Origin of the sequence: Limnohabitans sp. Rim47 (genome assembly GCF_001517545.1) — a bacterium.
Taxonomy (GTDB): domain Bacteria; phylum Pseudomonadota; class Gammaproteobacteria; order Burkholderiales; family Burkholderiaceae_C; genus Limnohabitans_A.
Window position 1 is genome coordinate 731,271 of sequence record NZ_FBYA01000001.1, and the last position, 112,747, is coordinate 844,017.

Genomic DNA, 112,747 nt, shown 5'->3' on the forward strand with positions numbered 1-112,747 from the left:
TCCAGATGGGCGTTGGTTGGCCTATATCTCTCGCATTGGCGGTGCATTTCGTTTGCACTTGATGGATCTGGCTTCGGGTCAAGTCACCGCCCTGACCGACACTTCGGCGGACGAGCGACCCAGTTTTGCACCGAACAGCCGCTTGCTGGTCTATGCCACGATTTTCCAAGGTCGCGATTCCTTGATGACCACCACATTGGATGGGCGCATCAAAGCTCGCTTGGCCGGGCAAGGCGGCGATATCCGGGAACCCCACTGGGGCCCGGTGCGCAAATGAATTTTTGAACATTCACTTTTTAATTTGACGAGGTAATTCATGACGAATAAATTTTTGGCCAGTTTGTTGTTTGTGGCGCTGTTGGCGGGTTGTGCATCGGGCGTGAAACTGGACGATGTGCCGGTTGAAGACAAGTCGGCCACATCCTCTGGCGTGTCCACGCAAGGCATTGGCAACGACCAAAACGGCGCACAAACGGGTGTGAGCGGCGTGGTGGTTGACAAGTCGGTTTCGGGCATTGGCCCTGTGGGCGTGGCGCACGTGGTCTATTTTGATTACGACAGCTTCGTGGTTCGCGCTGAAGCCCGTCCTGTGATCGAAAACCATGCCCGTTTCTTGCAGGCCAACAAACAACGCAAAGCCAACTTGGAAGGTCACACCGACGAGCGCGGTGGCCGTGAATACAACTTGGCACTGGGCCAAAAGCGCGCCGAGTCTGTGCGTCAGGCTCTGAGTTTGCTGGGTGTGTCCGACAGCCAACTGGAAGCGGTCAGCTATGGCAAAGAAAAACCGGCTGCTCAAGGCTCTGCCGAAGCTGACTTGGCTAAAAACCGCCGCGTCGAAATCCGGTATTGATCGCCATGAGCACGCGCGTGGTTTCAAGCTGGGCATGGTCCCGATGGGCGCTGGTCTGTGTGATGTCCGGTTTGCTGGGCACAGCGCACGCGGCGCTTTTTGAAGACGATGAGGCCCGCAAGGCCATTCTGGATTTGCGCCAACGCGTCGAGCAATCGAACGCGGCCATCAAAGGCCTGAGTGAAGAGAACGCCCGGTTGCGCCGATCATTGCTTGATTTTCAGGGTCAGATCGAAAGCCTCAAGACCGAGCTGTCTCAAGGTCGTGGCGCTCAAGAGCAACTGGCCCGCGATGTGTCGGAAGTGCAATTGCGCCAAAAAGACATGGTGAACGGTGTGGACGAACGTTTGCGCCGTTTCGAGCCGTTGAAGGTCTCGGTTGACGGTGTCGAATTCATGGCCGAGCCCGCTGAAAAGCGCGACTACGAGGCGGCCATGGACACCTTCCGTAAAGGTGATTTTGTGGCTGCACAAGCGGCTTTGAACTCGTTTTTTCATCGCTACAGCAAAGGGGGTTATGCACCTTCGGCGCTGTTCTGGCTGGGCAATGCGCAATATGCCAACAAGGACTACAAAGAGTCGATGGTGAATTTTCAGCAAATGCTGAAGTCTTCACCCACACACCCGCGTGCGCCCGAAGCCATGTTGGCCGTCTCCAACATTCAGATCGAATTGAAGGACCTCAAAGCGGCCCGCAAAACGATGGAAGAATTGGTCAAGACCTACCCAGCATCCGAGACCGCAGCAACGGCACGCGATCGCTTGGCGCGCTTGCGTTGACCTCCAGGGCTTTCGGGTGATGACGCTCGATCAGATTCAGCTTCAGACCTTCGCGGTTCTGGGCCTGACTTTCTTGTTGGCAGCCTTGGCTGGGGTGTTGTTTCATCGCAGCCATTTTTGCACCATGGGGGCCGTCAGTGATTGGGTCATCATGGGCGACCGCACCCGCTCCAAGCAGTGGGCATTGGCGGTGGCGGTGGCTATATTGGGCTTTGGCCTCATGGCCTGGCGCGGCTGGATCAGCCCGCTCAACACGATTTATGCCAACAGTCAGCTGACCTGGCTCTCCTTGCTCTTTGGTGGGACGCTGTTTGGCGTTGGCATGGTGCTGGGCTCGGGCTGTCCCAGCAAATCTCTAATCCGTTTGGGGGGCGGCAACCTGAAATCGTTGGTGGTCCTGATGGCCATGGGTATTTCGGGCTTGGCCACTTTGCGCGGGCTAACCGCCGTGTGGCGAGTTCATTCAATCGATCAAGTCACGCTGGGCACGGGACCGGGCCCTTTTATGGGGCAATGGCTGGCCAGTGCAACGGGTTTGACTCTGCCCTTGGCATGGCTGATCTCGGCGTGTGTCTTGTCCGGTTTGTTGCTGGTCTTGATTTTCAGAGACCGTCAGTTCATGCCCCGGTCTGTGGCTTTTTCGGGTGTGGGTGTCGGCGCCGCTGTCGTGGCAGTTTGGTGGGTCAGTGGCGTGTTGGGCTTTGTGCCCGAGCACCCCGAAACACTGGAGCCCATTTTTCTGGCCACAGCCAGTGGCCGCATGGAATCCATGAGCTTGACGGCGCCTGTGGCGCATTGGTGGGATGCGTTCATGTACTTCAGTGATGGCAGCAAACGGCTGACACTGGGCATGGTCACGGTGCTGGGCTTGCTGGTCGGGGCGCTTGGCAGTGCCCAATCGCAGGGCACCTTTCGCTGGGAGGGTTTTACCCAGACCCCTGATCTGGCTTTGCATTTGCTCGGCGGCACACTGATGGGCATCGGTGGCGTCATGGCGATGGGGTGCACTGTAGGCCAAGGCTTGTCGGGTTTGTCCACCCTCAGTCTGGGCAGTTTCATTGCTGTATTCGGCATCGTGCTGGGGGCCGTTGTGGCTTTGCAGTGGCAATTGCGACGTGCAGAGGCTTTGGGATGAGTGATTTGCTGCTGCAAGAATCGAGCGACGAACGCCGTTTTGGCGGCTTGCAACGTCTGTACGGCGTGCAGGGTGCACGCCAGATTCGTCGGGCGCATGTCGTGGTGGTGGGCATTGGTGGTGTGGGTTCGTGGGCCGCTGAGGCCTTGGCCCGCAGTGGCGTGGCCCGGCTCACCTTGGTCGACATGGACCACATCGCCGAATCCAATATCAACCGCCAGATCCATGCCCTGACCAGCACCACAGGTCAGGCCAAGGTCGATGCCATGTGCGAGCGCATCGCCCTGATACATCCGGAATGTCAGGTGGATGCGATCGATGAATTTGTCACGCCTGAAAATTGGCCCAGTGTCTTGCCTTGCTTGCCCGATGCGGTGATCGACGCGTGTGATCAGGTTAAGGCCAAAGTTGCTATGGCTCATTGGGCGTTGATGAACGCAGTGGGATTCATCACGGTGGGTGCCGCGGGTGGCAAACGATTGGCGCACAAGGTCGACATTGATGACTTGTCAAAGATCACGCACGACCCCTTGCTGGCGCAATTGCGTTACCGCTTGCGCAAGCAGTACGGTGCCGCTCGCGGCGACAAGCGCATCGGCATTCAAGGCGTGTTCAGTCGAGAAGCCGTTGCGCCGCCCGACGCCTCTTGCGCCATCGAAGGCGACGGTTCGCTCAACTGCCACGGCTACGGATCGGTGGTCAGCGTGACCGCGACCTTTGGCATGTGCGCGGCCTCAGAAATTTTGAATTTTTTAGCAAGCGGTCTTCAGAAGGCCAAAAAATAACGCTATAATTTGAGTCTTGCTACAGTGCACAACACCTAAGCAAAGGGACCATAGCTCAGTTGGTAGAGCAGCGGACTTTTAATCCGTTTGTCGTGGGTTCGACCCCCGCTGGTCCCACCAAAAAAACTAAAAAGCACTTTGTATCTCGGTACAAAGTGCTTTTTTCATGGGCGCACGCATTGTGTACCCGGATCCCCATTGAAAGAGCTTCCATGACCAGCGAATTGAACAGCCAGAATGCATTGAACAAGAAGGCGTTGTGCGAGCCTTGCTCGGGCATCCAGCGCCATTGGCGGCGTGCGCCTGGCCATGCCGAGTTGGTGCAAGGTGCCAACCGCAAGGAGCAGCGCGAGTCGGGTCAAGCGACCATCACCGCGTACCGTTGCGATCGCTGCGGCACAGCGTGGGAATACGAAAACAACAAAGCCAATCAGCACGCAGGCTGGTCCGTGGTGGGCGAATAAACCTGAGTGTGCGGCCGACAGAGGTGGCCGAAGTCCAGTGATTCACGCGCTTTAAAAAGGGGCCCATTTTCATGGGCCCCTTTTTTGTGCGTTGAATCGGCTCAGGCCGTTTCTTCTAGCAAATTCGTCAGTTCGAGCCAGCGCTCTTCCAGAGCGGCGACTTCATCCGACAAGGCTTTCAGGCGGCGACCGGCCTCGGCAATTTCTGTGGGCAGCAACGGCGCACTCAGTTGTTGTTCGAGTTGTGTTTTCTCTGCTTCGATGCTGGCCATGCGTTGCTCGTTTTGCTCCAATTCGCGTTTCAGGGGGCGGGTTTGAGCGGCCAGTTGCTGGCGTTTTTGGGCATCGACTTTGCGTTGCTCCGCACTGCTGATGCCGGAGTTGCTTGCGGGTGCGGTCATAGGCACCGGTGCGGCGGCCATCGTGATGAGGGGTGTTGACTCAGCAGCGGGCACTGCCACCGAGCCCGTTGAGTCGCGTGCGGCATTTTTGGCCACTTCACGCAAGCGCTTGGACTCTTCCAACAGGTAACGCTGGTAGTCGTCCAGATCGCCGTCAAACGGCTCGACCTTGCCCCGGCCCACCATCCAGAACTCGTCACATACGGCGCGCAGCAAGGCCCGGTCGTGGCTGACCAGCATGACGGTGCCTTCAAATTCGTTGAGTGCCATCGACAGGGCCTCACGCGTGGCCAAGTCCAGGTGGTTGGTGGGCTCGTCCAGCAGCAATAGGTTGGGGCGCTGCCACACGATCATGGCCAGCACCAGGCGGGCTTTTTCGCCACCGCTCATGGTGCCTACAGCCTGTTTGACCATGTCACCTGAGAAGTTGAAAGTGCCTAGGTAGTTGCGCAGGTCTTGCTCGCGGCTGGGTTCGCCGCTGTTGGGGCCCAGTTCTTTGGCCAGCCGGATCATGTGCTCCAGCGGTGTGTCTTGCGGGTGCAACACGTCCAGCTCTTGTTGTGCAAAGTAGCCGATGTTCAGGCCTTTGCCTTCGGTCAGCGTGCCACCCAGTAGCGGCATGGTGCGGGCAATGGTTTTGACCAAGGTCGATTTGCCCTGACCGTTGGCACCCAGAATGCCGATGCGCTGTCCGGCCAAGACCGATTTGCTGACGCCTTGCAAGATGGCTTTGGGTTCGTCGTCCACGATGTAGCCAAAGTTCGCCTCGCTGATGGCCAGCATCGGGTTGGGCAAGTTGTTGGGTTCCTTGAAGCCGAAGGTGAATTCGGCATCGGCCAGCAGTGGGGCCACTTTTTCCATGCGTTCCAGAGCCTTGACCCGGCTCTGCGCCTGCTTGGCCTTGCTGGCCTGGGCCTTGAAGCGGTTGATGAATTTTTGCAGGTGAGCGATCTTGTCTTGCTGCTTGGAAAAAGAAGCTTGTTGCAGCTCCATTTGTTGCGAGCGCAAGATTTCAAACGCACTGTAATTGCCGCCGTAGCGCGTCAGTTTGGCGTGGTCGATGTGCAAAGTGACATCGGTCACCGCGTCCAGAAATTCCCGGTCGTGGCTGATCACGATCATGGTGCCCGCGTAGCGTTGCAGCCAGGCTTCCAGCCAGACCAAGGCATCCAAATCCAGGTGGTTGGTGGGTTCGTCCAGGATCAGGATGTCGGACGGGCACATCAGCGCTCGTGCCAGTTGCAATCGCATGCGCCAGCCGCCCGAAAAACTGTTGACCGGGTTGTTGAGTTCGTCAACGCGAAAACCCAAGCCCAAAATCAGCGCTTCGGCGCGGGGCAGGGCGTCGTGGTCGCCCGCATCGGCCAAGTCGGTGTAGACATGGGCCATCTCCATGCCGTCGCCGCTTTCTTCGGCCAACACCAGGCGTTGGCGCAATTCGGCCAAACGGGTGTCGCCTTCCAGCACAAAATCGGCGGCGGGCTGGTCGGTCTCGGGCATGTTTTGCGCGACTTGCGCCATGCGCCAGGCTTTGGGGATTTCGAAGTCGCCGCCGTCTTCAATCAGTGTTCGGTTGAACAGGGCAAACAAAGTGGATTTGCCTGCGCCATTGCGCCCGACCAAGCCGACTTTTTCGCCGGGGTTAAGGGTGACCGAGGCTTGGTCGAGCAGCACTTTGGTGCCGCGGCGGAGGGTGACGTTTTTGAGGTTGATCATGGGGTGTGTGGGGTGACCGCGTCCTGCGCCGTCAAGGTCGTGCCAAGGTAAACCAGATCAGGGTCCGGGTGATTTTTGAAAGCTGGCATGGGGGTAAAGCCCATGCGCTGGTAAAGGCCAAGGGCCAGCGTGTTCGTGCGCCAAGTGCTCAGGCCCATGCGCTCAAAGCCTGCTGCGCGCGCTTGCGCCATGAGGTGCTGCGTGAGCTGCCGCGATGCCCCCAGGCCGCGAAATGCGGGGCGCACATACAAGCGTTTGAGTTCTGCCAGACCCGCTTCACGCGTGCATGTGAACGCGCCACAACCGAGCAGCTGATCCGCCGTTTGGATCAGCCAGGCCTGACCTTGCGCACCCGAATACCGCTCTTGGGGCTGCAGCATGTCGCCGTGGATGGAACTCAGACTGGGGTTGTTCAGGTCGGTGCGGGTGTATTCGCGCATCAATGCCACGAATGCATCCCACTGCGCTGGGTGCTCGACACGCACCCACTTGAAACGCTTGGTGGGGCTCATGCCAGTGGCGACGCGAGCAAGGCGGCACGGGTGATGAGCAGCACCTGGTCTTCACCGGAGCTGGTGTCCAGCCAGGCCACTTCCAGGTCAGGGAATGCCGCTTCAAAGTGCGCACGCTCGTTGCCGATTTCCAGCACCAGTACCGCTTGTTCGCTCATGCGCGACGGGGCGTCTTGCAAGAGTTGGCGCACAAAGTCCATGCCGTCGGCCCCGCCTGCCAAAGCCAGTTCAGGCTCTGCGCGGTATTCGGCGGGCAAGGCGTCCATGCTGGCTTGGCAGACATATGGCGGGTTGCACAAAATCAGGTCGAATGGCCCAGGCAAGGCCGCCAGACCATCGCTGTGCACCAGTGTCACGCGCTCTTGCAGCGCGTGACGCTCGGTGTTGATGGCCGCTACGGCCAGGGCATCGTCAGAAATATCGGCACCGGTGACTTGTACCTCGGGCCAGGCCAGCGCAGCCAACACGGCCAAGCTGCCATTGCCGGTGCACAGGTCCAGCACCTGTGTGGTTTGGTCGCTCAGCCAGGCGTCGATGGTGCCGTCGGCCAGAACTTCGGCGATCAGGCTGCGCGGCACGATGGCGCGTTCGTCGATGTAAAACGACACGCCTTGCAACCAGGCTTCGCGCGTCAGATAAGCGGCAGGCTTGCGCGTGGCAATGCGCTGTTCAATCAACGCAGTGCAGGCCGCCTGTTGTTCGGATGTGATGGCTTGATTCGCCACTTCGTCCAGGTCGATGTCCAGCGGCAGGCCCAGCCGCCAAAGCACCAGCCAAACGGCTTCGTCGAAGGCGCTCTGGGTGCCGTGGCCAAAGGCCACATTGGCTTGGCTCAACCGTTCGGCCGATGCCTCGATCAGCCCAGCAAGGGTCATCGCGCTCATGCCGACAAGCTCTGGTTGAGTTGTTCCAGAGTCCGCCGATAAATCGCCTTGAGCGGCGCGATGTCGGCCAGCGCCACATGCTCGTTGACCTTGTGGATGGTGGCGTTGGGTGGGCCGAACTCGATCACCTGCGGGCAGATCTGGGCGATGAAGCGCCCGTCGCTGGTGCCGCCCGTGGTCGACAGTTGGGTGGTGAGACCCGTTTCGTCGGTAATGGCTTTTTGCACAGCGGCGACCAAATTACCGGGCGTGGTCAAAAAGGGCAGGCCGCCGATGGTCCATGTCAGTTCGTACTGCAGGCCGTGCTGGTCGAGCACAGCCCTCAGGCGCTGTTGCAGGCTTTCGGGCGTGGATTCGGTGCAAAAGCGGAAGTTGAAATCCACCACGCAGTCGCCCGGAATCACATTGCTCGCGCCGGTGCCCGCGTGGATATTGCTCACCTGCCAGCTTGTGGGCGGGAAGAAGGCGTTGCCTTCGTCCCAACGGATGGCCACCAAGTCGGCCAGTGCCGGGGCCAGGCGGTGGATCGGGTTGTCGGCCAAGTGCGGGTAGGCGATGTGCCCTTGCACGCCTTTCACGGTGAGCTTGCCGCTCAGGGTGCCACGTCGGCCGTTCTTGATCATGTCGCCCGTCTGCTGCACCGAGGTGGGCTCGCCCACGATGCAGAACTGCGGTGCTTCGCCCCGGTTCACCAGCTGCTTGCAGACCACCACCGTGCCGTCAAGGGCTGGACCTTCTTCGTCGCTGGTCAGCAAAAAGGCGATGCCCAGTTCAGGGTCTGGATGGCTCGCCAGAAATTCCTGCACAGCCACGACCATGGCGGCCAGCGAGGTTTTCATGTCGCTCGCGCCGCGGCCAAACAGCTTGCCGTCTTTGTGCGTGGGGGTGAAGGGGTCGCTTTGCCATTGTGCGAGTGGCCCTGTGGGCACCACGTCGGTGTGTCCGGCAAACGCCAAGACTTGGCCGCTTTTACCGGCGCGTTTGGCCCACAGGTTTCGCACCCTGAAAGTGTCGGGGCCTGAGTCCATGTATTCGCAGACAAAGCCAAGGGGGGTCAATGCCTCGGCAATCAGGTCCATGCAACCCGCGTCATGGGGGGTGACGGAAGGTTTGGAGATCAGCTGTTCGGCCAGGCGCAGGGTGTCGTGACAGGTGTTTGTGTTCATGGCTCAGACCTTGCTGGGGTGGGCGCGCACAAATCGGGCAATGCGCTCTGCCGCTTCCAAACACTCGGCGGTTTCGGCCACCAGGGCCATGCGGATGCGGCCTCGGCCGGGGTTGCTGCCGTTGAAGTCGCGTGCCAAATAGCTGCCGGGCAGTACCGTGACGCTTTCGGCTTCGTACAGTGCTTTGGCAAACGCGGCGTCGTCGCCATGCCAGCCCGCAGGCACACCGGCCCACAGGTAAAAACTGGCGTCGGGCAGCTTGACGTCCAAGACCTCGGCCAGAACGGGCGTGACCTGGGCGAACTTGGTGCGGTATTGGTTGCGGTTGTCCACCACATGGCTTTCGTCGCCCCAGGCGGCCACACTGGCCGCTTGCACCACCGGGCTCATGGCGCTGCCGTGGTAGGTGCGGTAGAGCAGGAACTGCTTGATGATGGCCGCGTCACCGGCCACAAAGCCGCTGCGCAGGCCGGGCACATTGCTGCGTTTGCTGAGGCTGGTGAAGGCGATCAGGCGCTTGAAGTCGGTGCGGCCCAGCTGGTGGGCGGCTTCGAGGCCACCCAAAGGCGCTTCTTCGCGGAAGTAAATCTCGCTGTAGCACTCGTCCGAGGCGATCACGAAACCGTGCTGGTCGGACAGGGCGAACAGTTTGGCCCATTCGGCCAGCGGCATCACCGCGCCCGTGGGGTTGCCTGGCGAGCAGACAAACAACAGTTGGGTGCGGGCCCATACAGCGGCGGGCACGCTGTCCCAGTCGTTGCCGAAATTGCGTGCCGGGTCACTGGGCACGTAATAGGTCTCGGCCCCCGACAACAAGGCCGCGCCTTCGTAGATTTGATAGAACGGGTTGGGGCTGACCACGGTGGCACCCGAGCGGGTCGGGTCGATCACGGTTTGCGTGAGGGCAAACAGGGCTTCGCGCGAGCCGTTGACCGGCAGCACCTGCGTGGCCGGGTCCAGCGCCAGCTGGTAGCGGGTTTGCAGCCAGGCAGAACAGGCCTTGCGCAGTGCAGGCTCGCCCGCTGTGGCCGGGTAGGCCGACAAGCCGTTGGTGACCGAGGCCTTGAGCGCTTCTTGAATAAAGGCCGGTGTCGCGTGCTTGGGCTCGCCGATGCCCAGGCTGATGGGCTTCAAGGCGGGGTTGGGTGTGACGCTGGCGAACAGCTGTTTGAGCCGTTCAAAAGGGTAGGGCTGCAGCTTGGAAAGAAGGGGATTCATCCCCCGATTATCCGGGATGAAGTGGCCGCAATCGGCGTGAAACAGGTCTGACTTACTTCATCAAGGCGGAATTCGTCTTGAGTGAATCCCGTTGCGCCGCCTCTTGGGGCAGGATTTAGGCATTCCCCTCGGGTAACATTGCCCCTTTGATCTGTGCTGGCTCTTCTGGCTGGCCCGACTAACCGATTCGATATCGCCGTGCGCCTCAACTCCATCAAGCTTTCGGGCTTCAAATCGTTCGCTGAGCCGACTAACTTCTTGCTGCCTGGGCAGCTGGTCGGCGTGGTTGGCCCTAACGGGTGTGGCAAATCCAACATCATGGACGCCGTGCGTTGGGTGCTGGGCGAGTCCAAAGCGTCCGAGTTGCGTGGCGAGTCCATGCAGGATGTGATTTTTAACGGCACCACCACCCGCAAACCTGCCAGCCGCGCCAGCGTCGAGCTGGTGTTCAGCAACGAAGATCACCGCGCCGGTGGCCAATGGGGCCAGTTTGCCGAGATCGCGGTCAAGCGCGTGCTGACGCGTGACGGCAATTCCAGCTATTACATCAACAACCAACCGGTGCGCCGCCGCGACGTGCAGGACGTGTTCTTGGGCACGGGCTTGGGGCCACGCGCCTACGCCATCATCGGCCAAGGCACCATCAGCCGCATCATCGAGTCGCGCCCCGAAGAGCTGCGTTTGTTCCTCGAAGAGGCCGCAGGCGTCTCTAAATACAAAGAGCGCCGCCGCGAGACCGAAAACCGCCTGTCAGACACCCGCGAGAACCTGACCCGGGTCGATGACATCCTGCGCGAGCTGAACGCCAACCTGGAAAAGCTCGAAAAACAGGCCGAAGTGGCCCACCGCTACAACAATTTGCAGGCTGACAGCACCCTGAAACAGCACCAGCTGTGGTTCTTGAAGCGCCGCGATGCCGAGGCGGACCAAGGTCGCATGAAGTCCGATGTGGACCAGGCCGTCAATGCTTTGGAGTCGCGCATGGCCGATCTGCGCCATGTCGAAGCCGATCTGGAGACCATCCGTCAGGCCCATTACGCTGCAGGCGACCAAGTCAATCAAGCGCAGGGCGCTTTGTACGAGGCCAGCGCCGAAGTGGGCCGTCTGGAAGCCGAAATCCGCTTTGTGGTCGAAGGCCGGCAACGCGCCGAGCAGCGTCTGCAGCAGTTGGTAGAGCAAACCGCCCAGTGGGGCACCCGCAGCCAAGATGCTCAAATCGAGCTGGAAACCTTGTCCGAACAAGCGGCCATGGCTGAAGACCAGAGCATGACGCTGGCCGCGCAGGTCGAAGACCAAGCCACGGCCTTGCCCGATCTGGAGGAAGCCTTGCGCAAAGCGCAAAACGATGCCAACGCCCAACGCGCCAGCGTGGTGCAGGTGCAGCAGCAAATTGGCGTGCTGGCCGCAGACCAGCGCAACGTCGAAGAACAAGCGCGCCAGCTCGACCAACGCCGCGAACGCCTGCTGACCGACCGCAACGCCCTGGCCGCCCCCGACGAGGCCCGACTGAACAACTTGCAAGCACAACTGGCCGAGGCTGAGGCCTTGGCGGCTGAATCAGAAGCCCGTTTGCATGAGTTGCAAGAAAAAGTACCCGCGCTGGACGAAGACCGTCGCACCCGACAAACCGCAGTCAACCAGGAATCGTCGAAGCTGTCAGACCTGAGCGCGCGCATCGAGGCGCTCAAGGCCTTGCAGGAAAAAGTGCGCACAGACGGCAAACTCAAACCCTGGCTGGCCAAGCACGGCATGGACGGACTGGAAGGCCTGTGGAGCCGTATCCAAATAGAGCCCGGCTGGGAAAACGCCCTGGAGTCGTGTCTGCGCGAACGTCTGTCGGCGCTCGAAGTTTCACGCCTGGACATGGTGCGCTCGTTTGCGGGCGATGCGCCGCCCGCCAAACTGTCGTTTTTCAGCCCGCCTTTGGCTTCAGTGGCCACGCAGCGCGGCGGTTTGCCCAGTGGTTGTCGCCCTTTGGCCGATTACCTGCGCGTGCCCGATGCCGGCTTGTCAGCCTTGCTGACCGACTGGTTGCAAGGCTGCCTGACGGCCCCCAGCATCGAAGATGCCCTGGCCTGGCGCAGCCAGCTCAAACCCGGTGAAACCTTGTTGGTGCAGGCTGGCCACGCGGTCGACCTGAACAGCGTGGTGTTTTACGCCCAGGACTCCGAGCAAGCCGGAATGCTTGGCCGCGCCCAAGAGATCGACAACCTCGAAAAGCAGCTGCGTGCCCAGACCCTGATTTCCGAAGAAAGCCGCAGTGCTTTGGTGCGGGCCGAAGCGGCCTATGCAGACGCCTCGCAGCGCCTGATCACGGTGCGCCGTGAAGCCAGCGATAGCCAGTCACGCACGCACGAATTGCAAGTTGAAACCCTGCGCTTGTCACAGTTGGTGGCGCAAACCCGTGCTCGCAGCGAGCAGATCAGCAACGATTTGGCCGAAGTCGAGGCCTTGCTGGACGAGCTGCAAGAGCGCCGCGTCACAGCCGAAGCCCGCTTTGAAGAGCTGGACATGCAGCTGGCCGACACGCAAGAGCGCCACGCCCAGCTGGACGAGCGGGTCATTGAGTCCGAGCGCAAGCTGGCTGAATGCCGCGAACAACAACGCAGCCTAGAGCGCCGAGCTCAAGAGGCGCAATTTTCGCAGCGCAGCCTAGACGCCCGCCGCGCGGAACTCAACCGCACCATTGAGACCGCACAGCAGCAAGTCAGCAACATCGATGCCGAAATGCAGCGTGCCCGCGATGAACTCGGTCGGCTGACCGATGCCGCAGCCCAAGCTGGTTTGCAAAATGTGCTGGCCGTCAAGCTGGCGCGCGAACAAGCCTTGGGTGCCTGTCGCAGCGCCTATGACGACCTCACGGCCAAATTGCGTGCCAGCGACGAACGCCGTGTTGGCTTTGAACGCGAATTGGACCCGCTGCGTCAGCGCATCACCGACTTGCAGCTCAAGGAACAAGCCGCCCGTCTGGGCTTGGAGCAATACACCCAGCTGTTGGCCGATGCAAAAGCCGATCTGGAGGCCGTTGCGCAGTCCATCGAAGTGGGCCAAGTGCGTGTCACGGGCCTGCAAGGCGAGATCGACCGCATTCACCGCGAAATCACCGCTTTGGGGCCGGTCAACCTGGCCGCGCTGGAAGAGCTGACCACTTCACGTGAGCGCAAGGTGTTCCTTGACTCGCAGTGCGCCGACCTGACCGACGCCATGAACACGCTGGAAGACGCGATCAAAAAGATCGACGGCGAGACGCGTGAGCTGCTGGGCGGGACTTTCAAGATCGTCAACGAGCACTTCAGCCGCATGTTCCCCGAGCTGTTTGGCGGTGGTAATGCCCGGTTGGTGATGACCGGTGACGAAATTCTGGATGCGGGTGTGCAGGTGCTGGCGCAGCCGCCGGGCAAGAAAAACCAGACGATCCATTTGCTGTCGGGTGGCGAAAAAGCCCTCACGGCCATCGCGCTGGTGTTTGCGATTTTTCAGCTCAACCCCGCACCGTTTTGCTTGCTGGACGAGGTGGATGCGCCGCTGGACGACGCCAACACCGAACGCTACGCCAAACTGGTCAAGGGCATGGGCAAAGAGACCCAGTTCCTGTTCATCAGCCACAACAAGATCGCCATGGAAATGGCCGAACAATTGATTGGCGTGACCATGCAAGAGCAGGGCGTGTCACGCATCGTGGCTGTGGACATGGAATCCGCAGTGTCTATGGCCGACGTGGCCTGAGGTTTTTAATTTATGTTGGCTTCAATGAGTTCGTTGCAATTGAGTTTGGCTGGTATCGGTGCGTTGACCTTGGCGGCGGTGGTGGTCTACAACTATTGGACATCGCGCAAAAATGAGCCCCGGCAAGCCGATCCCCAGATCGAGCCTGTGGCCAGCACGCCAGACACCTTGCCCCAGGCGTCTGCGCAGACAGAGCCGATCTTGACCGACGACTTTTCCAGCTTGCCTCAGCCTGAACGCAAACCCCAGCTGGATGCCTTGATCGATGTCATTGCGACCATCGAGGTGGATCACCCCGTGTCGGGTGACGCCGCTTTGGCCGCTTTGCCCGTGACGCGTCGCGTGGGGACCAAGCCGTTCCATGTAGAAGGCTGCAGCGATTTGAGCGGTGAATGGGAGGCCTTGGTGGCGGGGCGTCGGTATTCTGCTTTTCAGGCCGGTGTGCAGTTGGCCAACCGTGTGGGGGCGCTGAACAACATCGAGTTTTCTGAATTTGTCGTCAAAACCCAGGCCTTTGCCGATGCCGTGGGCGGTGCCGCCAACTTCAGCGACATGCTCGAAGAGGTGGCCCGTGCGCGTGAATTGGACCAATTTGCCAGCGCGCACGATGCCCAGCTGAGCTTCACACTGTGCGCGCGTGCATCGGCCTGGAGCCCTGGTTATATCCAGCAACATGCCGCGCGTTTGGGTTTTGTGGCGGGGGTGATTCCCGGCCGCATGGTGCTGCCTGCCACCGTGGCCGGTTTGCCGCCCATTTTGTCTTTGACATTTGATACGCAGGCCGCTATGGCCGATGACCCGGCTTTGTCGGCCATTCGCGAGTTTTCGCTCAGCCTGGATGTGCCGCAAATTGCCCGTGAAGACCAGCCCTTTGGTCGCTTGCGCGAAGTCGCTCGCTTGTTGGCCGAACACATGGACGGTGTGGTCACGGACGGCAACGGTCAGATGTTGGGCGAAGACGTGCTGGACCAAATCGCCAACGACCTGCATCAGCTGTATGACGCGCTGGACTCGCGTGAGCTGTCAGCGGGCACCCCGCAAGCGCGTCGTCTTTTCTCCTGATTCGGGCAGCACTCACCATGTCCCATCCGGACTTGTTTGGCGGACTGCCATTGAGCGAACCTGCCAAAGTGGCACGGACCACCCAGTCTTTGCCGCCAGCCGAAAGCGCAGCGCAGTTCCGGGCGACATTGCACCACCACGCACACGCTTACTACACGCTCGATGCGCCTGAAATCCCCGATGCCGAATACGACAGGTTGTTCCGCGAACTGCAGGCGCTTGAGTCGGCCCATCCCGAGCTGCTGACGCCCGATTCGCCCACCCAACGTGTGGGCGGCCCCATTCTGGATGCCTTTGCGCAGGTCACGCACCGCGTGCCTATGCTCAGCATCCGCACCGAAACCGACACCGAGGCCAGCGGGGCTGAGGCCTTTGACACACGCATCCGCAAAGAGTTGGCCCTGACCGAGGCCGACCCGGCCGTGGCCTATGTGGGTGAGTTGAAATTTGACGGTCTGGCCATGAGCTTGCGCTACGAAAACCGAGTGTTGGTGCAAGCGGCCACACGGGGCGACGGCGAAACCGGCGAAGAGGTCACCGCCAACATCCGCACCATTGGGCAGATTCCATTGCGTTTGCCGATCGGTGCGCCTGCCGTGCTGGAAGTGCGCGGCGAGGTGTACATGCGGCGGGACGATTTTGAAGCCTTGAACGCACGCCAACGTGAACGCATCGCCGCGGGCACCAAGGGCGAAAAAACCTTTGTCAACCCGCGCAATGCAGCCGCAGGTGCGGTGCGCCAGCTCGATTCGGGCATCGCGGCCGAACGGCCTTTGAGCTTTTTTGCCTATGGCCTTGGCGACATCACGCCTGTGACCGAAGGCGGGCCGCAATGGACCACCCATTACGACATGCTCCAGCAGCTCAAGGCCTGGGGCTTTCCGGTGGCCGAGCAAACCGCCTGCGTGCAAGGCGCCCAAGGTCTGGTGGCGTTTCACCAGCGCATAGCCGCCGAGCGAGATGCTTTGCCTTATGACATCGACGGCGTGGTCTACAAAGTCAACGAGCTGGCGCTGCAAGCCCGCTTGGGCTTTGTGACCCGCGAGCCACGTTGGGCCGTCGCGCACAAATACCCGGCACAAGAAGAAATGACCACGGTGCTGGCCATCGATGTGCAGGTCGGACGCACTGGCAAGCTCACACCCGTGGCCAAGCTGGCGCCGGTGTTTGTAGGGGGCGTGACCGTGACCAACGCCACGCTGCATAACGAACTGGAGGCCCGCCGCAAAGACGTGCGTGTGGGAGACACGGTGATCGTGCGTCGAGCAGGTGATGTGATTCCTGAGGTGGTGTCGGTGGTGCTGGAGCGTCGCCCGCCCGATGCGCCGCAATTCACCATGGTGAGTCACTGCCCGGTGTGCGGCAGTTTGGCCGAACGCGAAGACGGCGAAGCCGACCACCGCTGCACGGGCGGGCTGTTTTGCAGCGCCCAACGCAAACAGGCGATCTGGCACTTTGCCCACCGCCGCGCCATGGATGTGGACGGCCTGGGCGACAAGTTGGTCGACCAATTGGTGGATTCGGGCCAGGTCAAAACGCTGGCCGACCTTTACCACCTCAAGCTCGATTCGCTGGCCAATATGGACCGCATGGCCGAAAAGTCGGCCGTCAACTTGCTCGAGGCGCTGGAAAAATCGAAGCAGACCACCTTGGGCCGCTTTTTGTTCAGCCTGGGTATTCGCCATGTGGGCGAGGCCACTGCCAAAGAGTTGGCCCGGCATTTCGGCCAGCTGGACGCTGTGATGGCCGCCAGCGAAGACGCCTTGCTGCAAGTGCCCGATGTCGGCCCTGTTGTCGCGCACAGCATTCGCACTTTTTTTGACCAGCCGCACAACCGCGAGGTGGTCCAAGCCCTGCGCGATGCAGGCATCACCTGGGCGGAAGGCGATGCCTTGGCACCGACCGAAATGCCCTTGGCCGGTATCACGGTGGTTTTGACGGGCACATTGCAAAGCATGGGCCGCGACGAGGCCAAAGAAAAACTCGAAGCCCTGGGGGCCAAAGTGGCCGGTTCGGTCAGCAAAAAAACCCACTACGTGGTGGCGGGTGCCGAAGCGGGCAGCAAGCTCGACAAGGCGCAGGCGCTGGGTGTTCCCGTGTTGGACGATGTTGGCCTGGCGGTGCTCCTGGCCGGAGAAAAACCATGACCGTTCGAGACATCCTCAAAATGGGCGATGCCCGTCTGCTGCGCATGGCTGAAGCTGTGCAGGTTTTTGACACGCCACAGTTGCATGACTTGATCGCCGACATGCGCGAAACCATGATTGCGGTCAACGGTGCAGGTCTGGCCGCTCCGCAAATCGGGGTGAACTTGCAGTTGGTGATTTTTGGCGGTACGGCGCTCAATCCGCGCTACCCTGACCGCCCTCAAGTGCCGCCTACGGTGCTCATCAACCCTGTGATCACGCCTTTAAGCGAGGCAGAAGAGGAAGATTGGGAGGGTTGTTTGTCGGTGCCGGGTTTGCGCGGCGTGGTTCCGCGTTGGTCGCACCTCCATTACACCGGGTTCGATGAAATGGGCCAGCCGATCGACCGCACGGTGGAGGGTTTTCACGCCCGCGTGGTGCAACACGAATGCGACCATTTGGTGGGCAAGCTGTACCCGATGCGGATGCGCGACTTCACGCGTTTTGGCTTCACCGAAGTGCTGTTTCCCGGCATCAGCGCTGCTGAAGACGACTGAGCCAGCAACCACCTTGTAGGGCTTGCCGGGGGCTGAACCCTGCCTGCACAAAGGCCCTTGTACAAGGGCTCCGGCCCACTTGGATCATTCGGCCCGTGAGGCCCGTGAGGCCCGTGAGGCCCGTGAGGGCAGTGAGGGCCGTGGTCCGCTCAGTCAATTCGGCCTCAAAGCCCTTTGAGTTTTTCCAGCGCTGTCAGCAAGGTGGCGTCTTTTTTGGCAAAGCAAAATCGGATGACTTTTTGGTCAAAGCCTTGGCCATAAAAGGCCGAGAGCGGGATGGCGGCCACGCCGATGTCTGTGGTCAACCATTTGCAAAAATCGGCTTCGCTCAGGTTTTTCTCGGGGACTTTCAGGTCAGAAATGTCCACACACTGAAAGTAGGTTCCCTCGCCGGGCAGCAGCTTGAACTGGGTCTGCGCCAAGCCTTGCCGAAACAGATCGCGCTTGCGCTGGTAAAACGCAGGCAGTTCCACATAGGGGGCAGGGTCGGCCATGTAACGGGCCAGGGCATGCTGCATCGGGGTGTTGACCGTGAACACGTTGAACTGGTGGACCTTGCGAAATTCGGCAGTGTAGGCCGCAGGCGCGGCCACAGTGCCCACTTTCCAGCCTGTGACGTGATAAGTCTTGCCAAAGCTCGACACGATGAAGGCACGGGCGGCCAGGCCGTCAAAATGCGCGGCGCTCCAGTGCTGGTTGGGCGCGTAGACCATGTGCTCGTAGACCTCGTCGCTGATGAGCACGATGTCGGTGGGGGCTAGGATCTCTTGCAGCGAGAGCATCTCTTGCTTGGACCAGATCATGCCGCTGGGGTTGTGTGGCGAATTGATCAGGATGGCGCGGGTTTTGGGCGTGATTGCGGCGCGAATTTTGTCAAAGTCGGGCCGAAAGGTGCCCGGTGTGAGCGGCACACGCACAACCACGCCACCCGCCAGTTCGATGTTGGGCACATAGCTGTCGTAGCAGGGCTCTAGCACGATGACTTCGTCTCCTGCGTGCACGATGGCCAAAATGATCGTCAGAATGGCTTGGGTGGCGCCCGCTGTCACCGTGATCTCGCTGGCGGGGTCGTAATGACGGCCATACAGCGTTTCGATTTTGCGAGACACCGCTTCTCGCAGTGGGGCCACACCCGTCATCGGCGGGTATTGGTTCAGGCCTTCTCGCATGGCGTCGTTCACCAAATCGAGCAGTTTGGGATCGCAGGGGAAATCCGGAAAACCTTGGCCGAGGTTGACGGCATTTTTTTCGGCGGCAAGCGCCGACATGACCGTAAAAATGGTGGTGCCCATGTGGGGCGCTTTGGAGGTGAGACTGGGGGTGCGTGCGTGCATGGTGTTCAAAGTTCAGGGCTCAAAGTTCGTAATCGTTGACGTGCCCATTCATGGCTTTGGCGATCAACGGTGCGGTCAGGCGGTCGCTCAGCAATTCGGCGAAGTGATAGACAAATTGGCGCAAATATGCGCCGCGCTTGAAGGCCACTCGGGCCACGTTCATGCCCAGCAGTGCGCCCAGTGGTCGAATTGCCAGATCTTTTACCGGGTCGTCTTTGACGGCCATTTCAGCCACGATGCCGATGCCCAAGCCCAGCCTGACATAGGTTTTGATCACGTCCGAGTCGATGGCTTCGAGCGCAATTCGGGGGTGCAGTTTTTTAGCAGCAAAAGCTTGGTCAATGCGGCCACGCCCTGTGAACGAAGGGTGATAGGTGATGATGGGCTCACTGGCAATGTCTTCCAGCGACAAGTGCTCTCTTTGTGCCAGTGGATGGTCCAGCGGCAAGACCAGCACGTGTTGCCACTCGTAACAGGGCAGGGTGACCAGTTCTTCGTAAGCCGCGAGGGATTCGGTGGCAATGCCAATCTCGGCCGTGTCGTCGAGCAGCATTTTGGCTACCTGATCGGGCGCGCCTTGGTGCAGGCTGATGTTGACCTTGGGGTATTTTTCTCGCAACTTGGCCACCGGCAGTGGCAGCACGTAACGGGCTTGGGTGTGGGTGGTTGCGATCGACAGAGTGCCGTTGTCCTGAGCACTGTATTGGTCACCGATTTTGCGCAGGTTGCCCACTTCACGCAGAATGATTTCGATGCTTTGCAGCACGTGCTGGCCTGGTTCCGTGATGCGTTTGAGGCGTTTTCCGTGGCGCGCAAAGATTTCGATGCCCAGTTCTTCTTCCAGCTCAATGATGGCTTTGGACACCCCGGGCTGCGAGGTGTGCAGGGCCTTGGCTGTTTCGGTCAAGTTCAGGTTGCGGCGCGCAGCCTCTTGGACAAAGCGAAATTGGTGCAGGTTCATACGTTAAATGCCATATTGACTTGCATCATTATGCTTTATTGGGTCTATGCTGATGTGATTTGCTTGGCCGCAATTTCAGCCATCAGCGATGTCATGGCCGGGTGTTCGCCGACAGAGGGCACCAGTTCAAACTGTACCTGCGGATAAGCCTCGATCAAGTCGGCCACCAGTTTGGGCAGGTCTTCACGGGCATGCCGGCCTACGCCAAGAAACATGGGCACGATGCGCAAATGTGTTTTGCCTTTCATCATCAAGGACTCGACTGTGGTGGACAAGTCTGGGGTGGTCAGTTCCAGAAATGCACATTCCACCATCAAACCCGGCCACCGCAAGCGCATTTGCTGGGCGACAGCGTCTATGGGCAGGCGCCAAAGCGGATCGCGAGAACCGTGGGCAAACAAAATCACACCCGTGTGAGGATTCAAATCAGTTGTCATTGTCGTAACACCATCCACCAAAAACCCAACAAGGAAATTGCGCTGTAAATCAACGCCGGGGCCGCAGCCGTGAGCCAAGGTTGCCAGTTTTGCAAGTTGCCAGCGAAGCTGAACAAATTGTTCAAGAGGGAAAAACTGATACCTGCCAGAACCCCGCCAAAGACGTATCCAGCGATCTGACCCGACCGGAAGTGCAAATAGGCGAAGGGCAGGGCCATGACCAGCATGACCAAGCAGCTCAGAGGGTAAAAAACCTTGCGCCAGAACTCAATTTCGTAGCGCTGGGCGTTTTGGTTGTTGCTGGACAAGTGCCGCATGTAATTGAACAGTTCCCATGTTTTCATGCGGTCCGGACTGAGCACGGCTGCGGCCACCATGTCGGCGCTGATCTCTGTGGGCCAGGCCAGTTTGGCGTGTTCTAGGGCCCTGAATTGAAGTGTTTTCGACGAAGCAGTTGTCTGAATGGACTTTTCTTCAGCTTGCTGCAGTTGCCATACACCTTGCTCAATCTCGGCATGCGGGGCTGTGGTGATCGCCAGCAGAAGTCCCGCTTCGGTGAACTCATGAATCCGCACGTTTTGCATGTGGCTGATGCCATCAAAGCTGCGCACGTTGACGGCAAAATGTCGATCTCCCTGGCGCTCTTTCAACCATGCGCCAGTCTGACCCACCGTCAGGTTACCCTGAAATTTTGCTTTGATCTGCACGCCCTGTCGGTCGGCCCAAGGGGCGGCGTAATCACCAATCAAAAAAGCCATCACCACAAAAATAAGCCCCAGTTGCATCAGTGAGCTCAGGGCTTTCAGGGGGGCCAGGCCGCCTGTGCGCAATATGGTGAATTCAGAACTTTGCGCCAGCCTCGCCATGACAAAGATGCAGCCGATCAAGACCGATATCGGTAGCAGTTCGTAGATGTGCGTGGGCGTTTTGAGGGCCACATACAAGAGAGCGTGGTGAAGTTTGTACCCCTGGCTGGCCAGACGGGTCAGATTCTGCAGCTCGTCGACCAGGTCAAAGAACAGGAACAAGGCCAAAAAACAGACCAGTACAAAGCTCACGGCCCGGATGATTTCGCCATGCAGCAAACTGCGAACGGTTTTCATGCATGGCCTTTGTTGTGGGTTGCACCGGCATTCAAAAGGAAGCGCCAGGACCAGTTGTAATGGCGAATCGACAGCCAGAGAATGGCGATCAAAAAGACGCCGCCATGCAACATCACCATGAAAGGCAAAAATGCAAAGCGTCCGGTACTGATCCAGCTTTGGCCCACGTTCAGCATGTTGTAGTAGGTAATGAAGACAAACAAGGCCAACCCAAGGTGGTAACTGCGTCCAGCACGCGGGTTGACGGCCGACACAGCCAAGGCGATCAGCAACAAATTGATCCCGGCCAGCCCCAGTCCCACTCGCCAGGACAGTTCGGCAAGGTTTTCCCGGTGGGGTTGTTTCAACAAGTCCCAGGTAGCAGTGTGCCGGCTGTTGATGCCCAGAGAGGGTAGATTGACCTCGTCGTCGATCAGCAGTTCATAGTGCTCAAACTGGGTCAACCTTGTCTCGCCAGTCGACCGGTTAGTCAGCCACTGTTGGCCTTTGTCGAGGATCAGGAAGCGGTCATTGCCCGTCAGCTCGACTTGCCCTTGTTGAGCTGTGGTCACGCTTTCAATCTCTCCGTTCTGGCTTGAGATGAAAACATGACGACCAAAACGGTTGTCTGGCGTGTCTTTGTCGATAAAGAACACACGTTGCCCGCCTGCTGATTCCTGAAATTGCCCAGGTGCCACGCGTTCAATGTCGTTGCGTTTTTCAAAGCGCTGCTTTAAGTCCTGGATTTGCTGGTTGCTCCAGGGCCAGGCAAAAAAGGCCAGCAGGCTCACGATGAGGAGCACAGGCCAGGCGAAACCAAAAAGTGGACGGACAAAATGGCCCAGACCCTGCCCGCTCGAAAACCAAATCACCATTTCACTGTCGCTGTACATGCGCGAGAGGGTGGCCACCACGGCGATGAACAGGCTTAGGGTGATGATCGTCGTGAGCTGGCTCAGCACACTGAAACCCATGACCAGCAAGACTTCGGACGGGTTGACGCTGCCCCGACTGGCCTGGCCAAGTGTCCGGATCAGGATGATGGTGATCACAATGGTGACCAAAACCACCAGCGTGGCCCCGAAGTTGCGGGCAAGGTCTTTGCGTAAAGAAGAATGGAATAACATCGGTGCGAAGGAAAAGCTGAATTATGAACTTCGAAATCCAAAAGCGCGCTCTGTCCAGTGTGATTCGTGACGATCTGGACGCCTTGCTTGTTTTGTGGCCCTCGGATGACAAAGACGTCGTCTCGGGTCAAGACCCGATTGCCTCTTTGGTCAGGGCGGCCATCCAACATGGCGATTTTGAGCACAAGCCCGGTGCCGTGTTGTCTTTGTACGCACACCCGGGCATCAAGGCACGTCATCTTGTGATTGCTTGCACTGTTGACGGCACTTCAGTGCATGTGCGCGGTGCCCTGACGGCGGCCTGGAATACCCTCAAGTCTGCCAAGATTAAACGCATCGGGATCCATGCTGCGGCTGAGTTGTCGGCGACCGCTTTGCAAACGGCCGTTACTGCGTTGGCCGATGCCAGTTACAGCTACACCAGCACACTGAGCAAACCCAAGCCTCGAACCCTGAAACAGGTTGTAGTGAGTGCAGGCCAAATTGGCGCCGAGTTGCGAGTCGCACTGACCCAGGCGCAAGCGCTGGTGGCCGGCGTTGAGGTGGCCAAAGAGTGGGCCAATCGTCCCGCTAACCATTGCACCCCCGTCATGCTGGCGGACGCGGCCAAGTCGATTGCCAAAGGTGCCGCGTTCAAATGCGAAGTGCTGGGACCCAAAGAAGTCACCAAACTGGGCATGGGTGCTTTTTTGGCGGTCGCCCGTGGTGCTGCAGAGCCGTTGCGCTTCATTGTGATGCGCTACAACGGCGCTGCTGCTGCCCAAGCCCCTGTGGTGTTGGTGGGCAAGGGCATCACGTTCGACACCGGCGGTATTTCCATCAAGCCGGCCGCCGAAATGGACGAGATGAAATACGACATGTGCGGTGCGGCCAGTGTGTTGGGGGTGTTCAAAGCCTTGGGCGAACTCAAGCCCGCGATCAACGTGGTGGGGCTGATCCCGGCCACCGAAAACATGCCCGATGGCCTGGCGGTCAAGCCCGGTGATGTGGTCACCAGCATGAGCGGCCAGACCATTGAAATTCTGAACACCGACGCTGAAGGGCGCTTGGTCTTGTGCGATGCATTGACCTATGCCGAGCGTTTCAAACCGCAGGCCGTGATCGACATCGCGACCTTGACCGGGGCGTGCGTTATTGCACTGGGTGCTGTTCGCTCGGGCCTTTTCTCTGCCGACGACGCGTTGGCGCATTCTCTCCAGTTGGCGGGTAATGAGTCGGGCGATGCTTGCTGGCGGATGCCTTTGGACGACGACTACGCCGAAGGCTTGAAGTCACGCTATGCAGACGTAGCCAACGTGGCAGGCCGTCAGGCAGGTGCCGTGACGGCAGCCAAGTTTCTGCAGCGCTTTTCATCGCGTTATCCGTGGGCGCATTTGGACATTGCTGGCACCGCTTGGCGAAGTGGTGCCGCCAAGGGCGCTACTGGCCGCCCAGTGGGCTTGCTGTTGCATTATTTGTTGGCGCAAGCCGGCAGTAAATTGGTGAAGGCACCTCCAGTTCGTCGCCGTTGAAGGGGTGGTGATGACCCGGATTGAATTTCACTTCAACGCGCCAGAACGCTTGCAATATGTTTGCCGACTCTTGCGAAAAGCGCACGGTCGCAACTTGCGTGTGGGCGTGGTGGGCTCCGATGTGGCCTTGCGACAGTTGGACACTGCCTTGTGGGTATTTTCGGAGCTCGACTTTTTGCCGCACAGCATATCGGCCGATACCCAAGACGTGCAGACAGCGTCACCTATCCGGCTGCATGCCGACCCAGCGCAATTGGTCGGGCTCGATGTCTTGGTGAATCTGGGTGATGACGTACCCCAAGGATTTGAGAAATTCGAACGCCTGATTGAAATCGTGGCAACAGATGACCATGGTCGCATGACCGCTCGCCAGCGCTGGCGTCATTACACGGCCCAAGGCTACGATTTGCTGCAACATGATTTGTCCAAAGTTTCTCCACCATGACAGCGCCTGAAATCGAGTATTTGTCTGATAAGACACCTTCGGTCGTACCTGTTTTGAGTACGGTTATTCCTGATTCTCAAATCACAGATGCTTTGCGTGCTGCGCTCGATGCCCGTGAGTTGGAACAAATCACTTTTATGGCTTTGGGTGATGAGTTGGTGCAGTCTTTGCGCCCTGAATTAGAGCGTTTGATTGCCGAATTGGTGCACCGCAGCTTGCGTCAGGCATGGGCCAGTCGTTTCAAACTTGACGGGGACTGCAATGCTCAATATCCCCCCTGTTCCTAAGATAATTTTGGTTTTCCCTAATCCCCAAACGGTTGTTTTTGCAGTATCTTTACGTCTTGCTTAATTGAAGCAAATTATTTTTCGGAGTTTCTATGAAATTTTCTGGTGTGCGTTCTTTGACCCTGGTTTCTGTGGCCGTTGCTGCAGTCGTGTTGGCTGCTTGCGGCAAAAAAGATGCGGCATCTGACGCCACAGTGATCAAGATTGGTCACGTGGGTCCTGTCAGCGGTGCCATTGCTCACTTGGGCAAAGACAACGAAAACGGTGCCCGTATGGCCATCGAAGAACTCAATGCTGCTGGCCTGAAAATCGGTGACAAGGCTGTCAAGTTTGAGTTGTTGGCTGAAGACGATGCCGCCGATCCAAAGCAAGGCACTGCTGCTGCCCAGAAACTGGTCGACGCCAAAGTCAACGGCGTGATCGGTCACTTGAATTCAGGCACCACCATTCCTGCTTCGCAGATCTACAACACAGCAGGTATTCCACAGATCTCCCCATCCGCTACCAACCCCAAGTACACCCGTCAAGGTTACACAGGCGCGTTCCGCGTGGTGGCTGACGACGTGCATTTGGGCGGCACCCTCGGCAAGTACGCTGTGGAAACCCTCAAGGGCAAAAACATCGCTGTGATCGATGACCGTACAGCTTACGGCCAAGGCGTGGCTGAAGAATTCAAGAAGGGTGCGACCGCTGCTGGCGGCACCATCGTCGGTCACGAATTCACCACCGACAAAGCCTCTGACTTCAACTCCATCCTGACCACATTGAAGGCCAAGAAGCCTGACGTCGTGTTCTTCGGCGGCATGGACGCTGTGGCTGGCCCGATGCTGCGCCAGATGAAATCTCTGGGCATTGAAGCCAAATTCTTGGGCGGCGATGGCATCTGCACTTCCGAGTTGGCCAAACTGGCTGGCGACGCCATGAAAGACGATTCGGTCTTCTGTGCTGAAGCCGGTGGTGTTGAAGGCGAGCAAAAAGCCGGCATGGACAAGTTCCGTGCTGACTTCAAAGCCAAGTACAACGCTGATGTTCAGGTGTACGCACCTTACGTTTATGACGCTGTCAAAGTCATGGCCACCGCCATGGTCACAGCAGGTTCTGCTGATCCAGCCAAGTACCTGCCTGCTTTGAAGGCCATCAACTACAAAGGCGTGACTGGCAACATCGCGTTTGACGAAAAAGGCGACATCAAGAATGGCGCTTTGACCTTGTACACCTACAAAGGTGGTGAGCGTTCGCAACTCGCCGTGGTTCGCTGATCTGGCAGCCCCCGCGAGTCGGGGGCTCTTTCATCCAAAGCTTTCTGGCTGATGGATGAACAAACAGACGAAAAAAAGCCTGCACATTGTGCAGGCTTTTTTGTTTTGGCGGAGCAGGCGGGATTCGAACCCGCGGTGGGCTATTAACCCACACACGCTTTCCAGGCGTGCGACTTAAACCACTCATCCACCGCTCCGAAGCGTCGTATTGTAGCAGCGTAAAAACGCTAATCGAGGGCCAGGTTTGCAATTCTTGTTGTGGCGGCCTTGTCAGCAAGCTGCAGGATTTTTGCGTAATTCTGACCTGCATCGCTCAAGCAGCCCTTTTTTGTCCTTAAACTTCGCCTTTGTTTCAATTCCTTTGTCCTTTCTTTGGCGCACAGCCCGACAAGCCCATGAAATTTCGCTTTCCCATCGTCATCATTGACGAAGATTACCGCTCCGAAAACACATCGGGCCTGGGCATTCGGGCTTTGGCCGATGCCATCGTCAGCGAGGGTTTAGAGGTTTTGGGCGTGACCAGTTATGGGGATTTGTCGCAGTTTGCCCAACAGCAAAGCCGGGCCAGTGCTTTCATTTTGTCGATCGACGATGAAGAGTTTTCTCCCGGACCTGATCTGGATCCGGCTGTGATCAATTTGCGGGCGTTTATTGACGAGGTGCGTCGCAAAAATGCCGATGTGCCGATCTACATTTACGGTGAAACAAAAACATCGCGCCATTTGCCCAATGATATTTTGCGCGAGTTGCATGGTTTCATCCACATGTTTGAGGACACGCCCGAATTCGTGGCGCGTCACATCATTCGTGAGGCCAAGAGTTATCTGGAAGGTGTGCAACCGCCTTTCTTCAAAGCCTTGCTTGATTACGCTGAAGACGGTTCTTACTCTTGGCATTGCCCAGGCCATTCCGGTGGCGTGGCTTTCCTGAAGAGCCCCGTGGGTCAGATGTACCACCAGTTTTATGGCGAAAACATGTTGCGTGCCGATGTGTGCAACGCGGTCGAAGAGCTTGGGCAGCTGTTAGACCATAACGGCGCCATTGGAGAGAGCGAGCGCAATGCGGCCCGCATTTTCAATGCAGACCATTGCTTCTTTGTGACCAACGGCACCAGTACATCGAACAAGATTGTTTGGCACCACACGGTGGCTCCAGGTGACGTGGTGGTGGTGGACCGCAACTGCCACAAGTCCATCTTGCATTCGATCATCATGACCGGCGCGATTCCGGTGTTCATGAAGCCCACGCGCAACCACTTCGGGATCATTGGTCCGATCCCCAAAAGCGAGTTTGAGCCCGCAGCCATCATGGCCAAGATCAAGGCCAACCCCTTGCTCAAGGGTGTGGACCCGAAAAAGGTCAAGCCCCGCGTGATGACGCTCACGCAGTCCACCTATGACGGTGTGCTCTACAACACCGAAACCATCAAAAGCATGCTCGATGGCTATGTGGAAAACCTGCACTTTGACGAAGCCTGGCTGCCGCACGCGGCTTTCCACCCGTTTTATGGCCCTTACCATTCGATGGGCAAAAAGCGCGCACGTCCGAAAGAGTCGATGGTGTACGCCACACAATCCATTCACAAGTTGCTGGCAGGCATCAGCCAAGCCAGCCATGTGCTGGTGCAAGACGCGCAAAACACCAAGCTGGACCGCCCGCTGTTCAACGAGGCGTACCTGATGCACACCTCGACCAGTCCGCAGTACAGCATCATTGCCAGCTGCGATGTGGCCGCTGCCATGATGGAGCCGCCAGGCGGCACGGCTCTGGTCGAAGAAAGCATTGCCGAAGCCCTGGATTTCCGCCGTGCCATGCGAAAAATCGATGCCGAGTACGGCAAAGACTGGTGGTTCAAGGTCTGGGGGCCTGAGAAGTTTGCCGAAGAAGGCATTGGCCGCGCCGATGACTGGATCTTGCGCAATGATCCGCGCAAGAAGGCCAGCAAGTGGCACGGCTTTGGCCAACAGCTGGCGGATGGCTTCAATATGCTTGACCCGATCAAGTCAACCATCGTCACGCCGGGTTTGGATTTGGATGGCAAGTTTGACAAGACCGGCATCCCAGCCTCGATCGTCAGCAAGTTCTTGACCGAGCATGGTGTGGTGGTCGAGAAAACCGGCCTGTACAGCTTCTTCATCATGTTCACGATCGGCATCACCAAGGGCCGCTGGAACACGCTGCTGACGGCTTTGCAGCAGTTCAAGGACGAGTACGCGAAGAACCAGCCGATGTGGAAAATCATGCCGGAGTTCTGCCAGAAGCACCCGCGTTATGAGCGCATGGGTTTGCGCGATCTGTGCCAGCACGTGCACGAGATGTACGCCAAGTACGACATCGCCCGCCTGACCACCGAGATGTATTTGTCGGATCTGGCTCCGGCCATGCGTCCGTCTGATGCGTATGCCCACATCGCACAGCGCAAGACCGAGCGCGTAGAAATTGATCACTTGGAAGGCCGCATCACGGTGGGCTTGGTCACGCCTTACCCGCCCGGCATCCCGCTGTTGATTCCAGGCGAAGTCTTCAACAAGAAGATCGTGGACTACCTCAAATTCGCCCGCGAATTCAATGAGAAGTGCCCTGGGTTCGAGACGGACATCCACGGTTTGGTGGAGATCAAGGACGAGGATGGCAAGAAGCGGTACTTTGCGGATTGTGTGAAGGCTTAAACCCTGCGTTGGGTGTGTGGCTCTTCGGGTCTGGGCTAAGTGGGATAGCATGTGAGTTGGGGCCCTGTGCGATGGCTCAGAGGCGCTTCGCTTTGCCACATCGCCCCCGCACAGGGCCCCAACTCACCTGAGGGGGAGAATTGAAAAAGCGACCTAGGCCGCTTTTTCAATTCCGGAGGATGCGCCGGTTCAGTGCCGATTGTGAGCGCCTGCAGCCCATCGCTCACGCTTGACCACGCCAGTGTGTGTGCAGTGCGACGAATTCCACCAAGCCCATCGTCACATGAACACCTGCTTAGCCTGAGGCAAGGCGGGCGCTGAACCGGGCGATTTGGCGAGCGAAGCGAGTTATGAGCCCGGGCAGCGCCCGCCTTGTCTCAGGCGGTCTTAAAAACGGCCCATAACCAGGGCTCAGAACACCATCATTCAGCCGCAGCAGGCTCCGCAATCCCACCGACGACCTGGCTGAAACCACCGTCCACATACGTGATCTCTGCGGTCACGCCGGCTGCCAAGTCGCTCAACAAGAACGCCGCCACATTGCCCACATCGTCAATGGTCACGTTGCGGCGAATCGGCGAAGCCTCAGCTACCACCGACAAAATCTTGCCAAAACCTTTGATGCCGCTGGCGGCCAGGGTCTTGATGGGGCCTGCCGAGATGCCATTGGCCCGCAGGCCACGATTTTGGCTGCCCAGTGATTCAGCCAAGTAGCGCACCGACGCTTCCAGGCTGGCCTTGGCCAAACCCATCGTGTTGTAGTTGGGCACGGTGCGGATCGCGCCGAGATAAGTCAGGGTCAGCACGGCCGACTTGTCGTTCAAGTAAGGCAGGGCTGCTTTGGCCATGGCAGGGAAGCTGTAGGCGCTGATGTCGTGCGCGATCTTGAAGCCTTCACGTGACAGACCGTCCAAAAAGTCGCCTGCAATGGCTTCGCGCGGGGCATAGCCAATCGCGTGCACAAAGCCGTCGATCTTGGGCCAAGTGGCTGACAAATCGGTGAACAGCTTTTCGATCTGCTCGTCACTGCCCACGTCGCAGTCAAAAATCAACTTGGAATCAAAGTCGGCTGCGAACTCGGTGATGCGGTCCTTGAAGCGTTCGCCCACGTAGCTGAATGCCAGCTCGGCGCCTTGCGCGTGGCAGGCCTTGGCGATGCCATAGGCGATCGAGCGGTTGGACAACACGCCGGTGATCAACAGCTTTTTGCCCGACAGAAATCCTGTTTTTGTAGTCATGTCTTCAACTCCTGGAAAATGTGTGCAGAATTGTCGCATGCGAAGACCCATGGCCCGATTTTGGACTCACTGCTTGCTGGCCTTCGGGCTCTGGACGACGGCCACCGCGTGGGCGGCGCATGCCTATGCGCAGTTTGGCGACATTCGCTACCCCGCTGGTTTTGCCCACTTCTCTTATGTGAACCCTGCGGCACCCAAAGGCGGTGAGATCGTTTTGGTGCCTCCTACGCGGCAATCCAACTTTGACAAATACAACCCCTTCACCCTCAAAGGCAGCGCGCCCCCGGCCATGCTGAGCATGTTGTTTGACACCTTGCTGGTGGGCAATATGGACGAGCCGACCACGGCTTATGGTTTGCTGGCTTCGGACATTCAGGTGGCGTCTGACCGCATGTCAGTGACTTTTCAGATCCATCCGCAAGCCCGCTTTCACAATGGAGACCCGGTCTTGGCCGCTGATGTGCGCCACACCTTTGAACGCCTGACCAGCAAGCAAGCGGCCCCACAGTACCGCACCTATTTTTCTGAGGTCAAAGCCGCCACGGTTGTGGGCGAGCGCAGTATTCGATTTGATTTTGTCCGGCCCAACAGCGAACTGCCCTTGATCGTGGGCAGCTTGCCGGTGTTCAGCCAAAAGTGGGGTCTACAAGGCAAAGTGCACACGCCGCTGGATCAGATGGTCATGGAGGTTCCCATCGCGTCAGGCCCTTACCGCGTCGGTCCTGTGCAATTTGGCAAAGACATCACCTATGTGCGCGACACGGCTTATTGGGCCAAAGACCTGAATGTGCGCAAGGGCCTGTTCAACTTTGACCGCATCACCTACAAAATTTACAAAGACAGCACCGCGCAGCTCGAAGCCTTCAAGGCGGGCGAGTTCGATTACATGCAGTCATTCATTGCGCGGGAGTGGGCCAGGGCCTTCACGGGCCGTGCATTCGAGCGCGGCGAGTTGATCAAGGCCGAGTTGCCGCACGGCAATGCGGGCGACTTTCAGGGCTTTCAGTTCAACCTGCGCCGCGACAAGTTCAAGGATGTGCGTGTGCGCCAAGCGATCGCGCTGGCCATGGACTTTGAGTGGTTGAATCGCCAGCTGTTTTACAACGCCTACAGCCGCGTGCGTGGGTACTTTGTGGCCAGCGACTTCGAGGCCAAAGGCCGACCCGGCAACGATGAATTGGCTTTGCTGCAGCCTTTGAAGGCCAAGTTGCCTGCCGCTGTGTTCGAGCAGGATGTGCCCCAGCCGCCCAAGACGGATCTGGCTGTCGATTCTGGGCACACCTTGCGCGACCACCTGCGCCAAGCGCGCGATTTGCTGAAGGATGCCGGTTGGACTTACCGCGATGGCGCTTTGCGCAACGCCACTGGCCAGGCGCTGACGCTCGAATTTTTGGACAGTTCGGGTTCCATGGGGCGTGTGGTCACCCCGTTTGCCAAAAACCTGGAAAAGCTGGGCATTCAGGTGCAGTACAAAGTGATCGACTTTGCGTTGCTGCAAAAACGCATGGACGTGTTTGACTTTGACATCGTCAGCAACCGCACCGTGGGCAGTGAAGCGCCAGGCACTGAATTGCTGGAGCGCTTTGGTAGCAAGTCAGCCGATGTCGAAGGCTCGGGCAATGTGCTGGGCCTGAAAGACCCAGCCGTTGATGCACTGCTGGACAAAGTGGTGAGCGCCACCACCCGCCCCGAGTTGGTCGCCAGTTTGCGGGCGCTGGACCGCGTGTTGCGCCACGGCCATTACGTGGTGCCGCATTGGTATGGTGCGGTGCACCGTGTGTCTTGGCGCGACGCTGCCTTTGCGCGGCCTGCCCATTTGCCTCGTTATTACCAACCAGAGACCTTGGTCACTTCGGTCTGGTGGTCCAAGCGGGCGGGGGCGGCGCCTGGAGCCTTGTCCACAAGCGTCATTGCGCCGTCCAACGCAGCTGTCGGCGATGCCGCTGACAAGAAAGGCCCTTGATCCATGCTGGCCTACATTTTCAAACGCTTGTTGTGGATGGTGCCCACCTTGTTGGGCGTTTTGTTGATGACTTTTGCGGTGATCCAGTTTGTGCCCGGTGGTCCGGTGGAACAAATGGTGGCCCAATTGCAAGGGCGCGATACGGGCGGGGAGGGCGCCGCTGCTGCGGGCAGTGCTTACCGGGGCCGACAAGGCGTGGATGCAGCCCGCATTGCCGAGATCAAAACCCTTTATGGTTTTGACAAGCCACCCACGGAGCGCTTTTGGATGATGCTCAAACAATTTGCACAGTTCGATCTGGGCAAAAGTTTTTTCTACCCCAAAGACGTTTGGGGCCTGATCCAAGAAAAACTGCCGGTCTCGATCAGCTTGGGCTTGTGGACGTTTTTCCTCAGTTACCTGGTGTCAGTGCCTTTGGGCATTGCCAAGGCCGTGCGTGCGGGCACGCGCTTTGACACGCTCACCAGCTTGCTGGTGCTGGTCGGTTACGCGATTCCGGGCTTTGTGCTGGGGGTGGCATTGCTGGTGGTCTTTGGTGGGCAGTTGCAATGGTTTCCTCTGCGTGGCCTGACTTCGTCCAACTGGGAGCAATTGAGTTGGGGGGCCAAAGTGGTCGACTACCTGTGGCACATCGCCCTGCCGGTCACGGCCAGTGTGCTGGGTTCTTTTGCGGTCATCACCATGCTGACCAAGAACGCATTTTTGGAAGAAATCCGCAAGCAATACGTACTGACAGCCCGTGCCAAAGGCTTGAGCGAGAACAGGGTGCTTTACCGCCATGTCATGCGCAACGCTTTGATCCCGCTGGTCACTGGTTTTCCTGCCGCTTTCATCGGGGCATTTTTCACCGGCTCTTTGTTGATCGAAACCTTGTTCTCGCTCGACGGTCTGGGTTTGCTCAGCTACGAATCGGTCATTCGGCGTGACTATCCGGTGGTGCTGGGCACTTTGTATTTGTTCACCCTGATTGGCTTGGTGACCAAGCTCGTCAGTGACCTTTGTTATGTGTGGGTGGACCCCCGCGTGAAGTTCGACACATGAGCGCATCTGCAACTTCTTGTTTGGCACCTCAGGCCTCGCCATCGGCCCGAGCTTGGCAGCGCTTCAAGGGCAACCGCCTGGGTTTGGGAAGTCTGCTCATTTTTGTCACCCTGTTCTTTCTTAGCCTGGGGGCCGAGTTCTTGTCGAACGACAAACCGCTGGTCGTGCGCTTTCAGGGTCAGTGGTACTTTCCAGTCGTGCAGACCTTGCCCGAAAAGCTGTTCGGTGGCGACTTTGAAACCCCCGCCGATTACCTGGACCCTTTCATCCAGCAACAACTGAGCAAGGATGGCAACTGGGCTTTGCAAGCGCCAAACCCCTACCACCACAGCACGCTCGATTACTTTGCCCCTCTGCCCAACCCTGCGCCACCCAGTGCACGCAACTGGCTGGGCACCGACGACCGCGGGCGCGATGTATTGGCACGTTTGCTGTACGGGTTTCGCGTGTCCGTTTTGTTCGCATTGGCCTTGACCATCTTTGGCGTGTTGCTGGGTGTGTTGACGGGGGCTGTGCAAGGTTTCTTTGCGGGCAAGATCGATCTGGTGTTCCAGCGGTTTATCGAAATCTGGAGCGCCATGCCTGAGCTGTATTTGCTCATCATCTTCTCGGCGGTGTTCGAGCCCAGCGTGGGTTTGTTGCTGGTCCTGTTAAGTCTGTTTGGCTGGATGGGCTTGTCCGACTATGTGCGGGCCGAGTTCTTGCGCAACCGCCAACTCGATTACGTCAAGTCGGCTCGTGCTCTGGGTTTGGGGCATTGGCAAATCATGTGGCGGCACGTGCTGCCCAACAGCATGACCCCGGTAGTCACCTTTTTGCCCTTCCGCATGAGTGGCGCCATTCTGGCTTTGACATCGCTTGATTTTTTGGGTCTGGGGGTTCCACCCGGCACACCGTCTTTGGGTGAACTGCTCGCTCAAGGCAAAAACAACATCGATGCTTGGTGGATTTCGATCTCTACCTTTGGGGTGTTGGTGGTGACCTTGCTGCTGCTCACCTTTATGGGCGATGCCTTGCGTGACGCGCTGGACCCGCGAAAGGTGGACGCATGAACGCGAACCCAAGTCAGCCTTTGCTGGAGTTGAAAGACCTGGATGTGGCCTTCGCCGGGCAGTCGGTGGTGCAAGGTGTGAATCTGAGCATTCGCGCCGGTGAGCGTGTGGCCTTGGTTGGGGAGTCGGGCTCGGGCAAGTCGGTCACGGCCTTGTCTGTGCTGCGTTTGCTGGAGTCGGCAAAGCTGACGGGCCAGGTGATGTGGCAAGGGCGAGATTTGTTGCAACAGTCGCCTGCCGAGATGCAGCGCATCCGAGGCGACGAGATCGCCATGATTTTTCAGGAGCCGATGACCGCGCTCAACCCTTTGATGACGGTGGGGCAGCAAATCTCGGAGGTGCTGCAACTCAAAAAAGGGCTGACCCGGCGCGACGCCGATGCCCGCGCCGTGCAGTGGTTGCTTGATACCGGTATAGATGACCCGCGCCGTCGCTTTAGCGCTTATCCTCATGAACTTTCGGGGGGCCAAAGGCAGCGCGCCATGATGGCCATGGCTGTGGCTTCAGAGCCCCAATTGCTGCTGGCCGATGAGCCAACCACCGCTCTGGACGCCAGTCTGCGCTTGCAAATGCTGAATTTGTTGGCCGATTTGCAACAAAAAACCGGCATGGCTGTGCTCTTGATCACCCATGACCTGGCCTTGGTTCGCCACTTCACCGACCATGTGGCTGTCATGGAAAAAGGCCGCTTGGTGGAGCAGGGCACTTTGTCGGAGGTGTTTGCGCGACCGCAGCACCCGTACACCCAAAAGCTGCTGGACAGTCGACCCAGCCGGGAAGGTTTGGTGCATGTGTCTGCCCATTCTGCTGCCAAGCCACTGCTCGAAGCCAAAGGCTTGCGGGTCCGATACCCCATGGCGGTGCCTGGCGTGCGGGCTTGGTTTCAAAAAAACCATTTCACGGCCGTGCACGGCGCCGACTTCAGCATCATGCCGGGCAGCACCTTGGGTGTGATGGGCGAGTCGGGCTCAGGCAAGTCCAGCTTGGCGCAAGCGGTTCTTGGCTTAATCCCTTTTGATGGAGCGTTGTCCTTTGGCGGGCAGACCTGGCAAAACATCCCCGCACGCGACAAAGCGCTGCGGCGGCGTGTCCAGGTGGTTTTTCAGGACCCTTATGGCAGCTTGTCACCGCGCATGACGGTGGGCGAAATCGTCTCTGAGGGGCTTCGCCTGCACCATGCTCAGGCCTCTGCAAGCCAAATCGAGGCCCAGGTTTTGACCACTTTGGCCGAAGTCGGTCTGAGCATTGCAGCATTTCCGGATTTGCTCAGCCGATACCCTCACTCGTTCTCGGGCGGCCAAAGGCAACGCATTGCTTTGGCGAGGGCCTTGGTTGTAGGCCCTGATTTACTGGTGCTGGACGAACCCACCAGCGCACTGGATGTGACGGTTCAAAAGCAAATCCTGAAATTACTGCAAGAATTGCAGACCAAGCGCGGCATGGCTTATTTGTTGATCACCCACGATATCGACGTTTTGCGTGCCATGGCCCACCAAGTGATGGTGCTTCAGGAGGGGCGAATCGTTGAGGCGGGACCGGCCGAGCAAGTTCTGCATGAGTCGCGCCACGCCTACACCCGTAGTTTGCTGGCAGCCTTTCCAAACGAGTGAATTTCACGGTAAACAGAGCTTCATTTTCCTTAGAAATCACGCACTTAGCGCGTTTTTCGGCTAGAATACTCGCTTCACGACCAAACGGGCGGGTTTTCACCGCCCGTTTTTTTTGGGTCTTTCTTTTTTAACGTTGATATTTCGAAGCTCTGTGGCACTGCAGCAAATTGTTCAAGAAACCGTGACTGGACTGGGTTATGACCTGGTTGAGATTGACCGCACTGCGGGCGGCTTGCTGCGCATCACCATCGACTGGCCATGGCAGCCCGGTTCAGAGCCCTTCATCAACGTAGAAGACTGCGAAAAAGTCAATCGGCAACTGCAGTTCGCCCTCGAAGTCGATGGCGTTGCTTACAACCGGCTTGAGGTGTCCTCGCCCGGTATTGACCGCCCTTTGCGTCATGAAAAAGATTTTGAGCGTTTTGTCGGTGAGCTGATCGACCTCACCCTCAAGGCCCCGATGGGTGAAAACGCAGGCGGTCTTGTCAGTGCCAGCCGCAAAAAGTTTCGCGGCACCCTTGAGCGAACCGCCGCAGGTGATGGTTGGCAAATCGTCTGGAGTGACGAGCCCGTCGGTAAGCCCGGTCAAAGAATCAGTAAAAAACGAGTCCCTGCGCCTTTGCATGCGCTGGGTTTCACATTGGATGAGTTGCGCGAGGCCCGTTTGGCGCCCGTGGTGGATTTCAAAGGGCGCAAGCCAAAGGTTGAAGCCTGACCGGTGTGTCGGGCTTTGCGCATTTTTATCGGGTCTGAACCGCAGACCCAGTGGAACAGGAGAGTCAAGTCATGAATCGCGAAATGTTGATGTTGGTCGAAGCCATCTCACGTGAAAAGAACGTTGAGCGCGACGTGGTGTTTGGTGCCGTGGAAGCCGCTTTGGCCCAAGCGACCAAAAAACTGTATGCCGGTGAAGTGGACATCCGCGTTGCGGTGGACCGCGACAACGGCAATTACGAAACTTTCCGCCGCTGGCACGTGGTCCCCGATGAAGCCGGTCTTCAGTTGCCCGAGCAAGAAATCTTGTTGTTCGAGGCCAAAGAGCAAATCCCGGACATCGAAGTCGACGAGTACATCGAAGAGGCGATCGAGTCTTTGCCTATTGGCCGAATTGGCGCCATGGCGGCCAAGCAGGTCATCTTGCAAAAAATCCGTGACGCCGAGCGCGAAATGCTGCTCAACGACTTCATGTCGCGCGGCGAGAAGATTTTTGTCGGCACCGTCAAGCGCATGGACAAGGGCGACATCATCTGCGAAGCAGGCCGCATTGAAGGCCGCCTGCGCCGCAGCGAAATGATCCCCAAGGAAAACCTGCGCAGTGGCGATCGTGTGCGCGCCATGATCATGGAAGTGGACTTGACCTTGCGCGGCGCGCCGATCTTGCTGTCGCGTTCTGCCCCCGAGTTCATGATCGAGTTGTTCCGTCAGGAAGTGCCCGAGATTGAGCAGGGCTTGCTGGAAATCAAAACCTGCGCTCGTGACCCAGGCTCACGCGCCAAGATCGCTGTGTTGTCGCATGACAAGCGTGTTGACCCGATTGGCACCTGCGTCGGTGTGCGTGGCACCCGCGTCAATGCTGTGACCAACGAATTGGCCGGTGAGCGCGTCGACATCGTGTTGTGGAGTGAAGACCCGGCACAGTTCGTGATCGGTGCCTTGGCCCCGGCCAACGTTCAGTCCATCGTGGTGGACGAAGAAAAGCACGCTATGGACGTCGTGGTGGACGAAGAAAACCTGGCGATTGCGATTGGCCGTGGTGGTCAAAACGTGCGCCTGGCTTCTGACCTCACGGGCTGGAAGATCAACATCATGGACGCTGCTGAGTCTGCCCAGAAGCAGGCCGAAGAAACCACCGGTATCCGTCAGTTGTTCATGGAAAAGCTCGATGTGGACCAAGAAATTGCCGACATCCTGATTGGTGAAGGTTTCACCAGCCTGGAGGAAGTGGCTTATGTGCCAATCCAGGAAATGCAAGAGATCGAGAGCTTCGACGAAGACACCATCAACGAGTTGCGTACGCGTGCCAAAGACGCGTTGCTGACCCTTGAGATTGCACGTGAAGAGAGCGTTGAAGACGTTTCTCAGGATTTGCGTGACTTGCCAGGCTTGACGCCTGAGCTGATTTCCAAGCTGGTTGAAGCGGGTATTCAAACCCGTGACGATTTGGCTGACTTGGCCACCGATGAACTGACTGACATCACTGCTCAGACAGCTGAAGAGGCGACCGCCCTGATCATGAAAGCCCGCGAACATTGGTTCGCTGGCCAGGCCTGAAGCTATGGAGGCTTGAACACAATATGTCCAGTACCACTGTTGCCGAGTTCGCAAACGAACTCAAAAAATCTGCCGATGTCCTGCTTGATCAATTGCGATCAGCCGGTGTTGCCAAAGCTTCGGACAGCGATACGCTGAACGATGCTGACAAACAAAAATTGCTCAGTTATCTGCAAGCGAGCCACGGCACCGTGGCCGGTGACCGCAAAAAAATCACCTTGGTTAAAAAGTCAACCAGCGAGATCAAGCAGGCCGACGCTTCTGGCAAAGCCCGCACGATCCAAGTGGAAGTGCGTAAAAAACGCACCCTGATCAAACGCGATGACGAGCCGGTGCAAGAGGCCCAAGTTGAAGAGCCGCAAGAGCCCGTGATCGACCATGCTGATCTGGCTCGCCGCGAAGAAGAAGCACGCCGTCAGGCCGAACTGATTCGCCGCCAGGAAGAAGAGCTGGTTGAAAAGCGACGTGTGCGCGAAGAACAAGAAGCTCAGCAACGCGCTGAGTTGGCAGCACAAGAGGCCAAAGCCCGTGCTGAGGCGCAGTCTTTGGCCGATGCAGCCGCTTTGGCCGCAGGTCAGGCCGTTCCAGCCAAGCCTCAATTGAGCCGCGAAGAGCGTGAGCAATTGGCCCGCGCAGAAGCCGCCAGCATCAATGCAGCATCGCAAGTGAAAACCGCACCGGTTGCTCCAGCAGCGCCTGTTATTTCTGCCGAAAACGTTGCCGCTGCAAAAGCCGCGCAAGTCGCAGAAGCGGCTGCTGCTAAAGCCAAAGCTGACCAAGAAGCACGCGAAGCTGCTGCGCAAAAAGCGGCCGCTGACTCGAAGGCCAAAGCCGACGAAGACACCGCCCGTGCTGCCGATCTTGACTCGCGTCGTCGCAAGGCCTTGGCCGAAGCCGAAGCCATTCGGACCATGATGAATGCCCCTAAAAAGGTATTGGTTGCCAAAAAAGAAGAGCCCAAGGTTGAGCCAAAAGCGGCTGTCAAAGGCACTTTGCACAAACCAGTTGGAACACCCGCACCCGGTGCACGTGCTGCTGCTGCGCAAGCCGCTGCACCTGCGGGTCCGGCCGGCAACAAAGAAGTCAAATCTGCCAAACTGTCATCCAGTTGGGCGGGTGATCCAGCCAAAAAGAAAGCCATCCCAACCCGCGGCGACAGCAGCGGTGGTGTGGGGCGCAACAACTGGCGCGGCGGTCCACGCGGTCGCCGTGGCAATGAGCGCGATCGCGACGATTCGCACACACAACAGGCCCCCGCAGAAGTGCGTGTGCTCGAAGTGCACGTGCCAGAAACCATCACAGTGGCCGAATTGGCCCACAAAATGGCCATCAAGGCTTCCGAAGTCATCAAGCACTTGATGAAGCTCGGCCAGATGGCCACGATGAACCAGCCGTTGGACCAAGATACCGCCATGATCGTGGTGGAAGAAATGGGTCACAAGGCCGTGATTGCTGCGCTGGACGATCCAGAAGCGTTCACCGATGACGAAGTGTCGGAACAAAACGCCGAGTCTTTGCCGCGCGCTCCTGTGGTTACCGTCATGGGTCACGTTGACCACGGTAAAACCTCGTTGCTGGACTATATTCGCCGAGCCAAAGTGGCTTCGGGTGAAGCCGGTGGCATCACACAGCACATTGGTGCTTACCACGTTGAGACGCCTCGCGGCATGATTTCTTTTCTGGACACCCCCGGTCACGAGGCCTTTACGGCCATGCGTGCCCGTGGTGCGCAAGCCACCGACATCGTCATCCTTGTGGTGGCCGGTGACGACGGTGTGATGCCCCAGACCAAAGAAGCCATCAAACACGCCAAAGCGGCCGGTGTGCCGATCGTGGTCGCCATCAACAAGATGGACAAGCCCGATGCCAACATTGAGCGTGTTCGCAGTGAATTGATCGCTGAAGAAGTGGTGCCCGAAGAATTCGGTGGCGACTCTCCTTTCGTCTCTGTCTCTGCCAAAACAGGCATGGGCATCGATGCCTTGTTGGAGCAAGTGCTTTTGCAAGCCGAAGTGCTGGAACTCAAAGCGCCGGTGCAAGCCGCTGCCAAGGGTCTGGTCATCGAGGCTCGTCTGGACAAAGGTCGTGGTCCTGTGGCCACCATCTTGGTGCAGTCCGGTACTTTGAATACAGGCGATGTGGTGTTGGCAGGCCAGACCTTTGGCCGCGTGCGCGCCATGCTGGACGAAAACGGTGCCGCCATCAAGTCGGCAGGCCCATCGATTCCAGTCGAAATTCAAGGTCTGACCGAAGTGCCACAAGCCGGTGACGAGTTCATGGTCATGGGCGACGAGCGCCGGGCCCGCGAAATCGCAACTTACCGAGCCGGTAAATTCCGCAACACCAAGCTGGCCAAGCAACAAGCTGCCAAGCTCGAAAACATGTTTACAGACATGTCTGCGGGCGAAGTCAAGATGCTGCCGATCATCATCAAGGCCGACGTGCAGGGTTCGCAAGAAGCCTTGGGCGCATCCTTGCTCAAGCTGTCGACCGAAGAAGTCAAAGTGCAGTTGGTTTACTCTGGCGTGGGCGGTATCAGCGAATCCGACATCAACCTGGCGATTGCTTCCAAGGCGATCGTGATCGGTTTCAACGTGCGTGCCGATGCCGGTGCGCGTAAGTTGGCCGAAGGCAATGGCGTTGATTTGCATTACTACAACATCATTTATGACGCTGTGGACGAGCTCAAGGCGGCCATGTCGGGCATGTTGGCACCCGAGCAACGCGAAGAAATCATGGGTATGGCCGAGATTCGCACTGTGTTCGTGGCCTCCAAGATCGGTACGGTTGCAGGTTGTATGGTCACTTCGGGTCAAGTCACCCGCAGCGCCAAGTTCCGTCTGCTGCGCGACAACGTGGTCATCTACACCGGCGAGCTCGATTCGCTCAAGCGACTCAAGGACGACGTGCGCGAAGTCAAAGAAGGCTTCGAGTGCGGTATCAAGCTCAAGAACTACAACGACATCAAAGAAGGCGATTACCTCGAATTCTTCGACGTCAAGGAAATTGCGAGAACGCTGTAAATGGCGCGCAAGAAGCAATCGTCCGTTCCCAATCGCGGTTTCCGCGTGGCCGACCAGATCCAGCGCGATTTGGCCGAGTTGATCTCACGCGAGTTGAAAGACCCGCGTGTGGGCATGATCACGATCAACGCGATTGAGGTGACGCCCGATTACGCGCATGCCAAGGTCTATTTCAGTGTCTTGACGGGCAATCCCGAAGAGGCCACTGAAGGGTTGAACGCGGCTGCGGGTTTTCTGCGCAATGGCTTGTTCAAGCGTTTGCATATCCACACTGTGCCGACATTGCATTTCTTGTTTGACCGCACGACCGAGCGCGCGTCCGATATGAATGCGCTGATCGCCAAAGCGGTGTCGTCTCGCGCCCAAGAGGACTGAGCATGAACGCGCCACGCACCAGGGTGCAGCGGCGCCCTGTGCACGGGGTGCTGTTGCTTGATAAACCGCTGGGTCTTTCCAGCAACCAAGCTTTGCAAAAAGCCAAGTGGTTGTTGCGGGCCGAGAAAGCAGGGCACACGGGGACGCTGGACCCGTTGGCAAGCGGTGTATTGCCTTTGTGTTTCGGTGCCGCAACCAAATTCAGTCAGCAGCATCTGGATGCCGACAAGACTTACGAGACCACGGTGCGTCTGGGGCTGAAAACCAGCACAGCTGACGCTGAGGGTTACGTGATTGAAGCGCGTGAGGTGCGTTGCACCCCAGGCCAAGTGGTGGAGGTGCTGGACCGGTTCATGGGACCGATTAGCCAAGTTCCACCGATGCACAGTGCCTTGAAGAAGGACGGCAAGGCCTTGTACGAATATGCCCGCAAGGGCGAAACCGTTGAGCGCGAAGCGCGCAACGTGGTGATACATGATCTGGATTTGCTGGACATGCAACTGCAAGGCGATGTGCCTTTTTTGCGCTTGCGTGTGCGTTGCAGCAAAGGCACCTACATCAGGACTCTGGGCGAAGACATCGCCGAGGCCTTGGGTTGTGGCGGCCACTTAAGCGCATTGCGCCGTGTGGTCACCGGTCCTTTTGTGGCATCACAGTGCGTGACGCTGCAAGATCTGGAAGCGATGGATGAAGTCAAGCGCCTCGGTGCTTTGCTGCCAGTCGATGTTTTGTTGCCAGGCTACACAGAAGTGAGCCTGGACAGCGACAGCACTGGTCGTTTTTTGAATGGGGTGCGCAGACGCGGCCCTTGGGTTGATTGTGATCAAGTCGTGGTGTATGGAGAACATCCTCGTGCCTTGCTGGGAACAGCTGTTGTGCATGGCGGCGAATTGGTTCCGGGTCGATTGTTGAGCCCGATCGAAATTCAACAGATTTTGGAAAAATCACCTGCCACCGAGCCGTTGCTGGCCGAGCAGGTTTAAAGGAAGAGAAAGCATGACCAAGCAAATCCGCAACATCGCCATCATCGCCCACGTTGACCATGGCAAAACCACCATGGTTGACCAGCTGCTGCGCCAATCGGGCACATTCGCTGACCACGAAAAAATCGTGGATACCGTGATGGACAACAACGCCATCGAACGTGAGCGCGGCATCACCATTTTGGCCAAAAACTGCGCTGTGAGCTGGGAAGGAACCCACATCAACATCGTCGACACCCCCGGTCACGCGGACTTCGGTGGTGAAGTCGAGCGCGCCTTGTCCATGGTCGACGGCGTTGTCTTGTTGATCGATGCGCAAGAAGGCCCCATGCCACAAACCCGTTTTGTGACCAAGAAGGCCTTGGCCCTGGGTCTCAAGCCAATCGTTGTGGTGAACAAGGTCGACAAGCCCGGTGCAAACCCCGATAAAGTGGTCAATGCCGCTTTTGACTTGTTTGACAAACTCGGCGCGAACGACGAACAACTGGACTTCCCTGTGGTGTACGCCTCGGGTATCAACGGCTGGACATCGCTCGAAGAAGGTGCGCCTGGCGAGCAGTGGGGCCCCGATATGTCCGCCCTGTTCAACACCGTGCTCAAGCATGTGCCTGCGCAAAAAGGTGATCCAGCAGCACCTCTGCAATTGCAAATTTCCGCGCTCGACTTCTCGACTTTTGTCGGTCGCATCGGCGTGGGTCGCATCAGCCAAGGCACCATCAAGCCACAAATGGACGTGGTCGTCATGGAAGGTCCGGACGGCAAAGCCATCAAAGGCCGTGTCAACCAAGTGCTGAAATTCCAAGGTCTTGACCGTGTGCAAGTGACCGAAGCCGGTCCTGGCGATATCGTGTTGATCAACGGCATTGCCGAATTGAACATCGGTGTGACCGTGACCGACTCAGCCAATCCCGCACCGCTGCCGATGCTGAAGGTGGACGAGCCCACACTGACCATGAACTTTTGCGTGAACACCAGCCCATTGGCTGGCCGTGAAGGCAAGTTCGTCACCAGCCGTCAAATCTGGGACCGCCTGCAAAAAGAGTTGCAGCACAACGTTGCATTGCGCGTCAAAGAAACTGACGAAGAAGGTATCTTTGAAGTCATGGGCCGTGGTGAATTGCACCTGACCATCTTGCTGGAAAACATGCGTCGCGAAGGCTACGAAATGGCTGTGTCCAAGCCACGCGTGGTTTTCCGTGACGTCAATGGTGAGCGCCATGAGCCTATCGAGTTGGTGACTGCCGACATCGAAGAAACACACCAAGGCGGCGTGATGCAAGCTTTGGGCGAGCGCAAGGGCGAGTTGGTCAACATGGAACCCGATGGCCGTGGTCGTGTCCGTCTGGAATACCGCATTCCAGCACGTGGCTTGATCGGTTTCACCAACGAATTTTTGAACTTGACCCGTGGTTCCGGTTTGATCTCCAACATTTTCGACAGCTACGAGCCGCACAAAGGTGACATTGGTGGCCGTAAAAACGGTGTGCTGATCTCCATGGATGACGGTGAAATTTTCACCTACGCCCTGGGCAAGTTGGACGACCGTGGTCGCATGTTCGTCAAGGCGAACGATCCGGTGTACGAAGGCATGATTGTGGGTATCCACAGCCGTGACAACGACTTGGTCGTCAACGCCACACGCACCAAGCAACTGACCAACTTCCGTGTGTCCGGCAAAGAAGACGCGATCAAAATCACACCTCCAATCGACCTCACTCTGGAATACGGCGTTGAGTTCATCGAGGACGACGAGTTGGTCGAAATCACGCCTAAGAGCGTGCGTCTGCGCAAGCGTTTCCTGAAGGAAAGCGACCGCAAGCGCAACAAGTGATCGGCTGACGATCATGCGTTTAACGCACGGTTTGGCCGTTTGGACCATGGTGGGCGTGACCGCCCTGTGGTCCATGGCCGGCGTGGTGACAAGGCACCTGGAGCAAGCCCGCAGCTTTGAGGTCACCTTCTGGCGGAGCTTCTTCACTGTCGTTTCATTGCTGGTCATCCTGCCCTTATGGCAGGGCCGAAGTGTCTGGACACGGCTGCCTTTGCGCAGCCGTTATTTTTGGTTCTCCGGTTTGTGCTGGAGTGTCATGTTCACCGCGTTCATGGTGGCACTCACCTTGACGGCGGTGGCCAACGTGCTGATCACCATGGCGGTAGGACCTTTGCTCACTGCGCTGATCACACGGGTGTTTTTGGGACATCGTTTGCCCACTCGAACCTGGCTGGCCATTGTTCTGGCGGGCATCGGCATTGGCTGGATGTATGGCTCCCAGCTGAGTTTGGGCGATCCGAATTTCTTGCTTGGCTCCTTGGTGGCTTTGTGTGTGCCCATCGCGGGCTCGGTGCAGTGGACGCTGGTGCAAAAAAGCCAGAGCGAGGGGCAGAACCTGGACCTCGTACCCTCTGTCTTGTTAGGCGCACTCATTTCATCATTGCTGACACTGCCTTTGTCCATGCCGTTTCAGGCTTCGGCGCATGATGTGGGTTGGTTGGCCATTCTGGGTTTGTTCCAGTTGGCTATCCCTTGCGCTTTGTCGGTGGTTTGTGCCCGCGTGCTCAAAGCCCCGGAAGTGGCTTTGCTGGCCTTGCTCGAAATTGTTTTTGGCATTGCACTGGCTTGGTGGGGTGCCAATGAGGCTCCCCAATTGAGTGTGCTCTTGGGAGGTGCCCTGGTTTTGGGTGCCTTGCTTCTCAATGAATGGTTAGGCTGGAGACAAAACAATGTCTGATGTCATCGCGCAAATTGAAGGCCGTATCGGCTGCATCACCCTGAACCGACCCAAGGCACTCAACGCCTTGTCGCTGGAGATGGTTCGCGCCTTGACCCACGCGCTTTTGGCTTGGCAGGATGACCCGCAAGTGCTGGCTGTCGCGGTGCGCGGCACGGGCAAAGAAGGCCCCTTTGGTGCTTTTTGTGCAGGTGGCGATATTCGATATTTCCACCAAGCAGCACACGCTGGCGATGCTTCATTGGGTGATTTTTTTACCGAAGAGTACCGCCTTAATCACTTGATTCACACCTACACCAAGCCCTACATCGCCTTCATGGACGGCATCGTCATGGGGGGTGGCATGGGCATCAGCCAAGGTGCAAGTGTGCGTGTGGTGACCGAGCGCACCAAGATGGCCATGCCCGAGACCCATATCGGCTTGTTTCCGGATGTGGGCGGCGGCTATTTTCTGAGCCGTTGCCCAGGACGTTTGGGCGAATACTTGGGTCTCACTGGACACATGTTGGGGGGCGCTCAAGCTGTGGCCGCCAAGCTGGCTGACATCGCGTTGCCCAGTGGCATGCTCGAGCCGATCTGGCAAACCTTGATCAGCAGCCCTTTTGAAAACGCCGAGTCGGTGGAGCGTTGGGTGTTGGCTCAGTCAGGTGCTTTGACACCTGAAAAGCTTGCACCTCAGCCTCAAATTTACGAGGTATTTGGTTTGCCCAGCATCGCGGCCATGCTGACCAAGCTGGAATCAGGCACTGACGAATGGAGCCAGAAAACGGCCCATACCTTGCGCCACCGGTCACCCTTGATGTTGCATGTGGTGCTGGCGCAAATTCGCCGCGCTCGACAAATGAGTCTGGCCGACGACCTGCGCATGGAGCGCGACATGGTGCACCACTGCTTCCACCTGCGCGCCGTGGCAGACAGTGACACGGTCGAGGGCATTCGTGCCTTGGCGGTCGACAAGGACCACACCCCGAACTGGAAGCCTGCGCGGGTCGAAGAGGTGGATGCTGCCGAAGCCGCGCGTTTCTTTGTGAGCCCCTGGCCTTCTGATCACCACCCTTTGCGCGATTTAAGCTGATTGGTGGGCGTTGATGCTCAGCGGTCGCGGTGGCGGCTTTTCATGGCGCGTTCCACTTCTCGCTTGCCTTCGCGGTCCTTGATGGTGTCGCGTTTGTCGTGCTCAGCTTTGCCCTTAGCCAGGGCAATGTCGCACTTCACTTTGCCCGACTTCCAGTGCAGATTGATCGGCACCAGGGTGTAGCCCTTTTGTTCGATCTTGCCGATCAGTCGCTTGATCTCTTCCTTGTTCAGCAGCAGTTTGCGCGTGCGGGCGGCTTCGGGGCTGATGTGGGTTGAGGCGGTTTTGAGCGGGTTGATCAGGCAGCCGATGATGAACAATTCGCCGTTGCGAATGACCACATAGCCGTCGGTCAGTTGCACTTTGCCTTCGCGGATGGCCTTGACCTCCCAGCCCTCCAGCACCATGCCCGCCTCGTAGCGTTCTTCGAAAAAATAGTCGAAGGACGCTTTTTTGTTCTCGGCAATCTTGGCAAAAACGGGGGCAGCGGGAGACTTTTTTGTGGTGGCCATGGTAAGCAGATAAGGACGGGCTGGCCGTTCGCAAGAGTGTGCAGCCCGGCGATAAGCGAACAGGCAGATCGAAAAACTACAATCGGTGCATTGTATGAAGAATATCCACAAGTCCGTCCTCATCTGGTATGCCCCAGAGGAAATGTTTCGCCTCGTCACCGATGTGGCCCGTTACCCCGAGTTTTTGCCCTGGTGTGACCGCGCCAGCGTGCTCGAAACCGACGATCAAGGCATGGTGGCCGAAGTGGGCATCAGCCTGGCCGGCATCCAACAAACCTTTACCACCCGCAACACGCACGAAGAAGGGCGCTCGGTCGGCATGAGCCTGGTCAAAGGTCCGTTTTCCAACCTGAGCGGCACGTGGCGGTTTAGCCCTGTGGGCGATGGCACGCAGCGAGCCTGCAAGGTCGAGCTGGATTTGCAGTACGGTTTTTCCAGCAAGACCTTGGCCGCACTCGTGGGCCCTGTGTTTGACAAGATCGCAGCCAGCCTGGTCGATGCGTTTGTGAAACGCGCTGAAACGGTCTATGGCTGAACACACCCTTGCAGTCACGCTTTGCTGGAGCCTGGCGCCCCGTCACATTCAGGAAATGAGCCTGCGGGTGCCTGTCGGCAGCACCGTGGCGTCGGTGTTGGCTCAGGGCGTAGCCCAATGGCGGCAAAGCAAGGCCGTGGCCGATGAGAGCCTGGATGGATTGTCCGATGCCGCCCAATCTTCCTCCCTTGAATTTCAACAGCCCGGAATCTGGAGCCGTAAAGTGCCCTGGACTCAGCCCGTCCAAGACGGGGACCGGATTGAGTTGTACCGGCCTCTCAAAGTCGACCCCAAAGTCGCCCGCCGCCAGCGCTTCAAGCGCCAGGGCAAGGGGCGCACGGGCCTGTTTGCCAATCGCAAAAGCGGCTCGGCCGCCGGTTATTGAAACACGCCATGCAAGCCCTTTTGAACGCCATTGCCCAGATGCACAACACCGCCGATGCGCACCGGGTGTTCCATGGTCGCGGGGGTATGTACCCCGGCTGCGAGCAGTGGGCGCTGGACTGGTTTGCACCCGTGTGGGTGCTGACCAGCTTCAAGCCTGTGACCGATGATGAATTGACCCAGTGTCAAAGTGCACTGCAAGCCCGCTGGGACACATTGGCTCCGGGCGAACCACTCAATTGGGTTTTTCAGTGCCGTGCGACAGGTCAAACTGAAACCCGCCTTATGTCAGGCAGCGTGCCCGAACCGCATGTGGTGACCGAGCAGGGTGCACGTTATCTGGTGCATGTGATGCGCGGCCAAAACCACGGCCTGTTTTTGGACATGGCGAACGGCCGTGAATGGTTGAAGCACCACGCCAAGCACGAAAACATCTTGAATTTGTTTGCCTACACCTGCGCGTTTTCAGTGGCGGCTTTGCAGGGCGGGGCGGCGCAAGTGGTCAACCTGGACATGAGCCAGGCCGCTTTGGCCGTGGGGCAACAAAACCACCGCCTGAATGACCTGCCTGCTAAAGCCCGGTTTTTGGGGCATGACGTCTTCAAAACCTGGGGCAAGATCAGCAAGATGGGGCCTTATGGCGTGATCGTGATCGACCCGCCCAGCTACCAAAAAGGCAGCTTTATCGCCACCAAAGACTACATCAAACTGATCCGGCGCTTGCCCGATTTGCTGGAGCCGCAAGGCCATGTGCTGCTGTGTCTGAACGCCCCGGAGCTGGACACGCAGTTTTTGCACAGCCAGGTGGCCGAGGCCGCCCCGAGCTTGCGTTTTGTCGAGCGTCTGGCCAATCCTGCGGCTTTTGTCGACATCGACCCTGAAAAATCCCTCAAAGTGCTGCATTACCAAAACGCCTGATCCCTTTTTGCGTTTCGCACACCCCCATTTGAGGGAATTGGCGCGGGAAATCCCTTGGTCTGCGCGGGTACAATCCATTTTTTGGAGCCTTAGCTTATGCGCCTACTCGGTAAAGCCCTTACTTTTGACGACGTCCTCCTCGTCCCCGCCTACTCCCAAGTCCTGCCCAAGGACACGTCGCTTGCGACGCAATTCACCCGCAACATCCGCCTGAACCTGCCCCTGGTGTCTGCCGCCATGGACACGGTCACCGAAGCGCGTTTGGCCATTGCCATTGCGCAAGAAGGCGGCATTGGCATCGTGCACAAAAACCTCACGGCGCAAGAACAGGCCGCCCAAGTGGCCAAGGTCAAGCGTTACGAATCGGGCGTTTTGCGCGATCCGGTCGTCATCACCCCCGACACCACCGTGCGCCAAGTCATGGCCCTCTCCGACGAGTTGGGCGTGTCCGGCTTTCCGGTGTGCGATGGGCGTCAGGTGGTGGGCATCGTCACCGGCCGTGATTTGCGCTTTGAGACCCGCTATGACCAAAAGGTCAGCGAAATCATGACCCCGCGCGAGCGCCTGATCACCGTGCCCGAAGGCACGACTCCCGAGCAAGCCAAACACCTGCTCAACAAACACAAGCTTGAGCGCCTTCTGGTGATCAACGACGCCTTTGAGCTCAAGGGCCTGATCACCGTCAAGGACATCACCAAGCAGCTCAATTTCCCCAATGCCGCACGCGACGCCGCAGGCAAGCTGCGCGTGGGCGCCGCTGTGGGCGTGGGCGAGGGCACCGAAGAACGCGTCGAGGCACTGTCTCGCGCTGGCGTGGACGCCATCGTGGTGGACACCGCGCACGGCCACAGCAAAGGCGTGCTCGACCGCGTGCGTTGGGTCAAGCAAAACTACCCGCACATTGAAGTCATTGGCGGCAATATCGCCACGGGCGCTGCGGCCTTGGCCTTGGTTGAAGCCGGTGCCGACGGCGTGAAAGTGGGCATCGGCCCTGGCTCCATCTGCACCACCCGCATCGTGGCGGGCGTGGGCGTGCCGCAAATCATGGCCGTGGACAGCGTGGCCACCGCACTCAAAGGCACGGGTGTGCCCCTGATTGCTGACGGCGGCATCCGCTACAGCGGCGACATCGCCAAAGCCATTGCCGCAGGGGCTGGCACCGTGATGATGGGTGGCATGTTTGCCGGTACCGAAGAAGCGCCCGGTGAAATCGTGCTGTTCCAAGGCCGCAGCTACAAGAGCTACCGTGGCATGGGCTCCATTGGTGCCATGCAGCAAGGCAGTGCTGACCGCTATTTCCAAGAGTCCAGCACCGGCAACCCCAACGCCGACAAGCTCGTGCCCGAAGGCATTGAAGGCCGCGTGCCCTACAAAGGCTCGGTCGTTTCCATCATTTACCAAATGGCAGGCGGCTTGCGCGCCAGCATGGGTTACTGCGGCTGCGCCACCATCGAGGCCATGCACAACGAATCGCAGTTTGTGGAAATCACGGCTGCGGGCATCCGCGAAAGCCATGTCCATGACGTTCAGATCACCAAAGAAGCGCCGAACTACCGGGCTGATTAAAATCTGACTCTGACCACCAAGGCGTCTGCACCCCAGACGCCTTTTCATTTCTCAAAGAACGACGCCTGCCATGCAGCACTCCAAAATTCTGATCCTCGACTTCGGCTCGCAAGTCACCCAGCTGATCGCCCGCCGCGTGCGCGAAGCACATGTGTTTTGTGAAGTGCATCCCTGCGACGTGAGCAGCGACTGGGTGCGCGAGTACGCCAAAGACGGTAACCTCAAAGGCGTGATCTTGTCGGGCTCGCACGCCAGCGTCTACGAAGTGGATGACCGCGCACCCGATGCCGTTTTTGAGCTGGGTATCCCAGTTTTGGGCATCTGCTACGGCATGCAGACCATGGCCGAGCAATTGGGCGGCAAGGTCGAAGCTGGTCACACCCGCGAGTTCGGCTACGCCGAAGTGCGCGCCCATGGTCACACCGAATTGCTTAAGGGCATTGAAGACTTCGCCACGCCCGAAGGCCACGGCATGCTCAAGGTCTGGATGAGCCATGGCGACAAAGTCACCCAACTCCCCGAAGGCTTCAAGGTCATGGCCTCGACACCGGCTTGCCCCATTGCGGGCATGGCCGATGAGTCCCGCCACTTTTACGCGGTGCAGTTCCACCCTGAAGTCACGCACACCGTTCAAGGCCAGGCGCTGCTCAACCGGTTTGTGCTCGACATTTGCAAGGCCCGCCAAGACTGGATCATGGGCGACTACATCGAAGAAGCCGTTGCCAAGATCCGCGAGCAAGTCGGTGACGAAGAAGTCATCCTCGGCCTGTCTGGCGGTGTGGATTCCTCTGTGGCTGCTGCATTGATCCACCGCGCCATTGGCGACAAGTTGACCTGTGTGTTTGTGGACCACGGCTTGCTGCGCCTGAACGAAGGCGACATGGTCATGGACATGTTTGTCGGCAAGTTGCACGCGCACGTCATTCGCGTGGATGCCAGCGATTTGTTCCTGGGCAAGCTGACGGGTGTGAGCGAACCCGAAGCCAAGCGCAAGATCATCGGCGGCCTATTTGTCGATGTGTTCAAAGAGCAGGCTGCGAAACTTAAAGCGGGCGACGGCGGCCACAAGGGCGCGACCTTCCTCGCCCAAGGCACGATTTACCCCGACGTGATCGAGTCCGGCGGTGCCAAGAGCAAGAAGGCCGTCACCATCAAGAGCCACCACAACGTGGGCGGTTTGCCCGAGCAACTGGGCCTGAAACTGCTAGAGCCTTTGCGCGAGTTGTTCAAAGACGAAGTTCGCGAACTCGGTGTGGCCCTGGGCCTGCCGCGTGAGATGGTCTACCGCCACCCCTTCCCAGGCCCCGGCTTGGGCGTTCGGATTTTGGGCGAAGTTAAAAAAGAATACGCTGACCTGCTGCGCCGTGCGGACGCCATCTTCATCGAAGAGCTGCGCAACTTCACGGACGAATCCGGTAAAAGCTGGTACGACTTGACCAGCCAAGCCTTCACTGTGTTCTTGCCCGTGAAAAGCGTGGGCGTGATGGGCGATGGCCGCACCTATGACTATGTGGTGGCCTTGCGTGCGGTGCAAACCAGCGACTTCATGACCGCTGATTGGGCCGAGCTGCCCTATGCGCTGCTCAAGAAGGTATCGGGCCGCATCATCAACGAGGTGCGTGGCATTAACCGAGTGACCTACGACGTGTCATCGAAACCACCGGCGACGATCGAGTGGGAGTGACTTTTGTGAGCTAAGTTATTGATTTATATAGGTTTTCAACTTACACAAAAGTTTCACGCGACACGCTAAGTCGTTGCTTTTAAACGCTTTTGGGTTTACAGTTGCACAAAGAGTCGCACAGCGTTGCGGCTACTCAAAACTGTAGTTACCCAAAAGTTCGATGACACTCAAAAAACAAGAATTTAGTGACGACGAAATCCCAATTTTCGAGGATGCGTTAGTCTACAAACGCGGTGAATATTGGCAGATGCGTATGTGGCTCGCTAAGGAGCACAAGTACGCACGATTCAGCTTAAAAACGCGAAATAGAAGTACAGCAATAGACAAAGCCAAGCTCCACTATCACGAGCTTATGGCAGGGCAGTTACAAGGTAAAAGCTACTTTTCAATCACAACACGTATGGGTGTTGAAATGTACTTGGAGCACAGAAAGAAGGACGTTACAAACGGCTTCATTGTCAGCGGCAGGTACAACACTATCGCAACACATCTTAAGCACTGGCTCACATTTATTGGCAAAGATGTGAAGCTTAAGGAGCTTGAGCGTACAGATTGTGAAGATTATTTTGCCAGTCGCACAAAGACAAAGAAAAAAGAAACGATACGCATAAGTCAAACAACTGTTGAGAACGAGCAAAGTTCAGTCAACGCAATGATGGCGTGGCTTTACAAACACAAAGAAACATACATTGACGGCTTTGACTTTAAGAAGCTTAAAGCTGTTGACAAAGGCTCAGAGGCTAACAGACGAAATACTTTTACAGATGACGAAACTGCACGTTGGACAGTTGAGTTAAGCAAGTACATAAAGGAAGCAGAAAAGGACTGGTCAGAGCCAAATAACTTAGTCAAAGCTGTCTGCGGTTATTACTTGGGCTTCTCGCTGATTACAGGCTTAAGGCGTGGCGAACAGCTACAGCTTAAGTGGAGTGACATTGAAGATATGGAACACACAGAAGCAAGAGGCAATGGCTTTGACTTGATTAAAGTTACGGTACGTGGAGAGACAAGTAAAGTTAGAAAGACACGTCAGTTTGTAGTTAAGGATTCTGTGTACTTGAAAGGCTTGATTGAACTAACACGACGGAGGCATAAAGAAAAGATAGCAGAGCCTAAGCTATATGAGTTGGTTAAGGATGAACTGATGTTCAGTACTAACGGCAAGACAGCAATTACAGCAAGAGCAATTGGGATTCATTTTGATAAGTTAGTTGCCTTAGCTAAGATTCCTAACTCAGATAAGCGTGGTTTAGTTCCTTACAGCTTGAGGCATTACTTCATAACTCAACGTGTCAACAGTAACTTGCCACCTGCGTCAGTAGCAGAGATGTGCGGTACGAGCATCACTCAAATTGAGAAGACTTATTACCACACAACAGAAGCGAAGATGATTAGCAACGCTTTGGCAGATTACGAGTACAAAGACGGGATGCTGATTCCTAAGTAAATTTTAATCAATGAAAGAGGCAAATAATGACTGATTTTAAAAAGTTGATTTTCTTGTTTTTGGTAGTTTATTTAAATTGTACGAATGCCAATTCATTTGACAAGATAAGCTCCTATCAGAACGCCAAGCATCCACCTTTCTATTCTGAAACATTTCCTCTTGACTCTTGGGGGCGTACGCCATTATTGGCGGAGGCAAGAGCATTTTTTAAATATAGCGATGGAAATAATGGCTTGCTTGCAAATGAGCATGGGTATCAAACGCATAATCACACATTGCAACAAGCAAAATCTGGAATAGTAAATTTTTATGTGATGAAGAATTCAGAGTGGCTGAAAGCAGATGTGAAAATAAATTACAAAGCAGAGACATGTATCCATGCTCGAAAAATAGTTTCTGCTGATTTTAATAATGACAATGTAATTGATTTTGCATTTATGTGTCAGGGATATGATGCAATGCCATTTCCAGGTGAAAAGATGAAGATTTTATTGAGTAAATCTTCTAATGAATATGATTTTCAAGTTTTGCACGATGATGTGGATTTTTATCATGGAGGCGCAAGTGAAGATTTTAACGGAGATGGGTTGCCTGATTTACTAGTAGGTACAATGAATAGCCCTAAACTCTATATGAACTTAGGAGATGGCAAGTTCAAATATGATAGGACTTTTAGTCAAATCAAGCGTGCATTTTCAATTGAACTAGTAGATGTAAATAATGATGGAAAATTCGACGTTATATCTGGTGCGCATGAGTGGGAAACGCCCACAACTATATATTTTAATAATGGTAAAAATGAGTTTTCATATTTTGGCGGGTTAACTATTCCGCCCGTGTCTGGTGCTGGCAATGTTTTGGATTTTATACAGTCCAAAAATGACAACTGCTTATATGTAATGCGGACTGGCGGAGAAAAAGGCAATAGAGCAATTTGGTATAGAGGTGTTTTCATCCAAAAGTTATGTGGTAAAAATTCTGAAGTAATTTACGAGAATAAAGATTGGGTGGACCCAACTCGAAAAAGTTATAAATTTACATCAATGCGATGGATGATTGAGTCTGAAGGTGCGCTCATATCAGACTGGGGTGGTTTCCTTAAAATTCCCCTTAAGTAAATGCTTAATGGCACCAATAAACACGTCAAAAAAGCCCTACAGCGGGGTTTAAAAAGACAGACAAACCGTGTCGCAAACGGAAAAGAAAACGACAGCTTGTATGGTGCCTACATCAAAGCTTAATTGACTTAAAAGCGAGAGCAGAAACGGTGTCTCTCGCTTTTGCAAGTTTTTGACGTTCTCTCTCTGCCTTTAAGTTTTTAGCTGCCGCATCCTTCGTTTTTTTGAGTGCTTCAATTCGTGCCTTTTCAGGCGTCATAGGTCCAACTGGTTTGATACCTTTAAGTTCATTTATAGTCATAAGAAAGATCCATTCAAAATTACTTATCAGTAATCTTAAATGGAGCTATTTGGAATCTTAAAATAACTTTATTTGGTGAATCCCGCTTTGAGTTTATCGCTTGCTTGGGCGATAGCATCATCTAATTCACCAGCTATAACAGCATCTTTCAGCGTTACCAATGTTGCAAGCAACTCATCGCCAGAGTTCAATTCAATAGCGTTCTTGCCTTTAGCCAGTTCCAGTGTCTTGCTTCCGTAGCGAACTGACAGATGAATTTTTCCAGCACTGTTCGTCCAATACCATTCCTTAATACGCTTAGTTGCTTCAACTGTTTTACGCTCGCCAGTGGCTTTGTCGATGACGTTTTTTAGCCGTTTTGGAGCATAAATCTGTCCATCTCGCTGAGCAGTTGCAAACAGTAATTGCTCATCAATTTTGCCAGCAAGCTTGTTCCTGCGAGCAACGATTGGGCTAACGATACGTTCCTTTTTGCTGGATACCAGCTTAAGCTTTGCAATGACTGTCATATATCACCTTTTTGGTTGTTAAAAGCTAAACTATATAACCAAAATGTCTATAGGACAACCTGAAAAACCATCTCCTTTTCTTTGGTTTGCATAAATAAACGTATGAGCAAATTACAGGAACTACAAGAAAGATGCCAGCAAAAGGGCTATGACAGGCTGTCACGCAGGCAGGTGCTTGCTGATTGGCTTGGCAAGGGCTGCGAGAAGCGTTTTGACATGGGTTTGACGCTGATGCCCAAAAAGGTGCATCACAAGCAGAAATCAGCTCGCTACGGGATGAAAAACACACAAGTTCTGCGTCACTTAAACAGCAGTGAGCTTGTAAGCGCCAGCAATAGATTTGTTGAGCTTTTAAACAGGCTCATTTACAAGCAAGCGTACAAACGCTTCAACAAGCGTTTGGACATTGTGATGGTGACGGAGGGTGAACAAGAGCTGATTGACTTACACACACACTTTGCCATTCGAAAGCCAGAGCAGATGCCAATAAAGCAATTTGTTAGGGCTGTGCATAAAGCAATTGAGTTAAGTGGCGACTTTGAAATTACAAATCCAAACTATGTCGCAGACGCAGATATTTTGGTAGACAAATACAGATACAAACTCGACTTGATTGACGAGGGTTGGCTCACATACATCACAAAGAAACTGGACGGTAAAGATATGAAAAATCTTTACCTGCCGTAGTTAAGCATTCCTGTCCCAGTGACGCTTGCGGTTGATGGTTGAAAGCATAGAAATATGCTTAATGGCGTAGCTATGTCTAAAACAAAAATCAAACAAGCAATCAAACACACAAACAATGAAACTTAACTAAAGTACTAGAGCAAACACTCAAACAATGAGCAGTACACATCATATTTGAACAGCTATAAAGCAAATCAAAAGCAGTAGGGCAGAACTGACACGCTAAAACAAGCTACAAACGCTTAAAAGCACTGAGCGAAGCATTGGGTAGCTGGCACAGTGAAAAACAGCGTGTAGGGCTTGTACAGCGTAAGCAGGCTTGGTCGCAAAAATCCCACATTAAAACCAATAAATAAAGAACCAAAGCTTTTATGTATTAGCTTTGGTTTTTTCGCATTCACACGCTAAGTCGTTGAAATCATTAAGGAAAACAACTTGAACCAACAAAGCCAAAAACAGGTAGGAATTAAGAAACAAAGAATTTATGCTTTAGACATTGAAAAGCTTACATTTAGGAGAGCACTTATGTCCAAGCAAGCAAAAACACTTTCAGCACAAGAAATCCGTCGTGTGCTGGACTACGTAGCAACACGCAAGCACAGCGAGCGTAATCGTGCGATGTTGTTGACGATGTACTACGCAGGACTGCGTGTTAAGGAGTGCGCGGCTTTGCGCTATGAAGACGTAATTGACGGGGAGGGCAAGATTAGGGCTGAAATCCGCTTAACGCCAGAACAGACAAAGGGCAGCAAAGCAGGGACGGTATTTGTCAGCGACAAGCTACGCAAAGAACTTCAAGCGTATGTTAAATCAGTGCCGCCAAAGGCACCCACAGACAAACTGTTCTATTCACAAAAGCGTCCGCAAGATGGATGGAACAGCAACACGCTTTGCCAATTCTTCCATCACTTGTTTAAAAGTGTAGGCATTGAGGGTGCGTCAAGCCACAGCCCAAGACGCACGCTAATCACCAATTTGGCAGACAAAGGCGTCAGCGTTAGGGTGTTACAAAGCATCGCAAGGCACGCGAATATCTCAACTACACAGGCTTACATAGACGTTAACGATGCAATGAAGCGCAAGGCGATTGAGTTAGTTTAATAAGTCAATCTTCTTTAGTTTAATTCCAATAAATTCACTGATGTCGCGGACATATTGAGCACGAGTAAGTTCATCCATTTTTCCGTAAGGATATTTAGAATTTACTGTTGCTTCAGCTTCTTTAAAATCCAAAAACATAAATGCCACATCTGGGTGCCATTTGTGTCCATTTTTAAGAACTTGAAGCATCACCTCTTGTCCGTCAGTTAATTTTTCATAGTCTGAATCAGGCAGTCGATAAAATTTAATTTTTTTAGAGACTGTTTTGTTGTAATAGCCACGTTCAACACAAATTTCCCTGATTAGTTCAGTGAATTCTTTATTGAATGTATCAGGCGTAAATCCAAGATATGAGGTTATGTCTTGTTCACTCATGCGTGAACCTATAACTGTTGCTTGTTGTGCCTTAATCATAGCTAATTAAGCAATTATTATTTTGCAGTTTTCTTAGCCGTCGTCTTCTTCGCCGCACGTGTACCGTTGGGGCTACGCTTAGCACGTGTTGCAAGCACACCTTTGAAGTCTGACGTTTTGAAGCCATAGAGCTTGATGTCAGCTTTCATCTTCGCAAGAACATTGGCACGTTCTGCGCTGATGGCAGAGGCACGTTCCGCTTCCAGCTTGGCGATTTGTGCGTTGATTTCGTCTACACGTGACATTGAGGACTCCTTAGGTGCTGAGATTGACAATTGCTAACTCCTCTCATATCATAGAAGCAACCAACCTACATGTCAAAACGGCTGCTGTTATGCTCAAATTTAAGTCTCATCTAACCTTTCTCATTGTCTATCTTTGTGCTTTCGCAAGTACCTCCGTATTAGGACAAGATAAAATTTACCTTCGTTGTGAAGGTGCCGCTAAGGTTGGTCCATCTGTTAATATAAACATCACTAAAAATGAGAGCGATAAATTCTTTAAAATAAAGCCCATGACGTTAATTGTTACAATAGCTGACGGATTTATTACGGTTAATAATGATTATGAGTTTAAAAACATACCTTCTGTTTTTTCTGATCCAAGCAACGATCATTTGTTTGAGTATGGTGGTTTAGAGGTAAAGGATACATATTATCGTGGTAGCTACACACGTGAACGCTATAAGAAGTTCAAAGATGATGAAAAATACTCAATTGAACGAAGCTTATATTCTTATACACGAAGGTTTATAGTGCTCGATAGAGTTGATGGAAGTTTTTCTTGGCATCATACAATATATGGCTTTAGTAGCTGGATTAACGATTTGTTGCCTTCCAGAGTTCGCGATATGTATGTAAATCTTGAGATTGAAGGCAAGTGTGTTAAAGAGGCAAAGAAAATTTTATTTTGATTTACTATGACACATATTTTAGGTGCCGTCACATGGAATAAAGCAATTTTTTATGGTTTTTACATCAAAGATAATGAAATTATCTTGTTGCTTGATGATGGAACTTACAGGAGAATGAAACTAATTAATTGGGAAGATTCATATCCTCTAACCTTGAAAAATTTATTTTTATTAAAATCAGGTGATTCCATCCAGTATGGAACTTGGAATGGTTATGAGTCAAAAATTTGGTTTTGTGATGTGAGGCGAATTTGACTTTTATAATTGCTACACATTGTGTATCCAAATTTTTGCTTAAGCCTTGATTTTCAATACTTTAAGCAAGCCTTATCTACTTCCTGAATGCCCTCAAACTCACACAAAACTTACACACGCAAAATCAGTCCATGCAAGCTATTGATTTTATTAGGGTTTTTACCTGTGTATGTATTGAGTGGGAATGAGTTTTTAAACCTTTAGTAGCTAGAAAGCGCATTTTTTTGCGCTTAGCTTCAGATCCGAATCACACGATCTTTTTGTAATAGTTGAACGCCGGAATTGCGCTATTTGTTGGTAATAAAATACGCATTTCCCCGTTTGGCTTGGGCATGAATCGTTTGGCGTGTTTTCTATTGAGTTTTGCATCCTCTTTGGTGTGTGCTCAGCCGCGCGACTTGTTGTTGGACTTCTCGGTTGTCGTCCCGCCCGAAGTTGACAAACAACAGATCGTGCAGCCGCAGCTTCATTGGCTGATCAAGCCAAACGCCCCTGAGCATTGCGAGCAAATCAAAGGCCACGACGGTTTTGCGGTCTGGCAAGAGGGCTGCGTTTTCTGGACTCGTGTGCCAGCAACTTGCACGATTGTGACCACCGGGCGCACGACCCATTCACAGATAGGTCGTTTGTTTTTGTTGTGTTTGAGCGCAGGAGAGCCTGCATGATTTGCTCACGGTGTTGTTGGATCAGCATGGTTTTTTTGGGTGGCTTATTTGCTTTGATGCCGCCTGTCTTGCTGGCCCAAACTCAGGACGTCAATCAGTTGCCGGGTGCCATCTTGTTGCGCAAATTTCTTCCGCCCATGGTGGATCGCATGCGTTTTGAGCCATTGCTGCCAGAGCAGCGCATGCTCAATGAGCCCAAAGTAAAACTCTTGGTCCGCAAGGATGGCTATGAATTTTGCTCACGCATCACAGGGGTCCCGATCAGTCCTGCCTCTCGTCCCATGGCCTGTGCATACTGGAACGTCTTACGCAAAGAGTGCACGGTCATCACGCCCGAAGTGACGGGCTATAACTATGTAGGGCACGAAGTCCGTCATTGCTTTGAGGGGGCTTTTCATGATTGATTCATGTGCGCCTCCAATGTCTCGAGAGTCTGTCAATCGAAGGCGTGAATGGCTGAAAAAGGCCTTGCTTTTGGCCTGTTCGGGCAGGTTGTTGGCGGCCCAGGCGCAAGACAAACCGCTCATGCGCGTGGGTTTTATTGCCCGCTATCAGCCGTATAGTTTTTTGCAGACCGATGGTGGTTTGACGGGTTTTGATGTGGAGGTGGTCAGTTTGTTGCTGAGCGCATCAGGCCTTGCCATGGTGCCAGTGACCGATACCTTGACCAACTTGCGCAAAAAACTGCAAAGCGGCGACATTGACTTTATTGGAAATCAACTGCTGGTTACGCCAGAAAATCGGCGCTATTTTGATTTTATAAAGTCTTATGCCACGATTCAGTTGGTGAGTGTGCTGCATGAGAACGATGAGCGCGATCTGATGAGTCTCGATGATTTTTTGGGAAAGAAGCTGGGTGTGCTGGCCAACACCGGCATTGCTGCCCAAGCCCGAGGGGCTCTGGGTCATTCAGTGCAGACTTTTGAGCGCATTGAAGATGCTTTTCGTGCATTGGCTGATCGCAAACTCGATGCTGTACTTGAAGAAAACCTGATTGCCGATTACCACATAGAAAAAGGCAACTTGCCGCTCAAGGTGGGCGCTCCTTTTGCGGCGCCCCTTCGTGTGGGCCTGGCTGTTGCAAAAGGCAATAAGGGCCTTGAACAGCGCTTGTCCTTGGGTGTACAAACCCTCGTCAACGACAAAAACTTCAAAGCGATTTCGATGCGCTGGTTTGGTTACGATGTCAGCCGGCCCAGGGTGTCTCACGCCTCTGGAAATTAAATCGTTTGACGCGGCCGGCAGTGTCTGGATTGTGCAATGCCCGCGTTGACATCCGGGTGTTTCTACTCTCTGTCTACCTGCGTTTTACCTGCACAATGTTTTGATCTTGAAGGAAACTTTTATGAGCTTGTTTAAATTAGTCCCCTTGTTGGCCGTTTTGGTGAGCAGTGCCCAAGTGCAGGCACAAAACCGTGAAGTCAACATCATCTGTTCCGCCCAAGCCGCCTGGTGCAGCATGATCGCTGTCACATTTGAAAAGAGCCAGGGCATCAAAGTCAATATGACGGCCAAGGGCTCGGGCGAGGCCATTGCGCAATTGACCGCTGAAAAGGCCAATCCCAAGACCGACATCTGGTTTGGTGGCACGGGCGATCCGCACTTGCAGGCCGCCGAGCAAAACCTGAGCCTCGAATACAAGTCGCCCACACTGCCCAAATTGCATGACTGGGCGCAAAAGCAGGCTGCACAATCGGGCTTCAAAACAGTGGGCATTTATTCTGGCCCCTTGGGTTTTGGCTACAACACCGAATTGCTGGCCAAGAAAAAAATGCCGGTGCCCAAGACTTGGGGTGATCTGCTTAAACCTGAATACAAAGGCGAAATTCAGTCGGCCAACCCGGCCTCAAGCGGCACGGCTTACACCATGATCGCTACGCTGGTTCAACTCATGGGCGAAGAAAAAGCCTTTGAATACCTCAAGAACCTGCACAAGAACATTGGCACCTACACCCGCTCGGGCACTGGCCCCATCAAGGCCGTGGCACGGGGCGAGACGGCTGTGTCGATCAGCTTTGTGCATGACGGCCCAGGCGAAAAAGCCCAAGGTTTTCCCATTGAAACCATTACCCCGGCCGATGGTACGGGGGCCGAGATTGGCTCCATGTCCATCGTGCGCGGCAGCCGCAATCTGGAAGCCGCTAAGAGGTTTTACGAGTGGGCCTTGACGCCGGCAGCACAAGAGTTGGCCGCAGCGACCTTGCAATTTCAGTTGCCGTCCAACAAGGCGGCCAAGGTCGATCCGCGTGTGCCGGACTTCCGCAAAATCAAAATGATCGACTACGACTACGCCAAATATGGCCAGACGGCAGAGCGCAAGCGCTTGATTCAGCGTTGGGAAAAAGACGTCAACACTCTGCCGCGTTGAGTGAGAAACTGAGATGAATCCAGCGCTGCGTTTGCAGCGCGCTTTGCAAGGCTGGGTGCTTTTGGGCCTGCTGTGCTTTGCGCTGCTGCCTTGGTATTTTCTGCAACAAATGTCCCTGATGGACGCTTTGCCTGGCATCTGGGCAGGCGCCGAAACGGCCAGCGGCTGGGTGCAGGCGAGCGGGCATGGACGGCCTTGGCTGTGGTCGGGATTGGCGGGCTTGCTGGTTTGCGGGCTGGCTGTGCTGGTGCCTTGGACTGCCCGCACGCAAGGCTGGCTGTTGTTGCTGGGCAGCCTGATCGGTTTGCTGGGCTTGCTGGGCAGCGGGTTTGCCATTGGGGCCACAGGCTGGACCTTTGAATCACTCACCACGCTGTGGGGCGACTTGCCCATAGGCCAATACGGCATGGGCTGGGGCGCTGCCCTGGTGTTGTTCAGCCTGGTGGTGTTGCTGGGCGCCGCGCTGGCCCGACTGGGTGCATTTCGGGGTGATGTGTTTGTGGCCTCAGCCGTGGTGTTGTGCAGCGCCTTGCTCGCGCTGTTTGTGGTGTACCCGGTGCTGCGCTCGCTGGTGGCCGCCTGGGTGGACGACACTGGCGCTTATGCTTGGACGCATTTGCTCGAACGGGTGGCCACTGAACGGGTTTGGGGCCTTGGCTGTGTGCAAGGGGCAGGGCGCTGCGGTGTGGCCTGGAACACCTTGTGGCTGGCGCTCATCACCGCCACTGGCACCACGGTCATGGGCACCTTGTTGGCGTTGTGGGCCGAACGTGGCAGCACGCGTCTGGCCAAGCCACTCAACATTTTGGCAATGCTGCCCATCATCACACCGCCGTTTGTGGTGGGTCTGGGCTTGATTTTGTTGTTTGGCCGTGCGGGCCTTTTCAATCAGGCGCTTGAATGGGCTTTTGGCGTTGAGCCGGGCCGCTGGTTTTACGGCGTGTTCGGTATCTGGCTGGCGCAGATGTTCGCCTTCACGCCGATTGCTTTCATGATCATGCGCGGCGTGGTGCAGGGCGTGAGCCCCAGCATGGAAGAGGCCGCGCAAACCCTGCGTGCCAGTCGCATGCAAACCTTCTGGACGGTGACTTTGCCCTTGCTCAAGCCCGGCCTGGCTAACGCATTTTTGGTGGGCTTCATCGAGAGCATGGCCGACTTTGGCAACCCCATCATCGTGGGCGGGCAGTATGCGGTGCTGTCCACCGAAATCTTTTTTGCCATCGTGGGCGCGGCCCTTGACCCCGGCATGGCAGCGGCGTTGGCGTTGGTGTTGACTGGTTTTGCGTTAGCGGTGTTTTTTGTTCAGCGCCATGTACTGGCTGGCAGCAGCTTCACCACGGTCTCGGGCAAGGGCGACGCAGGCGTTTCCATGGCTTTGCCGCCCGCCGTGTTGCGGGTGTGCCGCAGCATCGCAGGGCCATGGTTGTTGTTCACTGTGGTGGTGTACCTGTTTGCCTTTGCGGGTGGTTTTGTGCAGACCTGGGGGCGCGACTTCACGTTCACCTTGGTGCACTTCAAAACTGCTTTTGATGTTCAGTTGGGCGAGTTTGGTTGGGTGTTTGCAGGCACCGCCTGGAAGTCGCTGTTCACCACGCTCAGCCTTTCTGCCATGGCCGCGCCGATTTGTGCGGGCTTGGGCTTGCTGATGGCTTGGTTGCTGGCACGCACCGAGTTTCGGGGCAAGGCGGCGTTCGAGTTCTCTGCGTTGCTGACCTTTGCCATTCCGGGCACGGTGCTGGGCGTGAGCTACATCCTGGCCTTTAATGTGCCGCCGGTGGAGCTGACGGGCACCGGCTTGGTCATCGTGCTGTGCTTTGTGTTTCGCAATTTGCCGGTGGGCGTGCGGGCGGGTACGGCGGCCTTCAAGCAGCTGGACCGCTCGCTCGACGAAGCCTCGCAAATGCTGCGGGCCAGCACACTCACCACGCTGCGCCGAGTGGTGCTGCCGCTGATCAAGCCTGCGCTGGTGGCCGCATTGGTCTACAGCTTTGTGCGCTCCATGACCACGGTATCGGCGGTGATCTTTTTGGTCACGGCGCAGTACGAGCTGGCCACCACTTACATCATTGGTCGCGTGGGCAATGGCGACTACGGCGTGGCGCTGGCCTATTGCACCGTGCTGATGCTGCTCATGTCTGCCATCACCTGGGGCATTCAAAAGTTGGTGGGCCAGCGGCAATTGGGCCGCCGAAGCGCTGCATCCACCCCGGCTTGAAACAAGGACTTAAAGCGATGGGCATTCAATTCAAACAAGTCACCAAGCGCTATGGCGGTGCAGATTCGCCGCTGGTGGTGCAGGGCATCGACTTTGTCGTACCCAAGGGCAGCCTGACGACCATTCTTGGCCCCTCGGGTTGCGGCAAAACCACTACCTTGCGCATGATCGCCGGGCTGGAAGCGCCCACGGGCGGTCAGATTTTGATTGACGGTGTGGATGTCACGCACTTGGGCCCATCTGAGCGCAATGTGAGCATGGTGTTTCAGAGCTATGCGCTGTTCCCGCACATGAACGTGATCGGCAATGTTCGATACGGGCTGGACGTGAGCGGTGTGCACAAAACAGAGGCCTTGGAGCGCGCCCACAAAAGCTTGGCGTTGGTCGGCCTGGCGGGCTACAAAGAGCGCCTGCCCAGCGAGTTGTCGGGCGGGCAGCAGCAGCGCGTGGCCTTGGCTCGCGCCCTGGTTTTGGAGCCATCCGTCTTGTTGTTTGATGAGCCTTTGTCCAATCTCGATGCTCGGCTGCGCCGGTCTATGCGCGACGAGATTCGCCACCTGCAGCAGCGCCTAGGCCTGACGGTGGCTTATGTCACGCACGACCAAAGCGAAGCCTTGGCGGTGAGTGACCAGATCATCGTGATGGAGGCCGGGCGCATCGCGCAGGCGGGTACGCCGCAAGACTTGTACGAACGGCCTGCATCCGCTTTTGTGGCGGGATTCATGGGCGAGGCGGTGCTGTTTGATGGTCAGTCGCTGGCCGATGGCTCGGTGCAGCTAGGGCCACTGCGTTTGTTGACTCGCCATCCGGTGGCGCCAGGTCCAGTGCGGGCAGCGGTGCGCCCTGAAGCCTGGCTGGTGGGGCGCGAACTGGCCGGTGGCGAACAGCCCGCACAAATGTTGCCCGCGCAGCTCAAGCAATGTGCCTATCTGGGCAGTTTTTTTGAGCTGACATTCGAGACCGAGTTGGGTCCGGTTTTTGTGGTCTCGCCCGAGGTCGAGCGCGACTGGCGCATCGGCCAGGTTTTGGCCCTGAGTTTGCCGGGTCAAGGCGTCTCGGTGGTGGCGATTTAAAAGAAAGTGCAGTCATGAGCCAAGACGTGGTGTTTGATCTGGGCGGTGTGGTCTTCCGCTGGGAGCCGTTGGTGGTGTTGCAAACACTGTTTCCACAGCGCGTGACCGACGAGGCGGTGGCACGGCAGTGGGCGGGGGAGATTTTTCAGACTTTTCATCCCGATGCTGACTGGGCCTTGTTTGACCTCGGGCGCATCGATCCCGAGCCGTTGGCCCAGCGCATCGCCGCCCGCACCGGGCTGGCCGAGGCCGATTTGCGGCATTTGATTGCCAATATCCCCGCACACCTGTTGCCCATGCAAGGCACGGTGGATCTGATTCACGACCTTAAAGCGCAAGGCCATCGGCTGTATTTTTTGTCCAACATGCCCGCAGGCTACGCCGATCATCTGGTGCGTGAAAACAGCTTTTTCAGCCAGTTTGAAGAAGGTATTTTTTCAGCGCATGTGCAGCAGATCAAACCGCTGCCCGGCATCTTTGCCACCGCACAAGAGCGCTGGCCCTTGCGCGGGCAGCCGGTGTTCATCGATGACGTGCAACACAACATCGACGCCGCTGAACAGCACGGCTGGCAAGGCATCCGTTTTGAAACGCCCGCGCAGGTGCGGGCGGCGTTGGTGGGTCAGGGGTATTTAGCGGGTTGACTTACTCCGCAGGAGCGATCTCTTGCAGAGATCGCTCCTGCGAAAAAGTTAAGCTCAAGCTTTGGCGCCGTGGGCCAACGCCCGCGCATGGCTAGCAGCCAGTGCCGCTTCGTCAGGCGCTGACAAATCCCAGCCCTTCATGTGGTCCAAGCTGATGTCGGCAAGTGCCTCGATCCATTGCGCGTTGTTGTTCAGGCAGGGGATGTAGCTGAAGCTTTCGCCGCCCGCGTGCAAAAACGCTTCTTGCGCTTCTTGCTGAATTTCTTCCAGCGTTTCTAGGCAGTCTCCCGTAAACCCCGGGCAGATCACATCCACCTTTTTGACACCTTGCTCGGCCATGGCGATCAGTGAGGGCTCGGTGTAAGGCTCCAGCCATTTGGCCTTGCCAAAGCGGGATTGGAAGGTCAGTTTGTATTGGTCTTTGCGCAGGCCCAGTGCTTCGGCCAGCAGGCGGCCGGTCTTCATGCATTCGCAGTGGTAAGGGTCGCCCAGGTGCAGCGTCCGCTCGGGCACGCCATGAAAGCTCATGACCAATTTTTCGGCTTGGCCTTGGGCCGCCCAATGTTCGCGCACCGTTTGGGCCAGCGCGTTGATGTAGCGCGGGTCATCGTGATAGTGGTTGACAAAGCGCATCTCGGGGATTAGCCGGGTTTTGAGGCCCCAGCGGTACACGGCATCAAACACGCTGGCCGTGGTGGTGCCGCTGTATTGTGGGTAGGCTGGAACGATCAACACGCGCTGCACGCCTTGGGCCTTGAGTTCATTGAGCTGTTCGGGGATGGACGGCTGGCCGTAGCGCATGGCGTAACGCACGGTCACGCTGTGGCCGCGCTCTTGCAAGACGGTACCCAGCGATTGGGCTTGTTGTTCGGTGAAAACTTTGAGCGGCGAGCCACCTTCGGTCCAGATGCTGGCGTATTTGGCGGCCGATTTTTTGGGGCGCACGCGCAAGATGATCCCGTGCAGGATCAGCCACCAGATGGGCTTGGGGATCTCAACCACGCGGCTGTCGCCCAGAAATTCGGCGAGGTAGGTCCGCAGGGCCGGGGCCGTGGGCGCACTGGGTGTGCCCAGGTTGCAATAGATCACGGCGGTGCGGGGCGATTGGGCGCAGGGCTGCCCATGCTGGAAGGGGGGTTCTTTGTTGAATGCCATGCGTTATTCTCCCTCACCATGCTTGACATCTCCCGTATCCGCGCCATTACCCTTGATCTGGACGACACCTTGTGGCCCGTCTGGCCGACCATCCACCGCGCCGAGGAGGTATTGACCGACTGGCTCACGCAGCATGCGCCTGCCACGGCGGCGCTGTCCAAACAGTCGGAGGTCAAAAAAGCCGTGCGGGCCGAGATCAATGCCCGCCATGCCGACCGGGCGCACGACTTGTCTTTTTTGCGGGTAGAGGCTATTCGTGCGTTGCTGTTGCAAGCCGGTGACCCGGCCCACTTGGCTGAGCCCGCATTCGAGGTCTTTTTTGCCGAGCGCCAGCGCGTCGACCTGTTTGACGACGCGCTGCCCGCTTTGACTTTTTGGAGCCGGCGCTACCCGGTGGTGGCGCTGTCCAACGGCAATGCCGATGTGCACCGCGTGGGTATTGGCCAGCACTTTCATGCCAGTGTGAGCGCCAAGTCGATGGGCGTCGCCAAACCTGACTTGCGCATTTTTGTGGCGGGGGCCGAGGCCGCAGGCGTTACCCCGCACGAGGTGCTGCACATCGGTGACGACGCGCACGCCGACTGTGTGGGCGCGCTGGCCGCCGGCATGCAAGCGGCCTGGCTCAACCGCGAAGGCCACGACTGGACTCACGACGATACCCGCCCGCACCTGGTGGTGCGAGACTTGCACGCGCTGTGTGCCTGTTGGCCCGAATACGATTTGTAGGTCGGCGGCTTTGGCCCCATTCAGGCCATTGACGTAGCCAAAGCCCTGCGATGGGATCGTGCGCAGGGTGTTCAGAAACGCCCTAGCGCCTGCATCTTCCAAGCCAGCCACAGCTTGCGCAGGGGTGTCAGCGCAATGCGCTGGTGCAGCACCTGGAATCCCGAGGCTTCGATCTCGCGCAACAGGGTCCGGTAGATGCTGGCCATCATGAGGCCCGGTTTTTGGGCTCGGCGGTCGGCCGCAGGCAGCAAGGCCAGGGCTTCGTCATACAGGGCGTGAGCGCGTTCGGTCTGGAACTTCATCAGCGCGGTGAAGCCGTCAGAGTAAGTGCGTTGCATCAAGTCTTGCGCTTTGACGCCAAAGCGCTGCTGTTCGTCCAGCGGCAGGTAGATGCGCCCGCGCAGCGCGTCTTCGCCCACGTCGCGAATGATGTTGGTCATTTGAAAAGCCAGCCCCAGCTTGTGTGCATAGGCGGTGGTGGCGCCATCCGTTTGGCCAAAGATGCTGGCGGCGACTTCGCCCACCACACCCGCGACCAAGTGGCAATATTTTGTGAGGCCCGCAAAGTCGAGGTAACGAGTCTGGTTCAAGTCCATCTGGCAGCCTTCGATCACGGCCATCAGGTGACGGCTTTCAATGCCAAAAGCGGGGGCCAGCGGCATCAGCGCGTGCATGACCGGGTGGGTGGGCTGGCCTGCGTAGGCTTGTTGCACTTCCTTTTGCCACCAGCCGAGCTTGGCGGCGGCCACGCTGGGGTCGGTGATTTCGTCGACCACGTCGTCCACTTCGCGGCAAAACGCATAAAACGCGGTGATGGCCGCGCGGCGTTCTGGGGGGAGAAACAGGAAGGCGTAATAAAAGCTGCTGCCTGATGCGGCGGCCTTTTGTTGGACGTAGTCTTGCGGGTTCATGGGCGCTGATTTTCGCACCCAAATGCAGCGCTCAAGCCGGGCTGTCACCGGACAATTGTCGGAATTGCCTCTCCAGCGCCGAGGGCGAAGCGAAGCCCACGGTGATCTGCCACATCAGATGGCGAATTTCATGGCGCGGCATTTTCACGCGCCGGGTCAGTGCCGAGGGCCCTGCTTGGCGCAGCAGTGCCACGGTGCGTGCACCGATGAGTGCGGGCAAAGCCGTGGCCACGCGCAGGCGCAAGGGTTTCAGGGCCAGGGCGTAGCGCATGCCATCGGCCAGTTGTGCTTGAGTGCGGTCCAGCCACTGGGTGTACAGCGGTGCCATTGCTTGCAGCGTTTCGGTGTGGCCTGTTTGGGCGGCTTGGGCCAGCATGTGCGGGGTCAGGTCCACGCTGGCCAAAGTCTCAACGGGCCAATAACAGCGCCCGGCTGCCAGATCGGCACCGACATCGCGCACGATGTTCAGGCGTTGCAAACCCATGCCGTATTGGCGTCCGATGTGCATCATCTCGGCTTGTGGCAGGCGGGCGTAACCGGGCAGATGCCGATCGCACAGTTCTGTCCAGAACTCGCCCACGCAGCCAGCCACGAGCCAGGTGTAGTCCGCCAACTCGGTTTCTGTGTCGAGGGCTTGGATGGTTTGTGGGCCGGTGCCAAAGCGGGCCATGTCCTGTTGCTGGCCTTGGGTGATGTGGCTCAGCACCAGACGAATGCTGGCCTGATCGGCTTCGCTTAGCGTTTGCAGCAGTGGCAGACATTGGGGCAGGGCTTGCATCAAGGCACGTTCGTGCGGGTCGGTTTGTTGCGCGGCAAAGGCTTGGGTCAGGCGGGCCAGATCGTTGTGGTGTTCGGCTGATGCGTCCGGCACGGTGATGACTTGCGTCATGAGGTCCAGCAATTCTTGGCGCTCGGCCAGGGGCAGGGTGGCGGTGTCGGCCACGGTGTCGGTGGCACGGGCCAGCAGGTAAGCAATGGCCACTGGCGCTTGCAAAGTGCCCGGCAACAGGCGAATGGTCAGGTCAAACGAGCGAGACACGCCGCGCAAGAGTTGGCGCTGTGCTGTGCTCATTACGCTGTGCTTTTGGCGCTCGAATAAAGTGGTGATGTGCATGGTCAATCGCTATTGTCGCTTGACAGATTGGACAACTTTGAATAGATTACTAACCAGTCAGTCATTATTATTTTCTCGGGAACGCCATGTCTTCAACATTGTCACTCGCCACTGGGCGAGTTTTCCATTTGTGTGCGATCGCTCTGTGTGTGAGTACTTTGGTGGCGTGTTCCAAAACAGAACCCCCCAAAGAGCCATTGAGATCGGTCAAGTTGATCACGGTGGCGGGTAGTGCATTGGATGTAGAGGGCGAGTATTCGGCCGAGGTGCGGGCAAGGGTTGAGTCGAGACTGGGTTTTCGGGTGGGTGGCAAGCTGGTGCTGCGCCCTGCCGAACAGGGGCAGCGGGTGGACGCAGGCCAGTTGCTGGCCCAAATTGACGCGCAAGACTACCAATTGGCTGCGCAAGCGGCATTGGCTCAGGTGAGTGCGGCGCAAAGCCAGCGTGATCTGGCGGCGGCAGAGTTCAAACGCTATGAAGCCCTGAAGGCGCAAAACTTCATCAGTGGTGCCGAGTTGGAACGGCGCGACACCGCTCTAAAAGCGGCCGATGCGGCCCTGAATCAGGCCAAAGCACAGGCGCAGGCTCAAGGTAACCAGGCCGGTTACACCCGCCTGACGGCCAGCCATGCCGCAGTCGTCACTGCGGTTGAAGCGGAAGTGGGGCAGGTGGTTTCTGCAGGTCAGCCTGTGGTGCGCCTGGCCCACGATGGTCCACGTGATGCGGTGTTTGCGGTCTCGGAGAAGATGGCCTTGGCCCTCAAATTGGGCCAGAGCATGCAAGCCACATTGGTCAGTACCGGGCAGCCCCTGAAAGGCAAAGTTCGCGAATTGGCGGCCAGCGCCGATCCGGTCACGCGCACCTATGCTGTCAAGCTGGCGCTGGACGCCTCTGAGCGATTGCCTTTGGGTGCCACGGTCAATGTGTTGGCGGCCCATTTGCCGGGCAGTCAGCCTGCGGTGATCAAGTTGCCCACCAGCGCATTGCGCCAGGAAGGCCAAGGCACTGTGGTTTGGGTGCTGGATGAGGCCAGCATGACGGTGAACACCCAAGCGGTAGAAGTGGGCACGGTCGATGGCAATGAGGTGGTTATTCAGTCTGGCTTGAAGCCCGGGCAAAAAGTGGTGATTGCAGGTGTGCATGTCCTGTCGCCTGGCCAGAAAGTCACGGTTTTTGGCGCTGCTGTCAGTGGCTTAGCGCCAACAGTTGCACCTGCCGGACCCGCATCAGCGCCTGCATCTACAGCGCAACGGTGATCGCATGAGCAGTACCGACAACACCCAATTCAACCTCTCGCGCTGGGCGCTTGAGCACCCGGCCCTGACCCGCTACCTGATGGTGGTGCTGATGGTGCTGGGCATGGCGTCTTATTTTCAACTGGGACAGGACGAAGACCCGCCTTTCACTTTCCGGGCGATGGTGGTGCGGGCCTATTGGCCGGGCGCGACGGCCGAGCAAATGGCCGAGCAGGTGACCGACAAGCTGGAGCGCACGCTGCAAGAGGTGCCTTTTGCCGACAAGATCCGCAGTTATTCCAAGCCGGGCGAGGCGCAGATCATTTTCCAGATCAAGGACAACTCCAAGCCGGGCGATGTGCCCCAGGTTTGGTATGCGGTGCGCAAAAAGATCGGCGACATGCGTGGCAGTTTGCCGCCTGGCGTGGTGGGGCCGTTTTTCAATGACGAGTTCGGCGATGTCTATGGCGTCATCTATGCCTTGAGTGGTCAAGGCTTTACGGCGGCAGAGGTCAAAACCCAGGCCGATAACCTGCGCCAGTCACTTTTGCGCGTGCCTGATGTGGCCAAGGTTGAGCTGTTTGGTGCGCAGGACGAAAAAGTCTTTGTTGAGGTGTCGCAAAAGAAGCTGGCCCAAATGGGCCTTGACATGGGCGCGGTACTGGCGCAGTTGAGTCAGCAAAATGCGGTGGAATCGGCGGGCAGTTTGCAGTCGCCTGTGGATGTGGTGCAGGTGCGTGTGGGCGGGCAGTTTCAGAGCCTAGAGGCCTTGCAGGCCATGCCGATTCGCGGCGTCTCGGGCGTCCAAATCCGTTTGTCGGACATCGCTGTCGTGACCCGAGGTTATGTGGATCCGCCGTCTGTCAAGGTGCGCCATGATGGCCAGGAGGTGATCGCGCTGGGCGTGTCCATGGCCAAGGGCGGCGACATCATTGCTTTGGGCAAGTCTTTGCGCCAGACAGTGGCCCACATGGAGGCCGCCTTGCCTGCGGGCATGATCTTGACGCAAGTCCAAGACCAGCCGAGCGCAGTGTCCAATTCGGTCAACGAATTCATCAAGGTGTTGATCGAAGCGGTGGTGATTGTGCTGGCGGTGAGTTTTTTGGCACTGGGCCTGCACAAGCGGCCTGGCAACAACCCCTTGTGGCGGCGCTGGACGCTGGACATCCGCCCCGGCCTGGTGGTGGGCATCACGATCCCATTGGTGCTGGCAGTGACCTTTTTGGCCATGCATTACTTTGGCATTGGCTTGCACAAAATCTCGCTGGGTTCGCTCATCATTGCCCTGGGTTTGCTGGTGGACGACGCCATCATTGCGGTGGAGATGATGGTGCGCAAGATGGAAGAGGGCTATGACAAGGTGCGCGCAGCCACCTTTGCCTATGAGCTCACGGCCATGCCCATGCTCACGGGCACCTTGATCACTGCTGCGGGCTTCTTGCCGATCGGCATGGCCAAGTCCATGACCGGTGAATACACGTTTGCGATTTTTGCCGTCACCGTGGTGGCCTTGCTGGTCAGCTGGGTGGCTTCGGTTTACTTTGTGCCCTATCTGGGGGCTCTGCTGTTGAAGCCGCCAGCGCATGCCGTGTTGGCTGAGCATTTAGATTCGGCCGAGATGTTTGACACCCCGTTTTATCGGCATTTCCGCACATGGGTGACTTGGTGTGTAACACACCGCTGGAAGACGATTGGCATCACCGTGTTCTTGTTTGCCATGGGCATTGTCGGCATGGGCAAGGTGCAGCAGCAGTTCTTCCCCGACTCCAGCCGCCCCGAAATCATGGTGGATTTGTGGCTGCCCGAGGGTTCGCCCTTCAAGGCCAGCGAGGACATGGCCAAACGCGTTGAGCAACGCTTGGCCCAAGAGGACGGTGTCAAGTCCGTCACGGCTTGGGTGGGTTCGGGCGTGCCGCGCTTTTATTTGCCACTGGACCAGGTGTTTCCGCAGACCAACGTGTCGCAACTCATCGTGCTGCCTGACGACCTGAAAGCCCGCGAGGTGTTGCGTGCCAAGCTGCCCGCTTTGCTGGCTCAAGAGTTCCCCGAGGTGCGTGGCCGCGTGAAGTTGCTGCCCAACGGCCCGCCCGTGCCTTACCCTGTGCAGTTTCGCGTGGTGGGGCCAGACCCCAAGGTGTTGCGTCTGAAGGCCGACGAGATCAAGGCCGAGATGCGCCTGAACGCCAACACACGGGGTGTGAACGACAACTGGAACGAGTCGGTCAAGTCGGTGCGACTCGAAGTGGACCAAGCCAAAGCCCGCGCTTTGGGTGTGACCAGCCAGTCGATTGCGCAGGCTTCGCGTACCTTGCTCAGTGGCTCGACCGTGGGCCAATTCCGCGAGGGTGACAAGTTGATCGACATCGTTTTGCGCCAACCTTTGGCCGAACGCGATGCCTTGTCTGATCTGCAGCAAGCTTATGTGGCCACTGCGACTGGGCGGTCCATTCCCTTGCTGCAAGTCGCTAACCCTGTGTTTGCTTGGGAATCCGGCGTCATGTGGCGCGAAGGCCGTCAATACGCCATCACCGTGCAAGCAGACATCGCCGAAGGTTTGCAGGGGGCCACGGTCACGTCTCAATTGCTGCCCTCTCTGAAAAAGACCGAAGCCACATGGCAAGGGCAGGGCCTGAGTGGCTATCGCATTGAGGTGGCGGGCGCGGTGGAAGAAAGCTCCAAGGGCTCGGCCTCGATTGCTGCAGGTGTCCCGGTCATGCTGTTCATCACTTTCACGCTGTTGATGCTGCAGTTGCAAAGTTTCAGCCGCGCCATGCTGGTGTTTTTGACAGGCCCTCTTGGCATGGCCGGCGTCGCGGGTGCTTTGCTGGTGTTGAACCGGCCGTTTGGCTTCGTGGCTTTGCTGGGTGTGATCGCGCTGATGGGCATGATTCAGCGCAACTCGGTCATCTTGATCGACCAGATTGAACAAGACCGGGCCGCTGGCGTGGCGCCTTGGCAAGCGATTGTCGAGTCGGCCGTGCGGCGTTTGCGCCCGATTGTTCTCACGGCAGCGGCGGCTGTTTTGGCCATGATTCCCCTGTCAAGAAGCATCTTTTGGGGTCCCATGGCGGTCGCCATCATGGGCGGCTTGATCGTGGCCACGGCGCTCACACTGCTGGCGCTGCCTGCGATGTACGCGGCCTGGTTCAGGATTCCTCGCCCAAATGAAGCCGGTGCCTGAATTTGGCCAATTGAAGCGGCTAAAATAGAAAGTTGACCGATTTCAACCGGGCGGTCAGGTGTGTCATGCGGCTTTTGGGCTGAATGGCTGGCCTGACGCCCTTTTTGTTTGGACCTGCGCGGGTGGCGAAATTGGTAGACGCACCAGGTTTAGGTCCTGACGGTGGCAACACTGTGCGGGTTCGAGTCCCGCCCCGCGCACCAACCGACTTTTGGCCAAAGGGGCAACCCAGCGGCCTGAGAGACATTCAATTAACCGAGAACGACGATGACTGTGACTGTTGAAACCCTTGAAAAGCTGGAACGCAAGATCACCCTGACTGTGCCCGTGACGGCCATCCAGTCTGAAGTGGATGCGCGCCTGAAGAAGATGGCCCGTACCGTCAAGATGGACGGTTTCCGTCCAGGCAAAGTGCCCATGAACGTGGTCACCCAGCGCTATGGCTACTCGGTTCAGTACGAAGTTCTGAACGACAAAGTGGGTGAAGCCTTCTCGGTGGCCGCCAACGAAGCCAAAGTGCGCGTGGCAGGTCAGCCCCGCATCTCTGAAAAAGAAGGCGCACCAGAAGGCGAATTGAACTTCGAAGCCATTTTTGAGGTGTACCCCGAAGTCAAGCTGGGCAATTTGGCCGATACCGAAGTGGAGAAACTGACCGCTGAGGTCTCTGATGCCGCCATCGACAAAACTGTCGATATTTTGCGCAAGCAACGCCGCACCTTTGCCCAGCGCGCCCAAGACGCCGCTGCGCAAGACGGCGACCGCGCCACCATCGACTTCGAAGGCAAGATCGACGGTGAAGTGTTCTCTGGCGGCAAGGCCGAAGACTTCCAGTTCATTTTGGGCGACGGCCAGATGCTCAAGGAATTTGAAGACGCCGTGCGTGGCATGAAGTTTGGCGAAAGCAAGACTTTCCCGCTGGCTTTCCCTGCCGACTACCACGGCCAAGACGTGGCGGGTAAAACAGCCGACTTCATGGTGACCGTCAAGAAGCTCGAAGCCGCCAACTTGCCTGAAGTCAACGAAGCACTTGCCAAGTCTTTGGGCATTGCCGATGCGACCGTTGAAGGTTTGCGTGCTGATATCCGTAAAAACCTCGAGCGCGAAGTCAAATTCCGCTTGCTGGCCCGCAACAAACAAGCCGCTATGGACGCTTTGGTGGCCAAGGCCGAGCTGGACTTGCCTCAGTCGATCGTTCAGTCCGAAATTGAGCGCCTGAAAGACGGCGCCCGCGCTGACCTGAAGCAACGCGGCATCAAGGACGCCGACAAAGCCCCGATCCCTGACGATATCTTCCGTCCTCAAGCCGAGCAGCGCGTGCGCCTGGGCCTGGTCGTGGCCGAAGTCGTGCGTGGCAACACACTGCACGCCAAACCAGAACAGATCAAAGCCCACATCGAAGAACTGGCCGCCAGTTACGAGCGTCCCGATGATGTGGTGCGTTGGTACAACAGCGACAACCAGCGCTTGGCCGAAGTCGAAGCCGTGGTCATCGAGAGCAATGTGTCTGATTTCGTCCTGGCTCAAGCCAAAGTAGTCGAAAAAGCCATCACTTTTGAAGAGCTGATGGGCCAACAAGCCTGATAGAACTTTGATTCTATTGAGAATGGGGCTTGTGCCGGGCTTGCAGTCAGGCAAACAAGCCCCATCTCTTTGGTGGGTTGAAAACTCGGGTTAAAGTCATCCGTGACATTCTTGGAGAAATGATGAGCGCACTGGAAATCACAAATTTGGGCATGGTGCCCATGGTCGTTGAGCAGTCGGGTCGTGGCGAACGCGCCTACGACATCTATTCGCGTTTGCTCAAAGAGCGCGTGATCTTTTTGGTGGGTGAGGTCAATGACCACATGGCCAACCTGATCGTCGCCCAGTTGCTGTTTTTGGAGAGCGAAAACCCCGAAAAGGACATTTCGCTGTACATCAACTCTCCCGGTGGCTCGGTGAGCGCCGGCATGGCGATTTACGACACCATGAACTTCATCAAGCCCGATGTGTCCACCTTGTGCAACGGCATGGCCGCCAGCATGGGCGCGTTTTTGCTGTCTTCGGGTGCCAAGGGCAAGCGCTTTTCGCTGCCCAACTCCAAGATCATGATTCACCAGCCTTTGGGCGGTGCCCGTGGTCAGGCCACAGAGATCGAGATCGCTGCCCGTGAAATCGTGAAGACCCGTGCACACCTCAACCGCATCTTGTCCGAGAACACGGGCCAGCCCCTGGAAAAGATTGAGCTCGATACCGAGCGCGACTATTACCTGTCTGCGACCGAGGCCAAAGACTACGGTTTGGTGGACGAAGTCATTTCAAAACGCGCTTGATGGTCGGCTCGTCCGGCCCCCTGGCTGACGGCGTTTACCTTGACCGGGTGAGCGCCGTTTTTCTTTCGTTATCATTGAAGAATTCTGGATTCCGAGGCGACATTTATGGCCGATAAAAAAGGCTCGACAACTGAGAAAAACCTGTTCTGCTCCTTCTGCGGCAAAAGCCAGCACGAGGTCAAAAAGCTGATTGCAGGTCCATCGGTTTTCATTTGCGACGAATGCATTGACTTGTGCAACGACATCGTGCGCGATGAACTGGCCACCACGACGGTGGCCGATGGGGCCAAAGAAGGCTTGCCTACGCCACTGGACATCAAGACCAACTTGGACAACTACGTGATTGGCCAGGAAAAGGCCAAGCGAAGCCTGGCGGTGGCGGTTTATAACCATTACAAGCGCCTCAAGCACAAAGAAAGTGCGAAGAAAGACGACGTCGAACTGGCCAAAAGCAACATCTTGCTGATCGGCCCCACGGGTTCTGGCAAGACCTTGCTGGCTCAGACCATGGCCCGCATGCTGGACGTGCCTTTTGTCATGGCCGACGCCACTACCTTGACCGAAGCGGGTTATGTGGGCGAAGACGTCGAGAACATCGTCGCCAAACTCCTGCAAACCTGCAATTACGATGTGGAGCGTGCCCAGCGCGGCATCGTCTACATCGATGAAATCGACAAGATCACCCGCAAGTCGGATAACCCCTCGATCACCCGTGATGTATCTGGTGAAGGCGTGCAGCAGGCCTTGCTCAAGCTGGTCGAAGGCACCATGGCCAGCGTGCCCCCGCAGGGCGGCCGCAAGCACCCCAATCAAGACTTTTTGCAAATCGACACTACCAACATCTTGTTCATTTGCGGCGGTGCATTTGCTGGACTCGAAAAAGTCATTGAAAACCGCACCGAGTCTGGTGGCATCGGTTTTGGTGCAACAGTCAAGAGCAAGAAGCAACGTTCCATCACGGACGTGTTCAATGAAGTTGAGCCCGAAGATCTGATCAAGTTTGGTCTGATTCCCGAGCTGGTGGGCCGTTTGCCTGTGGTGGCCACTTTGGCCGAGCTGAGCGAAGATGCTTTGGTTCAAATCTTGACCGAGCCCAAAAACGCAGTGGTCAAGCAGTTCACCAAACTGCTGGCCATGGAGGGCGTGGAGCTCGAAGTTCGGCCCAACGCGCTGGCCGCCATGGCCCGCAAGGCCTTGGCACGCAAGACCGGTGCCCGTGGTTTGCGGTCCATCATGGAGCAGGCTTTGATCGATACGATGTTTGAATTGCCCAATGCGGTCAATGTTGAAAAAGTGGTGGTGGACGAGTCCGTCATCGATGACAACAAACCACCGCTGCTGGTTTACCGCGAGTCGGCCAAACAGGCCTGACCCACATGCGCAGCACCGCGATGACGACCCTTTTTATTGGACGGGTTGAAATCGCGGCCGCAGCATCCATGTGCAGCTGAATTGACCTGAGGGACACACATGTCTGGACACACACCTTTACCGCCCACCCCGATCGAATTACCCATGTTGCCGCTGCGTGACGTGGTCGTGTTCCCTCACATGGTGATTCCTTTGTTTGTGGGGCGTCCCAAGAGCATCAAGGCCCTTGAATCGGCCATGGCCGCTGAGCGCCGCATCATGCTGGTGGCCCAAAAAACCGCCGCCAAGGACGAGCCCGCGACGGACGATATGTTCGAAGTCGGTTGTGTTTCGACCATTTTGCAAATGCTCAAACTGCCTGATGGCACCGTCAAAGTGTTGGTCGAAGGCCAACAGCGCGCCTTGGTCAAGTCCATTGTCGATGGCGAGGCGCATTTTGTGGCCACGGTCACCCCGGTTGAGCCATCCGCCGAACAGGCAGAGCCGACCAGCGAAATCGAAGCCCTGCGCCGTGCCGTGATGCAGCAGTTTGACCAGTACGTCAAGCTCAACAAGAAAATCCCACCCGAGATCCTGACCTCGATCTCCAGCATCGACGATCCGGGCCGACTGGCGGACACGATTGCCGCGCACTTGCCGCTCAAACTCGAGAACAAACAGCAGGTTCTGGATTTGGCCAGCATCAAGGCGCGGTTGGAAAACCTGTTTGCCCAGTTGGAGCACGAGGTTGACATCCTGAATGTCGACAAGCGCATCCGGGGTCGCGTCAAGCGCCAGATGGAAAAAAACCAGCGCGACTTTTACCTGAACGAACAGGTCAAAGCCATCCAGAAAGAACTGGGCGAAGGCGAAGAGGGCGCTGACATCGAAGAAATCGAGAAGAAGATCAAAGCGGCCAAGATGTCTGCTGAGGCCCGTAAAAAGGCCGAAGGCGAGCTGAAAAAACTCAAGCTGATGTCGCCCATGTCGGCCGAAGCCTCGGTGGTGCGAAACTATCTCGATGTGTTGATTGGCCTGCCTTGGGGCAAAAAAACCAAGCTCAAGCACGACCTGGCCAACGCCGAAGACGTGTTGAATCAGGACCATTTTGGCTTGGACAAAGTCAAAGACCGCATCCTTGAATATCTTGCTGTGCAGCAACGCGTTGACAAGGTCAAGGCCCCCATTTTGTGTCTGGTTGGGCCACCGGGCGTGGGCAAGACCTCGCTGGGTCAATCCATTGCCAAGGCCACGGGTCGCAAATACGTGCGCATGGCCCTGGGTGGCATGCGTGACGAAGCCGAAATTCGCGGCCACCGCCGCACCTACATCGGGGCGTTGCCCGGCAAGGTGCTGCAGAACCTGAACAAAGTTGGCACCAAAAATCCGCTGTTCTTGCTCGATGAAATCGACAAACTGGGCACGGATTTCCGGGGTGATCCATCAAGCGCCTTGCTTGAGGTACTTGATCCCGAGCAAAACCACACCTTTGGTGACCATTACGTTGAGGTCGATTTCGACCTGAGCGATGTGATGTTTGTGGCAACGTCCAATTCGATGAACATCCCCTCGGCCCTTTTGGACCGTATGGAAGTCATTCGTTTGTCTGGTTATACCGAAGACGAAAAAACCAGCATCGCCATGAAGTATTTGCTCCCCAAGCAAATGACCAACAACGGTGTGAAAGATGCTGAGTTGAACGTGACCGAAGACGCTGTGCGTGATGTGGTGCGTTACTACACCCGCGAGGCAGGTGTGCGTTCGCTCGAACGTGAACTCGGCAAAATTTGCCGCAAAGTTGTCAAGGCCTTGCTGCTCAAGCAAATGAAGCCACAAGTTGTGGTGAACGCTGACAACCTGAATGACTTTCTGGGCGTGCGCAAGTACAGCTACGGCCGTGCCGAGCAAAAGAACCAGGTGGGCCAGGTGGTGGGCTTGGCCTGGACCGAAGTGGGCGGCGATTTGCTGACCATTGAGGCGGCTTTGATGCCAGGCAAAGGCGTCATCACCCGTACCGGTTCGCTGGGCGATGTGATGAAAGAATCTGTTGAGGCGGCCCGCACTGTGGTGCGCAGCCGATCGCGTTTGTTGGGTATCAAGGACGAAGTCTTTGAAAAGAAAGACCTGCACATCCACGTTCCTGATGGGGCAACGCCCAAAGACGGTCCGAGCGCGGGTGCGGCTATGACAACAGCGATGGTGTCGGCCATGACAGGCATTCCCGTGCGTGCAGATGTCGCCATGACCGGTGAAATCACGTTGCGCGGTGAAGTGACCGCTATTGGTGGCCTGAAAGAAAAGCTGCTGGCCGCTTTGCGCGGTGGTATCAAAACCGTTTTGATTCCAGAAGACAACGTCAAAGACCTGCAAGAAATTCCTGAGAATGTCAAAAATGGTTTGGAGATCGTGCCTGTGAAATGGATTGACCAAGTTTTGGACATAGCTTTGGAAGCCAAACCAGTCCCATTGAGTGACGAAGAGGTCGCCGCGGCTGCTGTGCCCGCCGTGTCAGCCACAGCCAAAGTGGATGCTGTAAAACATTGATGCAAATTTTTCGGGGCACCTCAAAATGCCCTGAAATCTGCATTACAATTCACACATCGCAGCGAACAAAGCATACAATGCCAAGTTCACTGAAATGCGGGAATAGCTCAGTTGGTAGAGCGCAACCTTGCCAAGGTTGAGGTCGCGAGTTCGAGTCTCGTTTCCCGCTCCAAACATTGAAAGAAGTACCAATATCTTTCAGCAAAAAGGGAAGCATATGCTTCCCTTTTTTGTTGGTTGGTTCGAAAAACGGTGCCCTCAAGTTCGGCGTTTCGATTGACCAAGAACATGGTTTTTTGATACTTGGGATGGAGAAATCTTCATTTTCTCGTTGTATAATTTGAGGCTTAGAATGCGGGAATAGCTCAGTTGGTAGAGCGCAACCTTGCCAAGGTTGAGGTCGCGAGTTCGAGTCTCGTTTCCCGCTCCAAACATTGAAAGACATTCCATCGTCTTTCAGAAAAAATGGGAAGCACCTGCTTCCCATTTTTGTCAGCATGACTCTGGCGCGATAGCAAAGCGGTTATGCAACGGATTGCAAATCCGTCTAGCCCAGTTCGACTCTGGGTCGCGCCTCCAGATTAAAAGCCGCTACTGCTTCATGCCGTAGCGGCTTTTTTACCATTTGGCAGCCGAACAATACAAAATGGCCGGGAACGTGGCGATCCAAGCCCAGAAAAACCGGTTGAGGCCGAAAAACACGAACACCATAAAGTGGAAGAGGGTCGCCACAGCGCAAAACAGCCAGGCCAGTCGAACATCTAGCAGCGCGATTGGAAAGCAGCCTTCCCAAACCGTAAATGACCAGGAACAGATCCTGGCTATCGTGGGGTTCCTGAAAATGCTTTGGGCAGGCAATGGGCCATAGACGCCGGTGTCTAAAAAGAGCGTCATGGCGTGGCCTGACCGCCACTCTGGGCGTAGCAGCTTGACCCAGCCGGAGACGAAATACGAGCTGATCGTTTGCAGGCTGATGTACCAAAATCCGGCTCGCCAGCCCAGAGGACTGTCTGTCATGTTGCCCACGATGTGCGCCAGCAAGAGTCCTGTGATGGCGACCAGGGTCATGAAGTCGCTGCCGCCATTGAACGCCCCGCGCCAGCGCAAAAGCAAGAGCATCGCGATCAAAAACAGCAGCAGGGCGCCTATCAATCCGATGTGCCCCAACATCAATGCCATCGCGAGCGCCAGACGCAAGCCCAGCAATGCTTTGTAGGGGCGTGGCTGGAACAGCTTGTTCAGACAAAATTTAATCCAGGCAGGGCGTGCGGGAATTTCTTGTTGAAGAATCGGCCAGACGGCCACACGGTCCAGTGACTGCACACGCAGGTATTCAAGCGTTTGCAGCAGCAGGCTCCAGCCCAGCAGAACTTCAAAAATGCGAACGGCCAGTGTCAAGCTCATGTGGGTATTTCTGGCGATTGCAGCATGAGATGGCTACTTTGAGTTCCAGGCATTTCCATTCGCACTTCAAATTGGAAAGCCGAAAGGTCGCGTAGCGGTTCTTCGGTCATCATGGGGCGATCACCCCATTGGCCGCCTGCAATGGCTTGCCTGGCTAAACGACTGACCAACTGGTAAGTCACCCGTTGCCGAATGTCTGCGCCATCGGGCAAGTCGTTGATGTCGTTGGCCAGGTGATCAACCAGGTTTTGGTGGGTGAGCGCCAAGTTGACGGCCGGGTTGTGGACAAGATGCAGCGGTTTGAGAGGCAACCTTGGATAAACCAGGCGCCAGCCGGACCAGTTGCCCATTTTTGATTGGCCACGAACATACAGGCGAGGGGTGAGGTTGATGCCGTGGTAGAACTTCCAGTTTGGAAAAAACGCGCGAAAGAAAAAAAGCCAGGGTCCTTCAATGCTGCCCCCGCGTTTGCGAAGGGTGATCGCCAACAAGGCGAAATAGGCCACGATCAACAGGGGAGTGAAGTCCATGTGGCCAGTTTATCGCCTGTTCAATGGCCAAAGCCATGCGGATCGATGTCAACTTGACGCGATCACCGCTCAAAACAGTGCATTCTTGTGGCCTAATATCGCTTTGCATTATTTATCTGGAGCCATAGATGGGCAACAAAATCGTTACCGAAGCAGATCGTAAATTCACCGCACCCCTGCCTGCATTGCCTGGCGTGACTTTGCCCACCCATGGCCGCGGTCAGCGAGTGAGTTTGGAGCGTGGTGTTTCCACCCGCAACAAGAAGAACCCCGGCAAGCGCTCCAAAAAAGGCGGCTGATTGAACGGACCTGGTGTGAGCCGGTTCTTTAATGCCCAAAGCCACTGATCTTCAGTGGCTTTTTTGTTGGTTCGCGCACAACGAGTTGTTAGGCGATCCGTCTTTGTTAATCAGAAATGTGAGATGCAATGGTGATTTCCTACGCCTGTGTTTTGATCGCTGGCTTGATGCCTGTGTTTTGTGCGGGCATTGCCAAGGCGGGCGCCAAGGGCTATGACAACCACGATCCCCGTGCTTGGCTGGCACAGCAAAGCGGCTTCAGGGCGAGGGCCAATGCCGCTCAGGCGAACTGCCTGGAGGCCTTTCCATTTTTTGCCGTTGGCTTGGTGTTGGCGCTGCTGACGGGTGTCGATCCTTTCGTGGTCGATTCGTTGGCGGTTCTTTTTGTGGCGGCGCGAGTGGCTTATGTCGCTTGCTATCTGGCAGACAAAGCCTTGTTTCGGTCTATTTTCTGGGCTGTTGGCTATTTCAGTGTGATTGCTTTCTATGTTTTAGCCATGCAGAACTTGCAGCTCAATTGAGCCGAAAAATCGTTTTTATCAAGGCACAATAGAGCCTATGCCCCGGTGGTGAAATCGGTAGACACACCGGACTTAAAATCCGTTGCTTCGTGAATAACGGGCGTGCCGGTTCGATTCCGGCTCGGGGCACCACCGTTACAAAAGCACCATCATGAAAAACGACAACGCACCGCTTGAAATTCATGTGCATGGTGATGTGCCGATCAAACCCGGCACCGACATCCAGGCGATTCAGGAAGCGCTCAAGCCGCTTTGGCGTTATGCAGGAACTCGCAGTCTGAGCGAAGGCTCACCCAGTCTTTACGAGGAAGAACCCGGCATCCGTTTTGATGCGGGCTTGCACCGTCTGCAAATGTGCTGGACGGTCCGAGGTGACGAAGACTTTCGCATGGTCATGGAAGACTTGTGCATGAACCTCAATGAGTTGTCTGCTGCAGGCACTCAGATTGAGGTCACTTTTTACGACACCGAATTTGACGACGAAGACGAAGCCAGTGGTGCTGAATCGCGTGATGATTTTGTGATGCTGTTTATCGGCCCAGATCCAGGCGCGATCATGCAAGCTCAGCGCGACTTGTTGATTCACGATGTGGTGAACATGATGGAGCGTCATTTTGATGGCTCCGAGTTGTCTGGTGTCGTGGCCGAAATCGACAAGTTGTTCAGTCAGCGTTTTGACAATTTGGTCAGCTCACTTGAGTTGGGCAAGCCGCCCAGAGGTTCGGGCGGCAACAGCAGCGGCCATGGCGGCGGCGGTCGCCGCCCAAGACACCTTCACTGAAAGCCCCATTCATGACAGCCTTGTTCTCGCGCGAAGCTCTTAACCCAGGTGTTCGATTGCGTGAGGTGTTTGGCTGGGCGATGTACGACTTCGCCAATTCTGGCTACACCACCGTGGTGATCACCGCTGTGTTTGCAGCCTATTTTGTCGGGGGCGTGGCGGGTGGCGCACCTTGGGCCACGCTCGCTTGGACATCGGCCCTGAGTATTTCTTATCTGATCGTCATGCTGACCATGCCGGGGCTGGGTGCTTGGGCAGATCGTGTGGCGGGCAAAAGGCGTTTGCTGATGTGGGTCACTGCGGGCTGCGTGATCAGCACGGCGGCATTGGCCTTGGTGGGACCGGGACAGGTGGCTTTGGGTTTGCTGATCTTGGTGATCTCCAACACATTCTTTTCTTATGGCGAGTCTTTGACTGCTTCTTTTTTGCCCGAACTGGCCCAAGCCCAAGCCATGGGCCGCGTCAGCGGTTGGGGTTGGGCTTTGGGCTACATCGGTGGCATGCTCACGCTGGGTGTCTGCTTGGCCTATGTCTTGGCAGCGCAAGCGCGGGGTGAGACAGGCGCTCAATTTGTGCCAGTAACCATGTTGATCACTGCCATGGTTTATGGCGTTGCGGCTTGTGTGACTTTCGTCTTGATGCGTGAGCACGCCAAACCCCAGCCAGACGCGCCTGTTGTGGGCATGCTGGCAAGTTTGCAAGGTTTGGCTCAAACATTCCGCGACGCCCGCCCTTACAAAGATTTCATCCGGCTGATGGCCTGCGCGGTGGCCTATCAGGGCGGTGTGGCGGTGGCCATTTCGTTGGCGGCCATTTACGCCGAACAGGTCATTGGGTTTCAAGCACAAGAGACCATGGTTTTGATCTTTGTCCTGAACATCGCAGCCTTTGTGGGCGCTTTTGTGTTTGGTTACGCCCAAGACCGGATGGGCCATAAGTTGGCCTTGTCCTTGACATTGCTGGGTTGGATATTGACCTGTGTGATCGCGGCTTTGTCGAGCACCAAGGAGGTGTTTTGGTGGGCTGCCGCCATTGCGGGCATCTGCATGGGCTCGAGCCAGTCTTCTGGTCGGGCTATGGCAGGCCTGATGGCGCCACCTGAGCGTTTGGGCGAGTTCTTTGGTCTTTGGACTTTTGCGATCCGTCTGGCCAGCATCGTCGGGCCCTTGAGCTATGGCCTGATCACTTGGCTGAGCGGTGGCAATCAACGTCTGGCCATTGGCTCGACCTCTCTCTTGTTTGTGTTGGGTCTGGTTTTGCTTATGCCCGTCAACGTGGCCCGTGGACGGCGCATGGCGTTGGGGCAAGACTGATCAAACGTGTGCGTCTGCCCGCCGGCAGACAGCATGCGGTAGACCCAGCCAGCGTTGTGCTGCCGCTTGCAGGCTGGCCAAGTCACCATTGCTCAGCAGGCTGATGCGGTTGGCCAAGGCGTGTGGGCCAGGGCCGCTGCGCAGCAGGGCGGCTGCCTCCAGCAAGCGCCGCGTTTGCTGCGCCACAGGCTGTCCGGTAGATACCAACTGCACCTGAGGTCCGAGCAATTTGTGCAGAGCATTTTCGGCAAATACATAGTGGGTGCATCCCAGAACCAGCGTGTCCATCTGGCCGGGGGCTTGTCCGAAATCACCCATCTCATGGGTATAGGTTTGCAGCAATTCGGTGATTTGCGCAGTCGAATGGGCACCCAGCGTCAGATGGGTGCTTTGCTCGATGGCCAGCGCCAGTCCATCGCAGGGCTGCACGGTGAACCGGGCTTGGTCTTCGAGGCTGGTCAGTAGGCGATGGAATTTTTCACTGCCCAGCGTACCCCGTGTGCCAATGACCCCGATATGCCCAGTCTGGCTGATTTTTAAGGCGGGTTTCAGTGCCGGCTCGACACCAATGAGGATCAGGTGCGGGTGCTGAGTGCGCAACTCATGAATGGCCGCCGCCGTGGCTGTGTTGCAGGCCACCACCAAGGCTTTGATGTGGTGCCGTTTGATCAGGTGTTCTGCAATGGCCAGGCTGCGCTGGCGTACGAACAAATCGGTTTTTTCTCCGTAGGGCGCATGACCGTTGTCAGCCCAATAGACAAAGTGTTCGGCAGGCAGAGCAGCCAGCAGAGATTGCAAGATGCTCAGTCCGCCGATGCCGCTGTCAAAAACGCCGATGGGTGATTCAGTCATGGATCAGGCGAGCGCGATGGCTTGTGGCCACCGCTGCTTCACATTCAGGCCGCAGTCACGCCAATGCCCTTGAACTCGCCTGTGGCGATGCGCTTTTGCCATTCGGCCGGACCGGTGATGTGGGCGCTGGTGCCGCCCGCGTCCACCGCCACCGTCACGGGCATATCGACCACGTCAAATTCATAGATGGCTTCCATGCCCATGTCGGCAAATCCCACCACCTTGGCGTGCTTGATGGCTTTAGACACGAGGTAAGCCGCGCCGCCCACGGCCATCAGGTAAGCCGATTTGTGCTTCTTGATGGCTTCGATGGCGACCGGTCCGCGCTCGGCTTTGCCGATCATGGCAATCAGGCCTGTTTTAGCCAGCATCATCTCGGTGAAGCCGTCCATGCGGGTGGCTGTGGTCGGGCCTGCGGGTCCCACCGCCTCGTCGCCCACGGGGTCCACTGGACCCACGTAATAGATCACGCGGTTGGTAAAGTCCACCGGCAGGGGCTCGCCCTTGGCCAACATGTCCTGGATGCGTTTGTGTGCGGCGTCTCGGCCTGTCAGCATCTTGCCGTTGAGCAGCAAAGTCTGGCCAGGTTTCCAACTCGCGACTTCGGCGGGCGTGAGAGCGTTCAAGTCCACGCGTTGGCTTTTCTCGGTGTCGGGTGTCCAGTTCACGTTGGGCCACAGGTCCAGCGATGGCGCTTCGAGGTAAGTGGGGCCAGAGCCGTCGAGCACAAAGTGCGCGTGGCGGGTGGCCGCGCAGTTGGGGATCATGGCCACGGGCTTGCTGGCCGCGTGGGTGGGGTACATCTTGATTTTGATGTCGAGCACGGTGGTCAGACCGCCGAGACCCTGTGCGCCAATGCCCAAGGCGTTGACCTTGTGATACAGCTCCAAGCGCATTTCTTCGACTTGGTTGAGCTTCTCGCCTTTGCTGGATTTCTCGAGCAATTGGTACATGTCCAAGTCGTCCATCAGGCTTTCTTTGGCCATGAGCACGGCTTTTTCAGCGGTGCCACCAATGCCGATGCCCAGCATGCCAGGCGGGCACCAGCCTGCGCCCATCGTGGGCACGGTTTTGAGCACCCAGTCGACGATGCTGTCGCCGGGGTTGAGCATGATCATCTTGGATTTGTTTTCGCTGCCGCCGCCTTTGGCTGCAACGGTCACGTCGACTTTGTTGCCAGGCACGATCTCGGTAAAGATCACGGCGGGTGTGTTGTCCTTGGTGTTTTTGCGGTTGAAGTGCGGGTCAGCCACCACAGAGGCACGCAGGGTGTTGTCTGGGTGGTTGTAACCACGGCGCACGCCTTCGTTGACGGCGTCGTCCAAGCTGCCGGTAAAACCGTCCCAGCGCACATCCATGCCTACTTTCAGGAACACGTTGACGATGCCGGTGTCTTGGCAGATCGGGCGATGGCCTGTGGCGCTCATCTTGCTATTGGTCAGGATTTGAGCGATTGCGTCTTTGGCGGCCGAGCTTTGTTCGCGCTCATAGGCCTTGGCCAAGTGGGCAATGTAGTCGGCCGGGTGGTAGTAGCTGATGTATTGCAGCGCGGCGGCGACGGATTCGATCAGGTCGGCTTGTTTGATCACAGTGGTCATGGTGAGGAGGTCCAGTGGCGGGTCAAAAAATGAGGGAATTCAATGGCCGGATTTGTCGTGGTGAGACATCAATCGGTCGGCATAGGCGATGGCGATCGCGCTGAGCAAAAACGCGATATGGATCACGGTTTGCCACATCAACACTTTTTCGTCGTAGTTGGCGGCGTTGATGAAGGTTTTGAGCAAGTGGATCGAGCTGATGCCGATGATGGCCGTGCCCAGCTTGACCTTGAGCACCGAGGCGTTGACATGGTCCAGCCATTCGGGCTGGTCGGGGTGACCTTCGAGGTTCAGGCGCGAGACAAAAGTTTCGTAGCCTCCCACGATCACCATGATCAGTAAGTTGGAGATCATGACCACGTCGATCAAGCCCAGCACAACCAGCATGATCACGGTTTCATTGAGCGTGGTGATGGGGGCCGTGGTCTTGTAACCAATGCCGTTGATCAGTGCTTGAAGCGCTGTCTGGCTGCCAAAGACGGCTTCGAGCAAATGCACCAGTTCTACCCAAAAGTGGAACACGTACACGGCTTGCGCTGCGATCAGGCCCAAATACAAAGGCAACTGCAGCCAACGGCTGGCAAAGATGAAGCTGTTCAAAGGACTCAAAGTGCTTTTTTGTGAGGGGGAATGTTTGGGTGTGGGCTTCATGAATTTCGTTGGCGGTAGGCGACTTCAAACAAAATGCGATTTTAGGCGGTAGATCTTTGGTCCCATAACTGGTTTGTGCAAGCCTGCTGTCAGTCAGTGCTTTGTAAGAGCGAAAGCAGACATTTGCACCAGTTTCAAAAACGTCATGTCATTGAGGAGACAAATCAGATGAGCGCTAACATTTACCAACCCAGTGCAGACTTCGTCAAGAACGCCCACGTCGCCGGCATGCCCGCCTACGAAGCGCTGTGCAAAGAAGCTGAAACAGATTACCAAGGCTATTGGGGTCGATTGGCCAAAGAGCTGATCACCTGGAAGACCCCCTTCACCCAAGTGCTGGACGAGTCCAACGCGCCATTCTTCAAGTGGTTCGAAGACGGCACCTTGAATGCTTCTTACAACTGCCTGGACCGCAACGTCGAAAAAGGCCTGGGCGACAAGACCGCTATCATTTTTGAAGCCGATGGCGGCGAAGTGACCAAGATCACTTACAGCCAACTCTTGGCCAAAACCTGCCAATACGCCAACGCCCTTAAATCTCTGGGTGTCCAAAAGGGCGACCGCGTGGTCATCTACATTTCGATGTCGATTGAAGGCGTGGCCGCCATGCAAGCCTGCGCCCGCATTGGTGCGACCCACTCGGTGGTGTTTGGGGGCTTTTCGGCTCAATCGCTGCGTGACCGCATTGAAGATACTGGCGCTGTGGCCGTGATCACCGCTGACCACCAAGTGCGTGGTGGCAAGCACCTGCCCCTCAAATCCATCGTCGACGAAGCCCTCAACCTGGGCGGCTGCGACAGCATCAAAAACGTCTTGGTCATCAAGCGCAGTGGCAATGACATCGCCATGACCGCCGGCCGCGACTTGTGGATGGCCGACTTGGCCGACAAGCAAGCCACCACCTGCGAGCCAGAGTGGGTGAGCGCCGAGCATCCTTTGTTTTTGCTTTACACCTCCGGCTCGACCGGCAAACCCAAAGGCGTGCAACACAGCACCGGTGGCTATTTGCTGCACGCGGCCTTGACCACCAAGTGGACGTTTGACCTGAAGCAAGATGACGTGTTCTGGTGCACCGCCGACATCGGATGGGTCACTGGCCACACCTACATCACCTACGGCCCTCTGGCCCTGGGCGGCACCGAAATCGTGTTCGAGGGCGTGCCCACTTACCCGGATGCTGGCCGCTTCTGGAAGATGATCCAAGACCACAAAGTCTCGATTTTCTACACTGCGCCCACCGCCATCCGTTCGTTGATCAAACTGGCTGAAGCCAACGACGCCGTGCACCCCAAGAGCTATGACCTGTCCAGCCTGCGCTTGCTGGGCTCGGTTGGCGAGCCGATTAACCCCGCCGCGTGGGAATGGTATTACCAGCACGTGGGTGGCAGCCGTTGCCCGATTGTGGACACCTTCTGGCAAACCGAAACGGGTGGCCACATGATCACGCCGCTGCCCGGTGTGACCCCCATGGTGCCCGGCTCTTGCACACTGCCGTTCCCAGGTATCCAGGCCGCCATCGTCAGCGAAACAGGCGAAGACATGCCCAATGGCCAAGGCGGTATTCTGGTCGTCAAGCGCCCATGGCCTTCCATGATCCGCAACATCTGGGGCGATCCTGAGCGCTTCAAGAAGAGCTACTACCCGGACGACTTCAAGGGCAAGTACTACTTGGCTGGCGACGGCGCGATCCGTGACGAAAAGACCGGGTACTTCACCATCACTGGCCGCATTGACGACGTGCTGAACGTGTCGGGTCACCGCATGGGCACCATGGAAATCGAATCCGCCCTGGTTGGCTGCACCGAGCTGGTGGCTGAAGCCGCTGTGGTGGGCCGCCCTGATGACACCACAGGCGAAGCCATCTGTGCATTTGTGGTGCTCAAGCGCTCATTGCCCAACACCGAAGAGGGCAAGGCGATTGCCAAGCAACTGCGCGATCACATCGCCAAAGAAATCGGCCCCATCGCCAAACCCAAAGACATCCGCTTTGGCGAAAACTTGCCCAAGACCCGTTCCGGCAAGATCATGCGTCGCTTGCTGCGCTCGCTGGCCAAAGGCGAAGAGATCACGCAAGACATCTCCACCTTGGAGAACCCTGGCATTCTGAGCCAGTTGGGTCAGGCTTACTGATCTGACCCGTCATGCCGGACTTGAGCCGGCATCCATGCAAAAAGGCAGCTCAGGCTGCCGTTTTGCTTTCTGGTTTTGAGGGCTGTGTGGGTTGGTGATTCAGTCTCCCAACACCACACCCTCACGGCGTGGGTCAGCGCCACCAAACCAGCCTTGAGGTGTGCGCTCAATGGCCTGCAGGCCGCTGGTCATGTCCATTTCACGAACTTCATGACCTCGGGCTTTCAACGCATCCGCGGTGCTGGGTGGAAAGCGTTTGGCCTCTAGCAGCGTGGGGCCATTGAGTGAGCCAAAGTTGGGCAGACTGACGGCTTGCTGGGCGTTCAGGCCCCAGTGCAGCGTGCCCGTCAAGAGTTTGGCCGTGTAGTGAATGATGAGTGCCCCGCCCGGGCTGCCGCCGCTCATGACCAACTGCCCTGTGGCTTTGTCGAACACCAGCGTGGGCGACATGGACGAACGTGGACGTTTGCCGGGTTCGACCCGGTTGGCCACGGGCCGCCCTTGCGCGTCGGAGGGCACAAAGCTGAAGTCGGTCAGTTCGTTGTTGAGCAAAAAGCCGCCGGTCCGTGTGGGGTTGGTCGTCACCATGCGGCGTGAGCCAAATGCAGCTTCGATGGTGGTGGTCATGGCTACCGCCCGGCCTTGGGCATCGACCACGCTGATGTGGCTGGTGCCGTATTCGGCTTGCGCAGGCATGGGTGCCAAGCTGGTGGGGGTGCCGCCTGGCTGTCCGGGAATAGCCACTTTCATCGACTGGCCTCCGATCAGTTGGCTGCGTTCGCGCAAATAGTCTGGGGCCAGCAAGCTGTGCCAATCGCCAGCGGGTGCACGCACAAAGTCGGGGTCGGCCACGTACTGCGCCCGGTCGGCAAAGGACAAGCGCGAGGCCTCGGTGTAGCGGTGCAACCAGTCGGGTGAGGGCAATCCGTCCGCAAATTCGGCACCCTGAGCGCTTGTGTTGGCCAGCACGCCCAAGATCTGCCCAATGGCGATCTGGCCCGATGACGGCGGTGGAAAACCACAGATGCGGTACGCGCGAGACTGCGCGATGTGATCGAAGCACAAGGCTTCACGTTCACGGGGCTGGTAGCTGGCCAGGTCTTGCAGGCTCAAACTTCCGGGGCGTGGCGCGGCTTGTGTGCGCTGAACAATGGCCTGGGCCACAGGCCCTTCGTGCAGTGCAAAGCTGCCTTCGCTGGCGATGCGGCGCAGCACATGCGCGTATTCGGGGTTGCGCAGCACATGGCCCACAGGCCATGCCTGACCTTGTGCGTTGTAGAAAAAACGCAGGGCCAGAGTGTCATTTTTCAGGTGTGGATCGGCTTGCAGAAGGGTGTGCAGGCGCGGACTGACCTTGAAACCCTGCTCAGCCAGGGCGATGGCGGGCGCGAATAACTGCGCCCAGGGCAGCACGCCGTGCTGGCGGTGCACGGCTTCCAGCATGCGCATCGCGCCGGGCACGCCCACGGAATGGCCACTCAAGACCGCATCCTCAAACAGAAGGGGCTTGCCGTTGTCACCCACAAACATATCGCTTTTGGCACCTGCCGGGGCGGTCTCGCGCCCGTCGTGCGCCGTGACTTTTTGGCCATCAAAGTGGAGCAAAAAAGCCCCGCCGCCGATGCCACTCGACTGCGGCTCCACCAAACCCAGCACCAGCTGCACGGCTATGGCGGCATCCAGCGCCGAACCGCCCGCTCTCAGAATCTGGTGCCCTGCATCGGTGGCCAGCGGGTTGGCTGCGGCCACAGCCTGCCGCGCATAGGCCCAGCCGGGTTTGTCGGTGCTACCAGAGGCCGCTTCGGGTTGCTCGGGCACGCTGTAGCGCCATGGGCTGGCGGGCGGGGCGGTGCAGGCACTCAGGAGCAAAAGACAAATCAGGCTGAATGGCAGGGTTTTTTCCATGTGTTCTCCGTGACAGGAACATGCTATCGGTAAATTTCCCTGATAGCCAGCAAGCCTGGACTGCAAGCCATTGTTTGCAGCGCTCACACAAAACAACAGGCCTCGCAGGGCCTGTTGTTTTTGAAAGCGGGTTTAGCTCACTTGGGTGCCAAGCGAATGGCCCCGTCCAAGCGAATCACTTCGCCATTGAGCATGTCGTTTTCGATGATGTGCTTGGCCAACTTGGCGTAGTCCTGGGGCGTGCCCAGGCGACTGGGGAAGGGCACGCCTGCAGCCAGCGCGTCTTGCACTTCTTGGGGCATGCCAAACAGCATGGGGGTGCCGAAGATGCCGGGGGCAATGGTCATGTTGCGGATGCCGTTGCGGGCCAGGTCGCGGGCAATCGGCAGCGTCATGCCGACCACGCCGCCTTTGGATGCGGCATAGGCGGCTTGGCCGATCTGGCCGTCATAGGCGGCCACGCTGGCCGTGCTGATCAGCACGCCGCGCTCGCCCGTGGCTTCGGGCTCGTTTTTGCACATGGCTTCCGATGCCAAGCGGATCATGTTGAAGGTGCCGACCAAGTTGACCATGATGGTCTTGGTGTACACGGCCAGGCTGTGCGCACCGTTTTTGCCCACGGTTTTTTCGGCCGGAGCGATGCCCGCGCAATTGACCAGGCCCATGAGTTTGCCCATCGACACCGCTTGGGCCACCACGGCTTGGCCATCGGCTTCGTTGCTGACATCGCACTTGACGAACGCGCCGCCCAGTTCTTTGGCCACAGCCTCGCCTTTTTCGGCCTGCATGTCGGCAATGACGACTTTGGCCCCATGGGCCGCCAGCATGCGGGCGGTGCCTTCGCCCAGACCGGATGCGCCACCTGTGACGATGAAAACTTTGCCTTGAATGTCCATATTGAGCTCCTGAATTTGATTGACGTTACGTCAACGTCAATTATGCCCATCCGGCGTCCATATTCGGCATGCATTTTCGGCATCCATATTCAGCAGGCCGAAAGACCCGCGACAAAGCACTCCGGCTAATGGTTTTGGGGTAGTGCATTACTTGGAAGCTTGAATACCCAATCGTGCTGCGGCCCACTAGCATGAACTTTATCCCGACCAACACGGCCGGGCCATCCTTTCAGGAGAGTCGCATGGGTTCAGGTATCGCTTGGTCAACACAGTCGCTGTTCAGTACCGACGACAACTGGCGCAGGGCATCTCAGTTGTTGGCCACCGCCGACATTCGGCTTGGGGGTGGCAGACCCTGGGACATGCGCGTGCACCATCCGGCCACCTTTGACCGCATCTTGACGCAGGGCAGTTTGGGTTTGGGTGAGAGCTATGTGGACGGCTGGTGGGACTGCAACCAGCTCGACGAATTCATTGCCCGCATTCTGCGAGCGCGGCTGGACGAGCAGGTTGGCCGTGCCGGCTGGCTTTGGGCTTCGCTCAAGGCGCGCCTGACCAACCTGCAATCCCAAAGCCGGGCCTGGCAGGTGGGTGAGGTGCATTACGACTTGGGCAACGATTTGTACGAAGCCATGCTCGACCCGAACATGGCCTACAGCTGTGGCTACTGGCCCGTAGCGCAAACCTTGGCGCAGGCGCAAGAGGCCAAGCTGGACCTGATTTGTCAAAAGTTGCAGCTCCAGCCAGGCATGCGTTTGCTGGACATTGGCTGCGGCTGGGGCAGTTTGATGTGCTTTGCCGCCAAGCATTACGGAGTGCAGTGCGTGGGGCTGACTGTTTCGAAAGAGCAAGCCCGCTTGGGTGCACAAAAATCGGGTGATTTGCCAGTCCGGTTTGCGCTGTTGGATTACCGGCGCTTCAACCCTGACGGTGAACAACGCTTTGACCGCATTGCCTCAGTGGGCATGTTCGAGCATGTGGGCCACAAAAACTACCGCACTTACTTTGACATGGCACGGCGCAGCTTGCGTGACGATGGTTTGTTTTTGCTGCACACCATTGGCAAGAACCGGTCGGGGGCGGGCATTGACCGTTGGATTGAAAAATACATCTTCCCCAATGGGGTCTTGCCGTCGTCATCGGACCTTGCTCTGGCCAGCGAAGACCACTTCGTCATGGAGGACTGGCATAACTTTGGCGAAGATTACGACAAAACCCTGATGGCTTGGAATGCCCGATTCGAAGACGCTTGGCCCTCACTGCAAGACCGTTATGGCGAGCGTTTTTACCGCATGTGGCGTTATTACCTGTTGTGCTGTGCGGGCACCTTTCGAGCCCGAGACAACCAGCTTTGGCAAGTTGTTTTCTCGCCCAATGGCCATACTGGTGGCTACCGCAGACCATTGCTCTGAGGTCGCATTTTTATTCGTTGTGGTTCATTTTGTGCACGAACATGCGCAAGAAAAAAGCGGCCATGAGCAGCATGAACACGATCACGCCCAAACTCATCAAACCATAATCGGTCGAAAACAGGTCAATCAGCATTTTCATGGGGCATCCTTGAATTGGTTTGGGTAATTCACTGTGCGCCAAAAGGCTCGCGAAAGCTCTGATCAAGGTCAAGAGTTTGAGATAAAGGCGTGCTCCAATACGCTTTCTTGTTTCCGACTGATCCCCATGAATTTGAACCCGCAGCATTCCATACCCTTGCACTCGTCCGCCCGAATTTTCTTGTCTCTGGGTGCCCTGAGCGCATGTTCCAGCGTGATGTTCAGTGCGGCATTTGCGCATTTGCCTGTGTTCGCGGGCGGTGTACCGGCCATGGTGCAAACCGCGCTGACCCAGCAACAGTTCCATTCGTTGGGCTTGGTGCTTGTGGGTTTGGTCAGCGCTTGCTTTGGCGTTTCGCGGTGGCTGCGAGCCGCTGGTTGGCTGATGCTCGTGGGCTTGCTCTTGTTCAGCTTCAACCTGTATGCACGCCATGTGCTGGGTTTTGACGCGCTGCGGGCCATGGTGCCTTGGGGTGGTGGGGCCTGGATTTTGGCTTGGCTGTGTCTGGCACTTGGGTTTGCTGCCGGACCGGCCCGAAATGCCAAGTAGCTATTTAGGGCTGACGCAGCTGAAGGTTTTGCCTATCGGTTTCATAGGAACTATTCATGACTCGTCGACTTGGGCTGCATTATGATTGCTACCAATGAGTTTTCTCATTCGATAGATTTTTTAAACCAACCAAAGGAAACACCATGTCCCTGATCAACACACAAGTTCAGCCCTTCAAAGCCCAAGCTTTTCACAACGGCAAATTCATCGAAGTGACCGAAGCCAGCCTCAAAGGCAAGTGGAACGTCTTCATCTTCATGCCCGCCGCTTTCACCTTCAACTGCCCCACCGAAATCGAAGACGCGGCCGACAACTACGCTGCTTTCCAAAAGGCGGGCGCTGAGGTGTACATCATCACCACCGACACCCAGTTCTCGCACAAAGTTTGGCACGAGACCTCGCCTGCCGTGGGCAAGGCCAAGTTCCCATTGGTCGGCGACCCTACACACGCATTGACCCGCGCATTTGGCGTGCACATTGACGAAGAAGGCTTGGCACTGCGCGGCACCTTCATCATCAACCCCGAGTTGATGATCAAAACCGTGGAGATCCACTCCAACGAAATCGCCCGTGACGTGTCTGAGACCCTGCGCAAGCTGACCGCTGCCCAGTACACCGCCGCCAACCCCGGCCAAGTGTGCCCCGCCAAGTGGAAAGAAGGCGCCAAGACTTTGGCTCCTTCCATCGACCTGGTCGGCAAGATCTAAATCTCGATCGGACGCCCTGTTCAATCAGGGCGGTCTTGAGCCAACGCCCTGCTTTGCAGGACGTTGAGCGCAGCCCATTCAGGTCACAAGCCTGCCGTGGGCTGCCCTCAACGATTCCCACCAACCCCTTAAAAATCGGCCCCGTCACAAGCGAGGGTCTGGGATTTTTGTAGCCTGAAACCGGAGAAAACCATGCTCGACGACACCCTCAAAGACCAATTGCAGCAATATTTGGCCTTGCTGCGCCAGCCGATCCGCTTGATCGCTTCGCTGGACGACAGCGAAACTGGCATCGACATGAAGAGCCTGCTGGAGACCATCGTCAGCCTGTCTGACAAGGTCACTCTGGACACTTCGGGCCATGACAGCCGCAAGCCGTCTTTTGTCGTTGCCCGCGATGGGCAAACCGAGGGCGTGCGTTTTGCCGGTCTGCCGCTCGGGCACGAGTTCACCTCGCTGGTGTTGGCGCTGCTTTGGACTGGTGGCCACCCGCCCAAAGTCGAGCAGGATGTGATCGACAGCATCAAGGCCCTTGATCCTGGTACTCAGGGTGACTTCAGCTTTGAGGTTTACATGTCCTTGTCTTGCCACAACTGCCCTGATGTGGTGCAGGCCTTGTCTTTGATGGCGATCATGAACCCCAAGGTCAAGACCGTGGTGATCGAGGGCGGTGCGTTTCAGAAAGAAGTGGAAGAGCGGCAGATCATGGCCGTGCCCATGGTGTTTTTAAACGGCAAAGTCTTTGGCTCCGGTCGCATGTCTGTTGAAGAAATCGTGGCCAAGTTGGACACCAACGCTGGGGAGCGTGAAGCCGTCAAGCTCAACGCCAAAGACGCATTCGAGGTTTTGATTGTGGGAGGTGGCCCTGCAGGTGCTGCGGCTGCCGTGTACGCCGCACGCAAGGGCATCCGCGTGGGCGTGGCCGCCGAGCGCTTTGGCGGCCAGACTAACGACACCATGGCGATTGAAAATTACATCTCGGTGCTGGAGACCGATGGCCCCAAGTTCGCCGCCGCGCTCGAAGCCCAGGTGCGCCACTACGGCGTGGACATCATGAACCTGCAACGTGCCGACAAATTGATCCCCGCAGACGCAGACGGTTTGGTGCAGGTGCAGATGGAAAACGGCGGGACACTCAAGGCCAAGACCGTGATTTTGTCCACAGGAGCCCGCTGGCGAAATGTGAACGTGCCCGGCGAAGCCGAGTACAAAAACAAAGGCGTGGCCTATTGCCCGCATTGCGATGGTCCTTTGTTCAAGGGCAAGCGCACGGCGGTGATCGGCGGCGGCAACTCGGGCATCGAAGCGGCGATCGATTTGGCGGGCATCGTCGAACACGTCACGGTGATCGAATTCGCTGAGCAATTGAAAGCCGATGCGGTGTTGGTTAAAAAGTTGCACAGCCTGCCCAATGTGACGGTGCACACCAACGCCCAGACCACCGAGATCACCGGCGACGGCAGCAAGGTCAACGGCATCCGTTACAAAGACCGCACAACCGGCACCGAGCACCATGTGGAATTGGCGGGTGTGTTTGTGCAAATTGGCCTGGTGCCCAACACCGAGTTCCTCAAAGGCACGGTCGAGCTGAGCAAGTTTGGCGAAATCGTGGTAGACGCCAAGGGCCACACCAATGTGCCTGGCGTGTTTGCCGCCGGTGACTGCACCACCGTACCGTACAAACAGATCGTGATCGCTGCAGGCGAGGGCGCCAAGGCCGCACTCAGCGCTTTTGACCACCTGATCCGCTCTTGATTTTTTAGACGCACAAAGAAAAACCGGACCTTGAGTCCGGTTTTTTCATGGCTACTTACTTCGTCAAAATGAAACCGGGCAGGACTTTGGGCCTTGCCGGGCTTTACTTGAATCCGACGCGGTCCAGCATCTGCTGCACCTTGACTTGGTTCATGCCCACGGCGCTGATCGGGATCAGCTCGCTCTTGAAGCTGCCGCCGGTCATGGCTTTGAGTGCCGGGTTGTCAAAACTGACGCCTTTGGCGACAGGCCACTCGTTGTTGCCGTTGGCAAAGTGGTTTTGAGCGGAAGGGCTGGCCAGGTATTCCAGGAACTTGATCGCGTTGTCGGTGTTTTTGGCGTGGCGGGCCACGGCACCGCCAGCCACGTTCACATGCGTGCCCCAGTTGTTTTGGTTGGGGAAGACCACGCCGATTTTTTCGGTCACGGCTTTGTCAGCCGGGTCGGTCGAGCGCATCATGCGGGCCAGGTAATAGGTGTTGGTGACTGCCACGCCGCACTCGCCAGAGGCCACACCTTTGATCTGGTCGGTGTCACCGCCTTTGGGGCTGCGGGCCATGTTGTCGACCAAGCCTTTGAGCCAAATCTCTGTTTTGGCGGGGCCTAGGTGCTCGGTCATGGCGCCAAAAAGGCTCAGGTTGTAAGGATGCGAGCCCGAGCGGATGCACAAACTGCCCTTGAGCTTGGGATCGGCCAGCTTTTCGTAACTGTCCAAGTCGGTTTTTTTGTACTTGATCTTGTCGTACACAATCACCCGTGCGCGGGTGGACAGGCCAAACCAGGCCGTGCCGCCGTTGTCGACGGGTTTGGCACGCAAGTGGGCCGGAATGGCTTCTTCGAGTTTGGTCGATTTCACAGGCAGGAAAAGGCCATCGACCTCGGCTCGCCACAGGCGGGCGGCATCCACCAGCAAAATCACATCGGCAGGTGAGGCCGCGCCCTCGGCCTTCAGACGGGCGAGAATACCGGCATCATCGGCATCGACCCGGTTGATCTTGATGCCTGTGGCTTTGGTGAAGTCGCTGTATAGCGCTTCATCGGTCGGGTAGTGGCGGGCTGAGTAAATGTTCAGAACTTTGTCTTGCGCCATTCCCGAGGTGGCGGCCAAAAGGCAAGCGATGCTCAAAAGGGTTTTTGAAAACGTCATGGTTTTGCTCCTAAGGTGTTGATGGAGTGAGTGTAATCCAAATGCGAATCATTATCAATAAGATTTGAGAGAAAAATGCAATCAATGAAGCGATTAGGGCAAACCCGCAAATGGACAGGATTGGGGGCCGCGCTGTTGGCTTTGGTGCTGACCGGTTGCAGCAGTGTGGGCAAAGGACCTGCTGAGGCAGACAGCACCATGCCGCATGCCGCAGCGCCACGCGAGATCAAGCTGGGCTTGGCTTTGGGCGGAGGTGCAGCCCGTGGTTTCGCCCATTTGGGGGTGATCCAAGTGCTGGAAGAAGCGGGCTTGCGCCCCAGCCATGTGGTCGGTACATCGGCGGGCAGTCTGGTGGCCGCTTTGTACGCCAGTGGCAAAAGCACGGCTGAGTTGGCGCGATTGGCCGAAACCATGCAAGAAGCCGACATCACCGACTGGATGCTGCCGATCCTGAACCGGGGCGCTCTGCGCGGTGAGGCGCTGGCCAAGTATGTCAATACCCAGGTGGGGGGCCGCAGCCTTGAGCAAATGAAGATCCCTTTGGGCATTGTGGCCACCGACCTGCACAGCGGCGAATCCATCACGTTCAGACGTGGCAACACGGGGGCGGCTGTGCGCGCATCGAGTGCCGTGCCCGCCGTGTTCCAGCCCGTGCGCATTGGGGATCGTGAATACGTGGATGGCGGTTTGGTGGCTCCGGTGCCGGTGCGTCAAGCGCGGGACATGGGGGCTAATTTTGTGATCGCAGTCGATATTTCAAGCGACCCCGAGGGCAATCCGTCGGGCGATACCTTCCAGATCCTGATGCAGACCTTCGCCATCATGGGCAAAAGCATCAACACCTTGGCCTTGAAAGACGCCGATTTTGTGGTCCGCCCCGCTCTGTCTGGCGTCAAAAGTGCCGACTTTGGAGCCCGAATGCGCTCCATAGAAGCGGGCCGCGTTGCCATGCGAGCCATGCTGCCCAGCCTCAAAGCGCGGATGGCAGATTTTGAAGCGGGCCGCTGAGCTATCCCACACGCCAAGACAGACATGGACCCCCGATCGGGTAGGGTATTTGTCATACCCGCGTATGCGGGTATCCGTGGTGGTCGAAGGCAAGCAGACATGGACCCCCGATCAAGTCGGGGGTGACAGGGTTCGGGGTTGACAGGGTTGGGCGTGGACCCCGAGCGAGTCGGCTATTTGTCATACCCGCGCATGCGGGTATCCATGGTGGTCGAAGGCAAGCAGACGCAGAAAATCAGCGCAAAAAAAGGGCTGATCTTGCGATCAGCCCTTGAAGGGATCCCTGTTTCCCAGACGAAATTCAAAGAGATCCGAGGAGACAACTTGCAAAAAGAGCAGTCAAGAGCCGAGGCATCTTGACTGACCTCAAAAAATCACTTCTTTTTGGCAGCTTTAGGCGCAGCAGCTTGGGTCACCGAAGCCAGATTGGATTCGGCCATGTCGGTGGCTTGCTTGACGGCTTTTTGCACGGATTCGAAAGCGGAATTGGCGGCAGTCACGGCGCCCTTCATCATGGCCACGGCTTGCTCGGAGCCGGCAGGTGCGTTGGACGCAGCGCTGTCAACCAAGGTGGCGAACTGTTTTTGAGCAGCCGCTGCTTGTGCTTCGAAAGCTTTGGTGAACTCGCCACCGGTGCCGGAGGCGATGTCGTACAGGTGACGGCTGTAAGCAGCGGTCTTCTCGGCCAAAGGCTGGAACAAGTTGGCTTGCATGGCCACCAATTCCTGGGCGTCTTTCACGCTCAGAGCGGCTTGGGTGCTGTTGGCGGACTCGTCCAAAGCGGCTTTGGCGGCGCTCAGGTTCAATTCGACCAATTTTTCCACGCCTTCGAAGGCTTTGGCGGTCAGGCCAAACAGGGTTTCAACATTGGCTTTGTGCGAAGCGACGATTTGTTCAGCGGTCATCATGAGGATCTCCAGATCAAAAAATTAAGAGGGGTTTCAAAAGACTGCGCCGAAACTGGCCGGGGCCGTACAACATTGTTGCAGTGCAGCATGGTTTGAATTTTAGGGTTTCCATGGGGTATTGCAAGGGGATTGGCGGGTTTGCTGCTCAGTTTAGAGAGGGTTTTCTAGAATCGGCGTCTTACCAAACAGACCCATGCACGCTTATTACGCCGACCACTTTGTCTTGCCCTTGCCCGAAGGCCACCGCTTTCCCATGCGCAAGTACAGCCGTTTGCGTGACCGGTTGAGCGCTGAACTGCCGGGCGTGCAAATGCGCGAAGCCCCCGCTGCCAGCGACGGCGAGTTGGCGCTGGTGCACACGCCCGCGTACATACAAGGCGTGGCCACGGGCGGGCTGGATGCTGCAGTGCAGCGCGAAATTGGTTTTCCTTGGAGCCCGGCCATGGCCGAGCGGGCGCGTCGTTCGGTGGGCGCCACCGTGGCCGCTGCACGAGATGCGCTGGCCCAAGGCGTGGCGGGCAATTTGGCAGGCGGCACACACCACGCCTACGCGCACAAGGGCGGCGGGTTTTGCGTGTTCAACGACATTGCCGTCACCGCCCGCCTGATGCAGGCCGAAGCATGGCGGTTGCATCGCCAAAAAATGCAGGTGGCCGTGATCGATTTGGACGTGCACCAAGGCAACGGCACCGCGCACATCTTTGCCAATGACCCGAGTGTCTTCACTTTGTCGCTGCACGGCGAAAAGAACTTTCCGTTCCGCAAGGAGGCCAGTGACTTGGATGTGGGCCTGCCCGACGGCTGCACCGACGAGCCCTATTTGGCCGCTTTGCACCAAGCGCTGCAAACCTTGCAAGACCGTTTTGACCCGCATTTGCTGATTTACCTGGCGGGCGCTGACCCGCATGAAGGCGACCGGCTGGGGCGGCTGAAATTGACAGCCGACGGCATGCAAGAGCGCGACCGGGTGGTCATGGACTGGGCCTGGCAGCGAAAACTGCCCGTGGTCATGTGCATGGGCGGGGGCTATGGCCACGACATCGAGACCACGGTGCAGGTGCAAATGCAGACGTGGGGCGTGGCTTTGGGCTACTGGCAGCGGTGGCAACGCTGGCACAATCGACAGCCATGAACGCGACAGCCACACCTTCCGTCAAGCCCCAAGCCGACGCACGCAACAGCTACAAGGCGTTTCGCGCCATCAGCACCCGCTGGATGGACAACGACGTGTACGGCCATGTGAACAACGTGGTTTATTACAGCTGGTTCGACACCGCCGTCAACGCCACGCTGATCGAGCAAGGCGTGCTCGACATCCATCACGGATCGACCATCGGCTTGGTGGTGGAAACCCAGTGCTTTTACTTCGCGCCCTTGGCCTTCCCGCAAACCATTGAAGCGGGCATCCGGGTTGCCAAGCTGGGCACGTCCAGCGTGCGCTACGAGGTGGGCCTGTTCGCCCAAGGTGAAGAGTTGAGCGCCGCGCGAGGCCACTTTGTGCATGTTTACGTGGACCGCCAAACTCGCCGGCCCGTGCCGCTGCCTGCCGCACTCAAAACATTTCTGGAGACATTGACATGAGCATTCTGAACATCGGACCCCAAGTCAGCACCCACGTGAGCGATCCGGGCAGTGTCGACGCAGCCATCTTGAGCCGCTTTTCGGCCCGCGCTTATTTGCCCCAACCGGTCGATCGCAGCGTGCTGCAAGAGGTGCTGAGCATTGCCGCCCGAGCTCCCAGCGGCACCAACACCCAGCCCTGGAAGGTCTATGTGCTGCAAGGCGCCAAGCGAGACGAACTGGTGGCCAAGACCTGCGCTGCGCACGACGCCATCACGGCCAACCCGGCCTTGGCAGCGGAATACGCCGAGTCGTACGACTATTACCCCGAAAAATGGGTCAGCCCCTACATCGACCGCCGCCGCGAGTGCGGCTTTGGTCTTTACGGCGTGCTGGGCATTGGCAAGGGCGACAAAGCCCTGATGCACGCGCAGCACCAAAAGAACTTCCGCTTTTTTGACGCGCCGGTGGGCCTGATCTTCACCATCGACAAAGTCATGGGCCGGGGCAGCTTGCTCGACTACGGCATGTTCTTGCAAACGGTCATGGTCGCGGCCCGTTCAAGAGGCCTGCACACCTGCCCACAAGCCGCCTGGAATGGCTTTGCCAAAATCATCTTGCCCCATGTGGGCGCGGGTGAAAACGAGATGGTGGTCTGTGGCATGGCGCTGGGCTATGCCGACGAGACGGCGCTGGTCAACACCTTTCAGACCACCCGCGTGGCTGCGCAAGACTTCACCCACTGGGTGGAATGACGCTTTTGATTTAAAGACAAGGGCCTGGTTTGGGATTCGACGCACTGGCGCTGCAACTGCTCAATGGTTTGAGCCACGCCACCACCTTGTTTTTGATGGCCTCGGGTTTGACGCTGATCTTTGGCGTGACCCGTATCGTCAATTTCGCGCACGGCAGTTTCTTCATGCTGGGGGCTTTGTGGTCGGCGCATGCCGTCACCCACGGGTGGCCCGCCATGGCCGAGTCGGCTTGGGGTTATGGCACGGTGATCCTCATGGGCGCGTGTGTGGCGGCCTTGCTGGGGGCTGTGGTCGAGGTGCTGCTGCTCAAGCGCATGCGCCACGCGCCGCAGCTTTACCAACTGGTGGCCACTTTTGGCCTGACGCTGGCGCTGCACGACGCCATGCGCTGGTACTTCGGGCCTGAAGAAGTCTTTGCCCCACGCTTTCCCGGCCTCAAGGGGGCGATCGCGCTGGGCGAGTCGTATTTCCCCACCTGGCAACTGTTCACCTTGGCGCTAGGCCCTTTGGTCTGGCTGGGCCTGCATCTTTTGCTCACGCGCACGCTGTGGGGGCAGCGCGTCAAAGCCGCCACACAAGACCGCGAGATGCTCGATGCCTTGGGCGTGAACCCCGCGCCCCTCATGCTGGGCGTGGTGATGTTGGGTTGCGGTCTGGCGGGTTTGGCGGGTGCCTTGCAGTTGCCGCGTGAACCGGCCCACTTGCAAATGGATGTGAACGTGGTGGTCGAGACCTTTGTGGTGGTGGTGACCGGGGGGCTGGGCAGCATTGGTGGGGCTTTTGCGGCGGCGGTGCTGATCGGTGTGATCCATTCAGTGGGGCTGAGCTTTTTCCCGCAAGCCACGCTGGTGCTGGTGTTTTTGACCATGGCCGTAGTGCTGGTCTGGCGTCCGCAAGGGCTGGCCGGTTCTGCTGTTCACGCCGAGCAGCGCGAAAGCGTGCCGGTGTTTTCGCTGTGGCCAGTGGGCGTTGCAGGCCGGGCTGTTTTTGTCGCCATTTTTGTGGGCCTGTCGCTTTTGGCTTGGGGGCAGGGTGACTATGGCCGCAGCTTGGCCGAAGACGTGATGGTGATGATGCTGTTTGGCCTGAGCCTGCAGTGGATGATGGCTTTGGGCGGCTTGGTCAGTTTTGGTCATGCGGCTTTTTTTGCGCTGGGCGCATACGGCGCAGCGCTGGCGCATTTGCAGGCGGACGCGGGTTGGGCCCTGGCCTTGGCGGCAGGCATGGCGCTGGCGCTGGCGGTGGCTTTGCTGTTTGGGGCTTTGGTGGTGCGCAGCAGCGGCGTTTACCTGGCCATGTTGTCTTTGGCTTTGGCGCAAATGGTATGGGCGGGGGCCACGCAATGGGTGAGCCTGACGGGCGGCGACAACGGTCTGATTGGTCTGCGCATGATCCAGCCCGAACAGCGGCCACTGTGGGACGCGTTGCTGTGCGCGGGGGTGTTGCTGGCGCTGGCAGGCATGGCGCGTGTGGCCGGGTCGAGCCGTGGCGCGGCCTTACAGGCTATGCGCGATGCGCCGCTGCGGGCTGCGGCCAGTGGTTTGCCGGTGCAGGCTTTGCGCTACCAAGTGTTTGTGGGCAGTGCCACTTTGGCCGGTTTGGCTGGGGGCTTGTGGGCGGCCTTCAAGGGCGCGGTTTTCCCGTCGGTGGCTTCGGTGGCCATGTCGGTGGACGCTTTGTTGGTCATTTTGCTGGGCGGTGTGCACCAGCTGTGGGGCGCGGCCGTGGGCAGTGCGCTCTTGGTTTGGGGCGGGGCCGAGCTGGGTCAGGGCCTGGATTATTGGCGCGGCGTTTTGGGCTTGGTCATCATGGCCGTGATGGTGTTGGCCCCTAGCGGTGTGCTGGGCGGTTTGCAGCTGGGGCTGGCGCGTTTTTCCAAGGGGCGCACGGCATGAACCCGACACACAACCTCACGCCTTTGCCGCCCTCGACCCATGCCGCCTTGCAGGTGCGGGGCCTGGCCAAACATTTTGGCGGCGTTCGTGCCCTCGATGGCGTCGATTTTGACGTGCCTTCAGGCCAGTGCGTGGCCCTGATTGGCCCCAATGGGGCCGGCAAATCCACCTGTTTTGCCTGTTTGGCTGGGCAGCATGCGCCCACCGCCGGGCAGGTGTTTTGGCAAGGCCAGCCCTTGTTGGGCAAAACGCCTGCCGAACGCCAGCGCCTGGGCGTGGCCCGCACCTTTCAGGTGGCCCAGACTTTCGAGGCTTTGACCGTGCTGCAAAACATTCAGTTGGTGCTGCACGGGGCAGCACCTTTGGCGTGGTGGGACCGCTTGAACCAACGCCAACCCGAGCGGGCCTTTCGATGGGCGGCTCAAGCCGGGCTGCAAGACGTGGCCCACGCCCGTGTGGCCGATTTGCCTTATGGCGCCAAAAAACGGCTGGAGCTGGCCATGGCGCTGGCGGGCCTGCCCGAAACCGGGGCCAAAACCATTGCCAAAAATGGCGCTGAAGCTGGCCCATCGTTGCTGTTGCTTGACGAGCCCGCAGCCGGGTTGGCTTTGGCCGAGCGGGCCGACATGATGGCTCTGGTGCGCCAAGTGGCGGCCCAAGGCGTCACCGTGCTGTATACCGAGCACAACATGGATGCCGTATTTGGCGTGGCCGACCGGGTGTTGGTGCTGATGCAAGGGCACCTGGTGGCCGACGGCACGCCCGAAGCTGTGGCGCAAGACCCACAGGTGCGTGAGCGTTATCTGGGGCTCGATTTCGACATGAAAGACCTGCAGTATGTTGGACGTTGAAGGCCTGAACGCTTGGTATGGCCCCGCACAGGCCTTGTTTGACGTGCGTTTGCATGTGGGCGAGGGCGAGCTGGTGGTGTTGCAAGGCCTCAATGGCGCAGGCAAATCCACGCTATTGCAAGCCTTGATCGGCATTGGCCCGCGTGCGCAAGGCCAGATTTGCTGGGCCGGCCAATCCATCGCGGCCTGGCCGGCCCATCGCCGTGCGCAGGCCGGGCTCGGCTTTGTGGCCGAAGACCGCCGTTTGTTCACCAGCCTGTCGGTCCACGACAACCTTTGGATCGCTGCACAGACGGCAGGGCAGGGCACGCCCGCAGCGCGTTACCAGCGGGTGCTGGGCTTGTTTCCACAACTGCAAGCCATGCTGAACCGGCCTGCCAGCCAGATGAGTGGGGGCGAGCAGCAAATGCTGGCTTTGGCGCGCACCCTCATGACCGGCCCCCGCTTGTTGCTGTTGGACGAGCCTTGCGAAGGCATTGCCCCGGTGTTGGTGGCGTCCTTGCGCAATGCCTTGCTGCAGCTGGCCCAAGAAGGGGTGGCCATGTTGGTGGCCGAACAGAACCAGATTTTGGCCGCTCACGCGCAGCGGGTCTTGACGCTGGTCGGTGGCCGTCTGGCCTGAACCGATTTCAAAGCCATCGAAACGCCAGCGCAGCGACCACGGTGGGTGGGATGGCCGCCAGCAAAAGCCGCAGGGGGGCGATGGTGTTGTCTGGGAAATACGCCTTGAGGATGGCCGCACCCGCCGGGTTGGGCGCGTTGGCGATCAAGGTCAGGCCACCGCCCGTCACCGCCCCGGCCACCAGTGCCACCTTGAATTCATCACTCAAGCCCGGCACCAGCGAGCCCAAATAGGTGATGGCCGCGTTGTCGGTGATGGCCGTGAGCACCATAGCGCCGTAAAAGACGGCGTCGGATGGCAAACCCAGCAGCAACGGTTCGAGCCACCACTGCTGCAAGCCCCCCAAAACCACCAACCCCGCTAGAAAAAACGACACCAACAACGCCTCGCGCAGAATGAGCGGGGTTTGGTGTTGCTGCCAGGCCGTGACAAAGCCTAAAAACAACAGCACCAGTCCGATGAAAACCACAGGATGGTGGGCGAAAAAGACGACGCCTGCCAAAAACAGCACATGAACAAACATGATGCTGGCCGGTACGGCGGCCTCTTGTGAGGCCGGGGCCTGGGGCAGTGCCGTCAACTCGCGGCGAAACAGCCAGCTGGCCCCCAAGGCGTTGAACAACACCGCCAGCGCGGCCTTCCAGCCGAAAGTCTGGAGCATGAACGCAAAGTCCCATTGCCAAACATGGGCCACCATGAGCACCGGTGGCGCTGCAAACGGGGTGAGCGTGCCCCCAATCGACACATTGACAAACAGCACGCCCAATGTGGCGTACTTCAAGCGTTCAGACACCGGTTGAACAAACAGCGTGTCGCGCAGCAGCAATGCCCCCAAGGTCATGGCAGCAGGCTCGGTGATGAACGATCCCAGCAGCGGCACCAGAGCCAAGACCACCAGGTAGGTGGGCAAGTTTCGCGGGCCGGGCCACAAAGCGGCCAAGCGCATGACCAATTGGTGTGCCAGGCTCAGTACCGGGCGCGTGCCCGCGATCACCATCACGGCGAAAACAAATAAGGGCTCGGTGAAGTTGCGCGACTCCAAATAAGCCAGGGTGTGGGCCTGCCCCAACAGCATGAACATCAGCGCCATCAACAAGCTGGCCCAAAGGCCGAACACCACCTCGACTTCACCCAGCAAATGCCAAAACCCCGCATGGCGCGGGTGCTTGTGTGCCAGTCGTTCAAAGTGGCGTGTGGAAAATGAATGGATCAGGGCCAGCGCGAAAAAGGCAGCGGCAAGCCATTGCAAATAAATGGGCACAGGGGTAGGCATGAACAACTCCGCTTGCGAGGCGGCCCGACCTTCGCAAAAAACCTGCTGCCCCGTGGCTGGCGCAACACCCGCTGCGATCTTATCGGATCGGGCGGCGCGGCTGTCAGATTTGGTTAATATGTGACCTCCAGCCTTTTGCGTCGCCCCGGTTTTGTGGGCAGATACCCCCTGCCATGATCATCACCAGTTTGCTTGACACCGACCTGTACAAATTCACCATGATGCAGGTTGTGCTGCACCAGTTTCCGGGTGCGCAGGTCGAATACAAGTTCAAGTGCCGAAACCCCGGGGTGCCATTGGCCCCGTTTGCCAAAGAGATACGCGAAGAGATCCGCTCCTTGTGCAGCCTGACTTTCAAGGAGGGCGAGTTGCAGTACCTGCGTTCCTTGCGCTTCATAAAAAGTGATTTTGTTGATTTTTTGGATTTGTTCAAGCTTAACGAAAAGTACATCATGGTCACGGCTCTGCCCTCGGGCGAGATCGACATCACCATCAAGGGCCCTTGGCTGCACACCATCTTGTTCGAGATTCCGGTTTTGGCCATCGTCAACGAGGTGTATTTCCGCAACACCCAAAAGGTGCCCGATTTAATGGAGGGCCGCCGCCGCTTGGACACCAAGATCGCGCAACTGCAGGCACCTGGCCTGGAGACCCTCAAGATTGCCGACTACGGCACGCGACGCCGTTTTTCACGGGCTTGGCACGAAGAGGTGCTGCGTGTTTTATCGGCCCGTTTGGGCACCGGGCCTTCGGGTCAGTTTGCGGGCACCAGCAATGTGTATTACGCCTATTTGCTCGGCTTGACGCCGTTGGGCACCATGGCCCATGAGTACTTGCAGGCCTGCCAGGCGCTGGGGCCTCGGCTGCGCGACAGCCAGATTTTTGCCTTTGAATCGTGGGCCAAAGAATACCGGGGCGATTTGGGCATCGCCCTCTCTGATGTGTACGGCTTCAACGCCTTTTTGCGTGATTTCGACCTGTATTTTTGCAAGCTCTTTGACGGGGCGCGCCACGACAGCGGTGACCCATTCAGCTGGGGTGAACGCATGATCGCGCACTACCAGCACAACCGGGTCAACCCCCAAACCAAGACGCTGATCTTCAGCGACAGCCTGACCATTCCCCGCACCATCGAGCTGTTCGAGCAATTCAGAGAGCGCTGCCAACTGGCTTTCGGCGTGGGCACCAATCTGACCAATGACCTGGGCTATGAGCCCTTGCAGATCGTCATCAAGATGACACGTTGCAATGGCCAACCCGTGGCCAAATTGTCAGACACGCCCGGTAAGGGCATGTGCGACGACGAAAAGTATCTGGCCTATTTGCGCCAGGTTTTTGAAATTGACCCGTTGATCTCTGTGCACTGATACTGAAAGACGCCATTCATGTTGACCCTTTTGATTTTTGTATTTGTACTGGCCTACGCCGCCATTGCGCTGGAGCACCCGCTGAAGGTGAACAAAACCGCCACGGCCCTGTTGGCTGCCGGACTACTTTGGACGCTCTATGCCATGGGTGCCAACAATCCAGCTGCGGTGTCGCAAGAATTGGGCGAGTCCTTGATGTCCACAGCTCAAATTGTGTTTTTCCTGATGGGGGCGATGGCCATCGTTGAGGTGATCGATGCGCACAATGGTTTCGAGGTGCTGACTTCGCGCATCAAGACAAGCTCACTGTCGCGGTTGATGTGGCTGGTCGGCTTGGTAACGTTTTTTTTGAGCGCGGTGCTGGACAACTTGACCACGGCCATCGTCATGGTGTCCCTGATGAAAAAGTTGCTCAACCAACGCGAAGACCGTCTCTTTTTTGCGGGCGCGATTGTGATCGCCGCCAACGCCGGAGGCGCTTGGACGCCTATTGGTGATGTGACCACCACCATGCTTTGGATCGGGGGGCAAATTACCGCGCTGGAGATCATGAAAGGCTTGTTCCTGCCGTCCATCGTCAGTTTGCTGATCCCTTTGTCGGTCATGGCGTGGTTGTTGCGTGGGCGTGCTGTGCAAGCGCCCGTTCGTCAGGGCGGAGTCGGTGGTGCCGGCACCACCGCCTTTGAGCGCAACCTGATGTTCTTCTTGGGGCTGGGTATTTTGGTGGTCGTCCCGGTGTTCAAAGGGGTGACCCATTTGCCGCCTTTCATGGGCATTTTGCTGGGCCTGGGGCTTTTGTGGATGGTGGGCGATGTGGTTCACAAAGACAAGGAAGACGATGCCAAATCGCACCTCACCTTGGTCAGTGCATTGACACGCATCGACATGAGCGCCGTGCTCTTTTTTGTGGGTATCTTGCTGGCTGTGGCCACGCTAGAGCACACCCACATCTTGTCGTCGCTGGCCCAATGGCTTGACCGTACCGTGGGACGGTTGGATGTCATTGTGGTGCTCATCGGCTTGGTAAGTGCGGTGGTTGACAACGTGCCCTTGGTCGCCGCTTCCATGGGCATGTACAGCTTGCAGCAATACCCCACCGACAGTTTTTTGTGGGAATTTCTGGCCTATTGCGCCGGTACCGGTGGCTCCATCCTGATCATCGGTTCTGCCGCAGGGGTGGCGGCCATGGGCCTTGAGAAAATTGATTTTGTCTGGTACGCCAAAAAAATAAGCATTTGGGCTTTGTTGGGCTACTTGGCAGGTGCTGTTGTTTATATGGTTCAGTTCCAGCTGACACATTGAGGCCCCAGGGCCATTCCATCGGAGAAAGATTTTGAATCAAACTGAAATTTTGGTCGCCCGTGCGATTTTTCCTGACGTGCTTGATGCCTTGTCCGTGCACTTCAAAGTCGAAAGCAACCAGGCCGACGAAGTCTGGTCTGCCGCCGAGCTGAGCCGCCGCATGCAGGGCAAGGTGGGCGCATTGACCGCCGGCAGCGATCGCATCGACGTGGCCTTGCTGCAAGCCAACCCGCAGTTGCGCATCGTGGCCAATATGGCTGTGGGCTACAACAACTTCGATGTCCCCGCCATGACCGCTGCAGGCGTGTTGGCCAGCAACACGCCCGATGTCTTGACCGAGACGACGGCCGATTTCGGCTTTGCACTGCTCATGGCCACGGCCCGCCGCATCACCGAAAGCGAACACTTTTTGCGTGCCGGAAAGTGGACCAAGTGGAGCTACGACATGTTTGCCGGGGCCGAGGTGCATGGCTCGACCATTGGCATCATCGGCATGGGCCGCATCGGTCAGGGCATTGCCCGCCGCGCCGCGCATGGCTTTGGCATGAACGTTATTTACCACAACCGCTCGCGTTTGAGCCCCGAGTTGGAGGCCGAATGCCAAGCCCGCTATGTGTCCAAACAAGAACTGCTGCAAACCGCTGACCACGTGATGTTGGTGGTGCCTCACAGCGCCGAATCGCACCACACCATCGGCGCTGCCGAGTTGGCGCTGATGAAGCCCAGCGCCACCTTGGTCAACATCGCACGCGGCGGCATCGTGGACGATGCGGCTTTGGCCAAGGCCTTGGCTGCAGGTCAGATTGCCGCGGCAGGCCTGGATGTGTTCGAGGGCGAGCCGCAGGTGCACCCCGACTTGCTCAAGGTGCCCAATGTGGTGTTGACTCCCCACATCGCCAGCGCCACGGTCAAGACCCGCCGGGCCATGGCCCAGTTGGCCGCCGACAACCTGATCGCTTACCTGACCCGCGGCAAAGCTCTGACCCCGCTGAACACTGTGCCGGGCGCTGCGGCATGAACGAATGGGTTTTGCTGGCCTTGGTGGGCTTGAACCTGCTGGTGGTGTTGGTGTTGTTGTTCCGCTCCAAAACGGCCCCGCAGGAAGACAAAGACGCCGCAGCCAAGATTGCAGCAGACCAAGCCGCCGAGCAAATGGCATGGCAGCTGCAACAGTTTGCGGCGGTGCAAGCCCAGACCGAACGGCTGGAGCGCGAGTTGCGCACCGAAATCAACCAGTCCGGCGTGCAAGGGCGGCAAGAGTCTATGCAAACGCTCACGCTGTTCCAGCAATCGCTGTTGCAGCAAAGCGCCGAAGCCACGCGCACGCAAAACCAACAGATCGACGCGCTGGCCCAACAGCTGGCCTTGCTTCAAAAAAGCCTGACCGACAGCCTGGCGCAACAGGTCAATGCGCTGTCAGAGTCGAACGCCCGGCGCTTGAGCGAGATGCGCGGCACCATGGAGACGCAACTGGCCCAGCTCCAGCAAAGTAACGCAGCCAAGCTCGACGAAATGCGTCAGACCGTGGACGAAAAGCTGCAGGCTACGCTGCAAGCCCGCTTGGGTGAAAGCTTCAAACAAGTGGCCGAGCGGCTGGAACAGGTGCACAAAGGTTTGGGCGAAATGCACCACCTGGCCCAAGGCGTGGGCGACCTCAAGCACCTGCTGACCAACGTCAAAACCCGTGGCATGTTTGGCGAGGCGCAGTTGGCTTCGTTGCTGGAGCAGGTGCTCACGCCCGAGCAATACGCGGTGCAGGTGGCCACGCGCCCCGGCGACAAAAACCGGGTGGACTTTGCGATTCGCCTGCCCGGCCGATCCGACAGTGGCCAGCCTGTGTGGCTGCCGATCGACGCGAAATTTCCCAATGAAGACTACGAGCGCCTGCTCGAAGCGCAAGGCCGTGCCGACCCGGTGCAGGCCGAGCTGTGCGCCAAGGCGCTCGAAACGCGCATCAAGCTCGAAGCCAAGTCGATTGCCGAAAAGTACCTCGAACCTCCGCACACCACAGACTTTGCCATCCTGTTCTTGCCCACCGAAGGCCTTTATGCCGAAGTGCTGCGCCGCCCCGGTTTGATGGAAACCTTGCAGCGCGACCATCGTGTCACGCTGGCAGGACCGACCAACTTGATGGCCTTGCTCAACGCGCTGCAAATGGGCTTTCGCACACTGGCCCTTGAAAAACGCTCCAGCGAAGTTTGGCAGGTGCTGGGCGCGGTCAAGACCGAGTTTGGCAAGTTTGGCGATGTGCTGGACAAAGTCCGTAACCAGACGCAAACCGTACTCAACACCTTGGACCAGGCCCAAACCCGCAGCAACGTGATGAACCGGGCTTTGCGCCAGGTCGATGCCTTGCCCGAACCCGAAGCGCAAGCGCTTTTGCCAGGCGGTGACGTTTGACAACGCCGTTGAGGCGGGCTGAGCCAGCATGAAGCACCCCTTGCCTCGGCTTATTGCAGGACAGGTTTTCTTGCACGCGTGCATGGCGGGCATGCGCATGGCAATCCCCTTGCTGGCCCTTAAACAGGGTTTCAGCGCCATGGCGGTGGGCGCCTTATTGGCTTTGTTTGCCCTGACTCAGGTGTTTCTGGCTTTGCCTGCAGGGCGTTATGCGGATCGCAAGGGCCTCAAAAAACCCTTGCTGATCAGCGTGGTCATGTCGTCTGTAGGGGCCGGGTTATCGGTCATGTGGCCGATTTTTCCGGTCATGTGCCTGAGCGCGCTGGCCACTGGCGGTGCCACGGGCATGGCCGTCATTTCACTGCAACGCCACGTTGGGCGCATGGCCAAAGACCCGGCAGAACTCAAGGCGGCGTTCAGCTGGTTGTCGATTGGCCCGGCCATTTCCAACTTTCTGGGGCCGGTGCTGGCGGGCTTGTTGATCGACTACGCCGGGCCAGAGCCCGCCCATGTCACTGGCTTTC

At 57.2% G+C, this 112,747-nt stretch carries 103 protein-coding genes and 7 tRNA genes (2 of these 110 only partly in view); 79 read left to right on the forward strand and 31 right to left on the reverse strand.

The annotated features are described in order from the left end of the window. The 7 genes from tolB to BN3544_RS03380 all read left to right on the forward strand — a co-directional run. Positions 1-277: the final stretch of a Tol-Pal system beta propeller repeat protein TolB gene (gene tolB, locus BN3544_RS03350; protein WP_019428762.1), read on the forward strand. It extends 1,016 nt beyond the left edge of the window; the window shows 277 of its 1,293 coding nt (coding positions 1,017-1,293); its start codon lies beyond the left edge, outside the window; its stop codon occupies positions 275-277. A gap of 39 nt (positions 278-316) precedes the next feature. Then, the gene (gene pal, locus BN3544_RS03355; RefSeq protein WP_019428763.1) at positions 317-853 is read left to right on the forward strand and encodes a peptidoglycan-associated lipoprotein Pal; all 537 of its coding nucleotides are present in this window, start codon (positions 317-319) and stop codon (positions 851-853) included. A gap of 5 nt (positions 854-858) precedes the next feature. Further along, positions 859-1,632: a tol-pal system protein YbgF gene (gene ybgF, locus BN3544_RS03360; protein WP_019428764.1), complete on the forward strand. Its 774-nt coding sequence runs from the start codon at positions 859-861 to the stop codon at positions 1,630-1,632. A 19-nt stretch (positions 1,633-1,651) separates the two neighbouring features. Then, positions 1,652-2,767, forward strand: a complete 1,116-nt coding sequence (locus tag BN3544_RS03365; protein WP_019428765.1) for a YeeE/YedE family protein — start codon at positions 1,652-1,654, stop codon at positions 2,765-2,767. Next, the gene (locus BN3544_RS03370; RefSeq protein ID WP_019428766.1) at positions 2,764-3,552 is read left to right on the forward strand and encodes a tRNA threonylcarbamoyladenosine dehydratase; all 789 of its coding nucleotides are present in this window, start codon (positions 2,764-2,766) and stop codon (positions 3,550-3,552) included. Before BN3544_RS03365 ends, BN3544_RS03370 begins: the two co-directional genes overlap by 4 nt. Positions 3,553-3,596: 44 nt before the next feature. After that, positions 3,597-3,672: transfer RNA gene (locus BN3544_RS03375), tRNA-Lys, on the forward strand. Positions 3,673-3,764: 92 nt separating this feature from the next. Then, positions 3,765-4,016 (forward strand): hypothetical protein, encoded by a 252-nt coding sequence (locus tag BN3544_RS03380; protein WP_019428767.1) that lies wholly within the window; start codon positions 3,765-3,767, stop codon positions 4,014-4,016. Positions 4,017-4,117: 101 nt separating this feature from the next. On the opposite strand, the gene BN3544_RS03385 is transcribed toward BN3544_RS03380, so the two are convergent. Genes BN3544_RS03385 through dapC form a run of 5 tightly spaced genes read right to left on the reverse strand, consistent with a single transcriptional unit; the run spans position 4,118 to position 9,913 of the window. Then, positions 4,118-6,133 (reverse strand): ATP-binding cassette domain-containing protein, encoded by a 2,016-nt coding sequence (locus BN3544_RS03385; RefSeq protein ID WP_019428768.1) that lies wholly within the window; start codon positions 6,131-6,133, stop codon positions 4,118-4,120. After that, the gene (locus BN3544_RS03390; RefSeq protein ID WP_019428769.1) at positions 6,130-6,645 is read right to left on the reverse strand and encodes a GNAT family N-acetyltransferase; all 516 of its coding nucleotides are present in this window, start codon (positions 6,643-6,645) and stop codon (positions 6,130-6,132) included. The genes BN3544_RS03385 and BN3544_RS03390 overlap by 4 nt, the downstream gene beginning before the upstream one ends. Continuing rightward, positions 6,642-7,529 carry a 50S ribosomal protein L3 N(5)-glutamine methyltransferase gene (prmB, locus tag BN3544_RS03395; RefSeq protein WP_019428770.1) on the reverse strand — a complete coding sequence of 296 codons (888 nt, stop codon included), beginning with the start codon at positions 7,527-7,529 and terminating at the stop codon, positions 6,642-6,644. The genes BN3544_RS03390 and prmB overlap by 4 nt, the downstream gene beginning before the upstream one ends. Further along, a complete protein-coding gene (dapE, locus tag BN3544_RS03400; protein ID WP_019428771.1) occupies positions 7,526-8,695 on the reverse strand; it encodes a succinyl-diaminopimelate desuccinylase in 1,170 nt (389 codons plus the stop codon). Before dapE ends, prmB begins: the two co-directional genes overlap by 4 nt. Before the next feature lie 3 nt (positions 8,696-8,698). Continuing rightward, entirely contained in the window at positions 8,699-9,913 is a 1,215-nt protein-coding gene (dapC, locus tag BN3544_RS03405; protein ID WP_019428772.1) for a succinyldiaminopimelate transaminase, read from the reverse strand. 198 nt (positions 9,914-10,111) lie between these two features. Between dapC and smc the strand changes: the two genes are divergently transcribed. From smc to def, 4 genes are read left to right on the forward strand one after another with little or no spacing between them, the layout of a single operon-like run. After that, complete coding sequence (gene smc, locus BN3544_RS03410; protein WP_019428773.1) at positions 10,112-13,639, forward strand: chromosome segregation protein SMC; 3,528 nt, start codon at positions 10,112-10,114, stop codon at positions 13,637-13,639. A 24-nt stretch (positions 13,640-13,663) separates the two neighbouring features. Further along, positions 13,664-14,701: a cell division protein ZipA C-terminal FtsZ-binding domain-containing protein gene (locus tag BN3544_RS03415; RefSeq protein WP_019428774.1), complete on the forward strand. Its 1,038-nt coding sequence runs from the start codon at positions 13,664-13,666 to the stop codon at positions 14,699-14,701. A 17-nt stretch (positions 14,702-14,718) separates the two neighbouring features. After that, a complete protein-coding gene (ligA, locus tag BN3544_RS03420) occupies positions 14,719-16,848 on the forward strand; it encodes an NAD-dependent DNA ligase LigA (RefSeq protein ID WP_019428775.1) in 2,130 nt (709 codons plus the stop codon). Next, complete coding sequence (gene def, locus BN3544_RS03425; protein ID WP_019428776.1) at positions 16,845-17,384, forward strand: peptide deformylase; 540 nt, start codon at positions 16,845-16,847, stop codon at positions 17,382-17,384. The genes ligA and def overlap by 4 nt, the downstream gene beginning before the upstream one ends. Before the next feature lie 164 nt (positions 17,385-17,548). On the opposite strand, the gene BN3544_RS03430 is transcribed toward def, so the two are convergent. From BN3544_RS03430 to lptF, 5 genes are read right to left on the reverse strand one after another with little or no spacing between them, the layout of a single operon-like run. Further along, a complete protein-coding gene (locus BN3544_RS03430) occupies positions 17,549-18,718 on the reverse strand; it encodes a pyridoxal phosphate-dependent aminotransferase (protein WP_019428777.1) in 1,170 nt (389 codons plus the stop codon). Positions 18,719-18,737: 19 nt separating this feature from the next. After that, positions 18,738-19,679: a CysB family HTH-type transcriptional regulator gene (locus BN3544_RS03435; protein ID WP_019428778.1), complete on the reverse strand. Its 942-nt coding sequence runs from the start codon at positions 19,677-19,679 to the stop codon at positions 18,738-18,740. A 44-nt stretch (positions 19,680-19,723) separates the two neighbouring features. Continuing rightward, entirely contained in the window at positions 19,724-20,116 is a 393-nt protein-coding gene (locus tag BN3544_RS03440) for a sirohydrochlorin chelatase (RefSeq protein WP_019428779.1), read from the reverse strand. Continuing rightward, complete coding sequence (gene lptG, locus BN3544_RS03445; protein WP_019428780.1) at positions 20,113-21,219, reverse strand: LPS export ABC transporter permease LptG; 1,107 nt, start codon at positions 21,217-21,219, stop codon at positions 20,113-20,115. Before lptG ends, BN3544_RS03440 begins: the two co-directional genes overlap by 4 nt. Then, entirely contained in the window at positions 21,216-22,325 is a 1,110-nt protein-coding gene (lptF, locus tag BN3544_RS03450; protein WP_019428781.1) for an LPS export ABC transporter permease LptF, read from the reverse strand. The genes lptG and lptF overlap by 4 nt, the downstream gene beginning before the upstream one ends. A gap of 23 nt (positions 22,326-22,348) precedes the next feature. Between lptF and BN3544_RS03455 the strand changes: the two genes are divergently transcribed. The 4 genes from BN3544_RS03455 (at position 22,349) to BN3544_RS03470 (ending at position 25,827) form a co-directional block, all read left to right on the forward strand. Next, on the forward strand, positions 22,349-23,836 hold the full coding sequence (locus tag BN3544_RS03455) for a leucyl aminopeptidase (protein ID WP_019428782.1): 1,488 nt from the start codon (positions 22,349-22,351) through the stop codon (positions 23,834-23,836). Positions 23,837-23,846: 10 nt separating this feature from the next. Continuing rightward, a complete protein-coding gene (locus BN3544_RS03460; protein WP_019428783.1) occupies positions 23,847-24,281 on the forward strand; it encodes a DNA polymerase III subunit chi in 435 nt (144 codons plus the stop codon). Further along, a complete protein-coding gene (locus BN3544_RS03465; protein ID WP_019428784.1) occupies positions 24,278-24,568 on the forward strand; it encodes a hypothetical protein in 291 nt (96 codons plus the stop codon). Before BN3544_RS03460 ends, BN3544_RS03465 begins: the two co-directional genes overlap by 4 nt. Positions 24,569-24,660: 92 nt before the next feature. Beyond that, positions 24,661-25,827, forward strand: coding sequence for a branched-chain amino acid ABC transporter substrate-binding protein (locus BN3544_RS03470; protein WP_019428785.1), 1,167 nt, complete (start codon positions 24,661-24,663; stop codon positions 25,825-25,827). Positions 25,828-25,933: 106 nt separating this feature from the next. On the opposite strand, the gene BN3544_RS03475 is transcribed toward BN3544_RS03470, so the two are convergent. Beyond that, positions 25,934-26,024, reverse strand: a tRNA-Ser gene (locus BN3544_RS03475). A 198-nt stretch (positions 26,025-26,222) separates the two neighbouring features. Here BN3544_RS03475 and BN3544_RS03480 point away from each other — a divergent pair. Then, positions 26,223-28,496 (forward strand): arginine/lysine/ornithine decarboxylase, encoded by a 2,274-nt coding sequence (locus BN3544_RS03480; RefSeq protein WP_026036443.1) that lies wholly within the window; start codon positions 26,223-26,225, stop codon positions 28,494-28,496. Between the two features lie 422 nt (positions 28,497-28,918). Here BN3544_RS03480 and fabI read toward each other — a convergent pair whose 3' ends face one another. Beyond that, on the reverse strand, positions 28,919-29,734 hold the full coding sequence (fabI, locus tag BN3544_RS03485; protein WP_019428787.1) for an enoyl-ACP reductase FabI: 816 nt from the start codon (positions 29,732-29,734) through the stop codon (positions 28,919-28,921). A gap of 37 nt (positions 29,735-29,771) precedes the next feature. On the opposite strand from fabI, the gene BN3544_RS03490 reads away from it, so the two are divergent. The 12 genes from BN3544_RS03490 to BN3544_RS03545 all read left to right on the forward strand — a co-directional run bounded on the left by BN3544_RS03490 (position 29,772) and on the right by BN3544_RS03545 (position 45,856). After that, on the forward strand, positions 29,772-31,697 hold the full coding sequence (locus tag BN3544_RS03490; RefSeq protein ID WP_155820320.1) for an extracellular solute-binding protein: 1,926 nt from the start codon (positions 29,772-29,774) through the stop codon (positions 31,695-31,697). A 3-nt stretch (positions 31,698-31,700) separates the two neighbouring features. Beyond that, positions 31,701-32,738: a microcin C ABC transporter permease YejB gene (locus BN3544_RS03495; protein ID WP_019428789.1), complete on the forward strand. Its 1,038-nt coding sequence runs from the start codon at positions 31,701-31,703 to the stop codon at positions 32,736-32,738. Then, on the forward strand, positions 32,735-33,790 hold the full coding sequence (locus BN3544_RS03500; protein WP_019428790.1) for an ABC transporter permease: 1,056 nt from the start codon (positions 32,735-32,737) through the stop codon (positions 33,788-33,790). The genes BN3544_RS03495 and BN3544_RS03500 overlap by 4 nt, the downstream gene beginning before the upstream one ends. Next, on the forward strand, positions 33,787-35,400 hold the full coding sequence (locus BN3544_RS03505) for an ABC transporter ATP-binding protein (RefSeq protein ID WP_019428791.1): 1,614 nt from the start codon (positions 33,787-33,789) through the stop codon (positions 35,398-35,400). The genes BN3544_RS03500 and BN3544_RS03505 overlap by 4 nt, the downstream gene beginning before the upstream one ends. 151 nt (positions 35,401-35,551) lie before the next feature. Continuing rightward, positions 35,552-36,115: a ribosome maturation factor RimP gene (rimP, locus tag BN3544_RS03510; protein ID WP_019428792.1), complete on the forward strand. Its 564-nt coding sequence runs from the start codon at positions 35,552-35,554 to the stop codon at positions 36,113-36,115. A 71-nt stretch (positions 36,116-36,186) separates the two neighbouring features. Then, entirely contained in the window at positions 36,187-37,671 is a 1,485-nt protein-coding gene (gene nusA / locus BN3544_RS03515; protein WP_026036444.1) for a transcription termination factor NusA, read from the forward strand. A gap of 23 nt (positions 37,672-37,694) precedes the next feature. Further along, positions 37,695-40,694, forward strand: coding sequence for a translation initiation factor IF-2 (gene infB / locus BN3544_RS03520; protein WP_019428794.1), 3,000 nt, complete (start codon positions 37,695-37,697; stop codon positions 40,692-40,694). Then, entirely contained in the window at positions 40,695-41,069 is a 375-nt protein-coding gene (gene rbfA, locus BN3544_RS03525) for a 30S ribosome-binding factor RbfA (RefSeq protein ID WP_019428795.1), read from the forward strand. 2 nt (positions 41,070-41,071) lie between these two features. Further along, the gene (gene truB / locus BN3544_RS03530) at positions 41,072-42,052 is read left to right on the forward strand and encodes a tRNA pseudouridine(55) synthase TruB (protein ID WP_019428796.1); all 981 of its coding nucleotides are present in this window, start codon (positions 41,072-41,074) and stop codon (positions 42,050-42,052) included. A 13-nt stretch (positions 42,053-42,065) separates the two neighbouring features. Continuing rightward, entirely contained in the window at positions 42,066-43,883 is a 1,818-nt protein-coding gene (gene typA, locus BN3544_RS03535; RefSeq protein WP_019428797.1) for a translational GTPase TypA, read from the forward strand. 13 nt (positions 43,884-43,896) lie between these two features. Next, a complete protein-coding gene (locus BN3544_RS03540; RefSeq protein WP_026036445.1) occupies positions 43,897-44,781 on the forward strand; it encodes a DMT family transporter in 885 nt (294 codons plus the stop codon). Beyond that, a complete protein-coding gene (locus BN3544_RS03545; RefSeq protein WP_019428799.1) occupies positions 44,774-45,856 on the forward strand; it encodes an enoyl-CoA hydratase/isomerase family protein in 1,083 nt (360 codons plus the stop codon). The genes BN3544_RS03540 and BN3544_RS03545 overlap by 8 nt, the downstream gene beginning before the upstream one ends. 17 nt (positions 45,857-45,873) lie before the next feature. Here BN3544_RS03545 and smpB read toward each other — a convergent pair whose 3' ends face one another. Further along, positions 45,874-46,368, reverse strand: a complete 495-nt coding sequence (gene smpB / locus BN3544_RS03550; protein ID WP_019428800.1) for an SsrA-binding protein SmpB — start codon at positions 46,366-46,368, stop codon at positions 45,874-45,876. Positions 46,369-46,462: 94 nt separating this feature from the next. Between smpB and BN3544_RS03555 the strand changes: the two genes are divergently transcribed. The 7 genes from BN3544_RS03555 to BN3544_RS14060 all read left to right on the forward strand — a co-directional run bounded on the left by BN3544_RS03555 (position 46,463) and on the right by BN3544_RS14060 (position 54,020). Then, complete coding sequence (locus tag BN3544_RS03555) at positions 46,463-46,903, forward strand: type II toxin-antitoxin system RatA family toxin (protein WP_026036446.1); 441 nt, start codon at positions 46,463-46,465, stop codon at positions 46,901-46,903. Then, positions 46,896-47,288, forward strand: a complete 393-nt coding sequence (locus tag BN3544_RS03560; protein ID WP_019428802.1) for an RnfH family protein — start codon at positions 46,896-46,898, stop codon at positions 47,286-47,288. The genes BN3544_RS03555 and BN3544_RS03560 overlap by 8 nt, the downstream gene beginning before the upstream one ends. A gap of 8 nt (positions 47,289-47,296) precedes the next feature. Next, on the forward strand, positions 47,297-48,205 hold the full coding sequence (locus BN3544_RS03565; RefSeq protein WP_019428803.1) for a class I SAM-dependent methyltransferase: 909 nt from the start codon (positions 47,297-47,299) through the stop codon (positions 48,203-48,205). 96 nt (positions 48,206-48,301) lie between these two features. Beyond that, entirely contained in the window at positions 48,302-49,771 is a 1,470-nt protein-coding gene (gene guaB / locus BN3544_RS03570) for an IMP dehydrogenase (protein WP_019428804.1), read from the forward strand. Between the two features lie 70 nt (positions 49,772-49,841). Next, positions 49,842-51,455, forward strand: a complete 1,614-nt coding sequence (guaA, locus tag BN3544_RS03575) for a glutamine-hydrolyzing GMP synthase (protein WP_019428805.1) — start codon at positions 49,842-49,844, stop codon at positions 51,453-51,455. A gap of 160 nt (positions 51,456-51,615) precedes the next feature. Next, on the forward strand, positions 51,616-52,902 hold the full coding sequence (locus BN3544_RS03580) for a tyrosine-type recombinase/integrase (RefSeq protein WP_019428806.1): 1,287 nt from the start codon (positions 51,616-51,618) through the stop codon (positions 52,900-52,902). 26 nt (positions 52,903-52,928) lie between these two features. Then, positions 52,929-54,020, forward strand: a complete 1,092-nt coding sequence (locus BN3544_RS14060) for an FG-GAP repeat domain-containing protein (protein WP_081499338.1) — start codon at positions 52,929-52,931, stop codon at positions 54,018-54,020. A gap of 112 nt (positions 54,021-54,132) precedes the next feature. On the opposite strand, the gene BN3544_RS03585 is transcribed toward BN3544_RS14060, so the two are convergent. Both BN3544_RS03585 and BN3544_RS03590 read right to left on the reverse strand, forming a co-directional pair. Further along, complete coding sequence (locus BN3544_RS03585) at positions 54,133-54,321, reverse strand: hypothetical protein (RefSeq protein WP_019428808.1); 189 nt, start codon at positions 54,319-54,321, stop codon at positions 54,133-54,135. Positions 54,322-54,389: 68 nt separating this feature from the next. Then, entirely contained in the window at positions 54,390-54,830 is a 441-nt protein-coding gene (locus BN3544_RS03590; RefSeq protein ID WP_019428809.1) for a DUF6641 family protein, read from the reverse strand. 102 nt (positions 54,831-54,932) lie between these two features. On the opposite strand from BN3544_RS03590, the gene BN3544_RS03595 reads away from it, so the two are divergent. Together BN3544_RS03595 and BN3544_RS03600 are read left to right on the forward strand one after the other, a co-directional pair. Further along, positions 54,933-55,517: a hypothetical protein gene (locus tag BN3544_RS03595; RefSeq protein ID WP_019428810.1), complete on the forward strand. Its 585-nt coding sequence runs from the start codon at positions 54,933-54,935 to the stop codon at positions 55,515-55,517. Between the two features lie 525 nt (positions 55,518-56,042). Beyond that, positions 56,043-56,618 (forward strand): tyrosine-type recombinase/integrase, encoded by a 576-nt coding sequence (locus tag BN3544_RS03600; protein WP_019428811.1) that lies wholly within the window; start codon positions 56,043-56,045, stop codon positions 56,616-56,618. Here BN3544_RS03600 and BN3544_RS03605 read toward each other — a convergent pair. Continuing rightward, positions 56,610-56,993 carry a helix-turn-helix domain-containing protein gene (locus tag BN3544_RS03605; protein ID WP_019428812.1) on the reverse strand — a complete coding sequence of 128 codons (384 nt, stop codon included), beginning with the start codon at positions 56,991-56,993 and terminating at the stop codon, positions 56,610-56,612. The two genes, BN3544_RS03600 and BN3544_RS03605, sit on opposite strands and share 9 nt — an antisense overlap. Positions 56,994-57,049: 56 nt before the next feature. Then, entirely contained in the window at positions 57,050-57,277 is a 228-nt protein-coding gene (locus BN3544_RS03610; RefSeq protein ID WP_019428813.1) for an H-NS family nucleoid-associated regulatory protein, read from the reverse strand. A gap of 23 nt (positions 57,278-57,300) precedes the next feature. Here BN3544_RS03610 and BN3544_RS14235 point away from each other — a divergent pair, with 23 nt between their 5' ends. The 9 genes from BN3544_RS14235 to BN3544_RS03645 all read left to right on the forward strand — a co-directional run bounded on the left by BN3544_RS14235 (position 57,301) and on the right by BN3544_RS03645 (position 65,165). Continuing rightward, a complete protein-coding gene (locus tag BN3544_RS14235; protein ID WP_197409900.1) occupies positions 57,301-57,945 on the forward strand; it encodes a hypothetical protein in 645 nt (214 codons plus the stop codon). Between the two features lie 6 nt (positions 57,946-57,951). Continuing rightward, positions 57,952-58,200, forward strand: a complete 249-nt coding sequence (locus tag BN3544_RS14240; RefSeq protein ID WP_155820324.1) for a hypothetical protein — start codon at positions 57,952-57,954, stop codon at positions 58,198-58,200. A 269-nt stretch (positions 58,201-58,469) separates the two neighbouring features. After that, positions 58,470-58,865, forward strand: coding sequence for a hypothetical protein (locus BN3544_RS03615; protein WP_155820326.1), 396 nt, complete (start codon positions 58,470-58,472; stop codon positions 58,863-58,865). Positions 58,866-58,891: 26 nt separating this feature from the next. Further along, positions 58,892-59,269 (forward strand): hypothetical protein, encoded by a 378-nt coding sequence (locus BN3544_RS03620; RefSeq protein ID WP_019428815.1) that lies wholly within the window; start codon positions 58,892-58,894, stop codon positions 59,267-59,269. Positions 59,270-59,390: 121 nt separating this feature from the next. Then, positions 59,391-60,089 (forward strand): substrate-binding periplasmic protein, encoded by a 699-nt coding sequence (locus BN3544_RS03625; protein WP_231733897.1) that lies wholly within the window; start codon positions 59,391-59,393, stop codon positions 60,087-60,089. 121 nt (positions 60,090-60,210) lie between these two features. Further along, on the forward strand, positions 60,211-61,233 hold the full coding sequence (locus BN3544_RS03630; RefSeq protein ID WP_019428817.1) for an ABC transporter substrate-binding protein: 1,023 nt from the start codon (positions 60,211-60,213) through the stop codon (positions 61,231-61,233). 13 nt (positions 61,234-61,246) lie between these two features. Then, positions 61,247-63,448, forward strand: coding sequence for an ABC transporter permease (locus BN3544_RS03635; protein WP_019428818.1), 2,202 nt, complete (start codon positions 61,247-61,249; stop codon positions 63,446-63,448). 17 nt (positions 63,449-63,465) lie between these two features. Beyond that, positions 63,466-64,521, forward strand: coding sequence for an ABC transporter ATP-binding protein (locus BN3544_RS03640; RefSeq protein WP_019428819.1), 1,056 nt, complete (start codon positions 63,466-63,468; stop codon positions 64,519-64,521). A gap of 14 nt (positions 64,522-64,535) precedes the next feature. Continuing rightward, entirely contained in the window at positions 64,536-65,165 is a 630-nt protein-coding gene (locus BN3544_RS03645; RefSeq protein ID WP_019428820.1) for an HAD family hydrolase, read from the forward strand. 54 nt (positions 65,166-65,219) lie between these two features. On the opposite strand, the gene hemH is transcribed toward BN3544_RS03645, so the two are convergent. Next, a complete protein-coding gene (gene hemH, locus BN3544_RS03650) occupies positions 65,220-66,320 on the reverse strand; it encodes a ferrochelatase (protein WP_019428821.1) in 1,101 nt (366 codons plus the stop codon). An 18-nt stretch (positions 66,321-66,338) separates the two neighbouring features. On the opposite strand from hemH, the gene BN3544_RS03655 reads away from it, so the two are divergent. Further along, complete coding sequence (locus tag BN3544_RS03655; protein ID WP_019428822.1) at positions 66,339-67,046, forward strand: HAD family hydrolase; 708 nt, start codon at positions 66,339-66,341, stop codon at positions 67,044-67,046. 71 nt (positions 67,047-67,117) lie between these two features. Here the strand turns inward: BN3544_RS03655 and hpnD are convergent, their stop codons facing one another. Beyond that, the gene (gene hpnD, locus BN3544_RS03660) at positions 67,118-67,957 is read right to left on the reverse strand and encodes a presqualene diphosphate synthase HpnD (protein WP_019428823.1); all 840 of its coding nucleotides are present in this window, start codon (positions 67,955-67,957) and stop codon (positions 67,118-67,120) included. Positions 67,958-67,988: 31 nt separating this feature from the next. Next, on the reverse strand, positions 67,989-69,071 hold the full coding sequence (locus BN3544_RS03665; protein ID WP_019428824.1) for a squalene/phytoene synthase family protein: 1,083 nt from the start codon (positions 69,069-69,071) through the stop codon (positions 67,989-67,991). An 86-nt stretch (positions 69,072-69,157) separates the two neighbouring features. Between BN3544_RS03665 and BN3544_RS03670 the strand changes: the two genes are divergently transcribed. The 10 genes from BN3544_RS03670 (at position 69,158) to BN3544_RS03715 (ending at position 80,272) form a co-directional block, all read left to right on the forward strand. Continuing rightward, positions 69,158-70,327 carry an efflux RND transporter periplasmic adaptor subunit gene (locus tag BN3544_RS03670; RefSeq protein ID WP_026036447.1) on the forward strand — a complete coding sequence of 390 codons (1,170 nt, stop codon included), beginning with the start codon at positions 69,158-69,160 and terminating at the stop codon, positions 70,325-70,327. Positions 70,328-70,331: 4 nt separating this feature from the next. Beyond that, positions 70,332-73,487: an efflux RND transporter permease subunit gene (locus BN3544_RS03675; protein WP_026036448.1), complete on the forward strand. Its 3,156-nt coding sequence runs from the start codon at positions 70,332-70,334 to the stop codon at positions 73,485-73,487. A 116-nt stretch (positions 73,488-73,603) separates the two neighbouring features. Next, a tRNA-Leu gene (locus BN3544_RS03680) sits at positions 73,604-73,690 on the forward strand. A 64-nt stretch (positions 73,691-73,754) separates the two neighbouring features. Next, positions 73,755-75,068: a trigger factor gene (gene tig / locus BN3544_RS03685; RefSeq protein ID WP_019428827.1), complete on the forward strand. Its 1,314-nt coding sequence runs from the start codon at positions 73,755-73,757 to the stop codon at positions 75,066-75,068. A 122-nt stretch (positions 75,069-75,190) separates the two neighbouring features. Next, positions 75,191-75,799, forward strand: coding sequence for an ATP-dependent Clp endopeptidase proteolytic subunit ClpP (gene clpP / locus BN3544_RS03690; protein ID WP_026036449.1), 609 nt, complete (start codon positions 75,191-75,193; stop codon positions 75,797-75,799). 105 nt (positions 75,800-75,904) lie between these two features. Next, entirely contained in the window at positions 75,905-77,170 is a 1,266-nt protein-coding gene (gene clpX / locus BN3544_RS03695; protein ID WP_019428829.1) for an ATP-dependent Clp protease ATP-binding subunit ClpX, read from the forward strand. A 99-nt stretch (positions 77,171-77,269) separates the two neighbouring features. After that, on the forward strand, positions 77,270-79,693 hold the full coding sequence (gene lon, locus BN3544_RS03700) for an endopeptidase La (protein WP_026036450.1): 2,424 nt from the start codon (positions 77,270-77,272) through the stop codon (positions 79,691-79,693). A 96-nt stretch (positions 79,694-79,789) separates the two neighbouring features. Further along, positions 79,790-79,865, forward strand: a tRNA-Gly gene (locus BN3544_RS03705). A 182-nt stretch (positions 79,866-80,047) separates the two neighbouring features. Next, positions 80,048-80,123: transfer RNA gene (locus BN3544_RS03710), tRNA-Gly, on the forward strand. A 75-nt stretch (positions 80,124-80,198) separates the two neighbouring features. Then, positions 80,199-80,272 (forward strand) — tRNA-Cys (locus tag BN3544_RS03715). A 39-nt stretch (positions 80,273-80,311) separates the two neighbouring features. Here BN3544_RS03715 and BN3544_RS03720 read toward each other — a convergent pair. Both BN3544_RS03720 and BN3544_RS03725 read right to left on the reverse strand, forming a co-directional pair. Beyond that, positions 80,312-81,097, reverse strand: coding sequence for a hypothetical protein (locus BN3544_RS03720; protein ID WP_019428831.1), 786 nt, complete (start codon positions 81,095-81,097; stop codon positions 80,312-80,314). Next, positions 81,094-81,627 carry a hypothetical protein gene (locus BN3544_RS03725; protein ID WP_019428832.1) on the reverse strand — a complete coding sequence of 178 codons (534 nt, stop codon included), beginning with the start codon at positions 81,625-81,627 and terminating at the stop codon, positions 81,094-81,096. Before BN3544_RS03725 ends, BN3544_RS03720 begins: the two co-directional genes overlap by 4 nt. A gap of 128 nt (positions 81,628-81,755) precedes the next feature. Between BN3544_RS03725 and BN3544_RS14345 the strand changes: the two genes are divergently transcribed. The 5 genes from BN3544_RS14345 (at position 81,756) to BN3544_RS03745 (ending at position 84,541) form a co-directional block, all read left to right on the forward strand. Further along, on the forward strand, positions 81,756-81,926 hold the full coding sequence (locus BN3544_RS14345) for a hypothetical protein (protein WP_019428833.1): 171 nt from the start codon (positions 81,756-81,758) through the stop codon (positions 81,924-81,926). A gap of 128 nt (positions 81,927-82,054) precedes the next feature. Further along, entirely contained in the window at positions 82,055-82,447 is a 393-nt protein-coding gene (locus BN3544_RS03730; protein WP_019428834.1) for an MAPEG family protein, read from the forward strand. Positions 82,448-82,486: 39 nt separating this feature from the next. After that, positions 82,487-82,579 (forward strand) — tRNA-Leu (locus BN3544_RS03735). A 19-nt stretch (positions 82,580-82,598) separates the two neighbouring features. Beyond that, positions 82,599-83,228: a DUF6806 family protein gene (locus BN3544_RS03740; protein WP_026036451.1), complete on the forward strand. Its 630-nt coding sequence runs from the start codon at positions 82,599-82,601 to the stop codon at positions 83,226-83,228. An 11-nt stretch (positions 83,229-83,239) separates the two neighbouring features. Further along, a complete protein-coding gene (locus BN3544_RS03745; RefSeq protein ID WP_019428835.1) occupies positions 83,240-84,541 on the forward strand; it encodes an MFS transporter in 1,302 nt (433 codons plus the stop codon). On the opposite strand, the gene murI is transcribed toward BN3544_RS03745, so the two are convergent. The 3 genes from murI to BN3544_RS03760 are packed head-to-tail and all read right to left on the reverse strand — an operon-like array spanning position 84,542 to position 87,642. Continuing rightward, the gene (gene murI, locus BN3544_RS03750; RefSeq protein ID WP_019428836.1) at positions 84,542-85,393 is read right to left on the reverse strand and encodes a glutamate racemase; all 852 of its coding nucleotides are present in this window, start codon (positions 85,391-85,393) and stop codon (positions 84,542-84,544) included. It lies immediately after the preceding gene. 44 nt (positions 85,394-85,437) lie between these two features. Continuing rightward, positions 85,438-86,991 carry a fumarate hydratase gene (locus BN3544_RS03755; protein WP_019428837.1) on the reverse strand — a complete coding sequence of 518 codons (1,554 nt, stop codon included), beginning with the start codon at positions 86,989-86,991 and terminating at the stop codon, positions 85,438-85,440. A 39-nt stretch (positions 86,992-87,030) separates the two neighbouring features. After that, complete coding sequence (locus tag BN3544_RS03760; protein WP_019428838.1) at positions 87,031-87,642, reverse strand: TIGR00645 family protein; 612 nt, start codon at positions 87,640-87,642, stop codon at positions 87,031-87,033. Between the two features lie 168 nt (positions 87,643-87,810). Here BN3544_RS03760 and acs point away from each other — a divergent pair, with 168 nt between their 5' ends. Continuing rightward, the gene (gene acs / locus BN3544_RS03765) at positions 87,811-89,772 is read left to right on the forward strand and encodes an acetate--CoA ligase (RefSeq protein ID WP_019428839.1); all 1,962 of its coding nucleotides are present in this window, start codon (positions 87,811-87,813) and stop codon (positions 89,770-89,772) included. 99 nt (positions 89,773-89,871) lie between these two features. On the opposite strand, the gene BN3544_RS03770 is transcribed toward acs, so the two are convergent. Both BN3544_RS03770 and BN3544_RS03775 read right to left on the reverse strand, forming a co-directional pair. Further along, complete coding sequence (locus BN3544_RS03770; RefSeq protein WP_019428840.1) at positions 89,872-91,677, reverse strand: gamma-glutamyltransferase family protein; 1,806 nt, start codon at positions 91,675-91,677, stop codon at positions 89,872-89,874. A gap of 137 nt (positions 91,678-91,814) precedes the next feature. Next, a complete protein-coding gene (locus tag BN3544_RS03775; RefSeq protein WP_019428841.1) occupies positions 91,815-92,573 on the reverse strand; it encodes a 3-hydroxyacyl-CoA dehydrogenase in 759 nt (252 codons plus the stop codon). 242 nt (positions 92,574-92,815) lie between these two features. Between BN3544_RS03775 and cfa the strand changes: the two genes are divergently transcribed. Continuing rightward, a complete protein-coding gene (gene cfa / locus BN3544_RS03780; protein ID WP_019428842.1) occupies positions 92,816-93,985 on the forward strand; it encodes a cyclopropane fatty acyl phospholipid synthase in 1,170 nt (389 codons plus the stop codon). Between the two features lie 10 nt (positions 93,986-93,995). On the opposite strand, the gene BN3544_RS14065 is transcribed toward cfa, so the two are convergent. Then, positions 93,996-94,124, reverse strand: a complete 129-nt coding sequence (locus BN3544_RS14065) for a DUF3149 domain-containing protein (RefSeq protein WP_019428843.1) — start codon at positions 94,122-94,124, stop codon at positions 93,996-93,998. A 126-nt stretch (positions 94,125-94,250) separates the two neighbouring features. On the opposite strand from BN3544_RS14065, the gene BN3544_RS03785 reads away from it, so the two are divergent. The 3 genes from BN3544_RS03785 to ahpF all read left to right on the forward strand — a co-directional run bounded on the left by BN3544_RS03785 (position 94,251) and on the right by ahpF (position 97,135). Continuing rightward, complete coding sequence (locus tag BN3544_RS03785; RefSeq protein WP_081499340.1) at positions 94,251-94,673, forward strand: DUF423 domain-containing protein; 423 nt, start codon at positions 94,251-94,253, stop codon at positions 94,671-94,673. A 143-nt stretch (positions 94,674-94,816) separates the two neighbouring features. After that, the gene (gene ahpC / locus BN3544_RS03790; RefSeq protein ID WP_019428845.1) at positions 94,817-95,380 is read left to right on the forward strand and encodes an alkyl hydroperoxide reductase subunit C; all 564 of its coding nucleotides are present in this window, start codon (positions 94,817-94,819) and stop codon (positions 95,378-95,380) included. Positions 95,381-95,572: 192 nt separating this feature from the next. Continuing rightward, complete coding sequence (gene ahpF / locus BN3544_RS03795; RefSeq protein WP_019428846.1) at positions 95,573-97,135, forward strand: alkyl hydroperoxide reductase subunit F; 1,563 nt, start codon at positions 95,573-95,575, stop codon at positions 97,133-97,135. A 103-nt stretch (positions 97,136-97,238) separates the two neighbouring features. On the opposite strand, the gene BN3544_RS03800 is transcribed toward ahpF, so the two are convergent. Further along, complete coding sequence (locus BN3544_RS03800; protein ID WP_026036452.1) at positions 97,239-98,282, reverse strand: Fe(3+) ABC transporter substrate-binding protein; 1,044 nt, start codon at positions 98,280-98,282, stop codon at positions 97,239-97,241. A gap of 84 nt (positions 98,283-98,366) precedes the next feature. Between BN3544_RS03800 and BN3544_RS03805 the strand changes: the two genes are divergently transcribed. Then, a complete protein-coding gene (locus BN3544_RS03805; protein ID WP_019428848.1) occupies positions 98,367-99,290 on the forward strand; it encodes a patatin-like phospholipase family protein in 924 nt (307 codons plus the stop codon). Positions 99,291-99,664: 374 nt separating this feature from the next. On the opposite strand, the gene BN3544_RS03810 is transcribed toward BN3544_RS03805, so the two are convergent. After that, entirely contained in the window at positions 99,665-100,198 is a 534-nt protein-coding gene (locus BN3544_RS03810; protein ID WP_019428850.1) for a phasin family protein, read from the reverse strand. Between the two features lie 193 nt (positions 100,199-100,391). Here BN3544_RS03810 and BN3544_RS03815 point away from each other — a divergent pair, with 193 nt between their 5' ends. The 6 genes from BN3544_RS03815 to BN3544_RS03840 are packed head-to-tail and all read left to right on the forward strand — an operon-like array spanning position 100,392 to position 105,881. Next, positions 100,392-101,330, forward strand: a complete 939-nt coding sequence (locus BN3544_RS03815) for a histone deacetylase family protein (RefSeq protein WP_019428851.1) — start codon at positions 100,392-100,394, stop codon at positions 101,328-101,330. After that, complete coding sequence (locus BN3544_RS03820; RefSeq protein ID WP_019428852.1) at positions 101,327-101,779, forward strand: acyl-CoA thioesterase; 453 nt, start codon at positions 101,327-101,329, stop codon at positions 101,777-101,779. Before BN3544_RS03815 ends, BN3544_RS03820 begins: the two co-directional genes overlap by 4 nt. Then, a complete protein-coding gene (locus BN3544_RS03825) occupies positions 101,776-102,513 on the forward strand; it encodes a nitroreductase (RefSeq protein ID WP_019428853.1) in 738 nt (245 codons plus the stop codon). The genes BN3544_RS03820 and BN3544_RS03825 overlap by 4 nt, the downstream gene beginning before the upstream one ends. A 29-nt stretch (positions 102,514-102,542) precedes the next feature. Beyond that, complete coding sequence (locus BN3544_RS03830; protein ID WP_019428854.1) at positions 102,543-104,408, forward strand: ABC transporter permease; 1,866 nt, start codon at positions 102,543-102,545, stop codon at positions 104,406-104,408. Next, positions 104,405-105,259, forward strand: a complete 855-nt coding sequence (locus BN3544_RS03835; protein WP_019428855.1) for an ABC transporter ATP-binding protein — start codon at positions 104,405-104,407, stop codon at positions 105,257-105,259. Before BN3544_RS03830 ends, BN3544_RS03835 begins: the two co-directional genes overlap by 4 nt. Further along, positions 105,246-105,881, forward strand: a complete 636-nt coding sequence (locus BN3544_RS03840) for an ABC transporter ATP-binding protein (RefSeq protein ID WP_019428856.1) — start codon at positions 105,246-105,248, stop codon at positions 105,879-105,881. Before BN3544_RS03835 ends, BN3544_RS03840 begins: the two co-directional genes overlap by 14 nt. Before the next feature lie 7 nt (positions 105,882-105,888). Here BN3544_RS03840 and BN3544_RS03845 read toward each other — a convergent pair whose 3' ends face one another. Next, the gene (locus tag BN3544_RS03845; RefSeq protein ID WP_019428857.1) at positions 105,889-107,154 is read right to left on the reverse strand and encodes a putative Na+/H+ antiporter; all 1,266 of its coding nucleotides are present in this window, start codon (positions 107,152-107,154) and stop codon (positions 105,889-105,891) included. Positions 107,155-107,327: 173 nt separating this feature from the next. Here BN3544_RS03845 and pncB point away from each other — a divergent pair, with 173 nt between their 5' ends. The 5 genes in view from pncB to BN3544_RS03870 are tightly spaced (at most 31 nt apart) and all read left to right on the forward strand, a layout consistent with a single transcriptional unit that may run on beyond the window. Next, a complete protein-coding gene (pncB, locus tag BN3544_RS03850; protein ID WP_019428858.1) occupies positions 107,328-108,521 on the forward strand; it encodes a nicotinate phosphoribosyltransferase in 1,194 nt (397 codons plus the stop codon). 18 nt (positions 108,522-108,539) lie between these two features. Next, positions 108,540-109,823 (forward strand): sodium:proton antiporter NhaD, encoded by a 1,284-nt coding sequence (gene nhaD, locus BN3544_RS03855; protein ID WP_019428859.1) that lies wholly within the window; start codon positions 108,540-108,542, stop codon positions 109,821-109,823. Between the two features lie 31 nt (positions 109,824-109,854). Beyond that, positions 109,855-110,841: a 2-hydroxyacid dehydrogenase gene (locus BN3544_RS03860; RefSeq protein ID WP_019428860.1), complete on the forward strand. Its 987-nt coding sequence runs from the start codon at positions 109,855-109,857 to the stop codon at positions 110,839-110,841. Then, positions 110,838-112,223, forward strand: coding sequence for a DNA recombination protein RmuC (locus tag BN3544_RS03865; protein WP_019428861.1), 1,386 nt, complete (start codon positions 110,838-110,840; stop codon positions 112,221-112,223). The genes BN3544_RS03860 and BN3544_RS03865 overlap by 4 nt, the downstream gene beginning before the upstream one ends. A 28-nt stretch (positions 112,224-112,251) precedes the next feature. Further along, positions 112,252-112,747, forward strand: the beginning of a protein-coding gene (locus BN3544_RS03870; RefSeq protein ID WP_026036454.1) for an MFS transporter. It continues 677 nt past the right edge of the window; the window shows 496 of its 1,173 coding nt (coding positions 1-496); it begins with the start codon at positions 112,252-112,254; its stop codon lies off the right edge, out of view.

What these genes read in the sequence shown, in the direction of transcription:
- BN3544_RS03495 (WP_019428789.1), top strand. Translation starts at nt 31,701, where the DNA reads ATGCTGGCCTACATTTTCAAACGCTTGTTGTGGATGGTGCCCACCTTG.
- BN3544_RS03380 (WP_019428767.1), top strand. Translation starts at nt 3,765, where the DNA reads ATGACCAGCGAATTGAACAGCCAGAATGCATTGAACAAGAAGGCGTTG.
- BN3544_RS03465 (WP_019428784.1), top strand. Translation starts at nt 24,278, where the DNA reads ATGACAGCGCCTGAAATCGAGTATTTGTCTGATAAGACACCTTCGGTC.
- def (WP_019428776.1), top strand. Translation starts at nt 16,845, where the DNA reads ATGACCGTTCGAGACATCCTCAAAATGGGCGATGCCCGTCTGCTGCGC.
- BN3544_RS03770 (WP_019428840.1), bottom strand. Translation starts at nt 91,677, where the DNA reads ATGGAAAAAACCCTGCCATTCAGCCTGATTTGTCTTTTGCTCCTGAGT.
- BN3544_RS03640 (WP_019428819.1), top strand. Translation starts at nt 63,466, where the DNA reads ATGGGCATTCAATTCAAACAAGTCACCAAGCGCTATGGCGGTGCAGAT.
- BN3544_RS03370 (WP_019428766.1), top strand. Translation starts at nt 2,764, where the DNA reads ATGAGTGATTTGCTGCTGCAAGAATCGAGCGACGAACGCCGTTTTGGC.
- hemH (WP_019428821.1), bottom strand. Translation starts at nt 66,320, where the DNA reads ATGGCATTCAACAAAGAACCCCCCTTCCAGCATGGGCAGCCCTGCGCC.
- BN3544_RS03595 (WP_019428810.1), top strand. Translation starts at nt 54,933, where the DNA reads ATGAGCAAATTACAGGAACTACAAGAAAGATGCCAGCAAAAGGGCTAT.
- BN3544_RS03585 (WP_019428808.1), bottom strand. Translation starts at nt 54,321, where the DNA reads ATGACTATAAATGAACTTAAAGGTATCAAACCAGTTGGACCTATGACG.
- BN3544_RS03580 (WP_019428806.1), top strand. Translation starts at nt 51,616, where the DNA reads ATGACACTCAAAAAACAAGAATTTAGTGACGACGAAATCCCAATTTTC.
- BN3544_RS03840 (WP_019428856.1), top strand. Translation starts at nt 105,246, where the DNA reads ATGTTGGACGTTGAAGGCCTGAACGCTTGGTATGGCCCCGCACAGGCC.
- ligA (WP_019428775.1), top strand. Translation starts at nt 14,719, where the DNA reads ATGTCCCATCCGGACTTGTTTGGCGGACTGCCATTGAGCGAACCTGCC.
- guaA (WP_019428805.1), top strand. Translation starts at nt 49,842, where the DNA reads ATGCAGCACTCCAAAATTCTGATCCTCGACTTCGGCTCGCAAGTCACC.
- BN3544_RS03430 (WP_019428777.1), bottom strand. Translation starts at nt 18,718, where the DNA reads ATGCACGCACGCACCCCCAGTCTCACCTCCAAAGCGCCCCACATGGGC.
- BN3544_RS03865 (WP_019428861.1), top strand. Translation starts at nt 110,838, where the DNA reads ATGAACGAATGGGTTTTGCTGGCCTTGGTGGGCTTGAACCTGCTGGTG.
- typA (WP_019428797.1), top strand. Translation starts at nt 42,066, where the DNA reads ATGACCAAGCAAATCCGCAACATCGCCATCATCGCCCACGTTGACCAT.
- BN3544_RS03845 (WP_019428857.1), bottom strand. Translation starts at nt 107,154, where the DNA reads ATGCCTACCCCTGTGCCCATTTATTTGCAATGGCTTGCCGCTGCCTTT.
- BN3544_RS03810 (WP_019428850.1), bottom strand. Translation starts at nt 100,198, where the DNA reads ATGATGACCGCTGAACAAATCGTCGCTTCGCACAAAGCCAATGTTGAA.
- BN3544_RS03460 (WP_019428783.1), top strand. Translation starts at nt 23,847, where the DNA reads ATGACCCGGATTGAATTTCACTTCAACGCGCCAGAACGCTTGCAATAT.
- BN3544_RS03635 (WP_019428818.1), top strand. Translation starts at nt 61,247, where the DNA reads ATGAATCCAGCGCTGCGTTTGCAGCGCGCTTTGCAAGGCTGGGTGCTT.
- ahpF (WP_019428846.1), top strand. Translation starts at nt 95,573, where the DNA reads ATGCTCGACGACACCCTCAAAGACCAATTGCAGCAATATTTGGCCTTG.
- cfa (WP_019428842.1), top strand. Translation starts at nt 92,816, where the DNA reads ATGGGTTCAGGTATCGCTTGGTCAACACAGTCGCTGTTCAGTACCGAC.
- BN3544_RS03755 (WP_019428837.1), bottom strand. Translation starts at nt 86,991, where the DNA reads ATGACCACTGTGATCAAACAAGCCGACCTGATCGAATCCGTCGCCGCC.
- lptG (WP_019428780.1), bottom strand. Translation starts at nt 21,219, where the DNA reads ATGAAAACCGTTCGCAGTTTGCTGCATGGCGAAATCATCCGGGCCGTG.
- hpnD (WP_019428823.1), bottom strand. Translation starts at nt 67,957, where the DNA reads ATGAACCCGCAAGACTACGTCCAACAAAAGGCCGCCGCATCAGGCAGC.
- lptF (WP_019428781.1), bottom strand. Translation starts at nt 22,325, where the DNA reads ATGTTATTCCATTCTTCTTTACGCAAAGACCTTGCCCGCAACTTCGGG.
- BN3544_RS03730 (WP_019428834.1), top strand. Translation starts at nt 82,055, where the DNA reads ATGGTGATTTCCTACGCCTGTGTTTTGATCGCTGGCTTGATGCCTGTG.
- BN3544_RS03665 (WP_019428824.1), bottom strand. Translation starts at nt 69,071, where the DNA reads ATGCACATCACCACTTTATTCGAGCGCCAAAAGCACAGCGTAATGAGC.
- lon (WP_026036450.1), top strand. Translation starts at nt 77,270, where the DNA reads ATGTCTGGACACACACCTTTACCGCCCACCCCGATCGAATTACCCATG.
- BN3544_RS03590 (WP_019428809.1), bottom strand. Translation starts at nt 54,830, where the DNA reads ATGACAGTCATTGCAAAGCTTAAGCTGGTATCCAGCAAAAAGGAACGT.
- clpX (WP_019428829.1), top strand. Translation starts at nt 75,905, where the DNA reads ATGGCCGATAAAAAAGGCTCGACAACTGAGAAAAACCTGTTCTGCTCC.
- BN3544_RS03555 (WP_026036446.1), top strand. Translation starts at nt 46,463, where the DNA reads ATGAAGAATATCCACAAGTCCGTCCTCATCTGGTATGCCCCAGAGGAA.
- BN3544_RS03415 (WP_019428774.1), top strand. Translation starts at nt 13,664, where the DNA reads ATGAGTTCGTTGCAATTGAGTTTGGCTGGTATCGGTGCGTTGACCTTG.
- BN3544_RS03385 (WP_019428768.1), bottom strand. Translation starts at nt 6,133, where the DNA reads ATGATCAACCTCAAAAACGTCACCCTCCGCCGCGGCACCAAAGTGCTG.
- BN3544_RS03610 (WP_019428813.1), bottom strand. Translation starts at nt 57,277, where the DNA reads ATGTCACGTGTAGACGAAATCAACGCACAAATCGCCAAGCTGGAAGCG.
- rbfA (WP_019428795.1), top strand. Translation starts at nt 40,695, where the DNA reads ATGGCGCGCAAGAAGCAATCGTCCGTTCCCAATCGCGGTTTCCGCGTG.
- BN3544_RS03540 (WP_026036445.1), top strand. Translation starts at nt 43,897, where the DNA reads ATGCGTTTAACGCACGGTTTGGCCGTTTGGACCATGGTGGGCGTGACC.
- dapC (WP_019428772.1), bottom strand. Translation starts at nt 9,913, where the DNA reads ATGAATCCCCTTCTTTCCAAGCTGCAGCCCTACCCTTTTGAACGGCTC.
- BN3544_RS03775 (WP_019428841.1), bottom strand. Translation starts at nt 92,573, where the DNA reads ATGGACATTCAAGGCAAAGTTTTCATCGTCACAGGTGGCGCATCCGGT.
- BN3544_RS03625 (WP_231733897.1), top strand. Translation starts at nt 59,391, where the DNA reads ATGCGCGTGGGTTTTATTGCCCGCTATCAGCCGTATAGTTTTTTGCAG.
- BN3544_RS14240 (WP_155820324.1), top strand. Translation starts at nt 57,952, where the DNA reads ATGACACATATTTTAGGTGCCGTCACATGGAATAAAGCAATTTTTTAT.
- BN3544_RS03745 (WP_019428835.1), top strand. Translation starts at nt 83,240, where the DNA reads ATGACAGCCTTGTTCTCGCGCGAAGCTCTTAACCCAGGTGTTCGATTG.
- murI (WP_019428836.1), bottom strand. Translation starts at nt 85,393, where the DNA reads ATGACTGAATCACCCATCGGCGTTTTTGACAGCGGCATCGGCGGACTG.
- dapE (WP_019428771.1), bottom strand. Translation starts at nt 8,695, where the DNA reads ATGAACACAAACACCTGTCACGACACCCTGCGCCTGGCCGAACAGCTG.
- BN3544_RS03545 (WP_019428799.1), top strand. Translation starts at nt 44,774, where the DNA reads ATGTCTGATGTCATCGCGCAAATTGAAGGCCGTATCGGCTGCATCACC.
- BN3544_RS14065 (WP_019428843.1), bottom strand. Translation starts at nt 94,124, where the DNA reads ATGAAAATGCTGATTGACCTGTTTTCGACCGATTATGGTTTGATGAGT.
- fabI (WP_019428787.1), bottom strand. Translation starts at nt 29,734, where the DNA reads ATGACTACAAAAACAGGATTTCTGTCGGGCAAAAAGCTGTTGATCACC.
- pncB (WP_019428858.1), top strand. Translation starts at nt 107,328, where the DNA reads ATGATCATCACCAGTTTGCTTGACACCGACCTGTACAAATTCACCATG.
- ahpC (WP_019428845.1), top strand. Translation starts at nt 94,817, where the DNA reads ATGTCCCTGATCAACACACAAGTTCAGCCCTTCAAAGCCCAAGCTTTT.
- BN3544_RS03620 (WP_019428815.1), top strand. Translation starts at nt 58,892, where the DNA reads ATGGTTTTTTTGGGTGGCTTATTTGCTTTGATGCCGCCTGTCTTGCTG.
- BN3544_RS03470 (WP_019428785.1), top strand. Translation starts at nt 24,661, where the DNA reads ATGAAATTTTCTGGTGTGCGTTCTTTGACCCTGGTTTCTGTGGCCGTT.
- BN3544_RS03740 (WP_026036451.1), top strand. Translation starts at nt 82,599, where the DNA reads ATGAAAAACGACAACGCACCGCTTGAAATTCATGTGCATGGTGATGTG.
- BN3544_RS03490 (WP_155820320.1), top strand. Translation starts at nt 29,772, where the DNA reads ATGCGAAGACCCATGGCCCGATTTTGGACTCACTGCTTGCTGGCCTTC.
- BN3544_RS03670 (WP_026036447.1), top strand. Translation starts at nt 69,158, where the DNA reads ATGTCTTCAACATTGTCACTCGCCACTGGGCGAGTTTTCCATTTGTGT.
- BN3544_RS03800 (WP_026036452.1), bottom strand. Translation starts at nt 98,282, where the DNA reads ATGACGTTTTCAAAAACCCTTTTGAGCATCGCTTGCCTTTTGGCCGCC.
- BN3544_RS03605 (WP_019428812.1), bottom strand. Translation starts at nt 56,993, where the DNA reads ATGAGTGAACAAGACATAACCTCATATCTTGGATTTACGCCTGATACA.
- BN3544_RS03655 (WP_019428822.1), top strand. Translation starts at nt 66,339, where the DNA reads ATGCTTGACATCTCCCGTATCCGCGCCATTACCCTTGATCTGGACGAC.
- BN3544_RS14345 (WP_019428833.1), top strand. Translation starts at nt 81,756, where the DNA reads ATGGGCAACAAAATCGTTACCGAAGCAGATCGTAAATTCACCGCACCC.
- clpP (WP_026036449.1), top strand. Translation starts at nt 75,191, where the DNA reads ATGAGCGCACTGGAAATCACAAATTTGGGCATGGTGCCCATGGTCGTT.
- nusA (WP_026036444.1), top strand. Translation starts at nt 36,187, where the DNA reads ATGAATCGCGAAATGTTGATGTTGGTCGAAGCCATCTCACGTGAAAAG.
- pal (WP_019428763.1), top strand. Translation starts at nt 317, where the DNA reads ATGACGAATAAATTTTTGGCCAGTTTGTTGTTTGTGGCGCTGTTGGCG.
- prmB (WP_019428770.1), bottom strand. Translation starts at nt 7,529, where the DNA reads ATGAGCGCGATGACCCTTGCTGGGCTGATCGAGGCATCGGCCGAACGG.
- BN3544_RS03505 (WP_019428791.1), top strand. Translation starts at nt 33,787, where the DNA reads ATGAACGCGAACCCAAGTCAGCCTTTGCTGGAGTTGAAAGACCTGGAT.
- infB (WP_019428794.1), top strand. Translation starts at nt 37,695, where the DNA reads ATGTCCAGTACCACTGTTGCCGAGTTCGCAAACGAACTCAAAAAATCT.
- nhaD (WP_019428859.1), top strand. Translation starts at nt 108,540, where the DNA reads ATGTTGACCCTTTTGATTTTTGTATTTGTACTGGCCTACGCCGCCATT.
- BN3544_RS03675 (WP_026036448.1), top strand. Translation starts at nt 70,332, where the DNA reads ATGAGCAGTACCGACAACACCCAATTCAACCTCTCGCGCTGGGCGCTT.
- BN3544_RS03365 (WP_019428765.1), top strand. Translation starts at nt 1,652, where the DNA reads ATGACGCTCGATCAGATTCAGCTTCAGACCTTCGCGGTTCTGGGCCTG.
- acs (WP_019428839.1), top strand. Translation starts at nt 87,811, where the DNA reads ATGAGCGCTAACATTTACCAACCCAGTGCAGACTTCGTCAAGAACGCC.
- BN3544_RS03455 (WP_019428782.1), top strand. Translation starts at nt 22,349, where the DNA reads ATGAACTTCGAAATCCAAAAGCGCGCTCTGTCCAGTGTGATTCGTGAC.
- BN3544_RS03820 (WP_019428852.1), top strand. Translation starts at nt 101,327, where the DNA reads ATGAACGCGACAGCCACACCTTCCGTCAAGCCCCAAGCCGACGCACGC.
- BN3544_RS03720 (WP_019428831.1), bottom strand. Translation starts at nt 81,097, where the DNA reads ATGAGCTTGACACTGGCCGTTCGCATTTTTGAAGTTCTGCTGGGCTGG.
- BN3544_RS03435 (WP_019428778.1), bottom strand. Translation starts at nt 19,679, where the DNA reads ATGAACCTGCACCAATTTCGCTTTGTCCAAGAGGCTGCGCGCCGCAAC.
- tig (WP_019428827.1), top strand. Translation starts at nt 73,755, where the DNA reads ATGACTGTGACTGTTGAAACCCTTGAAAAGCTGGAACGCAAGATCACC.
- BN3544_RS03645 (WP_019428820.1), top strand. Translation starts at nt 64,536, where the DNA reads ATGAGCCAAGACGTGGTGTTTGATCTGGGCGGTGTGGTCTTCCGCTGG.
- guaB (WP_019428804.1), top strand. Translation starts at nt 48,302, where the DNA reads ATGCGCCTACTCGGTAAAGCCCTTACTTTTGACGACGTCCTCCTCGTC.
- BN3544_RS03600 (WP_019428811.1), top strand. Translation starts at nt 56,043, where the DNA reads ATGTCCAAGCAAGCAAAAACACTTTCAGCACAAGAAATCCGTCGTGTG.
- smpB (WP_019428800.1), bottom strand. Translation starts at nt 46,368, where the DNA reads ATGGCCACCACAAAAAAGTCTCCCGCTGCCCCCGTTTTTGCCAAGATT.
- BN3544_RS03630 (WP_019428817.1), top strand. Translation starts at nt 60,211, where the DNA reads ATGAGCTTGTTTAAATTAGTCCCCTTGTTGGCCGTTTTGGTGAGCAGT.
- BN3544_RS03500 (WP_019428790.1), top strand. Translation starts at nt 32,735, where the DNA reads ATGAGCGCATCTGCAACTTCTTGTTTGGCACCTCAGGCCTCGCCATCG.
- truB (WP_019428796.1), top strand. Translation starts at nt 41,072, where the DNA reads ATGAACGCGCCACGCACCAGGGTGCAGCGGCGCCCTGTGCACGGGGTG.
- BN3544_RS03480 (WP_026036443.1), top strand. Translation starts at nt 26,223, where the DNA reads ATGAAATTTCGCTTTCCCATCGTCATCATTGACGAAGATTACCGCTCC.
- BN3544_RS03785 (WP_081499340.1), top strand. Translation starts at nt 94,251, where the DNA reads ATGAATTTGAACCCGCAGCATTCCATACCCTTGCACTCGTCCGCCCGA.
- BN3544_RS03805 (WP_019428848.1), top strand. Translation starts at nt 98,367, where the DNA reads ATGAAGCGATTAGGGCAAACCCGCAAATGGACAGGATTGGGGGCCGCG.
- BN3544_RS03760 (WP_019428838.1), bottom strand. Translation starts at nt 87,642, where the DNA reads ATGAAGCCCACACCCAAACATTCCCCCTCACAAAAAAGCACTTTGAGT.
- BN3544_RS03560 (WP_019428802.1), top strand. Translation starts at nt 46,896, where the DNA reads ATGGCTGAACACACCCTTGCAGTCACGCTTTGCTGGAGCCTGGCGCCC.
- BN3544_RS03440 (WP_019428779.1), bottom strand. Translation starts at nt 20,116, where the DNA reads ATGACAACTGATTTGAATCCTCACACGGGTGTGATTTTGTTTGCCCAC.
- BN3544_RS03565 (WP_019428803.1), top strand. Translation starts at nt 47,297, where the DNA reads ATGCAAGCCCTTTTGAACGCCATTGCCCAGATGCACAACACCGCCGAT.
- BN3544_RS03835 (WP_019428855.1), top strand. Translation starts at nt 104,405, where the DNA reads ATGAACCCGACACACAACCTCACGCCTTTGCCGCCCTCGACCCATGCC.
- ybgF (WP_019428764.1), top strand. Translation starts at nt 859, where the DNA reads ATGAGCACGCGCGTGGTTTCAAGCTGGGCATGGTCCCGATGGGCGCTG.
- BN3544_RS03815 (WP_019428851.1), top strand. Translation starts at nt 100,392, where the DNA reads ATGCACGCTTATTACGCCGACCACTTTGTCTTGCCCTTGCCCGAAGGC.
- BN3544_RS14060 (WP_081499338.1), top strand. Translation starts at nt 52,929, where the DNA reads ATGACTGATTTTAAAAAGTTGATTTTCTTGTTTTTGGTAGTTTATTTA.
- BN3544_RS03725 (WP_019428832.1), bottom strand. Translation starts at nt 81,627, where the DNA reads ATGGACTTCACTCCCCTGTTGATCGTGGCCTATTTCGCCTTGTTGGCG.
- BN3544_RS03825 (WP_019428853.1), top strand. Translation starts at nt 101,776, where the DNA reads ATGAGCATTCTGAACATCGGACCCCAAGTCAGCACCCACGTGAGCGAT.
- BN3544_RS03390 (WP_019428769.1), bottom strand. Translation starts at nt 6,645, where the DNA reads ATGAGCCCCACCAAGCGTTTCAAGTGGGTGCGTGTCGAGCACCCAGCG.